This window comes from Arcobacter sp. CECT 8989 (assembly GCF_004116715.1).
In the GTDB taxonomy this organism is placed as follows: Bacteria; Campylobacterota; Campylobacteria; order Campylobacterales; family Arcobacteraceae; genus Halarcobacter.
Genome location: NZ_PDKE01000007.1, coordinates 57672 through 160036, shown reverse-complemented (window position 1 = coordinate 160036; position 102365 = coordinate 57672). Strand labels below are relative to the sequence as shown.

Here is a 102365-nt window from a genome sequence, read left to right as displayed (position 1 = left end):
ATTAGCTTCGGCTGCATTATCTGCATACTTATCTTTCTTTGACTCTGCAAGAGTTTATGTAGGTTAATGAAAAAGTTTAACTTTATTAAAGTAGCAGTACTCTCACTGCTACTTTTCTTATCTTCAATTAAAAAATAGCCGAAAAAGACTTTTTATATATTTGATAATGTATTTGTATTTATTTAATGAATATATAAGAAGTCTCTAACGAAAAATAGTAGGAGTAACAAAATATATGATTTTTAATAAATCTATATTTTTTGTACTCAAGAAGTATATAAATAAATAGTGTTTCTTTAGTGGTATATTTATTAAATATACTAAAATCTATCTATTTATCCTAATTATAAAACTAGCACTTTCTTTCCTCTTTGTTGATATTACTTTATATTTTTTTGTAAAATAATCTTCTTTTAACTAAAATTTGAAAGTTACAATTTATTTATAGAAAGGTTATTATGACAACTAGAAGTAGTATGATAATTGGTTTAGGTTTTGTTGTTGGTTTGACAATCATGGCTTTGATTTTGAGTAAAGGATTTATTTCTTATAAAGAGTTAGATAGAACAGTAGTTGTAAAAGGACTAGCACAGAAAGAAGTAAAGGCTGATTTGGTTATTTGGCCAATAAAATTTATTAAAGCTTCAAACAATAATAGTGAACTTTATGAAGAGTTAGAAAATGATACAAAGAAGATTTTAGATTTTTTAGAAAAAATAGGTTTTAAAAAAGAAGAACTTACTATTTTAGCTCCTTCAGTTAATGATAAGTTTGCTCAAAGTTATGGAAATAGTGATAGAGTAAAGTTCAGATATAGTGGCTCAAATAAAGTAGTTGTTTATTCCAACAATATTGAATTGGCTCAAAAAGCTATGAAAGAATTAAGTACACTTGGAAAAGAGGGTATTACTTTTATGCAAAATGATTATGATACAAGAATTGAATATCTGTTTACAAAACTTAATGAAGTAAAACCAAAGATGGTTGAAGAAGCTACACAAAGTGCAAGAGATACTGCATTAAAATTTGCACAAGACTCTAAGAGTAATTTAGGAAAAATCAAAAAAGCATCACAGGGCCAGTTCTCTATTAGAGCAAGAGACAAAAACACTGAGCATATCAAAAAAATAAGAGTAGTATCTACAGTTGAGTATTATTTAGTTGATTAAATCTATTTAAAGTTTAATATTATACCATGCTATTACTTTTTTAGAATGGAGAAATATTGAAGAAATTACTTTTAATAGATAACTCAACGGTTATTTTAAATGTGCTAAAAGATTTATTTGCAAAAAAAAATTATTATGAAGTTTATATTGCAAAGAGCTTAAAGGAAGCAAAAGACTTAATTGATAATCATAAGTTTTTTGTTTCTATTTCTAACTTAGTTTTACCAGATGCTTTAAATGGCGAATTATTAAGCTTACTAAAATTTAATCAAACTCCTACAATAGTTTTAACTTCAAAAATTGATGCTGAAACGATTTTAAAAATTAAAAAAATGGGTGTGATTGATTATATTTCAAAAGAGTCAATCCATGAATTAAGAAAAGCTTACAGATTAGCAAATTTATTATTATACGTTAGAAATATGGAGGTTTTAATTGTTGATGATTCTGCAACTGTAGTCTCACAATTAAAAAATAGTCTTGAAGGTCTTTTATTAAATGTAAGTGTTGCAAACAGTGGAAAATCCGCATTAAAACAGCTGGAACAAAACCCTAATATCTCTTTAATTATTACAGATTATTATATGGATGAAATGAATGGTTTAGAGTTTATTAAAAAAGTTAGAAAAGGTAATATTAACAATGCTGTTCCTATTTTAGTTATGACTTCAGATAATAACAATGCCTTAAAAGTGAATTTATACAAAAATGGAGCAACTGATTTTTTAGTAAAACCTTTATTAGAAGAAGAGTTAAAGGCAAAGTTATTTAACACTTTTTCTAATATGAAACAAATAAGTGATATTAGAAACTATACTGAAGTAATTGATAATAATATAATAACTTCTTATACTGATGAAAATGGAACTATCTTAAATGTATCACAAGCTTTTTGTGAGATTTCAGGATATACAAAAGAAGAACTAATTGGAAATAACCATAAAATTGTAAGACATCCAGAAATGCCAAAATCTCTATATGAAGAACTTTGGAGTACAATAAAAGCAGGGAAAGTTTGGAAAGGTGAAATAAAAAACCTTAAAAAAGATGGTAGTTTTTATTGGGTAAAAGTAGTAATAGAACCAAACTTTGATAGAGAAGGAAATATCACAAACTTTACTTCTGTAAGACAAGATATAACAGATAAAAAAAGAATTTATGAGCTTTCTATTACTGATGGTTTAACTGGACTTTATAATAGAAGATATTTTAACGAAATTTCAAAAGATTATATAAATCAATGTTCAAGAGATAATAAGTATTTTGCTTTTTTAATTTTAGATATAGATAATTTTAAAAAATATAATGATACTTATGGACACCAAAAAGGTGATGATGTTTTAATAAAAGTTTCTAAAAGCTTAGAAAAAAGTTTTAAAAGACAAAGTGACAAAATCTTTAGACTTGGTGGAGAAGAGTTTGGAGTTTTAATTAGTGCAAAAGAGCAAAGTGATATTGAAAAGTTAGCAGAGCAAGGAAGAAAAGATATTGAAAATCTTAGGATTACTCATGAAAAAAATCCACCTTTAAATGTTGTTACTGCATCATTTGGATTGACTATTTTAAAAGATGAATCAAAACATATAGATGAAGTATATAAAAATAGTGATGAGTTGCTTTATAAAGCAAAAGAGAGTGGACGGAATACTGTTATTATAAGTGCTCCATAAACTCTACACAAAACTATGTTAAAATAATCAAAATTATAAAATCGGAGTCTTTTTAATGCAAAATAAAAAAGTAGTTTTAGTATCAATAGTTGCTTTATTAGCACTATTTTTTGTTGCTGGTTATGTTTATAAAAACAAGCAATCTGAACAGTATGAAAATATTTCAAAAAGTGAAGCTTTAGTTTTCCAAAGACCATATTCTATTGTTGTTGGAAATAAAGATGCAAAAGTTCAATTAGTTGAGTTCTTTGACCCTGCTTGTGGTACTTGTGCACAGTTCCATCCTTATGTAAAAGAGATAATGAAAGAGAATGAAGAAAAAATTAAATTAGTTCTTAGATACGCACCATTTCATCAAAATTCAAATTATGCAGTAAAAATGCTTGAAGGTGCAAGAGAGCAAGGTTTATTTATGGATACTTTAGAGTTCATGTTTGCAACACAATCTTATTGGATAAAACATCATGTAGTTCAACCTAAGCAATTATGGGCTTTATTAGCAAATGTAAAAGGTTTAGACATGGAAAAAATGGCTGAATTTATGAACAATAATAAAACAGCAGATGAAAGAATTGCACAAGATTTAAAAGATGCAGAAACTTTAAAAGCTGATAAAACTCCATCTTACTTTGTAAATGGAAAAGCTCTTCAAGAGTTTGGCTTAGAAAACCTAAAAAAACTTATAAACTCTGAACTATAAAACTTTACAATAAATACTTTATGATTTTTAATCATAAAGTATTTAGAAAACTCTTATAACTTCGCCTTTTAACCCATTTTCAATAAATTTTAGATAATATATTTAAAAAACTATAAACTATGGATTTTTAATGATTGTAAATATTTCTCTACCAGATAATACTAAATATGATATCATAATTGATACACTAGAAAAACAATATTTTGACAGGAAGGTTGTAATAGTTACAAACCCAACTGTTAGTGGCTTACATTTAGAGTATTTAAAAGAAAAAATTTCAGCAAAAGAGTTGTCTGTTGTAACAATACCAGATGGTGAACAGTATAAACATATGAAAACTATTGAAGATATTTTAGAATACTGTTTTGAACAAAAGCTAAATAGAAACTCTTTACTTATTGCTTTTGGTGGTGGTGTTATTGGAGATATGACTGGTTTTGCTGCTTCAATTTATCAAAGAGGAATTGACTTTGTTCAAGTTCCTACAACACTTCTTTCTCAAGTTGATGCAAGTGTTGGTGGTAAAACGGGTGTAAATAATAAATTTGGTAAAAACTTAATTGGTGCTTTCCATCAACCAATAGCAGTAAATATTGACCCTCACTTTTTAACAACATTACCAAAAAGAGAGTTTGGAGCAGGGATTGCTGAGATTGTTAAGATGGCAGTAACATTCAATAAAGATTTCTTTTCTTGGCTTGAAGAAAATGATTTAAACGATAAAGAAAATATTAAAACAGCTATTGCAAAATCAGTAGAAACTAAAGCATGGGTTGTTTGTCAAGATGAAAAAGAGAAAGGTTTAAGAGCTGCTCTTAACTATGGCCATACTTTTGGTCACGTAATCGAGAATGAAACAAACTATAATACATACTTACATGGTGAAGCTGTTGGAATTGGTATGGTTATGGCAAATGAACTTGCTTGTAAAATTGGATACATGAGTGAAGAAGAAGCAGTAAGAGTAAAAAAACTATTAGAAAAATATGATATTCCAACTGATTATAAGATAGAAGATGTAGAAGATTTTTATGAGCATTTCTTTTTAGATAAAAAATCATTAGACAACAAAATTAAATTTATAGTTCCTAAAGGTATTGGAGATTGTGAAATCACAGATGAGATTTCAAAAGATGATGTAATCGAAGTATTAAAAGGGTTTTCAAATTGAAAAATATTTTCAAACTACTATTAGTAGCTTTTTTTGTAACTTCTTCATTCGCACAAAAAGATTTATCAGAAACTGTAGTAAATAAACTTTCTGATATTGAAGCAATTGAAGAAAAAAGATTAAAAGAGATTGAAGAAGAAAAACTAAAACAAAAAGAAGCTGAAGAGAAAAGAGCAAAAATCACAGAGATAAAAAATAGAATTGATGCTATTGACTCTGAACTTAAAAATAATATTTTACTAAAAAGATATAGTAACTATGATGCTTATAGAAGAATCTCTTCTGAATTAGATGATTTAAAAGATACAGTTGAAAAAGTAAATCCAAAAAATGAAGATAAAATTTTTCAACTTAATAATAAAATTAGAATTAAGGAAAATGAGTTAGAATTAATCGCTGAATACAAAGGTTCTCCTATTGGTTCTTTAATCAATCCACCAGAGATAGAAAGTTATGAATCTATTACAAACCCTTTTGGAATAATTAATGCACTTTCATATATCAAAAAGTTAGAAAACAACAAAAAGCAATTCTCTTCAATAGAAGAAAGAATTTCAGAGATTACAAACTTACTTGATGAGAAACTATATGCTTATGTTGACCTCTATAATACTGACCCAAAACCAGAGTATAAAGAAGAGATAAATTTTTTAGATAAAGAGAAAAAAGATTTCCATATGGTTCTTGAAATTGTATCTACTACTGAAGAGGTTTATACAAGAAAAATAGAACAAGTAATCTTAGAAACAAAATCACAGATTTCAAATCAAGTTGAGAAGATATTTAATATTGCTATGATTATTGTTTCTTTATTTATAATTACATTCTTAATCAAACTTGCACTTAAAAAGTATTTTTCTCAAAATGAAAACTACTATATGACAAACAAAGTAATCAACTTCTTTGTGGTTTTCTTTATTGTGATTATCATCTTATTTTCATATATTGATAACGTATCTTATGTGGTTACAATCCTAGGTTTCGCATCTGCGGGTATTGCTATTGCCCTTAAAGATTGGTTTATGTCTATTTTTGGATGGATGGTTATTGTTACATCAGGTTCTATTCATGTAGGTGATAGAATCAAAGTTACTAGAAATGGACTTGAAGTAGTTGGAGATGTACTTGATATTTCACTGTTTAAAATAACAGTTAGAGAAGATATTACATTAACTTCATATACAGTAAATAGAAGAACAGGAAGAATTTTCTTTATTCCAAACAACTACATTTTCTCTGAGATGATTGCTAACTATACTCACTCAGGGCTTAGAACGGTTTGGGATGGTATTGATATTACAATTACTTTTGATTCAAACCATAAAAAAGCACAACATATTGCAAAAGAGATTTTAAAACACTACTCAAAGGGATATACTGATATTACAAGAAAGCAATTATCTAAAATGAGAAGTAAATATCAATTAAGAGCAACAGGTGTAGAACCAAGAGTTTATACTTTTGTTGAGTCTTATGGTATTGTAATTTCTTCTTGGTATTTAACAAACTCTTATGCAGCACTAGTACTTAGAAGTACAATGTCTCCTGAGATATTAGAAGCATTTATGAAAGAGGATGATATTCATATCGCATATCCTACTCAAACTGTTAATTCTAATACAGGAACAAGAACACCACCAATTGATTTACCGGACGTATAATAATGCAATTTAGTACAAATAAACAAAAAGTATATTTCAAAACTTTTGGATGTAGAACAAATGTTTTTGATACTCAAGTTATGATGAGTAATCTAAAAGATTTTGAAGTTACACAAGATGAAAAACAAGCAGACATTGTAGTTATAAACTCATGTACTGTAACAAATAGTGCAGATAGTACTGCGCGTGGATATATAAACTCACTACAGAAGTTTGCAAAACCACCAAGAGTTATCTTCACAGGTTGTGGAGTTTGGACAAAGGGTGAAAATCTTTTTAAAGACAATAAAATTGATGCACTTTTTGGACATAGTGAAAAAGAGAATATCAATGAACTTCTAAAAAAAGAAGAGAGATTTTTTGATGCTGGTGATTTAGAGCATATTGATGATACTATTGTTGAAGAGTTTATTGGTAAAAGTAGGGCATTTATTAAGATACAAGAAGGTTGTGACTTTAGATGTTCTTACTGTATTATTCCTTATGTAAGAGGTGATGCACGGTCTTACAAAGAAGATAAAATCTTAGAACAAGTTACTACTTTAGCAGCAAATGGTTTTGGAGAGTTTATTTTAACTGGAACAAATGTTGGTTCTTATGGAAAAAAACAGCATACTTCTTTAGCCAAACTATTAAAGAAAATGTCTTTAATAAAAGGTGTTAGAAGAATTAGAATGGGAAGTATTGAACCTATTCAAATTGATGATGAGTTTAAAGAGATTATCAATGAACCTTTTATGGCAAAACATTTACATATTGCACTTCAACATACTTCTAAAACTATGTTAAAAATTATGAATAGAAGAAACAAAGTATTATCTGATTTAGAACTTTTTGAGTTCTTAAAAGATAATGGCTATGCCTTAGGTACTGATTTTATTGTAGGGCATCCTGGTGAAACAGATGAGTTATGGAAAGAAGCAGTTGAAAACTTACATAGATTTCCTTTAACTCATGTTCATGCCTTTACTTATTCAAAAAGAGATGGAACTCCTAGTGCAACAATGAAGGATGAAGTTCGAGGTGATATCGCAAAATTAAGATATAACGAATTAACTTCAATAATTAAACAAAAGAATTTAGAGTTTAGACAAAACAATACAAATCCTTTAGATGTGTTAATCGAATCATATAAAGATGGTAAATATCAAGGACTTGATCAACACTTCAATCAAATAGAAGTTGAAAGTAGTGCTGATTTAGTTGGTGATTGGATAACAATTGAAAACTATGAAGCAAAAGAAGAAAAAAATGTGGCAAAATTCTAATAATAAAAAACAGAACAATCTACTAGACAAAAATATTAAGTTGATGGCAGTTTCTGCTGTTGTATTAATAGTACTATTTTTATATACACTATTTAAAAGTAGTGCTCATATAGAGTCTGGTTCATATTATTTTGGAATTATCTTTTTACTATTTCTATTAGCTTTTGCAGTTTTTGCAAGAATTAAGCAAGACAAGATTCAAAAGTTTTTAAATAAAAATAGAAAAGAGAATGAAAACAGTTTTTCAAGTGAATTAAAAGAAGCAAAACAAACATCTGTTGTAAAAGAGACACAAGAAGAAAACTCTTCAATAAAAGCTGTTAGTTCTGATGTTAGCTTTAATGATGTTGCTGGTATTTCTGAAGTAAAAGCAGAACTTGAAGAGATAGTTGACTTTTTAAACAAACCAAGCAAATATTTAAAACATGGAGTTAAACTTCCAAAGGGTGTTTTACTTGTAGGACCTCCAGGTGTTGGTAAAACACTTATTGCAAGAGCTGTTGCAGGTGAAGCAGATGTACCATTTTTCTACCAAAGTGGTGCAAGTTTTGTTCAGATTTATGTTGGAATGGGAGCAAAGAAGGTTAGAGAACTTTTTATGCAAGCAAAATTAAATGCCCCTTCTATTGTATTTATTGATGAAATTGATGCAATTGGTAAACAAAGAGATGGAAAAGCAAATGATGAAAGAGAATCAACATTAAATGAACTTCTAACACAAATGGATGGTTTTGAAGGTGATTCAGGAGTAATTGTAATTGCAGCTACAAATAAGATTGAAGTTTTAGATGATGCACTTTTAAGAGCTGGAAGATTTGATAGAAGAGTTTTTGTAAACTTACCAAATATAGAAGATAGAAAAAAGATTTTAGAACTATATTTAGATAAAAAACATTATGAGTTTGATATTGATAGATTAGCCCATGAAACTTCAGGTTTCTCTTCTGCTGCACTTTCTACACTTGTAAATGAAGCTTTATTAAATATGATAAAAAGAGAATCAAAAGTTGTAGAGCAAGTAGATATTGATATTGCAAAAACTAAAATAGAGTTTGGTAAAAAACAAACACTTCTTTTAGATGATAAACAAAAAGAGATTTTAGCAATCTATCAAGCAAGTAAGGCTTATATTACTAAATCAAAAGTTTCACTTTTTGATGAAAAAGTTTCTGTATTAGACTCTATTTACCCTTCATATAATGAATTACTAGAAAATATTAAAAGATATCTTTGTGGTTCAATTGCAGTAGAAGTTATAAAAAATGAGAAATATGCAATAAATAAAGATGATATTAAAAAAGCATATGAGTTAGCTGATGATATGAAAGAAGAGTATAAAATGGTAAAAAGCTCTCAAAATATTATAGATGAAGTTTCAAACTCTTTACGGTCAGCTATTTCTCAAAATGTAAATGAAATAAATAGATTAAAAACACTTATTTTAGAAAATGAGGTAATTTTAGAAAATGACATTTAAATATTTTTCTGGCTTCTCTTTAGAGAATGAAAAAGAGCTTTTTGAGGATTACTTAGTTGAAAATGACTTAACTGTTTCTGGATTTTCTTATGGGGCTATAAAAGCATTTGAATATGCTTTAACTACAAAAAGAAGAGTTGATTTATTGCAACTTTTTTCACCTGCTTTTTTTGAAACTAAAGATGAAAAGTTCAAAAGAATGCAATTAATGTATTATAAAAAAGATGAACAAGCTTACTGTAATACTTTTTTACAAAATGTTTCTTTCCCTTCTAAAGTTAATATGAAAGATTATTATAAAGAAGCTACAGCACAAGAGCTTGAAGAACTACTTTATTATAAATGGGATGAAAAAGATTTAGAAGAACTTTTAAACAAGGGAACTAAAATCGAAGTTTACTTAGGTCAAAAAGATAAAATTATTGATACGACAAGTGCAAAAGAGTTTTTTGAAAAGTTTGCAACAGTTTATTATATAAAAGAGAAAGGACATATTTTAAAATGAGTAAAGAAATAGCAAAAATAGGAATTATTACAACTTCAGATAGAGCAAGTAAAGGTATTTATGAAGATATCTCTGGAAAAGCTATTGAAGAGACTATGAATGATTATTTAACTTCACCATGGGAACCAGTTTATAGATGTATTGAAGATGACCAAACAACTATTGAAAATACATTAAAAGAGCTTGTTGATGATGAAAATTGTTGTTTAGTAGTAACAACAGGTGGAACAGGACCAGCTAAAAGAGATGTAACACCAGAAGCTACAGAAGCTGTGTGTGATAGAATGATGCCAGGCTTTGGAGAACTTATGAGAGCTGAGTCTTTAAAGTTTGTACCAACTGCAATTCTTTCAAGACAAACAGCAGGTCTTAGAGGAAGTTCACTTATTATCAATCTTCCAGGAAAACCAAAATCAATTAGAGAGTGTTTAGATGCAGTTTTCCCTGCAGTTCCATATTGTATTGATTTAATGGAAGGACCATTCTTAGAGTGTAATGAAGAGATTATGAAACCTTTTAGACCAAAGAAAAAATAGTTATATTTTCAATAGACACATTTATAAATGTGTCTTTGAAACTTTTAATGCTTACCTATAAATTCAGCTTTATTTATATGCTCCACATTTTCATTTGCAATATCTTTGATTTCTGAAGATGTTTCTCTTACATTTTGAGCTACATCAGCATTTTGTTGTGTTAGAGTATCAATTTCAGCAACAGAATCATTTATAAGAGTAATACTCTTCTCTTGTTCATGCGATGCTTCAACAACTTCTTCTATTAGTCTTGTTGTTTTTGATATATTTTCATCTAATTCTTGATAACCTAAAATCATTTTATCAGCAATTGTTTTTCCTTCATTTGCTTTACTTGTCGCTGATTCAACTAGATTTTTAATCTCTTTTGCAGCATCTGCTGATCTACTTGCTAGATTTCTAACTTCTCCTGCAACTACAGAAAAACCTTTTCCTGCTTCACCAGCAGTAGCTGCTTCAACTGCTGCATTAAGTGAAAGAATATTTGTTTGAAATGCAATTTGGTCTATTAAATTAATTGCTTCATGAACAGCATTTGTTGAGTCATTTATATCATTCATGGCATTTACTGTTTCAGTTGCAAGCTTTAGACCATGGGTTATTGATGTTTTTACATTCTCACCTTGTGTTGACATTGTCTTTGCAGTTTGAGTATTGCCTCTTGTTGTAGCTGTAATCTCTTCAATTGCAGCAGAAGTCTCTTCTATCGCTGAAACTTGTGAGTTTGTAGCATCTGAAAGAGCCATTGCATTATCAAGTAAATCTAATGATTTATCTTTTAATGAAATACTTGTTTCATATTTAAGACGTAAACTATTTGTTATCTCTCCTTTTAAATAGTTTATTCCCTTTGCCAACTCTTGTAGTTTACCACCTTTAAAAAGAGTTTCATCTATATCTTTGATGTATTTTTGCTCTCCATACTCTTTTAGAGTATTAGCTATCTCACTTAGACTCTGGTCAAGCTTTTCAGTCATGACATTTATTGATTTTGCAATATAGTTTAACTTTTCATTAGATGTTTTTATTGTAATTCTATCTGTAGTATAGCCATCTGAAAGTTTTTCAGTAGAGAGCATTATCTCTCCAAATAAAGTTAAATCTTCTGTTTGCTTTGATTCAATCAAATGGGATAAATCTAAAATAGTCTCTATAACTTCTCTTGTTTCTCCTGTACAGTTATGATCAATCTTCTCTATTGAGTTTATTTCACTTTGGATATATTGATCGATAGTTTTTAATGCATCAATTATTTCATTTTTTTTATTTTTTTTGAGGAAACTAAACATCTTCATTCCTTTTATTTCATCGTTTTATAAAGCTCTTCAGCCTTTTCAATTTCTTTTTTTGTTGGCTTAATTCTTACAGAGATATATCTTTTTTTACCATTTGAGGAAGTGGAGGGGTAAGCAGTTGCATTTACCCAATAATAGTTTCCATCTTTTGTTTTATTTTTTACAATACCTTTCCAGATTTTTCCTTCTTGGATTGTTGTCCAAAGATCTTTAAATGCTGCTTTTGGCATATCAGGATGTCTTACAATATTATGTGGTTGGCCTATTAATTCCTCCTTAGTGTAACCAGCAATTGTACAAAAATCATCATTTGCATAAATGATAATACCTTTTTCATCTGTTTCTGAAACAATCATTGTTTTTTTATCTAGTTCAACTTCACGCATAGCATATCCTTTTGAGGTTGATAGTAATTTAATTGTATATTTATTACTTTTAAATGAACTTTATATAAAAAAATTAATTCTGTTATTAATTAGTAATCGTTTTATTTATAAAAAATTATTTTAAGAGCATTTCTGTATAATTGATAATTATATAGGAGTATTAAAAATGAATAAGATATTATTTTCAGTTTTTTTGGCGATAATTGGCTTTGCATTAGCATCAATAACTTTTAGTGTTCAACATGCTACTTTGGTTGGAATACTTGTTTTACTTGTTTCTTTATGGACAAATGAAGGCTTACCTTTAGGAGTTGTTTCATTATTACCGATAGTATTATTTCCTTCTTTTGATATTTTAAGTACAACAGAAACATCATCTAATTATTCAAAGTCAATAATATTTCTGTTTTTAGGTGGTTTTATGATTGCAATTGCAACTCAAAAAACTGAATTACATAAGTACATTGCAAATAAACTTTTAAGTATTTTCCCAAGTACAACAAGGGGTATTATTTTTTCTTTAGCAGTAACTTCTGCTTTTTTAAGTTCACTAATTTCAAATACTACAACAGCTCTTTTACTTATTCCTATTGCGATGTTTTTAACAAATGAAACTTCATTGAAATTAAGATTTGTTCTTGCAATTGCATATGGTGCAAGTGTTGGAGGTATTGTAACTCCAATTGGAACACCACCTAACTTGATTCTTCTTGGATTCTTAGAGCAAAAAGGTATTGAAACAATCTCTTTTGTAAATTGGATTTTCCTAACAGCTCCACTAGCTGTAGTAATGCTTATTATAATACCTTTTATTTTATCTTTAGGAGCAAAGGCTATTGAGTTAGATAAGGATATTGGAAAGGCAGTTTCTTTAACAAGTGAACAAAAAAGATTAGGAATGATTTTACTTACTCTTATTGTTTTACTTTTTGTAAACTCTAAAATTGAACCTTTTTATTCTGGTCTTGGAATCAATGAAAAAGGAATACTTTTAGGATATGGACTTTTAATGTTTGTTCCTAAATTAGGTTTTTTAGAGTGGGAAGATGCGAGGAAAATTCCATATGAAATCATTTTCTTATTTGGTGCAGGTTTTTCTATTGCAATGGCTTTTTCTTCAACAGGATTAGCTGAACAAATTGCAAGTTACTTATTAGCCTTGACTTCTTTACCTGTAATGTTACTTATTCTTTTAGTTGCTGCTCTTGTGACTTTTACTACAGAAGTTACTTCAAATACAGCTCTTATCTCTATTGCTTTACCAATAATCTATTCTTTAGGAGAAGCAGCTCAGATTGATATTCAACTAATTTTATTTGTAGCTACTATTTGTGCTTCTTATGCCTTTATGCTTCCTATTGCAACTCCTCCAAATGCAATTGCTATGAGTAGTGGAGCTGTAAAAGTAAAAGATATGGCAAAATATGGATTTGTATTTAATCTATTAGGAATTTTATCAATAACAATTATTGCTTTAGTATATTGGCAGTTTATAATTTAAAAGAAGACTCTATAAGAGTCTTTCTTTTAAAATGTTTCCCACTCATCATTTGAACTAGTGTCTTTAAATGCTTGGTTTTTCTCTATTTTTTTAGCAGGTTCTTTGTGTACTACTTTATTAGTTTGTACCGGAGTTGAATGTGTAGCTTGATTACTTTTAGTTTTTATATCTCTTGATATATCAATATTGTTTTTTCCTTCAAACTCTTTTTTATCCACTTCTGAAACAATCTCTTTTGCTAAAGATGCTGTATTTGTAGCAATCTCTTGCGTCTCTGTTGCTACAGCTGCATTTTTCTGAGTTTGTTGGTCAAGAGAGTTAATTGCATCATTTATTTGAACAATACCAGTCTCTTGCTCTTTAGAAGCATTTGAAACATCTGAAATAAGCTCAATAGTTTTATCAATATTTGTATTTAAGCTAGTATAACCTTCAATCATATTTCCAGCAATATTTTTACCTTCATTTGCTTTGATATTTGCATTTTCAACTAAATCTTTAATCTCTTTTGCTGCTTCAGCAGATCTAGATGCTAAGTTTCTAACTTCTTGTGCAACAACTGCGAAACCTTTACCAGCTTCACCAGCAGTAGCTGCTTCAACTGCTGCATTTAAAGATAGAATATTTGTTTGGAAAGCAATTTGATCAATAACAGTAATAGCTTCATTGATAGCTGTTACTTGCTCATTAATATCATCCATTGCTGAAGTTGTTTTTGTTGCTAATTCTTGACCTTCACTTGCAGAGTTTGTTACTTGTGTTGCAAACTCTGCCATTTCACTAACTTTTAAACTAGTTGACTTAACGTTTCCTGTAATCTCTTCTAATGCAGCAGCTGTTTCTTCTAAGCTTGCAGCAGCTTCATTTGATGCTTGATTTAAGGTATCAACATTTCTTAGAAGAATATTTGAAGATTCATCTACAATAAGACCATTTCTTTTATTTTCAACTAACATTTGAGTAATTGAATCACCTAAAGAGTTAACGCCAATTCCAAGTTTTTCTAAGTGCTCTTTAATGCCACTTGTATTTACTCTATCTTTATAGTTATAGTTAGAAAACTCTCCTAATACTTTTAAGATATTATCAATGTTATTTTCTAAGTTGTCTGCCATTTTATTTAAAACATCTCTTAGTTCATTTAAGGCAGGATTATTAACCTGAGTTGTGATTCTTTGATTTAAATCACCTTGCTCAAATTCACCTAAAACCTTTATTGTTTCATCAATAATAGCTCTATCTTCTTCTATCCCTTTTTGTGCTTTTATGATATTTTCATTAACTACTTTAGACATAAGACCTATTTCATCAAAGCTATCACTTTCTAATTCTTTTACATTATTGGCTTCTCTATTTATATAGTTAAAGAATCCTAATAATCCCTCTTGAAATGATTTTAATCTTTTAACTATTACATTATTAATAACTAGAATAGTTCCAACAATTACAAATCCTAATACACCCAATGATATAGCAATAATTAAATTCCTTATTGCATTTGGAGTTATTAAAACTTCTGCTTCATCAATCTCTGAAAGAATAGCCCAATTAAAGTCTTCACCAATTTTAACTTGTGAATAAGCAGATAAAACAGGATTGTTATTATAATCCATAATGATCTCTGTATTCTCTTTTCCTTCAAGTGCATTTTTTGCTGCAACTGTGTCAACCTTTGCTTTATTTGCAAACGATGCAACAAGTGAGTACGCTTTTGGGTTTAAGTAACTATCACTTCTCATAAGTAAATCTTCACCTACAAGATAATCCTCTTGTGATTTACCATATCCTTCTCTAAACTGCATAATACTATTTATAGCTCTATCACTAATTTGGAAAACTAAAATTGCAATTACTTTCCCTTCATCAATAATTGGATTACCTAAGAACATTGCAGGGGCATTATTACTTGGAGCATATGGTTCCATATCAATAAAAGTAGGTCTTTTATTTGTCATTGTTTGATGATAAACTTTTCCAAGTCCACTATTTTTTAGGTTTCCATATTTTAAGTTTGCACCATAGTCAGACTCTTTTGCTGCTGTATAAATTACATGAGATGTATCTGCATCTATTAGAAAGATGTCATAATATCCATACTCTTTTAAATAGTATTGTAAGAAAGCTTCATGTCTTTGTGTTGAATCTTTTACTACTACTGAATCAACAGGGAATGTACCTTTTTCTTCGATATCAAGCATATCGTATGTATTTCTTAAATCATAGATTAGTTCAACTACATTGTAACTTTTTGCAAGAACATTAATATCTCCAATTCTCTCTTTAAAAAAGTTTGAGATTTGGTTTGATTTTGAATCTCTTGCTGCAGTTAACATTGCATAATTTTGATTTAAAAGACTATCTTTTGCTTCCTTTACTGAGAAAGAAGTAAGAACTATTGTTAGAATACTTAGTGAAAACACCACTAAAACAATAATTTTTGTTTTGATTGTAAATTTTTTTAACATCTTAATCTCCTGATTTTATAATTATAAGATAGCTTGGTTACATTTTAGTTTAAATGTAAAAAAAAATGATATTTTCAAAGAAGAAATTAAGAGATAAATACTCTTTTATTCTCTTCTTTTTTGATTTCTGAGAAATTATCTAAGTAATCTAGGTAGCTAATTAGGTATTTTCTACTAAGTGGAAATTTTTCTTTAAAGTTTGAAATATCGATAAAACCTTCATTTCTAATGATGTTTTTCATTTCAAGTATAATTTTACTTAAGCTTTCTGAGTGGATGAAAATATTATGTTGTAATCTTATTACACTTTTTTTAGCACAAAGTGATTTTAGAATATTATCACCCATTTTTCTATCAATATCTAAATCATCATAGATATTATATGGAGCTGTTGGAGCAACATCTTCTTGTTCTAGTCTTTTTAAAATGATATTTTCTAGACTTTTTTTGAAATCTTCTTTAATATTTGAGCTTTTATATAGTTTTCCATCTTGCACTAAGAATTTTTCATTTACTAATTCTGTCATAACTATTTGAATGAAATTTTCACTTGCCCACTTAAGTCTTAATGCAATTGAAGAAACAGAAAGTAGGGCATATTGATTCTTTTTATAAATTGATACAATTATATCTTTGATTACTTGTTTTGTTTCTATTGGATATAAGATTAATGACTCTTCATCAATAAATACATTCTCTAAACTTTTAGCAAACTCTAATGCTTTTTCATGGCTTAGTGCAAATCTTTGTGCCGAAGACACTAATCCTAGACCTTTTTTGTGAGCTTCAAGTAGAATCTTATATGCATTTTCTATATCTTCTTTTTCTAAAGCTTCTAGTAAATTTAATTTTTGACTTTTTTTCATAGGGTCAATAATTGGGTTTAATACAGTTGCCCCTGCAATAGTATCATTTGATTGCCTGATGATGATTTTCTCTTTATAAATAGAGAAAATAGGTTCATTAAGTGATAGTTGTGCAAAACCTTGTGATACTTCAAAGCCTTCTGTAGAATTAAATAGTAAAACTCTAGCTTCAACTCTTTTAGTTCCAATAAAAATAGAGTATTTTTGATTATGTTTTATAGTTTTATTTTTTAGACATTTAAAAGAGATATCTATTTTATCAAAGCCTCTTAAAAAACCTTTCTTAGAGATTAAGAAACCTTTTTTTATATCTTTAGTATTTAGATTACTTAGATTAATTGCAGTTCTATTTGATATGTTCGAAATCTCACTATTTTCTCCATGAACTTGAAGATTTTTTACTTTTGCTTCTTTTTTAATATCACAAATAAAAACTTTTTCATCTTTTTTAAGTGGCTTACCTAAAACTGTTCCTGTTACAATAGTACCACTTCCTGAAGAAGAGAAAACTCTATCCACATAGTATCTAAAGAAGTTTTCTTCTATTTTTGTACTTGCATCAAGTGTAAACAGTTTTTCTTTTAGTTCATTGATTGACTCTTCATCGTAAATAGAAACTGCTTTTAAAAAAAGAATATTAAAATCATACTCATCTTTTATGAAGTGTTCAATCTCTTCTTTGTTTTTCTTTAGTGTTTCTTCATCTACTAAATCTTTTTTAGTGATAGTTAAAATTGCGTTTTTAACTCCAAGAAGATTTAAAATCTCAAGATGCTCAATTGTTTGAGGCATAATTTTTTCAACAGCACTTACAACAATCATCACACAATCAAAAGAAAAGGCTCCTGCAATCATATTTTTAATCAGTTTTTCATGTCCAGGAACATCAATAAAAGCAACATTTTTATCATCTTGGCTTAAATTTGAAAAACTTAAATCAATAGTTATTCCTCTTTGTTGTTCTTCTTTAGTTGAATCACCTTCATAACCATTTAATGCACGGATTAATGCAGTTTTTCCATGGTCAATATGTCCACACGTTCCAATAATGTAGTTACTCATTTATAATCTGTCCTATCTTTTCAATTAAAATTTCTAAATCATCTTCTAAAATTGTTCTAAAGTCTAATAAGAATTTTTCATTTTCAATTCTTCCAATGATATTATTTTTTCTAAATAGTTTTTCTATTTTATTAGGTTTATAGTTTTTAAACTCAATACTTAAAGCTATTGTTGGTATTTTTTTATTTGGTGTTGTTCCTCCACCAATTACAGTTTTAGTTTCAATAATCTCACAAGTACAAAAAGATGAGATTTCTTCTTTAACTCTTTTTGCATTTGTTTCTAACTCTTCAAGTGTTTTAAAAAGCATTTTAAGAGTTGGAATTGAATCAAAATCTTTTAAAAGGATTGACTTTACATTCTCTTCTAAAATAGCAAGGGTTAACTTATCAACTCTTAGCATTCTTAAAAGCTGGTTTTTCTTTAATTGTTCAATATATTTTTTCTTTCCAACTATGATTCCAGCTTGTACTGAACCTAATAGCTTATCCCCTGAAAAGCTAAGCAGACTTGGATTATGTTTCATATAATCTAATACTGAAGGTTCAGACTCTTTTAGCCCATAAGGTAAATCAATCAAGTGACCACTTCCCATATCATAGTAATCTATCACATCATTTTTTTGTGCTACATCAATAACTTCTTTAAAAGAAACCTCTTGTGAAAAACCTTCAATAGAGTAGTTTGATTTATGTACTTTCATAAGCATTGAAGTGTTTTCATTGATTGCATTTTCATAATCTCTTAGGTGAGTTTTATTTGTAGTTCCAATCTCTTTTAAGATAGCTCCACTGTTGCTCATAACATCTGGAACTCTAAAACTTCCGCCAATCTCTACAAGCTCACCTCTACTTACTGCAACTTCTTTTCCTTTTGCAAAGGTGTTAAGGATTAAGAAAACTGCACTTGCATTGTTATTTACAATTAAAACATCTTCACATCCAAGAAGTTCGCAAAAAACTTTAGAGATATGAGAATATCTTTCTCCTCTTTTTCCCATCTTTAAATCATATTCTAAATTGTTGTATGAAGTTGCTATATCTCTTGCTTTTTCAAAAACATCTTTATTTATTAAACTTCTTCCTAAGTTTGTATGAACAATTACTCCAGTTGCATTTATAACTTTTTGAAGTGAGGGTTTTATAATAGTTTCATACTCTTTTAAAATATTTGATACTAATTGTTTTTCATCTATTGAATCAATTTTCTTAGCTAAAATATTTTGTCTTAATTCTTCAATTTCTTTTTTTATAATTGAAGTAATTAAAGTGTTTGATAAATTTTTAAAAGCTTCATTAGATGCTAATTTATCAACCTTAGGAATAGATTTTAGTAAAGTCATTTTTACCCTTTTAGAATTTTTTAATCTTTTTATTGTAGAATTTCAGTCTTATTTACGTTTGGGGGGTATGTGACCCTGGTGGGCACCGCAGGCTTCAACCCTGATCGGCGGTTTTTGTGTAAACGCCGCGGTAGGTTCGATTCCTACACCTTCTCGCCAAACAATAATCATCTTTTCTATAAAAATAAAACCCTATACTTTAGAAAAAGTATAAAGTTTTTTATTTACAAATTAGTAAATAATAATTGGTGTTGCACCTCTTGGAATAACTTCACCCATAATAGTTGCATATCCGTAAGTTAAGTCTTCTACTCTTTTTACGTACTCTTTTGCATCTTCAGGATCCATTGCAATTAGTAGCCCACCAGAAGTTTGTGCATCACAATACATTTGATAACACTTATCCGTTGGACACATAATAGTTGTTTTATCTTCAAGGTACTTCATATTTCTTTTTGTACCGCCTGGAACTACCCCTTGGTCACCAAGTTCCTGAGCTTCTGGTGCTACAGGTACAACTCCACAATGTATTGCAAATGAGTTAAAAGGACCAGTTGCTTCTAATGCGTGACCTAATAATCCAAACCCTGTAATATCAGTACAAGCACTAACATCATAATCTTTTAAAAGTTTAGCTGGTAGATAGTTTAATGTTTCCATAACTTTAATAGCCTCTTTTTTTGCACTTTCGCTTATTACATCTCTTTTAATAGCTGTTGTTAAAATACCCATACCTAGTGGTTTTGTAAGAACTAATACATGTCCTATTTTTGCAGTATTATTTCTTAGTATTTTATCTGGATGTACTAATCCTGAAACTGATAATCCATAATACATCTCAGGTGATTCAATTGTGTGTCCACCCATAAGCAGTCCACCACACTCTTGAATTTTTTCGTTTCCACCTCTAAGCATCTCTCTTAGTACTTCTGTACCATGATTTTTTCTATCAAAACCTACAATATTTAAAGCAGTTTTAACATCTGCTCCCATTGCAAAAGCATCTGATAAAGAGTTAGCAGCGGCAATTTTCCCATAAACATACGGGTCATCTACAACTGGTGTAATAAAGTCTAATGTTTGAACTAGACCTTCTTCATCATTTAATTTATATACAGATGCATCATCATTATTTTCAAATCCTACAAGCACTTTGTCATCACATGGAACTAAACTACAAATTGTTTGTTTAAGGTCACCCGGACCCATTTTTGCAGCTCAACCAGCAGCTTGAACGAATTTGGTTAATTTATATTCGTCATTCATAAAATATTCCTGTATTTTTATATGGAGAAAGTATAGATAAATTGAAGTTAAAAGTAAGTATAAAACATTTATGTATACCTAATCCATAGGTTTATATTGTTTAGATTTTACTTATTAATTATTTAAAGCTAGTTTAAGTAAGGTAAAATTTTTTTTACTATTTAAGTGGAAATTTATTTACAGTTTACTATAGTTACGACATTAAAAAGCATAACCTAAGGCTTAGGTTGGACATAAAAATTAACTATGCATGCAAATTAATTTATGACTACATATGCTTCAAAACAATTAAATTTTGGAGTACAAATGAAAAAACTACTGTTTATTGCACTTTTATGTGTAAGTTCACTTTTTGCAAAAGATTTTGCATTTACGGCGATTCCTGACCAGGATGAAACTAAATTAAAAGAGAGATTCTCTTTACTAGCTGATTATTTATCAAAAGAATTAGGTGTTAACGCGAAATTTATTCCTGTTAAATCATACTCTGCGTCAATTGCAGCATTTAGAAATAACCAAGTGCAATTAGCATGGTTTGGTGGATTATCTGGTGTTAGAGCAAGACTTATTGTTCCAAATGCAGTTGCAATAGCACAAGGTGTTGAAGACCCTAACTTCCACTCATTCTTAATTGCAAATACATCAACTGGTTTAGAAAAATCACGAGAAATTCCAGCAGGTGTAGAAGGTAAAACATTTACTTTTGGTTCAAAAGGTTCTACTTCTGGTAGATTAATGCCAGAATATTTCATTAGACAAGCATTTAACAAAGCTCCTAATGAGATTTTTGAAAAAGTTGGATTCTCTGGAAATCACTCAAAAACTATCGCATTAGTGCAAAGTGGTGCTTATGAAGTTGGTGCAGTTAACTATAAAGTATGGAAAAAAGAGTTAGCAGCTGGTAAAATTGATACTTCTAAAGTAAAAATTATTTATCAAACACCAGGTTACCCTGATTATAACTTCACTGCAAGAGGTGATTTAGATGCAACTTATGGTGAAGGATTTACTAAAAAATTACAAGCTGCATTAATTGCTATTAAAGATGAAAAAATCTTAAATTCTTTCCCTAGAAGTGGATTTATCAAAGCTTCAAATAAAGATTTTGATCCAGTATTAGAAACTGGTAGAAAAATAGGGATTATTGACTAATATGGCATTTAATCTTGTTAATGAATCAATATTCTATGATGATTTCAAAGCAATTGACTCTTTAACACTAAATATCCAAAAGGGCGAAAAAGTAGCTCTTTTGGGTAAAAGTGGAAGTGGAAAGTCGACATTATTAAAAAGAATGTTTGAATTACAAAAAGAGTTTTCTTCTTATATCCCTCAAGAGTTAGGTTTAGTAAATAACCTATCAGTTTTTCATAATGTATATATTTCAAAACTTGATACTAACTCTTTATTTTATAATATTAGAAATTTTATTATTCCATGTAAAAAACAAGTAAGTGGAATTTCTAATATTCTAAAAGATTTATTACTTGATGATAAACTATTTACAAAGTCTTTAAACCTTTCTGGTGGTCAGCGACAAAGAGTGGCAATTGCAAGAGCAATGTATGGACAAAGTGAAATCTTACTTGCAGATGAACCTGTTTCAGCTTTAGATGAGTTTTTATCAAAAAAAGTTATTGAAAAACTTAACTCTTCTTTTGAAACAGTAGTTTGCACAATGCACAATGTTGATTTAGCAATAGAAAACTTTGATAGAGTAATAGGTTTAAAAGATGGGGAAGTATTAGTAGACAAACACTCTTCAGAACTTACACAAGAAGATAGAAACAGACTTTACCATGCTACAAAGTAAGAGTTTAAATGTATCAGTTATATTTTTAGCTGTTGCAGTTGTATCATTTATATTTGCTGACTTTTCAATCTCAACTTTAGAACCTTTTTTAGAGTTAAAAAGATTTTCACTTGCACTATTTGAGATAAATATTCTAGAAGTTCCAAAACTAATTCCAGCTCTTTTTACTACGATTTCTATTGCGGTTGTTGCAATGCTTGTATCTTCAATCATTGGATTTTTTTTAGCCCTTATTTTCGAAAACTTTTTTGTAAGAATTACATTAGCATTTACCAGAGCTATTCATGAACTTTTTTGGGCTTTGATTTTTTTACAAATCTTTGGTTTAAATACTTTAACTGCACTTTTAGCAATTATCTTGCCTTATAGTGCAATTTTGGCAAAAGTATATGCTGAGATTTTACAAGAGCATGATACTTTTCCAAATGAATTAAAAGGGAAATCAAAAGTATCTTATTATCTTTATACAAAAATACCTGATGCTTTTCCTCACCTTGTAGCATATACTTATTATAGATTTGAGTGTGCTCTAAGATCAACTGCCATTTTAGGTTTTGTTGGAATCACAACTTTAGGTTATTATCTATCTTCTTCTTTTATGCAAGGTTATTATAATGAAGTATGGTTACTTTTAATCATGTTTTATATAATCATTGCAACTATTAGATGGTGGGTAAATAAATATACTGTTATTCCTGTAGTTGTAGCATCTTTATTTTATTTAGATGATTTTGGAACAGTTAGCTTTGATAACTTTATTAGGTTTATTACAAGTGATATAGTTCCTCATCCTATAAGAACAGATAAACCTTTTTCAGAAGTGATTGCTTGGTTTGAATCTATTTTTAAAGAGGAGATTTTAATTGGAGTTTTTAATACAATTTTATTAACTCAGATTTCTTTGGTCTTAACAGCTTTTTTAGCTCTTGCAACTTTTCCTTTAGTTTCAAAGAAGTTTACAAACAAATTTGTACGAACTCTTTCTCATATTTTTTTAGTAGTTTTAAGGTCAACTCCTGAGTATATTTTAGCATATCTATTTTTACAGATTTTTGGACCATCTATGCTTCCTGCTGCACTTGCACTTATGCTTCATAATGGAGCAATAATAGGTTTTCTTATGGGACAACAAACAGATGAAATAAATTTTAGACTTGATGTAACAAAAAAGAAAAATGAACTTTATTTATATGAAGTATTACCAAGAATCTATTCTCAATTTTTAGCTTTCCTTTTCTACAGATGGGAAATAATTATGAGAGAATCAGCTATCTTAGGGATATTAGGAGTTGCTACTTTAGGTTTCTTTATTGACTCTGCTATTGCTGATTTTAGACTTGATAAGATGATGTTATTATTAATAGTAACAACTATTTTAAATATCTGTATTGATTTGATTTCTAAAAAGAGTAGGGACTATTTAAAAGTAGAAAAGAGTATTACCTCTTGTGGATGTGATTTAAAATAAAAGAAGAGTTATCTTCTTTTATTTTTTAAATAATAATTTCGTTTAAAGCAGTATCTCTAACTTTTTGAATTTTAAAAGTTGCATTTGCAACTTTTCTTGCAGTATCTTCACCATATTTTTCAATAACAGCTTCAATACTATTTAACTCTTTTCTTGAGAAAAGTGATTTATCAAACTCTTCTTCCATCTTTATAAATTTTAATTCTATAAATTTATCTTTTGTAAGAACTTCAATATCTAAATAGTCAAGTAATTCTTGAATAATATATAATCTCTCATCTTCTTCATCTAAGTCTTCACTATTTGCAATAATCTCAAAAATCTCACCAATAACAACTGGTTCAGGATTTCTTTTATCTTTTATATAGTCTTCATTAAATATTTTTTCACCAGTTTTTTTTTGGTTCTCAAAATCCATTAAAAAAAGTAGAATAGCTACCTTTCTGTCATTTAGATGTTTTACATCTTTTTCAAGCATATATAAAATTGCATTTGCAATCTTTGTAATATCAATTTTCAATTTTTTCCTTTTAGATTATGTCTAATGCTTTTTCATTAAACTTATATGTTTTATGTGCTACTTTTGTAAGAATATCTTTTGCTGCTAAATCTTTAAAAAGTTTTATAAGTGTTGGTTTCGAAATAGAAATTTCATTCATAATATCACTATATGATGAGTGAAGAAGATTCTCTTTATCTAAGTTTCCAACAATATATTTTACTACATCAACTTGCTTACTGTCTGTGATAGCAGAAATTGTTTTAATAATATTTGAGTTCTTTTCTATCTCTTGTGATTGAATGATTGGAAAAAGAACATCATGTAAAGTATTTAATAGCTCTTTGATATTTATAGGTTTTACAATATAGTTTTCTACTTTTAGTTTAATAGCATCTAGTAGGTACTTTGTATCAGTGTGAGCTGTTGTTAAAATAGCTGGAATATTAATATGTTCATTCTCTTTTAGACTTCGTAAGAAATCTATTCCATTTTCATTTTCTAATAAAATATCAGAAATAATAACATCTACTTTTTTTGTATCAAGTATTTGTAAAGCTTCTTTTGATGTATTCACTGCATAAACATTCGCAACAAAATCATCAAGTATATCTTTTGTATGAGTTAATAGGGATTTGTCATCTTCTAAATAAAGAATATTAAACTTATTTAAAATATTTAGGTCTCTTTCTGACATTAGTTTGTTCCTTCTATTTGTTTGTCAATTGGTATATCTATAATAAATAATGCACCATGCTCTAAATTATATCCGTCTATTTTATTAAAAACATTCTTACATTTTATATTACCATTCATATGTCTTTCAATAATTTGCTTTGACATATAAAGTCCAATACCAGTTCCAGCACTTTTATATTTAGTAGTATAGTATGGTTCAAAGATTTGAGGAAGAATATTTTCATCAATTCCTTCACCATTATCATAGATATTTATTCTAGCATGACCTTTGTGCTCTTTGATGATAATTTTAATATATCTATCTTTTTTTAGATTTTTAAGGGCATCTTTTGAATTAGAGATTATATTTAAAAATACATGAGATAACTCATTATAAAAGCCATAAATTTTTAAATCTTTTTCAACTATTAGTCTTAGGTTGATATTATCTCTTTCTAAAATATACTTTGATAGCTCAATTGAGTGTTCAACACACTCTTTTAAGCTAAATGAAGATTTGTCTTTATTGGGGCTAAAGAAGTTTTGAAAATCTTCTAGTGTATTTGACATATTTTCAGCAAGAAGTATTGCATCATTTGTTTTTTGTTCAACAAACTCAAAAGATAGTTTTCCAAGTTCCATCTTTGTTTGAAAGGATTGAATAATCATCATTAAAGAACCTAGAGGTTGTCTCCATTGATGGGCAATATTTCCAAGCATCTCTCCAAGTGAAGCAAGCTTTGATTGCTGGAACATGATTAAATCTTTTTTTCTTGAGTTTGCTACTTCTTTTTGAATTTTGATTTCAAGGTAGTCATTAAGCTCTTGTAACTCTTTTGTTTTTTCATCAACTGCATCTTCAAGTCTAAAGTGAAGTTTTCTAAAGTTGTTGATTAGTAAAATTGATAAAATAATTGAGAATAAGAACACAAATACAATTGAGACATTTAATACAGTTGTTAAAGTACTAAAAGTTTTTAATGTTTCTCTTCTTTCACTAATCGCTAAGTTTAAGTCATAGTTAGAAAGATTTGTAATATAAATATTAATTGAATTAATCTCAAAATAGATTTCATTGATTAGCTCTGAGGTTTCTTGTGATTGACCTTCTTCTAAAAGTTTTACTGCTCTTTGGATTTTTCTATGTAACTCTAAAATCTTATTATTTATATTTGAAATAATACTATCTTGTAAAATTTGACTACTAGAGTGATAAGTTACTCCAAAAAGCTCATTGATTTTTCTAGTAACATAAGACTTTTTAAAGTTCGCATCTTTTGAAGTCTTTAGGTAACTATCCCAGTTTTTATTAATAAGTTGTTGTCCTAAAAGGATTATCTCTTTAGATTGTTTTATAGTGATATTGTTTTTTTGAATATCATATAAAGTGTCATAGATATTTATTTTGTAAGTATCTTTGATTTTTTCTAGTTTGATAATAGGTTTAGTTCTTTTTTCAAAAAGGATATCAAAGTCATTTTTTAAAGTGTAAATTGATATTTGAGAAAGAATAATAATAGAAATCATTCCACCTGTGATAATAAATATTAAAATAGAAGTTTTATAAGAAAAGGGTAAATCGTCGAAATAAGACCAAATTTTTTTAATCATATTTTATCTCTTTGAAGTTATTGTTTTTATATTCATATAAATATACTTTATTTAAAAGCTGATGGTTTTTATATTCAAGTTTTATACCTTCTAATGTATTATCAGGTAGGTTTTTAATTGCTTTTAAAAACTTAGCTTGTGTTATATCTCCATCAATTTGTCTTATTGCTTCAACAGTTGTTTTGGCTGCAAGGAAAGCTTCTAAAGAGATAAAACCTAATGGTTCTTTAGGGAAATACTTTTTCATTATATTTCTATACTCTGCTACTATTCTGATTCTATTATCATAATATGGTGGAACAACTTGTGAAAAAAGAATATTTGATGTTGAATCATTAAGTTCATTTACCATTTCATTTGCATCACCAAATGAGATATTGCAGAAAATTGTATCTTTAAAACTTTTATCTTCTTTTGCTTTTTTTATAAAATGAGCATTTGCTTCATATGCTCCAATCATAATTATTGCTTCAGGATTATGAGATTTGATTTCTAAAAATGCATGTCTTATTGAAAGAGTATTTCTTTTATACATTCCTTCACCTTCAATATTTAACCTTTTATTACTAAGAGACTTAATTAATGAAACATAACCTTCTTCTCCAAAGGTATCATTTTGATAGAAAACTGCAAATCTTTTTATACCTTTTTTATCATGCAAGTATGTGACAATTTGATCTATCTCTTCTTGATAAGAGCTTCTAAAGTTTATAAAACTTGAAAGTTGTTCATTTCTTAAAAATGATGCACCTGTAAATGGAGCAATAAATGGAATCTCTAACTTTGTTAGTTCAGGTAAGATGTTTTTTACTGTAGGAGTTCCCACTAAACCAAAAAGTGCAAAAAGCCTATTGCTATCAATTAGTTTACTTAAGTTCTCTTTTGTAAGTTCAGGTTCATATTTATCATCATACCAAAGAAGCTTGATTTTTTTGTTATCAGTAAGAAGTCCAATTTCATTTGCGTAGTTAAAGTATGCATTGGCACCAACATAAACATTGTGTCCCATGGCTTTCATAATACCAGTTTTAGGAAGTGAGGTTCCTAAATATAAAGTATCTTCATTAAACTCATTTCTATTTAGTTTTATATAACTTAAAACAAATATTAAAGTAAATATAAAAATATATTTTATCAAATAAAATCCTATGTTTTTTTAAGATTATAGCATAACAGTCAAACTTTTTTTACCAAAAAGTAACAGTTTCCTAACAAATGGTAAACTATATTTAACTATTTAAGTTTCATATAAGTTTTAAGTTAATAGAATAAAGTAAAATATTTTTTACCAAAAGGCATAGGTTATGCAGGAATTTATATATTATAACAAAGATGGAATAGATTTTCCATTACCTGAAACTATTTTAGTAACTCAAAGTTTAACAGATATCCCTCAAAATGAATATATTGTTTCTAATACAAAAGGTACACAAGCTGAACTTGTTGCCGATGAAATAGACTTTTATATCAAAAACTCACAAGACTCTTTAGCAAGTAAAATTAAAAATGTAGAAAAGCTTTATGAAATAAATGCTACTAAATTTGATTTTGCAAGAGATATGCTTTTCAAAGAAGAAGTTAATAATACTGTTTTACTTATTTGCGATAATGAACAAAAAAGTGAAGTTTTAAGATCAATGGTTCCTGATGAATTTGATCTTTTTCATGTAACTGAAGATATTGTTAAAGATTTAGACGGACAAATTGGAAACTTTACTGCAACTGTAGCAGATGGTGAAAAAGATGTTGATTTAAATATTAGTCAAGTTATTTGGTACAACCAAAAAGATATTGCCTGTAAATATTCAGGAATCTTTGACCCTGTAGAAGAGGGATTAGATGACGTATTAGCTCAGGTTAGAACAAACATCTCTAACTTTGAATATAGAAAAGTAATAGCTTATGATTCTTCAATTTGTCAATACCATGAAAGAAGAGAAGAAGTTTGTGGAAGATGTGAAGGTGTTTGTCCAACAAATGCTATTACAAAAATTGATGAAGTAAAACATTTAGAGTTTTCTCATGTAGATTGTACTAATTGTGGAGAGTGTTTTTCTGTTTGTCCATCAGGTTCATTAGAGTACACACCTCAAGGAAAAGAATCTATTTATAATGTAAGTACTTTCTATAAAGATACTCATCCTTTAGTTGTACCGTCAAAAATGAACCTAAAAAGTTTAGAAATAGAAGTAAAAGAGAATGTACTTCCTTTTGTTTTAGATACAGCACTATTTTTAGATGAAAGTTCTTTATTAACTATTACTCAAATGTCTGGTTCTCAAGTAGTAATTTATAATGATTACTTCTCAGACTCTATTAAAAACTCTATTCAAATTATAAATGATATTTATCAAGCAAAATATAAAAAAGATGCAATTTTAACAGCTACTACAGAAGATGAATTAAAAGAAAAACTAGAAGAAGTTTCTTTTATTGAGAACTCATACGTAAACTATAATCAACAAGGGCAAAGAAAAAGAGAAGTATTTGCAAGTAGATTAGAAAAGCTTGTTGGTGACCAAGACTATGGAACAGTAAAAACTGGTGAAGTTGTTCATTATGGAAAAGTAAAAATCAACGAAGCTAACTGTACTTTATGTTTATCATGTGTTGGAGCATGTAATGTTGATGCTTTAGTAGCAAATGCTGAAGATAATACATTAAGATTAAATGCATCAATTTGTACAGCATGTGGATATTGTGAGTCTTCATGTCCAGAAGCTGATTGTTTAACAATTGAAAGAGATGTAATTGAATTAAAACCAACATGGTTTAAAGAAGAAGTATTAGCACAAGATACACTTTTTGCATGTGTTGAGTGTGGTAAAGAGTTTGCAACAACTAAAGCAGTTGAAAAGATTGCAAATATGATGGGACCAATTTTTGCTTCAAACCCTGTAAAACAAAGAACACTTTATTGTTGTGAAGATTGTAAAGCAAAACTAATGATTAAACAAGGATTATTAAATGCATAGTAAAGAAATAGATAAAGCAAGACAGTTTATTTATAACGTTTTAGCAATGATTTTTTTAGAAGACCAAGTAAAAGATAATCAAGCACAAATACTTGAAAGTCTAAAGCTTTTATCTGAAAATCCATTTGATACTGATTTTGCAGAGTCTGTAAATAGTATTATCAAAGAGTTAGAATCATATGAAAAAGATGAGTTTTATGTTCAATATCAACAACTATTTTTAGTTCCATTTGGAAACTCAGTTTCATTAAGTGCTTCTTGGCACTATGATGAAAGAGAAGCTGGTTTAATGCTTTTAAAAGTTAGAGATATTTTAGGGAAAACTAAAATTAGAAAAGATGAAAAAGCCTTTACAGCACCAGAAGATAACTTTGGATTTATCTTTACACTTTGTGCTTATTTAATTGAGCAACAAGTAGAAGGTGAGATTAAAGAAAATTTACAAAAAGAGTTATTTAAAGAAGTAATTAATCCATTTGTTGAGAAGTTCTCATTCCAACTTGTATCAAGTGGTTCGGATGTTTATTCTCATGTAGGTTCTTTACTAAATATTTTCTTCAATTTTGAAAGATCATATTTAGAAGTTGAAAAAGTAGCTTAGGCTAAGGGAGTGAAACTCCCTCTAAGAACTTAAAGAGTTTTTAGAGGGTTTTTCACCCACTAATAAAATAAGGAGTTTAATATGGCTGATGAGTTAACTCAAAGAAGAGGCTTTATTAAAAGAGCAGGAATTGCAGCTACTGTTTTAGCTGGTTCTGTTGTAGCAACTGCTGCGACTTCTGAAAATAAAGACAGAGGAGAAGGAAGCAACGTTGGTAATGGTGTTGTAACTGGAACTTCTAACAAGAAAGAGATTCTGTATAAAAAGACTGCGGCTTGGAGCGAATTTTATAACGCTGCAAAATAATTAGATAGGAGAAGAAGATGAATATGCTTAAAAGCTTTGGAAGAAGAAGCTTCTTAAAGATGGCTTCACTTGCAACTGCTGTTACAGCAACTTCTGCCTTTGCTAGTACTAAGACAGTACTAAGAGATGCGACTGAGGATGAGATTAAAAATCCATTCCCAGGTTCAAAACTTGTAAAAACAGTTTGTACGCATTGCTCGGTAGGATGTGGTGTAATTGCTGAAGTTCAAAATGGTGTATGGGTTAGACAAGAAGTAGCTCAAGACCACCCGATTAGTCACGGGGGACATTGTTGTAAAGGTGCTGATATGATTGATAAAATCAGAGCAACTAACAGACTACAATATCCAATTGAAAAAGTAAACGGTGCTTGGAAAAGATTAAAATGGGATGATGCAATGAGCAAAGTCTCTGATAAACTTATGGAGCTTAGAGAGAAATATGGTCCTGATTCAGTTCAATTTTTAGGATCTGCAAAGGTAAGTAATGAGCAAGCTTTCTATATTAGAAAATTTGCTGCTATGTTTGGAACGAATAACATAGATCACCAAGCTAGAATTTGACATAGTCCAACAGTTGCCGGTGTGGCAAATACATGGGGTTATGGTGCTATGACAAATCATATTGGTGATATGCAAAATTCAAAAGCAATCATTATTTTCGGAGCTAATCCAGCTTCTAACCACCCGATTTCTATGCAACATATTTTAAAAGCAAAAGAACAAAACGGGGCAAAAATTATTGTTGTTGATCCAAGATATACTAAAACTGCTGCTAAGTCTGATATCTATTGTAGAATCAGAACTGGTACAGATATCGCATTTATGTATGGTATGATTAGACTAATCAAGAAAAATGGTTGGTTTGACAAGTCATTCATTAACGATAGAGTTTATGGTATGGAAGAAATCTTCGAAGAGTGTGAGAAGTTTACTCCTGAACACGTAGAAGATGTTACTGGATGTCCAAAAGAAGTATTAATTCAAGCTACTACTGCATATGCAGCGGCTGATCCAGGTGCTTTAATTTGGAATCAAGGATGGACACAACATACTATCGGTTCTTCAAACACAAGATTAGGTTCTATTTTACAATTAGTACTTGGTAACATGGGTAAACCAGGTGGTGGATGTAACATTCTTAGAGGTCACGATAACGTACAAGGTTCTACTGACTTAGGTTGTTTATCACACACATTACCAGGATATTATGGTATTAAAGAAGGTTCTTGGAAATACTTCTCTAAACAGTGGAATGTAGATTACGACTGGTTAAGAGGAAGATTCAAATCTAAAGAAATGATGGAAAAACCAGGATACAGTTTATCTTTATGGATTCATGGTGTAAATGAAAAAGAGAACGAAGCTAACAATGGTGGAGCTCCTTTAAAAGCACTAGTTTGTATCGGTAATGGTATTTCTACAATTACTCAAACGCACAAAGTAAAAGAAGCATTAGACAACTTAGACTTAGTTGTATTTATTGATCCTTATGTAAATGATGCAGCAGTTATCACTACAAGAAATGATAATATGTTCTTATTACCAGCAGCTTCACAAGTTGAGACTGAAGGTACAGTTGTAAATACTGCAAGAACTGCACAATGGAGATATAAAGTTGTAGATCCTTTATATGAAGCAAGAACAGACCACGATATCTTATTCGATTTCGCTAAGAGAATGGGATTCTATAAAGAGTTTATTGCTGGTATGGGTAAAGGTGAAAACTTTAAATGGCCAGAAGATGCTACTAATGAGATTGCAAGAAGTTTAAAAACTATTGGTTTCCAAGGTAGAACAGCAGAAAGAATTAAAAAGCATACTGATAATTGGCACTTATTTAACTCTACTTCATTAAAAGGTAAAGGACCAGTTTCTAAAGAATATTATGGTTTACCATGGCCTTGTTGGGATGAAAAACACCCTGGAAGTCCAGTATTATATAACATAAACTTACCAGTATCACAAGGTGGTATGGGATTCAGAGCTAGATTCGGTACTGAAAGAAACGGAAAGAGTTTATTAGCAGCTAATGGTGTTGCTCCAGTTGGTTCTAAAGTTAAAGGTGGTTATGCAGAAATCACTTATAAAAACATTGAAGAATTAGCAGGTGTTAAATTAACTGATGAAGAGAAAAAAGCAGTTGAAGGTACAAACTGGAAAACTGATGATAGTGGTATCCTAGTAAAATATGCACTTCAAGCTGGACTTGCTCCATATGGAAATGCTAGAGCTAGAACTATTGTATGGAACTTTAGAGATAATATTCCTAAGCATAGAGAGCCATTACACTCATTTAGACCTGATTTAGTTAAAAAATATCCAGCAGTTGACGATATTAAGAATCACTATAGAACAAATGTTAGATATAAATCTGAGCAAAATGCACAAGTATGGGTAAATGATTATCCAGTGAATATTGTATCAGGTAGAATTGTTGAGCATATGGGAACTGGTACTGAAACAAGAGCTTCTAAATACTTAGCAGAGCTTGCAGGTGAAATGTACGGTGAAGTACACCCAGAACTAGGTGCAAAACTTGGAATCAAAGATGGTGAAATGATGTGGGTTCATGGAACTGGTGGCGGAAAAATCAAAATTAAATGTGTACACAGTTTAAGAGTAGATGAAAATTCTGTATTCTTACCACAAAACTTCTCTGGTATCTGGAGTGGTGAACACTTAGGTAAGAGATATCCAGCAGCGACTGCACCATATGCATTCGGTGAGAGTTCTAACCAAGTTACAAGTTATGGTTACGATCAACAAACTTCTTGTCCAGAGACTAAATGTTCTCTAGTAAGATTAGAAAGAGCATAGGAGAATAAATATGGGAAAACAACCAGAATTTTCAAGAATGAAATTTTATTGTGATGAAAACCTATGTATTGATTGTAATGGGTGTGTAGTTGCGTGTAAAGAGGCTCATGAAGTTCCTGTTGGTGTAAACAGAAGAAAAGTTGTTACAGTAAATGAAGGTGTAGTAGGGAAAGAGATTTCTGTATCTATGGCTTGTATGCACTGTAGTGATGCTCCTTGTCAACAAGTTTGTCCTACTGATTGTTTCTATATCAGAACAGACGGAATTGTATTACATGATAAAGATGTTTGTATCGGTTGTGGTTATTGTTTATTTGCTTGTCCTTTTGGAGCTCCTCAGTTCCCTAAAGACGGTGCATTTGGAACAAAAGGTAAAATGGATAAATGTACTATGTGTGCAGGTGGTCCAGAAGAAACTAACTCTTCAGAAGAGTTCCATAAATACGGTCAAAATAGAATTTCAGAAGGTAAGGTTCCTATGTGTGCTTCAATGTGTTCTACTAAAGCGCTACTTGTTGGTGATGCTGACGAGGTTGCTTTAATTAAAACATATAGAGCTACGCACAAAGGAAAAGGTATCGCAACAGAATCTTATGGATGGTAATATAAATGGACAATAGCTCGTTTTACGAAAGAAATAAGGCATATATTTTAACATTTCTAGGGCTATCATTAGTGGGATTTGTATTTATTGAGTTCCTGATGGTAATTGACTGGAACTACTTTATTAAGTACAAGTTAGCAATCCTATTTACAGGGAACCTGGATGGAGTTTTAACTCCACCAAGTTCTACTTATGAAGCAATGGTTAATAAAGCCTTTGGACCAGGATATGAAGCTTTTGCTCCTGAGATAATCAGAGCAAGTAATGAAAGACAGCTTTTTATTTGGTGGGTATTTGTTGCTGAAATTGCAATTTTTTGTTTTATGTATGTTAAGTACGGTAGAAAAGAAGCTGTTATTACTAAACCAGATGACGAAGTTCAAGTATTCTCACTATTTCAAAGATTTGTGATGATTGCAAATATTTTAATCGTAATTACTCTTATAATTACTGGTTTTAATATTACTTGGGGACTAAGATCTGGCGGTGGTGATATCGCATTTTTCTTAAGAGGATTACATGAAGTTACTGGAATTGCATGGTTTCCAATTTGGCTATTAATGAGTATTATTGCATTTAAAGATGCTAAACTTTTATTCAGAAATAGTTTAACAAACAAGATTATCCTTCCTGGTAAGTATAAGCCTATGAAAAGAATTATTTATTTCTTCTTTGTAATGATGGGTGGAGGTTTACTAGTTAGTGGTTTCTTAATTTGGTTCTTACATCCGGATGCATTCACTCATGGTGAATTTATTCAGTTTAAGAGGTTACTTTTATATATTCACTTTGGTTCATCTGTTATGATTATGTTCTTCATGATGGACTTTGTTTATTCTGTAGGAGTAGCAATAAAAGGAAACTTAAAAGGTATTATTACTGGAAAATATCCAAGAGAACATTTAGAGCAATTAGCACCAGATGTTTTAGCAGATATTGAAGGAAAAGGGAAATAGTATGACTAAGCCATACAGAAGTGAAAACTTCTGCCCTTTTCATACAAACTCTTCACAATACTGTAAAGAAGTGATTATTGATAGAGTCTATGAAGATGGGTCAGAGATTTTAGAAGATTATGTTATTAGAGAAGAAAAAGTAGAGTTTTTTTTAAATGGTGAAAAGTTTTTATCAGTAATGACAATTGCCAAAAACCAAGATGCTCATATTGTTGGATTTTTATTAAGTGAAGCTGTTATAAATAGTGTAGATGATATTCAAACAATCAATGTAAGTGAAGATGGTTTAAAAGTAGAAGTTATTGCAAATGTAAGTGAAGAAGGTTTCCAAAACCTATTTAAAGAGAAAACTTTAACTTCAGGTTGTTGTGTTGGTGTAACAGGAAATGCAGAGAAAACTTTTGATTGTGCCTTTGTAAGTACTGACTATACTGTAAAAGCAAAAGATATTTTAGCTCATATGAAAGAGTTTAATACACCAAGTGAATTATTTGATAATACTGGATGTGTTCATAAAGCAGAATTAGTGCTTGAAGATGGTACAGTATATATTTCAGAAGATATTGGAAGACATAACGCTATTGATAAAGTTATTGGACAAGCTAGTTTAGAAAGAAAAGATGTTAAAAGAGCTGTTCTTTATGCTAGTGGAAGATTATCAATGGAAATGGTTGTAAAATGTGTTATGCATAAAATACCAATTGTTGTATCTAAAGCAGCAGTAACATTCCAAGGTATTAAAAGTGCTAACGAACATGGTATCACTTTAATTGGTTTTGCAAGAAACAAAAAAATGAACCTTTATACTCATACAGGAAGAGTAGATGTCTAGTATAGATGACAATATAAATATACAACTTGATAATACACAAAAAGAGTTACTTCTTACAAACTTAGATGCAGATGGAAGACTATCATGTCTTAAAGCTTTTAAAGTAGCAAGATTAATTGGTAAAAAGCCAAGAGAAATGTCTGCTGTTACAAAGAGTTTAGGAATAAGAATTACTAATTGTGAATTAGGAGTTTTTGGAAAGTTAAAGTTCTTTGATCCAAATATTGAAGTATATAAAAACTTAAAAGAAAGCTACAGTGGAACTAAGCAATTAGCGTGTAAAGTTCTTTTTGAAGAAGCAAGAAATAGTAGTTTAAGAACTGTTGGTTCTACAGTTAAAAATTCTGACATTGAAGTTACAAATTGTCAGTTAGGTTGTTTTAGAGAAAGAAAGGGTAAGAAAGTTGCTAAAACTAAATAGTCTTCAATATCATAAATTAGAAGATAGTTGTTTAGATATTTTATCTTTAGATGCACTTACTCCAAATGAGTTTTTTGATGATTTATCAAAAGAGTATAAAGATAACTTTGGCTTTAAAAAGTTTAAAACTTTTTCTTTTTCAAAAGAGGGCTTTTTAGGTCTTTTTTTAGAACTTAATTCAAATATTGCTGTAAGTTTAGGTGAAAGTAAAGCATTAATTGATGGTGCAAAACTATATGAGAAGCTTGGATTTAATGTTCATTGGCTTTCTTTAAATAAAGATGGAAAAGTAAATTTATATGATTTAGAAAATAAAGATATAGATTTTCTTTTTTTATCTTCTTACGTAATGGATACTTTTGTTAAAACTTCACTAGAAGAGGTTAAAACTAAAACAAAAGCAAAAATTATCTCAAATGCAACTGCTCATAAAGATACTCTTAGTGATGTGATATATTTTGATTCTTATAAACTTTTTGGGGTTTGTTCAGCTTCTGTTTTACTTTTCAATGAAGAAGAGTTTGAACAGCTTTCTATAGGTCAAATTGATACCTTTGCTGTAAAATATACTTTAGATGGAATAAAAAATCAAAACTTTAATCATGACTTGAAGCAAGAGTTTTTAGATGAATTAATTGTATTATTCAAAGATGATATCTATTTTTTTGTAGAACCAAGTGAAACACTAGAGTACTCTTTACACTTTGGATTAAAAGGAATAAAAGCAAGGGAATTAATACGAACACTTGCTTTAAATAAGATTTTTATTTCAAATGGAGAAGGGTGTTCTTTAGGACTTTCTAAACCCTCTCAAATAATTCAACAGATGGGTTATGATGAGCTTACTAGTAGAAACTCTATTAGTTTGTCATTTTATAAAACTAATGAAGAAATAGATGTTAAAAAAATAGTAAAAACTATCTATTTAAAATATAGACAAATTAAGGCTTTAAATGAAGAATAAAATATTTATTAGCTTAGAAGAAGCAATCAAAAAAAGTTTAGAGTTAGCAGATACTTCAACTTTAATTGAATCAATTCCTTTAGAAAAAGCATTAGGAAGAGTTTTATCTAAAGATATTATTTGTATTAAAAACTTACCTGCTTTTAACAACTCTGCAATGGATGGCTTTGCTGTAAAAGCTAGTGATGCAGGAAAAACTTTAACAATAAAAAGTAAAATCTTTGCAGGAGATAAAGGAAGTTCTGCTTCTTTAGCTGAAAATGAATGCTACAAAATAATGACTGGTGCAAAAGTTCCAGACGATGTAGATACTATTATTCCAATAGAGCTTTGTAGTGATGTTAGCGAAACTAAAGTAACAATTCCAAGTGAAATCAAAAAAGGAAATCACCTAAGACTAAAAGGTGAAGAACAAAAAGAAGGAAATAGTTTAATTACAAAGGGTGAAACTATAAATTTCTCTCATATAACTCTTTTAGCTTCACAAGGAATCACAATGGTAGAAGTTGTAAAGAAAATCTCTATTGCCGTAATCTCAACTGGAAATGAATTAAAAGAGCCTTGGGAAACATCTGATGATGAAGAGATTTATAACTGTAACTCATATGGAATAATCTCTTTATTAAATCAAAAAGGTTTTGAAGCTTCTTATTGTGGAGTTATCCCTGATAATTTAGAAGAGTCTTCAAATTGTATTTCAAATCTTAAAAAATATGACGTAGTTATTTCAACTGGTGGTATCTCTATGGGAGATGCTGATTTTATTTCACAAGCTTTCAAAGAAAATGGTTTAAAAGTTGCCTTTCATGGAGTAAATATTAAACCTGGAAAACCAATTATGATGGGTAAAATGGATAATACTGTAGTTATCTCTTTACCTGGAAATCCTCTTCCTGCTTTAATAAATACATATCTTTTCATTTTGCCAGTACTTAGTAAAAAACAAGGAAGTAAAGCCTTTTATCATGATACAACTTTTGCTATGAATACTCAAAGATTTACTGTAAAACAAGGAAAAGTAAATATAGTCCTTGGAAAAGTAGAGAGTGGAAACTTTAAAGTTACAAGGGAAAATAAATACGGTGCTGCTATGATTACAGCACTTTATGAGAGTAATGCTCTACTTGTAACAAATGAAGAAAGAGCTTCTTTTGAAGTAGGAGAAGAAGCACATCTTATAACGTTTGATAGCAATTTAGTAGAAAAAGAGTCATATATTTTTAACTAATTGACTCAAACCATATCTTAGAAAAAGCAGTTACTGCTTTTTCTATTTCTTCTTCTTTAAATCCACCAAATCCCATCATCAAAGCTTGCCAGACATTATTTGTTCACTCTTTTTTATAATGAATTTTACTAACAGTTAAAAAATAGAAAAACACTATAAAATGATACTTTTGTAATATCTTATTGATGTAAAATAAATTTATGAAAGAAGATTTATTTGTACTTGGGTCATGCTTAGTTATGTACCCTTGTTTATATTACGTATTTTATCTTGGAATTGTTAGTTAAAAAAGAGTTTGAAGCATAAAAAAAGGCTAGTAGTTTTACTAGCCTTTTAAAGAGTTAAATGTGATTCTTCGTTTATGAAATCTTAACTGTATTCTTCAGTTAATTTGTCATAAAATTTAACGTATTCAGTATCACCTTTATCTCTAGCTTTCATAGCTGGTCTTGGGTGTTCATTTAAGTGACCTGTAATGATGTACGGTACGCTTGGACCCCAGTCTAACTCCTTTTCTAAAGCAACCATATGCTCTTCAATGAATTTTAATACAGGAGCTAATTTGTATTTTGGATTTTTTAAGAACCCAAGTAATAATTCCATAGCACAGTTTCCTGCACCTCTACCTAATCCACTAACTGTTACATCAAGGTAACTAGTTCCATAAATCATAGCTTCTAAAGTATTTGCATATGCAAGTGTCAGGTTATTGTGCGCATGGATACCAACTTTTTTACCAGCTGGTTTTGCAAATGATAAATATTTGTCTGTTAGTTTATTGATTTGTTCTGGATAAAAAGAACCAAAGCTATCTGCAATATAGATTACATCTACATTTGTTTCAGCTAATTGTGTTAAAACTTCTGTTAACTCATCATCAAATGATTTTGAAATAGCCATGATATTACATGTAGTTTCATAACCTTTTGCATGGAAATCTTCAATTAACTCAATAGCTTCTGGAAGCTGGTGAATATATGTAGCAATTCTAATCATATCAACTACTGATTCAGATTTTGGTGGAATCTCTTCTTTAATAGTTCTTCCAACATCTGCCATAGTAGCAATTTTCATATTAGTATTGTTTTCACCTACAATTCTTCTAATATCCTCTTCTTTACAGAAGTTCCATGGTCCATACTCATCTTCACTCATAACAGTTGGTGATACATTTTTACCGATTTCCATATAGTCAATTCCAGCCGCAACACACATTTCGTAGTGAGCTTTTACAAAATCATCAGTAAAGTGGTAATTATTAACTAGTCCACCATCTCTTATAGTACAGTCAAAAACTTTTACGTCTTTTCTAACCGAAAGTATAGAACCTTTTCTTTCTAACATAATATATCCCTATTTTTAGTAATTAAATGTGACAAGAATGATACCTTAAAGTTATAAAAAAAATTATTAAGCACCATTAAAATTGACGTCTTTCTTGGCCTTGGTAACTTTTTGGTGACACAGAGTCTCTAATCTTTAGCGTATCTTTTCCTTCAAACTGCATATGACTTGTGCTCTCTACATTTTTATCGGCAATTTTGCTTAAACTATGTGAAATATGTTTTACATTTTCAGCAATATCTGCATTTCTTTGAGTTAAAACATCAATATTTGAAACTGTTGAGTTAATTTGAGATATTCCTCTTTCTTGCTCTATAGAAGCTTCAACTACATCTTGAATAAGTTTTGTAGTTTCATTGATATTTTCATTTAGTATTCCATAGCCTTCAATCATCTTATCGGCAATTGTTTTACCTTCATTTGCTTTACTTGTGGCATTTTCTACTAAACTTTTTATCTGTTTTGCAGCTTCAGCAGATCTAGCTGCTAGGTTTCTAACTTCACCAGCAACAACTGCAAAACCTTTTCCTGCTTCACCAGCAGTTGCAGCTTCAACAGCAGCATTTAGTGAAAGAATATTTGTTTGAAATGCAATTTGGTCAATCATCTCAACAGCCTCATGTACAGCATTTGTTGAGTTATTTATCTCATCCATTGCTTGAACTGTTTGTGAAGATAAGTTCATACCTTCTTTGATTTCATCTTTTACATTTTTACCATAAATTGACATCTCTTTTGCTGTTTGTGAAGTAGATACAATTCTATTTGTAATCTCTTCAATTGCAGCAGAAGTTTCTTCTAAAGATGCAGCTTGTGAAGATGTGGCTTCAGAAAGGTTAGTACTATTTTCAAGTAAAACCTTTGATTCTTTTTGCATAACAAGACTTGTTCTATACGTTGACATAAGATTTTTAGTAATCTCATCTTTTAAGTAGTTTACTCCAATTGATAAGTTTTTTAACTCTCCGCCACGGAATAAATCTTCATTTATACTTGTTAAAAAGTTTTGTTTAGAGTATTCATCTAATACTTTATCAATCTCTATTAAAGACTCTTCAAGCTTATTTGACATCTTATTAAAAGTCTTAGCAATATAGTTTAGCTTTGCATTTGATGTAGTTTTTGTAATTCTATCATCAATAAAACCATCAGACAGTTTCTCTGCACAAATCATGATTTCACCATAAATAGTTACATCTTCTTCCTGTTTGTGCGCTATTAAGTTTGCAAGAGAGTGAATCTTTTTTAAAATTTTATCATCTTTTTTTAATTCATCAAGTTCAATAGAATTTGTATTCCCTTTTACAAACTCTTCTATTTGATCTAGTGCATTAATTATATTTTCTGTATTGTTTGATTTAAAAAACATCAACTCCCTTTATCTTAAGCTTTTATATAGGGCTTCTGCCTTTTCTATCTCATTAGGAGTTGGTTTAACTCTTACAGACACATATCTTTTTTTCCCATTTGCAGTTCTTGAAGGAAAAGCTGTAGCATTTACCCAATAAAATCCACCATCTTTAGTCTTGTTTTTTACAATACCTTTCCATATTTTTCCATTTTGGATTGTTTTCCACATATCTTCAAAAGCAGCTTTAGGCATATCATTATGTCTAACATAGTTATGTGGTTGACCAATCAACTCCTCTTTTGTATATCCAGCGATTTTACAGAAGTCTTCGTTGGCATAAATCATTATGCCTTTTTCATCAGTTTCGGACACAATCATTGTATCCTTGTCTAAAGTTATTTCTCGTCCCATTTATTATTCCCTACCAGTAATTAAACGCGCGATTGTATAATAACAATTCTGTGAATTTTATTATGTAGAGTTATTAATTTTTCTAATTATAAATAATTACAACAAAATATTATTTATAAAATAATCAATGCTTTTAAGATATAATGCGCCTATGAATGAAATATTAAAAAAATTAGATTTAGTAGAGTATATAGACTCTTTTTCAAAACTTTTTGCAAGGCAAAAGCCTGTAGTGCTAGAGGGTGATATCAATCTTCATTTTAGATTGATAAATGAACTTTCAAATTATGAAATAAAACAACCACAAAATGTAGAAAACTTAGATACACAAATAATTCATATTCAAAAACAAGGTATTTTAAAATCTTATGAAATATACGAATTTATAAAAATTATTAATTACTTTTTATATCTAAAAAAGTTCTCCTTTGAAGGTAAGTTAGAAGAGTGGGTAGAAAAAATTATTATTCCTTCTGAGCTTATAAAAGTTTGTGATTATTTTGATGAAAAAGCAAAGTTAAAACATGGAATAGATGAAGACTATGATAGAGTTGTTGAAGCAATAAAACAAAATAAGCAAGAGATAAAACAAAACCTTTATAAAACAATAAATTCAAGTAAGATTAGATCTTATATGGTTGATTCTCAAGTTCATTATATAAATGGTGAAGAGTGTTTACTTGTAAGAGGAGGGTTTAATCATGTTTTAAAAGCACAGGTTTTAGACCGTTCAAACTCTGGATTCTTTTATGTATTACCTCATAGTGTAAGTAGTTTAAAACAAAAACAAAATGATTTACAGAATAAACAAGAAGAGATTTTATTAAAACTTTGTAAACAAATCACTTCAACTTTTGAAAAGCATTTATTGTTTTTAAAGTTTATTAACAAAGAGTTTGATAGGTTTGACCACTATCAAGCAAGACTGCACTTCGCAAAAATAGGCGATAAAAACTTTATCTTACCAAATAAAAAAGGTAAAAATAGACTTGTAGAGTTTAAGCATCCTGCACTTCATGAACCAAAACCTATTTCTATTGATTTTAGTAAATCAGTTGTTATGATTACAGGTGTAAATGCCGGTGGTAAAACTATGATGTTAAAATCCATTTTAAGTGCAGTATTTTTATCTAAATATTTACTTCCTTATAATGCTCACCATGAGACAGAAATTGGAAACTTCAAGTCAATTCAAGCAGTTTTAGATGACCCTCAAAGTGTAAAAAATGATATCTCAACTTTTGCAGGAAGAATGGTAGAGTTTTCTAAACTATTTTCTAGCAAAGGTGCAATTGTTGGAGTTGATGAAATCGAGCTTGGAACAGACTCAGATGAAGCAGCAAGTCTGTTTAAAGTGATAATTGAAGATTTAATTCAAAAAGATATGAAGATTATTATTACAACTCACCATAAAAGACTTGCAGCTCTTATGGCTTCAAATGAAAATGTTGAGTTAATAGCCGCACTTTATGATGAAGAAAACCAAAAACCAACTTATGAGTTCTTACAAGGAACTATTGGAAAATCATATGCCTTTGAAACAGCAAGTAGATATGGTATTCCTCATAATGTAATCAAAAGAGCTAAGCAAGTTTATGGGGAAGATAAAGATAGATTAAATGAGCTTATTGAAAGAAGTTCAGCCCTAGAAATTGAGTTTAAACAAAAGATTGCGAAACTAGATGAAGAGATAAAAGAGCATGAAAGATTAAATAGAAATCTAAAAGATACAAAAGAGAGTTTAGATAATCATATCTTCATGGAAAAATCAAAACTTCACAAAGAGTATAGAGATGCAAGGGATGAAGCTAAAAAAGCAATCAAAGCAAAAATCTCTAAAGAGGGACATAGACACTTAAATACAGCCCATGAAAAAGCTTCACAAATCAAAACTGAAAAAGTAAAAGACGTTGAGGAGAATTTAAAAGAAGGTGATAGAGTTAAATATAGAAACTCAAAAGGTGTTATTATTTCAATTAAAGGTAAAAGAGCCTTTATTGAAAATGAGATGGGAATGAGACTTCAAGTTCCATTAGTTGACCTTTCAAGAAGTGGAAATCCTCCTAAAATAAAACAAAAACCAAAAGCAACAGTTACAGTTCAAAAACCAGATTCTGGTCATGTAAAACTAGATTTACATGGACAAAGAGTAGAAGAAGCTTTAGAAAACTTAGATAAGTTTATTTCTGATTCTTTAATTGCTGGTTTTGATGAAGTTTTAGTTTACCATGGTATTGGTACTGGAAAATTAGCAGCTGCTACTAAAAAATATCTTGACAAACATCCAAAAGTAAAAGCATATGAAGATGCACACCCAAGTAGCGGTGGTTTTGGTGCAAAAGTTATAAAACTATAAGGGAAAAGTATGGAACAAATGGAACAAGAAATCCAATCAATACAAAAGGTATATAATCTTTTAATCGAGTTTTTTATGAATTATAGTTTCCAAATTCTTGGTGCTATAATCATCTTAATACTCGGGTTTTACATAGGTAAAAAAGTATCAGAAGCTGTACAAAGACTTTGTGATAAAAATAATTTAGATGTAACTCTTACAAAGTTTATTGTAAATGCTGTTAGATTTGCAATTATAATTGGTGCAGTGATAATTGCAGTTGGAAAGCTAGGTATTACTTTAACTCCATTTATTGCTGGTATCGGTGCTGCTTCACTTGGTGCAGGACTTGCTTTACAAGGAACACTATCAAACTATGGAGCAGGGCTTTCTATTATTATCACTAGACCTTTTATTGTAGGAAATACGATTACAGTACAAGATGTATTTGGAGTTGTAGAAGAGATAAAACTAGGTTATACAGTACTTTTAACAGAAGATGGTGAACAAATAACAGTTCCAAACAAATATATTATTGGAGAGGTTATTGTTAACTCTTTTGATTATAGAATTGTAGAAGCAACAATTGGTGTTGCCTATGATAGTGATATGGATAAAACTATCTCTTTGATTTTAAATGAGTTAAATAAGTTTGATGAGTTTATCTCTAAAGAAGCTAAACCTCAAGTTGGTATAAAAGAGTTTGGTGACTCTTCTGTAAATGTTGAGTATAGATATTGGGCAAAAACAAACAACTATTTTGAGACACAATACAAAGTAAACTTTGCTATTTTTGAGACTCTAAAGAAAAACTCTATTGAGATTCCTTTCCCTATAAGAGATGTATATTTACATCAAAAATAAAATATTACTTTTCTGATACTTTATCTGACTATAATTCCTAATATATACTATTAGGAGTCAGATATGTTTGTTGAATTTTTATTTACAATTTTATTTATAACAGGTATTGTTTCAGTTCTTCCACATAGTTTCTGGATGATTTTTCATGAAGGTCCACCTAATAATGATTCAAAGAAATGAATGATTTAAATACACATTCTATTCTTTGTTTTATGTCATTTCCATCTTCTTTCATATAATCAGTCTGAATCTTATATACTTGCTTTTCATCAACTTTAAACTCAAATACTAAGTAACCAGCATATAACTTAGCTTTTTTATTCTTTTTGCCTTTGTCTTCTTTGTCATTTTCATATATATAATAATCTATTTCAAGTTTCTTTTTTGAATCTTTATTTGAAGTGAAATATGAGCTAAGAACTTCATCTACATCTGTTTGTAGATTCTTTTTTGTGTAATGATTTATTAAAACTGATTTCATAATTGTAGAGTACTCAATATCCGAAGTCATTTTTATATTTTGAGTTTTTAATAAGTTTATTGCTTCTTTGATTTTGTCTTTATTTGATATTTTTTCAAAGGTAGTTGTTTGCTCTTGGCAAGCTACTCTTTTTGATTTGATAGTTTTTTTATTAACTTGTTCATATATTCCATAAGCAAAGAATAGAGCAATAGCAAGGATTAAAAGTAGTGTTTTTTTCATAGTAATATTCCTTTTTGTTTATATTTAAAAGAATATTACTATTATAATAATTATAAGTAAATAAAATAGTTAATATATAAGTTAAACTAATTTTACTTTTTTACTGATACACTTAGGTTAAATGTTGACCATTTATCTTTTTCATCGATTTGCACATTGATTTTTTCATCAATTACAATTGCATTTTTTTCTACTTTTTTCTCTTTGATTAGATAGTCTAAAATATTTTGACTTCTTGTTTTAGCTAATGTTTCAAGCTCATTTGTAGAAACTTTTTGTAGACTAGCTAGAGTTTTTCTTAGATACTCAACATAAGCTTTGTTATCAAAGTATTTTTTACCTTTTTTATCAGTTTTTTCAAACATCTCTTCTATGTCATCTAAATCTTTATCTTTAAATGTTTCTTCAAAAAGGTCTTCAAGTGCTTCTTTGTATTCATCACCTTTTACTATTTTTTTCATTCTTTTTTCTAAGAACTTATCAAACTTTTTATCTTGTATTGCAAGGGTGTCATATATCTGATGATATGATGGAGATACATTTATAGCAAGTCTTTTCTTCTTTGCAAGAATTTTTGCAATATTATCTAAGGCTTCTTTTTCTGAGGCTATAATTGTAGTATTTCCATACTCAAAATCAATACTTTTAATCTCATCTGCTTCTATTCCAAGAACTGATGCTAATAGTGTAAATGGTGAAGATATAGCTTTAACTATTAAGTTTGTAAATACTTTCCATACAATTGGAGCAATAGCAAATCGTGGGTCATCTACATTTCCCGTAATAGGAAGTTCTAAATCAATAACACCATCGCTATTTTCTAAAAGAGCAATTGCTAAATCAAGTGGTAAGTTTGCTGCATCTTCACTTTGTACTTGTTTTCCAAGTTTTATATCACTGATTATAATAGAGTTCTTTGCATCAAGGTTTGATTTTCTAATATTGTATTTTAAATCAAGGTTTAATTTACCACTATCTATCTCTCTTCCCACAAACTTTCCAGAGTATGGAGTGAAGTTTTTAATAGCAATATTTTTAAATAAAATAGTTGTATCAGTTAAAAATTTTATATCATTTATATCTACTGTTCCTGTAATTTTTGTATAACCATATTTATCAACTTTTCCTTCTAGCTGAAGTTTTGTTGGTTTTGAAGAACTAGAGTGAAGTCTTGAAAAGTCTCCATGTAGTTTTGATATATTTGTTTTAAATGGTATTGGTAGGTTTTTATCTTGGAATACCATTTGAGCATTTTTGATTTTAACTGGACCAATATCAAATGAGAAATTGCTTTTCTCTTTTTTAGCAACTGTTTTTTTAGCAACTTTCTTTTTCTCTTCTTCTTTTTTCTTAGCTTGTTTTCCTAGTGTAACTGCTATAAAAGGTTTGTTTATAGAAGATGAGACAATTTTTAATTCGTTGTTATTATGAGTTATTTTATTTACTAATAGATTGATATCTTTTGCTTGAATGTCAGTTTTTGCTTTGTTGTCTTTAAAGCTAAAGCTTGGTTCATTTACTTTTATATTGTCAACTGTAACTTTAGTACCTGCTTTTTTGATTTTATTTACATCAATAAGAAGTTTGTTTATTGAAATCTTTTTATCTGTTTTTTTATCATCAATTAAAATAGTTGGTCTATTTAAACTTACTTTTGATATCTCTATATTTTGGTTTTTGTTTTTCACTTCATTGATATTTATATCAAAGTTTTTTGTAGTGATATAAGTTTTTGATTTTTTGTCAGATACTTTTATCTCTTGTGATTTTAAATCAAGATAGCCTATTTGATTGTTTATTGTATCTGTAGAGATGTTTCTTACTGAGAAGCTATTGTTTAGAGTGCTTACTTCAAGTTTGTTTTTTGTATCTTTAAAATCTAAACTATTTTTTAAAGAGAGTTCTTCTAGTGTAATATCTTTGTTGTTAATTTTTAAACTTTTCCCTTGAAGGTTTATATCTTTTATCATAGTTGAAAGTAAAGCTTTTTGGTCATCAAATAATACTTTTGTATTGTTTATATTTATGTTAGCTAAGTTTACTTTCCATGGCTTAGAAGTTTCAGTTTGTGCATTTGTTTCTTCTTCTTTTTTTGAAGTTTTCTCTTCTTCGATATTTACAAGCTTTGTAAGATTTATAACTTCTTTTTTATCTTTGATAATCTTTGTGTTTAATTGCTCTAAAGTAAAAGCTTGAATATCTAAACTATTTTCTGGGTAGTTAAGATTTAAGTCCTGTATTTTAAGGGCTTTTAAATATACCGTTGAGTGTTTGTTTTGCATGATATTTAGGTTTGTAAGTGCAAAGTCTAAGTTATTGATTTTTATATCTAACTCTTTTTTTGTATCTACGTTATACCCAAAAGCTAAATCAATATTTGTCTCATCTGTTAGTTTGAAGTTAAATAACTCTTCTTTATATGGTAAAAACTCACTTGGTCTAAGACTTGAAAGTTTTACATTTCCATACATATGGAAAGGATGAACTCTAAGTCCACCATTTATATCTAGTCTTGTGTGTTTGTTTATCAAAATATCTAAACTATGTGAAGCTAAGATATTTCTAAAAGTCCCCATATCATAGAATGTATAGTTAAACTCTTTGATATTTACTACAAAAGGTTTTTTATCTTTTTGTAGTTTTGTGAACTTGATTTTAGCTTTTTGAATAGCTGTTTTGTAAATCTGAAACTTGATTGGTTCTGTTGCTTCGCTTGATTGAGTCTCTTCTTTTGAAGTAGTTTCTTCGCTTGGTTTAACTAGTTTTTCTAGGTTGAAACTCTTATCTTCATTTTCAATAACATGAATATAAGGATTAACTAACTGTAAATCTTGGAAAGCTAGGTGTCTTTCACTAATAGTTCTAAAAAGATTGAAATCAATAGTTAATGAATCAATAGAAAATGTCGTTTCTTTCTTATCTTGGATTTTTAGGTTTTCCAGTGATACTGTAAGTAAAAACGGATTGAAAGATACTTTTTCTAAGCTTGCTTTTTGTGTAATATTTGCATTTATATTATCTATAATAATAGGTTTAACTATTTTTGGAACAGCAACAAAACCTAAGATTGAGTAGATGATTAATATAGATGATAGTATTAAAGCTAATTTATTTTTTTTCATGGCATAGCCTTTTTATGTATTCAATATTATTATAACTAAATATTAAATAATACCAACTTTAGGCAATTCTTGACTCATTGTGACAATTTTTAACACTAAAAACATCAAAATCTGAATCAAAATTATCTAAATCAGAATTAATAAATTTGTTATAATGCAATATTAACATTCTTAAATTAGAATGACCTAACCAATAAGCAATTTTATTCATATCTACAATATTACTCATAATCATATTAGTAGCAAAAGTGTGCCTAGTGTTATAAATAGGTCGTTGTGGAAGATTTAACCTTTTTAATAAAGGATTCCAATGATAACGAGCTATTCCACTACTTGTTAAACAGTTTCCTTTACTATTTAAAAAAACATATGTATTCATACCTGTAATTAATCTTTGAGATTTAATATATGAAACCAAATTATCAAAAATAGGAACATATCTAGACTTTCCAGTTTTAGTAGTTCCCTCTTTATAATTACCTCTTGAAGCATTTATATAAATACGTTTCTTTTTTAAATCTATATTTTGCCATTTTAAAGCAAATAGTTCACCAACACGACAACCAGTATAAAATGCTATTGCTAAATAGTTTTTAAACCAACCTGATGACTCATTTATTAATAAATTAACTTCATCAACTGAAAAAGGTTCTATTTCTTTAGGCTTATTTTTAGGTGGTTTAATTAATTTACAAATATTAATATTAATTTCACCATCTAACAAAGCTTTTTCAAATATACCCTTAAAAACAGTAAGATAATTTCTAAAAACTAGTGGCTGAATATCTAAAGAAAATAGATAGTTTTCAATGTCACTAGCCTTTAAATTTATTATTAAATCATCACCAAACTTTTTATTAAATCTTTTTATATTACTCTCTAAAATTGAAAGAGTTCCAATCTTTAAAAACTTTTTTGAGTTTAAATATATAGAGCTATAATAGTAAAAAGATTTTTTATTTGAAGTTTCCTCTTTATTATCAAGAGTAATTTCACCTTTAAAAAGTTTAGCTTTAAGAAGTGGAAGTTCTACAGTCTCAACATGTTCAATCTTATCATGTTCAAAATAGGTATTAATTAAATACCTTTTTTTGTTGATGGAAATGTTGATATACAGATACGGGCTTCCTTTCTTCTTGAACACACTTCCTTTCGATATTTTCATTTTTTCCCTTTATTCTATTAAGAAAAAAATCAATAGCTTTATCACTAAATAATATTTTACCATGTGGAACTTGAAAATAGTGTTCACCTAAAACCATTAATTTTTTAAATCTATAAATTGAGTGAGTTGAATATTTAACTATATTAGATAGTTCTTTTATTGTATATAGGTTCATTTTTAGCCTTATAAAAAAAGGCTAGATAAATTAATATCTAACCTTTAGTAGTTTCGTTTTTTGTTTCAATTATAATTAATCTCTTTTCTAAAGAAAAAGCCCATTTAAGAACTGGAATAAATATAAGAGTTGTAATCATTTGAAAAACTGCAATAAGTAAAGTTAAAAATTCTATATTCATTCTAAAGCCCTTAACTGTATTCTTAAATTTTCTGCTTCATGTTCATATTGATTTATTAAATCTTGATTGTTTTCTCTAAGAGCTCTAATTGATTTTTTATCAATTTCTTCTAATTCCAGTTTAATTTTATTAACTTCAATAGAATTAACTTTTAATGCTTTCATGCGAGAAACTTCTTGATTTAACTCTGATAAACTAGGTAAATCGTTTGAATCTGTAACGATAGAATTATAATCATCTCCAATGATAGTAAATTTAATATTTGGACATAAATTAAGTAATGCTTGTGCTAACATCTAATCTCCTTTATAATAATTTCTGATACACTAGTTTCAAATACAATATCGTTAACATTATAACCAAGTGTTCTATTCACTGATAAAATACCAACAAGAGAAGATGAAGCAATAAACTTATACTCAATAGGAACATTAGCAACTATATTTACATCATCGATAGTATCAATTAAAATAATTTCAGGAGTAGAGTCATTATTATTATGATAAGTTAAAAGAGGCATTGACAAACAAAAAGAATCTAAATTATCTTTATTGTGAAGTATAGAACCATTCTTTAAAATATTAATTCTTGTATTATGTGGGTTACTAGTTTCACAAAAAGCCTTTAAAAAAATTTGAATTTTGGAATTATCATACTTAGGTGTAAATTCTAACTCAAAATCTCCATTTGAACCAATAATATTAACTGAGTTATCAACAGTTTGTGATGTTTTAGTATGTATCAACTTATGAAATAATTGAACTATGCCCTTATCAAAAGATTCTAATTGTTCAGGCGTGAAATCATCATAAGTAAAAGAATCACCTTTATCACCCTTAATTTTTAAAGCTTCAAGTTGTTCAGGCGTAAAATCATCATAAGTAAAAGAATCACCTTTATCACCCTTAATTGATAATAATTGTTCAGGAGTAAAATCATCAAAAGTAAATGAATCACCTTTAACTTTTAAAGCTTCAAGTTGTTCAGAAGTGAAATCATCATAAATAAAAGAATCACCTTTATCACCTTTAACTTTTAAAGCTTCAAGTTGTTCAGGAGTGAAATCATCATAAGTAAAAGAATCTCCTTTATTACCTTTAACTTTTAACGATTCAATTTGTTCAGGAGTGAAGTCATCAAAAGTAAAAGAATCACCTTTATCACCCTTGTCTCCTTTAACTTTTAACGATTCAATTTGTTCAGGAGTAAAATCATCATAAGTAAAAGAATCACCTTTATCACCCTTATCACCTTTAACTTTTAACGATTCAATTTGTTCAGGAGTGAAATCATCAAAAGTAAATGAATCACCTTTATCTCCTTTAAAAGATTGAAGTTGTTCAGGAGTAAAATCATCAAAAGTAAATGAATCACCTTTATCACCCTTATCACCTTTAATTTTTAAAGCTTCAATTTGTTCAGAAGTGAAATCATCAAAAGTAAATGAATCACCTTTATCTCCTTTAAAAGATTGAAGTTGTTCAGCAGTGAAATCATTAAAAGTAAAAGAATCACCTTTATCACCCTTAAAATAACCATTATCAATTTTTGATTTAAAATCGATAATTTCATCATTTAATTGTTTGATTAAAGCTTGTGCTTCTACATCAATTAAAACATTTCTAATATCGTTAAGTTCTTTAAATCTATTAAGTAAATCACCTAATTCTTTATCAATTTCTTTAATATCTTTTAATTCAGTATCTGTATTAGAAGAATCAACTAAGTAACGTTTTGAAAGTTCTTCAAGAGTCTTTTCAATATTATTTAAAATATTTAAGTTCATATTTTTCCTTTATTATAGAAATAAAAAAAGGCTAGTCTAATAAAAGACTAACCTTAATTATTTTGTGTGTAAACCATAAGATTATGGTGTTACAGAACCACCTGCAAAAGTTTCACTTCTTTTAACAGTAACTCTAATTGGCTTCTCTGTTGGTAAAAGTGGGAATGGATTTGTTGCTTTTAAGTTGTTAGCAATATCATCAACAGAAACAGTATTTTTAAAATGAATAACACCAGAATAAGGTCTAATCATTGAATACTGATTTTGTGGACCACTTAAAGTGATTTGTGTAACTGGGTTTGAAGTTGCAACATTAGTATCAGCAGCAGTCATATCTGAAAGTGCATCAACAACTTCTTTTACTTCATAACCACCCTCTAATTGAGAACAAAAAGCAGTTAACTCATCTTGCTCACCATAAAACTCAAAAGTAGTTGACTTTTTTTCACCATTAAGAGTTACTACTTGTCTTACTTGATATTTTTTTGCCATAATATTTCCTTTTATTTATAAAATGTAATCAAATTATTCTAAAAAAAAATAAGTGCGTCAATATGTGAAATAAAGGATAAAAAATGATGATTTAAAGGCATTTATAAATGATTTATTTCACCTATATAAAAAATCAATAATTAGAAAAATTAAAATTTTGTGGTAACAGATAAAGAATTAACCTTTTGAGAACCAATATAAAAAGTATTTAATACTAATTTATCAAATTCAATATCATTGATTGACTTTTTAACTTTTGGAACTTTTATAGTACCTATTTCACTTTGTTTATTCTTTATGAAACATGATTTATATTTAATATAATCACCATCATCTATTTTAGTTCTAGTATCTTTATGTTGATGATGTCTAACTTCTTCTAAATCTCTTTGAAGTACATTTGTAAAGAAATCAATTACTGTTTGTGAGTCATTAGCTTCAAGCTCAATATGATGTGTTTTAGAGTTTATCTTATACAACAATTGATAAGAATTATTAGAGTCACGGGCTACGCCCTCAATATCATCAAAAAAGACAACATTAAAAACATCAATAATTTCTTCATCTACAATTAAAAGTTTTTTAAAGTTAGATACTAAAACTTCTTTTGTAACAGATATTGGAACATGATAAAGAGTAAAGATTTTTGCATATGATTTAGACCTACAAAAAACTTCAACTCTATTATATGCCTTTTCCTTTGATGGTTCTATTGATTTAGTAAAATTGATTTTTTTAGTTTTTGAATAAACAACTTGTTTAACACTAGAAACTACAGCAGTAGAAACATTATTAAAAAAGTTTAATATACTAGATTTTGAATCAGCTTGACACTCAATAGAATCACTTCTTCCTTGTGTTAAAGTTACATGATAATGTTTCATAATACTACCTAACTAACTTAGCACCAGTTGCATTAAGTAAATCAACAGTTGCTTTTGCTTGTGAAAATATTACACCCTCACTACTTACTGCGAACTCTTTATAACTATTTAATCTTTCAACAAAATCAACATTCCAACTTAAACCATTCTCACCAAACTTTTGACCTGTACAATCTTCATATAATTTTTTATGATAAGGAATTTTTCTCCATGAACCAGTTTTAAAATTTTGAATATATAAGTCCATATTTTTAGAACGAGATTGACCTCTAATACTAATAGCTTGGTCTACTGTTTTATCTCTCTTTCTATATTTTTGAGATTTAATATAAGCTTGTGTTTGTCTTTCTTGTGCAATAGTACTTGAGATATTATTAGAGTTATCCATAGCCATTTTTGCAATAAGCTCTCTATCTTTAGAGATAAAAGAACCCGTGCTCTCTACAACCTTACCTAATCCACGACCAACAAAAGGAACAGAGCCTAAAGCACCTGATACAATCCCTCTAACTTTTTTAGCAACATTTGTTGATTTAAGAAATACTAATACTGCACCACCTACAAGAGTTGTTTTTGTGATTGCATATTCAGTTACACTAATAATAACAAGATTCATAATACCAAATTGTAAAGTTGATACTGCACCACCTAAAGCTTGGTCTATTAAAGAATCAGATTCATTTAAATCTTTTACAATAGGTGAGAATACTTGATTAGCATAATTATAAGTTAAAGAAGTTGATAGCTCATCAACAAAATCTTCACCACTATTTGAAACTATTCCAGTTACTTTACCCACTTAAAACTCCTTATCATTTTTGATAATATTGTCTAAATCATCATATGAGACATTAGTGTAAAAATCTTGAACCTCTTTAAATAAATTAGGAATTTTATCAATTAAAGAATCAGACTCAGAACCTAAACTATTTAATAAATCACCATGACTAAAATTATTCATTCTTGACTCTTCAATTCCAAGTTCTGCGTCTTTTATAGCTTTTGCTTTTCTTGGTACAATATCATTACCTAATGAATCTTTTGTTCCATCACCTTTTTTATTAAATTCAATTTCTTCTAATCTTTCGTCATGGTATTGAATTTGTTTTTTACCAACTTCTTTATTTGTATTTAAAATAGATTCTAAAATAGAATTAGTTCCAGATTGCTTATCAGCTTGAGATTTTATTGCATTTGATAAACTAATACCACTAGTAGAAATTGAAGTATTAATTTTACCAATAGCAGTATCAAAAGTTTTTTCATATGAAAGCATTTTATTTATATGCTCTTGTGTATTTTTTACTAATTCTTGCTTGACACTATCAAAACCATTTTTAACAATATCACCATTATCTTTTAAAATGCTTTGAAGCATAGTTCCATCTCCTATATCAATATTTGGTGATTTCTTTGTATTCTCAATAACAGTTGTTCCTGATTGATTATAATCACTATAAACAAAAACATCACCCGTAGGTACTCCACTATCTTGTGGAATATCATATTTACCTTTTACAATGTCAATAACTGCATCAACATGACCAACACCTGGATATTCCATATAAACTCCCTTATTTAAGTATTACTTCATTCAAAGCATTAGTTACTGCTTCAATATTTGAAATCTGTTGAAGAATTTCAGAAGGTAAAGAACCATTAGACATAGAAAGAGATTTAATTGAATCATTATTTGCCTTAACAATTGTTCCAATAGTTTTAATCCCATTAGATAAATTTACTAAGTTTTCAGCAGAATGTATTTGGTTATCACCAACTTTTGATAAAAGATTTCCTAATGTAGATTGATTATCAGATAAGGCAGTAAAATTTTGATTTAAATAATTACTTAAAGAAGTTTCAAAATCATTAAAAGCAGTCATAAATTGTGTAAGATTTGAATCAATAGAATTAATTTTATCTACAACTTCTTGACCTAACTTTATATTTTCTAGTCTTGAATCAATAGCATCTAGTTTAGCTAATATATCAACACATGTACTCATTTTAATCCTTTATAAAAAATCATATGTAAGGGATAAATTCCCCCATTGAACTGTATTTTTAAATCTTGAAAAATAATCTTGAAAAGATTCACCTTGTTTTCTAAACTTATCAGGGTGCATTTCTACATCAATACAACAAATACTTTCTTCAGTTTTTGAATGATACATTCTTCCAAGCTCTATACCTTTTTCTTCTCTACATGCACTAAGAAAAATTTCATCATCTAATCCAACAATTTGATAATTTTCTTTTATTTCACTTAAAATAGTTGTACATGGTACACCAGCTTTTAATGCACTTCTTGCATGACTTAAAATCATTTCTTGAATATTTTCTTTTATTTCATTTCTCCACTCATCAATAGAACTATAAGCAAGATTTTTATGAGTCTCTCTAAAATCTTTATCACCATATTTAGCTTTATAATATTCTAAATCATAAGCTCCTCTATTAGCATAATAAGAAACTGATTGTATAAAACTTTTTGAAGCTTGTGTCAATTGTGGATTTTGTTTATAAAAAGGCATATTTTCATCTAAATCAGTATATTTATCAATTTTATATTCAAGACCTTTAAACCCTTGAAGGAGATACACATAATGATTATAAAAATTAGGTTTAGACCAATACCAATAATTATTGTCACCGTCATATCCTTCCCATTTTAAATAGGTATTTTTATATTTAAATTTAATAGGTTTATGCTTTACATTGCTATTTATCTTTTTTAAGTAAGATAATCCATCAAGTGCAGTAAATTTTTCGTAAATTGAATTAGACCTAACACCCGAACCACCTTGTCCAATATCAGGAGAACCAATTACAATTGGACTATCTGCTGATACTGAAATATGATAAGTTTCTTCTGGAAGTCCACCTATACCAGACATTTTATTACTTTGGTTTTTGAGTGAATACCATTTCTTTTTTATCAAGTTCTTTTGATAAATCTAAAGTAATAGTATTGTTACCCTTATTAGCTAAATATTTAGCACCACTTTGTACTACTTCAAGTACTTTATCATCTTTTTTTGATTCAGTTGAATCTATATATTTTTTAACAGTATCTACTGCTAAAGGTAATACAAAATTAGTTAAAATTGAAGCCCACATTTTAAAAACCCTCTCTCATAAGTTTTGATAGTGTATTAGCTCTTTTTGGTGTTTGCTTAGCCCATTTAGAGTTAAGCATTTCCTTTGAAGCACCTATATAGTTTCCTTCCTCAATTAATTGTAAAGTCTTTTTAAATTTCATTAAACCATTTACCCCTAATTGAAAACCCATTTCTAAAAGTACATTTTGAACATGTGATGGATATTCATCATAATTTATTTTTTTTCTTAGAGCGTTTTGAACTCTTTGTAAATCTCTAACTAATAAAAAGTTAGCTTCTTCCTCTGTTATTCCCGTATCTTCTAAGTTTCTACCATAACCAATAGTCAATTTACCTACAGGACACCTATAAGGTTTAAGTCTTAAACCCTCATGTTTTTTAACTGATTCAATTAATAATTCGTATTTCATATTTTAAGCTCCTTTAGTTTTAATATGTTTACTTTTATTGTTTGTTTATCAAATGGAAGTATTTTTGCTATTTGATAAGGATTAATACTTTTTTGATTAGTTGGTGTTCTTATGTTTTCTTCTACCAAATCAGCTATAACTGGAAGTAAAGCTAATTGAACAGAATTTAAATTAACTTTTTTAGTTCTTAATCTCATAATTAGTCCTTAAAGTTTTGATAGTCTTTTTTGAAATTCTTGAAAAGTATAAAAGTTTGATGGTTCATTTTGTACAAGTGCGAAAGTGTCATGTAGATTGTTAACAAAGTCTTTTTTATATTTATGGAAACCATATTGTATAAGTCCGTTTTCTTCATAAAATACATTTGCATTAACAATGTAATCTAAAGCATTTATACGAGCTTTATCAATCATAGAAACACCGTGTTTTTCTTTACACTCATTATCTGCATCAATAAATATTTGTGTTAAATCTTGTGAATCAAAATGACCTTTATTTAATTTTATAAATGTTGATATAACAGATTTAATACTGTTCTTAACATATTCAGATTCAGGCTTTTTAATATCTTTTATTCTTTGTAATGTTGGAGCTTGTTTATCTTCAAAGGTTCTTATTGACTCCCATACAATATGTAAATTTGCTCTTTGAAATCTTTTTCTTAATGTCTCAGGATTAAGAATCTCAATTGATGAATCTTTGTTATATCTATAACCCGTTACTTGTTCATGTACTTGGTCGTTACTTAGATGTTTAAAAACAAATCTTTCAAGGCAATAAGTCCAAAGGTTAGAAATTGAATTAATTACATTATCTAAGGAGTCTAGAAGTCCATCTTTACCTAAAAGCTCTTTTAGTCTTTCTCTTCTTAGTTGGAACTCTAATCTCCATACATTTTGAGTGTTATCAAAATCAGGATTATAATTCCACGATAAAACTTGAATAAATGATTTTTCTTTCTTTTGAGATATCTCTAAAGTTTTGTTATAGACTCTTAACATTTCTGCTCCACGACCAATAGAAAAACCACTAAATTTATTACCGAAATAAAATTCTGAATTTATATCATTATGGAATACTGTTTTGTGTTTAGATAGAGTTTTAAATCTATGGATATCAAAAGGGTTAAACTCATAACCTTGTATATCTTTTGCAAGGTGTATTTCTGATACTTTAATAAAATAGTTTTCAAAAAGATTATTGATAATATTTTTAACATACTGAATAGCATTTTTATAACCACTTCTTAATAAAAACTCAGCTCTAAACTCTACTTTTATTAATGGATTACTATGTCTATTTGAATATTTTAAAAGTGAAATTGATATATCACCATTTTGTAAAACTACATTAAAAGAAGATTGACTCACAGCCATAACTCTAAACTTATGATTTGCAAAAGTAGTATTAACAAATCTTTTTTGATTATCTTGATTTTTAATTTGCATAGCTTCTTTTTTAAGCTCTACAAAGTCTGTTATATTTTGGTTTAAAATTTCTATTTCTTCTAATGTAATATTAGTGTTTGGATAGAAATGTAGTTTTAAAGTATCTACTATATCGTTTAATGATTTTATTTTAATGAAATGTCCCACTTAGGCCCCCTTGTTAATCCAGCAAGGGGACGAACCCCTAAACTGTTAAATTTTGTTAGATTAATGTAAATTTTTTGAAAACTGGTTCGATATAATCACTACCAAACTTTTTAACTAATGCAATTCTTCCCTCACAAAGATATGTTCTATTTTCCTCTAAAGATTCAAAAATAGATTGTTGTACCTCTGTTTCAAGTTCTAATCCCATTGCTTGAAGTCTTACATAGTATTTATCTGGATAACATTGTGGAATACCATTAACTTCTTTTTGTTGTTGTGTTTGTTTATCAATAATAGGTGAACCCTCTTGTACTCTAAGCTCTTGTACAAAAGCACCCATTTGAACTAGATTAGTTTCTCTTTGTCTTTGTTTTAACTCTAATTCACTGTTTTGTTTTGCAACTGCTTGTGCAACCATTAAATCAACTTGTTCTTGTTGTTCCTTAGTTAATTTTGTACTCATTTATTTTCCTTTTGTTGTTTAATTTATAGGTTTTAAAACCTTGTTAAAAACCTTGAATATTTACAAGGGTTTTAATAAAGTTTTACAATAGGAAAGTATGGAGTTTAAAAGTCCATACTTAATTGAGAAGTTTTAATTGGTTCAGTAGGTAGCTTAGTTCTATTATCTGTATAATAAAAAGTTTGCATAATCTGATTTGGAAATATATTTCTTACTAAGATTTTATTTATAGAGTCTTGAAAATCTTTATCTGTAATATTTCTTTTATGAACAATTTTTTCAATCTTAATTTGTTTTAGTGCTTGATTAATATCAATATCTTTTTTTACTAGTAAATCAGGTTTTTCTAATCTAAAAAGCTTAGATTCTGTTAATCTTTTAGTATGATAATCTTGATAGTAATACTTCACAAAAACATTTTTAGACTCTTTGAAGAAACCTAAAGCTTGAAACTCTGATATATTTTTATAACCGAAAATTTGAGACATGATAAAACCTTATTTTTGAGTAGGGTTCTTAGATAAACCTTGATGAATAGATTGAACTTGTTTGAGTATTTCATCACTTGAAAGACCATTAACAGAATATTGAAAAAACATTCTTATAATGTCATTTCTCAAAGAGTTATTTAACTCCTCTTTTGATTGAGATTTTGAAATAGTTTCATTGTTAGACATAGAACTCCTTTTAAAATTGGGGATAAACTATAGTTACGGGCTACGCCCTCACTATTTGGCATTAGGGACTAAAGTCCCTTTATCGGTATAGGGGCAAGGTAATCTTTACCGAAGATAAAAGAATTTAAAGATTGCAAAAGCTAAATGCAATAAATAAACTTCACATACGTGAAAACTCAAAAAGCTATTTGTATAAATGCTTAATTGTCTGACCGTTGTATATTCTTTTAAAAAAAGAATCAAAACTATAATCAAGACTTTTTTCGTGGTAAATAAATATTATTTCCTATGCGAGTTAATCTACTTCTAAACTCTCTTTTTGACTCTAAAGTCATATTGTTATTATTAGAAAAGTTTTCTATTTGAGAAAGCCAAGAATTAATATTTTTACAAGTCGTAGAACAATATTCCTTTGTTCTTCCAGTCTTAGAATTAAAATAAGTATTACCACAAATAGGGCATTTTAATTCGCTATCGGAATACTTTAAATCACACATAGTAATACCTTTAGATGAATTGGAGTAAAAACTCTTAATGAAGCCCAATATTTACCAACACGAGACAAAATGAAAAGAAAAAGTAAATTGGAATATTGGACTTTATTAAAAGTTTTGTTTTGGATTTGTTTACGGCTTTCCCAACCTAAATACACCTTTAAGGGGTGATAGATACCAAAGTGAATTGGCTTTTACTTTTCCATCAAAAGCAAATCAAAGATGTTTTTATAGTGATTCTACACTCAACAATAAGTTTTAAATGAACTAATTTGTATTAGCTCAATTAAAATTTATCTATTAACACGTGATTCAAAAACTCTTAAAAGACTTCTTAACTTGTAAGCTATTTCTTTTAATTGTTTAATTTCATTATCATCAATATTGTTATCTTCTATAGCATTTAAAAATTGTTTTGAAAGTTCCCCATCTGTTGCAGTAATTGAAAGTAATATATGTTCTAAGGATTGATTGTTATCATCTAATGAATCATTAAAAATAAATGTTGCTTCATATCTTTGAGCTAAATAATCTAATATAAGTTTTTGATGTGGTTTATCAAGGTTATCAAGGATGTGAATTAAATCATGTGATTTTAAATTTTTTGTATCGTCATTGTGATTTATATATTTTGGAAATTGTGACTCAGAGTAAGGCAAAAATTGAGAAAAAAAGTTTTTATTAAAACCAATAGAGTTACAAAACTTTTCTACTGCAAAATCTATAATTTTATTAAATGAATTTGCATTTTGAGAATTATTTTTATAAAATAATTGGTTACTCAGGGTTTTATTTTCCATTTTTAAACCTTGTATTTGTTGTTTTGTTGTGGAATTATACAACAAAAATTTGTTATTTGTCAAGAGGTTTACAAAATTATGTTGTTATTTGAAGATGTTATAAAAAGACTTAAAGAATCGTTGCAGTTAAAAACTGATAAAGAAATGTACGAATTTATGGGGACTAATCAAGGTAAATTCAGCATGTGGAAATCAAGAAATAAAATACCATATGAAGAAATTACAAATATTTGTTGTAATAAAAATTTAGATTTAAACTATATTTTAAATGGTAAAAAACAACAAAATTTTGTTGATTATAAAAAAGAAAACAAAAAAATGTTGGAAAAATTAACAGATTTAGAACATGAAAATCTATACCATTTATTAAAATCAAATATAATTTAAAATAGTTAAATAAATAATAATTAATATAACTATATAATATTTTATGGAATCAATAAAAACTTTAATACTTATTATATTTGCTTTTACAACTTCAATAACTCTAACAGTATCTGGAGTTTATTTTTTAAATGAAAATCTTAAATCAAATGTAGAAAACAATATAACATCTAGTAAAAACAATCAATCAAAAAATGAATCAAAAAATCAAATAAAAAAAATAGAAAAAATACAAAATAAAAAAAATGAAAATGTAACTAAAAAAGAAACTGAAATCAAAAATTTAAAAACAAATAATGAATCTAAAGAAAAAGAAGAAGAGTTTAAAAGAATTAAAAAACAAATAGATGAAAAAATGAATTATATATTTAGTAATTATAATGCATTTGGAAATGGAAATTTAACAATAACTATTGATTCTAATGATAAAGTAAAAGTTGAAAGTAGTAACTTAACAAATGATAGAAAATTAAAACAAAATGTATATTTGTCTTCTAAGGAACTTGAAGACAGCATTGAAAATATTTTATCATTTAGAAAATACAAAGAATCATTTATTCTTGACTATGATTTAAGTATAAAAAATATAGGTTCTATAGAAAGAACAGATTACTTCAGTTATTAAATTTTGTTACAAAAATTGTGACAAAAATTGTAGCAAAAGTACAAAACAAAACAAAAACTTACTAAGAATAGCGATAAAAACTATTGATTCTTTCGTATTGTTTAATCAAAAACAAATTATAACTAAATATTAGCTACAATCCGTTTACAATAAAGGAACAAAATGACAGTTATAGAATTATTTCAAAAATTATTAAGGTTTAAATCTGTTACTCCTGATGATGATGGAGCATTTGATTTTATAGAAGAGTATTTAGGTGAGGAATGGACTTGCATAAATATCGATAGAGAAGATACAAAAAATAGATTTTATTATAAAAAGTTTAATGACAATCCACAGCACTTATGTTTTGCAGGACATATTGATGTAGTACCTCCAGGTGAGGGTTGGGATGTTGACCCATTTGCAGCTGATATCATAGATGGTGTGATAACAGCAAGGGGAACACAAGATATGAAAAGTGGAGATGCTGCTTTTTTATATGCCTGTAAACATGCACAAAACTTTGATGGAACACTTAGTATTCTTATGACAAGCGATGAAGAGGGTGAAGGAACATATGGAACTATCAAAGCCTTAGAACACTTAAAAGAGATTGATTTTATACCTCAATATGCAGTTGTAGCAGAGCCAACTTGTGAAGATGTATTTGGAGATGCAATCAAAGTAGGAAGAAGAGGAAGTATCAATGGATATATCACTATCAAAGGAAAGCAAGGTCATGCTGCATATCCTGAAAAGTGTATAAACCCAGTACATAACTTTGCCCATGTACTTCCTAAAATAGCTGGTCATAATCTTGATGATGGAGATGAGTATTTTGCTCCTTCTAAAATGGTAATCACTGATATAAGAGGTGGTATGCAAGTTACAAACGTAACTCCAAATGAGTTAAAACTTATGTTCAATGTAAGAAACTCAACAAATACTACAAGAGAATCAGTTGAAGAGTTTATCCATAAAAACCTTGAAGATTTAGAGTATGACTTTAGAACTACACAAGGCTCTTTTCCTTTTGTTACAAACAAAGAATCAAAAGTAGTAAAAGCTATGGAAACTTCAATCCAAAAGGTACTTGGAGTAACTACAAAACACTCAACTGCTGGTGGAACTTCTGATGCTAGATATTTTGGAGCATTTGGAATAGAGGCTATCGAGTTTGGTGTTATCAATGATACTATCCACTCTGTAGGTGAGAGAACAACAGTTAAAGAAGTAGAAGGTTTAACTGATGTTTATGTGGATTTGATTAAAAACTTTTAAACTTAGTATTTTTACTTTAAAGCCTTGATTTTTCAAGGCTTTCTTTCTTTTTTCTTATTATTTACACTTTTTAATTTTTCGATATAATATATAAAAAAATTATAGGTTATCTTATGCCAAATCAACATATAACAGAATTTTTAAACTACTATATAAAACTTCCAAATCCTCAATATGCAGTATTATTGAAAGGTAAATGGGGAAGTGGAAAAACATATTTTATTAATCAGTATAAAAAGCAACTAAAAAAGAAATATATTTATGTTAGTTTATATGGAGTTTCTTCATATGAAGAGATTGAAACCAAGTTTCTTGAATCTTCAAATCCTGAATTATTCAATAAAAAAACGATTTATGCAAGTGTTTTAGCAAAAGCTTTTATTAGTGATAAGATACAAGGTTCTCTAAAAGAAATTAAAAAATCATTATCATCCTTAAATGCAAAAGAAAAAATTTTAATATTTGACGACATAGAACGATGTAGTTTAAAAATAGTTGACTTATTAGGTTATATAAACAATTTTGTTGAGCATCAAGCTTTCAAAGTAATATTAATTGCAAATGAAGAAGAACTTGATAAAACAGACAAATATAAAAATATAAAAGAAAAACTTATTGGAAAAACTTTTGAATTTAAAACAAATCCAAGTGATGCGTATGATAGTTTTTTAAGTGAATTAAAAAATGATAAAAGTATAAAAGAAAATATATTAGAAAAAGAAAAATCAAATATATTAGAATTTTTTGAAAAATCTGAATCGAATAATTTAAGAGCATTAAGACAAAGTTTACTTGACTATGAGAGGTTTTATGATGAAGTTTTAATAAAGCATTTTGAAAAAAAAGAGATGATTAAAGATATTTTATATTGTTTTTTTATTTTTTCTTTTGAGATTAGACAAGGAAATGAAGAAGTTTTAGCTTTACTTAATGATAAACAAAACTCTAATTTTTTATCGTTATCTTCTTTATCTAAATATAAACTCTATGGTGATTTTAATGCAATTATTCCTATTGTTCAATGGAAAGAAATATTACTTAACTCAAATATTCAAAAAGAAAGTATAACTGAAGCTTTAAAAAATAGTAAATATTACATTGATGAGAATACACCTTCTTGGAGAAAATTAAGCTACTTTCATAATTTAGCAGATGATGAGTTCAAAGTCTTATTAGAAGATGTTTTCCAAAAATTTAAGCTTAATGAATATAAGGATTATAAACATTTTAAATTTGTAGCTTCAATGTTATTATATTTTCAAGAAAAAGAGTTATTTAGTATTGAATTTGAAAAACTTTTCGATTTAATAAAGATAAATTTTGAAGCATTATTTGATGAAAATAATTTTAATATAGAAGATATATACTTTATAATTAAGGATATAAGAATAAGTGATTCAAGTTATGAAAATATTGCGTACTTTGAGAGTAAAAATTTTGAAAGACTAGAAAGTTATATAAATAAAGTTTTGGAAGAAAGAAAGATTTTAAAGCAGAAAAAAGATTTAGAAAAAATTATCTTAGCAATAAAAGAAAAAGATACACAAATACTTCTTGATTTATTAGAAGGTAAAAATGACAGAAGAATACTTGATTATAAAGATAAACCAATAATGAATTATATAAATATTGATAAGTTATTTAAGACTCTTATAAAAACAGATGGTTTAACAATGAGTTATTTTGGAGAAAGTATAAAAGACCGATACTATAAAGAAAAAGAAATGTTATTTGAAGAGGATATATTTTTAAAAATGTTATTAAAGAAATGTGAAGATTATATCAAAGAAAATAAAGGAAAACTAAGTACTCATAATTTAAATGAACGAATAGTTAAAAATCTAAAAATTGCATTGAGTCAAATAGAAAAAATGAAAAATGAAATAATAAGTTATAACAAAAACTATTCAAAACAAATACCAGAACTATTTACAAATATTATTCATAATACTTGTAATAAAGACTATACAAAAGAGCAATTAAATGCTTGGGCAAATCCAAATATTGATTATGAGGTCTGGGAAAAAAGATTAAATAAAACAAAACCATATTTAGCAATACTTGATGAAAAGTTAGTTGGCTTTACTGAGTTTTATGAGGACTATATTGATTGTTTTTATGTTCATCATAAATATCAAGGTCAAGGAGTTGGTAACGCTTTATTATCACATCTTCTAAATCAAGCAAAACAAAATAAAATTAAAACATTAAGAGTTGATGCAAGTATTACTGCAAAACCTTTTTTTGAGAAACATGGTTTTAAAGAAGTAAAGAAAAACTATGTTAAAAGAGATAATCAAGACTTAATCAACTATAGTATGACCTTAAATATATAGTCTTATTCAAAAGGATAAATATGAATAAACTTATGTCAGAAAACTTTTCTTTTTTTACTTATATACAAAAAGAGCCACAACACAAAAATGAAATTATCCTTTCTTCAAATAGTTTGATTTTAGTAACTAAAGGTACTAAGATATTACATTTAGAAAATGAAAATATCAATGTGGATGAAAATCATTTTTTATTTTTAAAAAGTGGTTCATATCTTATGAGCGAAGTTTTAGATGAGTATTATGAAGCGATGATTTTCAATTATGATGATTCTGTATTGTTAGAGTTTATCTCTAAATATAATATCACTTTTTCAAAAGAACTTATAGAAGAAGTAGATATTTTAAAGTTAAAGAAAACAGCAGAGTTAAAAATACTTATTGATTCAACTTGTGACTATATGAGAAATACAGCAATACAAAATGACCAACTAATAAAACTAAAACTAGAAGAGGCTTTTTTAAATATTTTGAATAGTTCCCTTGCAAAAGAGTTTAAAGGTTTTTTATACTCTATTTATAAAAACGACTCTTTTAAAATTTTTCTTGAAAAACACTTCTCTTATGAGGATAATATCTTAGATTTAGCAGATGAGTTAAAAATGACTCCATTAGCTTTTAGGCAGAAGTTTAAAGAGGTTTATAATACAACTCCTAAAAAATGGCAAGTTCTAAAGAGACTAGAAAAAGCAAAAGTACTTTTAGAAAATACACCTAAAAATGTAAGTGAAGTTTGTATTGAGTGTGGCTTTGATAACTTATCATGGTTTATACAAGCTTTCAAAAAACAATATAACCTAACTCCAAAACAAATAAAAAACAACAAAAATTAGAGTTTTTCTAATATTTTAAATTTTTATTTTCTTTTATAATCTCTTATCTTTAAAATATAAAAGGAAATATATGAGAAAAATATTGTTTGCTATAACTTTTATAGCTCTTAGCCTATTTGCAGAAAACTTCACTTTAAAAAGTAGTTCTTTAAAAGGACAACTAACAAAAGCCCAAGAGTTTAACGGTTTTGGTTGTAGTGGTGAAAATATTTCACCTGATTTGTCTTGGGAAAATGCTCCAAAAGAAACAAAATCTTTTGCTGTTACAGTTTATGACCCAGATGCTCCTACTGGTTCTGGTTGGTGGCATTGGGTAGTATTTGATATTCCAAAAGATAAACTTAGTTTAGAAAAAGGTTTTGGTTTTAAAGAAGATAAAGAGATAATTCAAAGTGTTACAAACTATGGTAAAACTGGTTTTGGTGGAGCTTGTCCTCCCAAAGGTGATAAAGCACATAGATATATTTTTACAGTATATGCTTTAGATACTGATAAACTAGGTTTAGACAAAAATACAAACCCTGCAATTGTAGGTTACTATTTAAATACTCATGCTCTAGCAAAAGCCTCTTTAATCTCTTACTATAAAAAATAATACATTGCCTTTTGGCAATGTATTTTATCTTTTCCTTACCTTATCAAATTGCTTTTATTTTCTTTTGATAATATAATAAATATAAATAAAAATGAAAGAGACAAATGAAAGTAAAATATTTAGAAAAATTTTATGTAGCAGGTATTACAACAAGAACAAACAATGAAACAGAACTAAATGAAGAAACTGCACAGATTCCAGCCTTATGGGATAAATATGCAGAAGAAAACATAGAAGGTAAAACTTTCAATAAAGCAAAGTCTATGGCTATGTATGGAGTTTATAACAAATATGAAAATGACGTAAACTCTGATTATGATTATACTATTGCTGTAGAAGTTACAAAACCTAAAAATGCTATCACTATAGAAAAAGATAAATATTTAGTATTTACAAAAAATGGAGAGTTTCCAGAAGTAGTAATTGAAGCTTGGAAAGATGTTTGGGATTACTTTGCATCAGAAGCTTGCGAGTATGAAAGAGCATACAATTATGATTTTGAAAAGTATGCAAAAGAAGATGAGATAGAGATTTATATCTCTATAAAATAAGGAACTAGATGAAAACTATAGGACTACTTGGTGGAATGAGTTGGGAAAGTACAGCTTTATACTACAAACAAATCAACGAAGAAGTTAAAAAACAACTTGGTGGATTACATAGTGCTAAAGTAGTCATCTATAGTGTAGATTTTGATGAGATAGAAAAACTTCAACATGAAGGAAAGTGGGATGAAACTGCAAAGATATTAAGCGAAGCTGCTAGAAATATTCAAAATGCAAGTGCCGACTTTCTAGTTATATGTACAAACACTATGCATAAAGTAGCTCCTACTATACAAGAGAATATTGATATTCCTATTTTACATATTGCAAATGCTACTGGAAAAAAACTTCAAGAAGAAGGTATTAAAAAAGTAGGACTTTTAGGTACTGCTTTTACTATGCAACAAGATTTCTATAAAAATAGTATTAGAGATAACTTTGACATTGAAGTAATTGTTCCAGATGACGATGATATAAAAATAGTTCACGAAATCATTTATGAAGAGTTATGTAAAGGTGAGATAAAAGAATCATCAAAAAAAGAGTACTTACGAATAATAGACTCACTTGAAAACAAAGGTGCACAAGGTGTTATTTTAGGTTGTACAGAAATAGGAATGTTAGTATCTCAAAAAGATACTCAAACAAAACTATTTGATACAACATATATACATGCAATTGAGGCTGTAAATAAAGCCCTTAACTAAAAGGATTGATTATGCCAAATATGATTTATGGAACAGCATGGAAAAAAGAGAATACTGCTTCTTTAGTAGAAGAAGCACTTTTGTGTGGTTTCAAAGCTATTGATACTGCTTGTCAACCAAAACACTACAGAGAAGACTTAGTTGGAAAAGGGCTTGAAAATGCTATTAAAAATGGTATAAAAAGAGAAGATATTTTTATCCAAACAAAGTTCACTCCAATATCAGGGCAAGATAGAACAAATATGCCATATGAAGCTAGTGATGATATTTTGACTCAACTTGAAAAATCATTTTACAAATCAAAACAAAATCTAAAAGTAGATTTTATAGACTCTTATCTTATTCATTCACCCTTTGCTCCATTAGAAGATTTAATAAAAGTATATAAGACTATGGAAGAGTTTGTTATCTCTGGTGAAGTAGGGCAAATAGGTATTTCAAATTGTTATGACATAAATTTACTTGCCTATCTTTATGATATTGCAAAGGTAAAACCAAAGGTGATACAAAACAGGTTTTATGCTGAAACTTCTTATGATAAAGAAATACGAGAGTTTGCAAGACAAAAAGGTATTATGTACCAAAGTTTTTGGTCTTTAACGGCAAATCCACAGTTACTAAAGCTTGATGAGATACAAACCTTAGCAAAGAACTACAAAAGAACAGTTCCTCAAATATTTTATAAGTTTTTAAATCATCTTGGAATAACTCCACTTAATGGAACTACTTCTAAAACTCATATGCAACAAGACTTAGATATAAAAAGCTTTTCTTTAGAAGAGGATGAGGTAAACTCAATACTTCGATATATATAATTAACCCATATGTAACCAAACTTATGATAACATGCGCTTATAATTATATTAAGTCAAAGGAAAGAAATGGAGCAATTACCAAATTGTCCTAAGTGTAATAGTGAATATACTTATGAAGATGGAAGTTTACTAATCTGTCCAGAGTGTGCGCACGAATGGTCAAAAGATGCAGTAGAAACTGAAGATGAAGATACACTAGTAGTAAAAGATGCAAATGGTACGATTTTACAAGATGGAGATGATGTAACAGTTATCAAAGATCTTAAAGTAAAAGGAAGCTCTTCTGGTATTAAAGTTGGTACAAAAGTAAAAGGTATCAGACTTGTAGAAGGAAATGACGGTCACAATATCGACTGTAAGATTTCTGGAGTTGGAGCAATCAAACTAAAACAAGAGTTTGTTAAAAAATCTAACTAATAAAATGAGAGTTTAATTACTCTCATTTATATACTACTTATAGCTTTTTGATTTCCAAAAAGAATAATACAAATCCCCGCAAACACGACTAAAGAACCTATAATATCCCATTTATTAAAAGCTTGTTTTTCTACTAAAAATAGCCAAGCCAAAGAAGAGATAATATAAATACCTCCATATATAGCATAAGCTCGTCCCGCAAACTCTAAATTTACTTTTGTAAGTAAATAGGCAAAAAAAACTAAAGAGACAACACCTGTAAAAAGCCAAAAAGAAGATTTTTGAAGTTTAAAAACCATCCAAAAACTATAACATCCTAATATTTCAAAAAATGCTGCTAAAAAATATATTGCAAACTCTAAACCCAAAGTAACTCCAAAAAATTTTATTATTAGTATTGAATATCATTACTAAATTGAACTTTAGTTAAAAACCTTTTAAAAGCTACTAAAACAGTTAAGCTATAAATTTCATCCAATAAAACTCTAAAGGATATAAAAACACAATAGAGATAACAGCTAACACAAGTACTACTTTTAACATATGCTTTTGTTTCATTCCAGATAAAGCAAGTCCCACTGCTAAAGGTGGAGCTTGAAATGGAAAATAAACATTAGAAAAAGCAGCAACTTGCATCATAAAGATTTCATTTAATGAAAAACTACTTATACTACTTAGGTGTTCTGCCATTGGAGTAAAGATAGCTGGAATAGTTGGTTGCGTGATAATAACTCCACTTAAAGACATCAAGGTAGTGATTTTTATATAGTCAAACAACTCATGTTCTGATGGTGTGTATAGGTTTATGATACTAAGTAAACTCTCTTTTATAAACTCATTATTTGCAACAATACTTCCAAGACTAATAATAGCAGCTACAAAAATCAATGAAGAGAAGTTGATACTATTTATATCTTTGCTTTTTATGATATTTATACTTGGATATGCTAAAAATAAAACTCCAATCATAGCTATCACACTAGGTGAGATTTTATGAATAAAGTCAGTTAACCAAAATAGAAGCATGATAGAAAGAGTTATCATAACTATTTTTTCATTTTTACTAAAAGAGCTATTCTCTTTTTCTAGTTTGTTATGTTTTATCTCATCTTTGAAAAATAGGTATATTAAAGCAACGATTATAATGTTTTTTAAAAAACCTAAAACAAAGAAGTTTGATAGTAAATAGTGAGAAAATAAAAGCTCAAAATCATAAATCTCTTTTGTAAGTCCACCTAATATCATATTTGGAACATTTGCAGGTAAAACAGTAAAAGCTGGAATAGAAGTACAAAGTATAAAAGTAAGCAGTATTCCAATATAACCTTTGTCATTTTCTTCAAAGCCTAAAGCTTTTGCAATAGTTATAGCTAAAGGCACTAATAAAACAACTCTAACTACACTAGAAGGCATCAAAAAGCTAAATGCCACACTGAATATAGAAATATATATAAGAAGCTTTAGATAGCTAATATCTTTGATTATAGAAAAGAAGTTAGAGAATCTATTGTTTAGGTTTACATTTTTTATAGCTGTTGCAATTAACATACCTGAAAAAACTAACCAAAAAGCAGAAGAGGAGAAACCAGAGAAGACTATCTCTTTAGGACTTAGTGCAAATACCAAACAAGTAAATAAAAATATAAGTGATGAAAAATACAAAGGTATTATGTTTGTTGCCCAATAAGCAATAGTAGAAAGAATCAAAGTAATTAGTATTAAGTCTTTTGTTTCACCAATAAAATTATTTAAAATAAAATATAAAAATAAGGGAATACAAATAAAAGCAATATTTTTTATCATAAGAGTTTATCCTTTTGTTTTATAGGATTTTATCAAGTATGGAAATTTTTGTATTGTAATATTTTGAACAATTAAGAAATATTTTTAAAATTTGTTGGTGTGATTCCATGATATTTTTTAAACTCTTTTGTAAAGTGTGCTTGGTCATAAAACCCACACTCCTGTGCAATAGAAGCTAAAGACTCATGCTCTTTTAAAAGTTTGGTTGCCTTTGAAACTCTTAAAAAGTTTATAAAACTTTGTGGTGTAAGACCAATTGTTTTAGAAAAGGTTCTATGAAAATAGTAAGGGTTCATTTCCATGACCTCAGCCATTTTATAAAAGTTTAACTCTTTTAGGTCATAACTCTCTTCTTTTAGATATTTAAATAGTAGTTCAAACTTTTCATTTTCTATTGTTTTGATTTTTTCTTTATACGTCATATACTTTTCACAAAGTAATGATATAAAGTTTATTATCTCTTCTGAAACTAATTTCTCAGAGTGCAAAGTTGTTTTTATAAGCTCTTCTAAATACTCAAATAACATCTCATCTTTTATGAAATACTCTTTAAAAGTATAGTTACTTTTAGAGCAAATACTACTAGCAATACTTTCAAAAAACTCCTTTGGAATGAAACAAGTTAAAAAGCTCCATTTTCCATCAACATTATAAGAGTTACAAGCATGAACAGTATTAGGTGGTACAATAAAAAGCATTTTCTCTTTTACTTCGTTTTCTTTGTTGTCCATTGAAAACACTCCTTTACCTTCTATACAAAGTCCAAGCATATAGTTATCTTCATGTATATGTTTAGCAAAGGAGTGTTTTTTATTTATGTGTTTAAAGATAAGTTTGTGTTCATTGAAAGCTATCTCTTTCATAATAGAGTGTTTTGTCATTTTTTACTCTTTAGTGATTTTCTTATTCTACTAAGATGAGTAGGAGAGATACCTAAGTATGAAGCAATATGGTGTTGAGATAGTCTTGATAAGATATGCTCAAACTCTTTTAAAAATCTTTCATATCTAACTTGGGCATCTTCTAAAACTAGTGCATAAGTATTATGGTCTTTTTGTAGTATCCAATGTTTTTCTAAATATAAAATATGATACATCTTCAAGTCTTCATACTTTGCTAAAAGCTCTCTATATTTTGTATGGTTTATATCTACAACAATAGAGTCTTCAATAGCTTGAACTGATGAGTTATTTTGAGTATTTGAAAGTAGTGCAACCATAGGACCATAAAATCTAGTCTCCCAAAAGAAGTTTTTTGTGTATTCTTCTCCATGTTCATTTGTAGAGAAGGTTCTAAATAATCCTTTATAAACAAAAGAGATAGCATCAACTTTATCATATAGTTCAAAGGCATAATCATTTTTCTTAATCTCTTTTATAGTGCATATATTTTTAAAGTCATTCCATGTGGCTTCAGAAATCTTAGTATAAGAGTCCATAGTATTTTTCAATGAAGCAAAAATTTCATTTTTATCTATATTCATAATATCTCATATATTTTTTGCAAAGAATAGTATATATTTATTAAAAAATCAACATATGTAAATGACAAAAAGAAATTATTTTAATAATCTTCTATAAAAAAAGGAAGAATATGTCAAAAGAGTTAAACTCTCATCTTATTATTTTATTTGCTACATTTTTAGTAGCTGGTTCATTTATTGTTTCTCAAAAGTTATCTGGAATAATTGACCCTATCTCAATTACACTTCTTAGGTTTGTGATTGCATCTGTTATTTTAGCTCCAATTGTTTTATTAAATAAAGAGTTTAGAAGACTAATAACTTTTACTTTTAAAAGAGCTATGATTATTAGCTTTTTTTACTCTTTATACTTTATTGGACTATTTAAATCTTTAGAGTATACAACAGCACTTAATACTGGAACACTATTTACACTTGTACCTTTACTTACAGCTATAGTCTCTATTTTTGTATTTAAACAAAAAATTCCCTCAAAGCAGTACTTAGTTTACTTTTTAGGGATACTTGGAACTTGTATTGTAGTATTCAAAGGTAGTTTACAAATATTTTTATCTTTAGCTTTAAATCAAGGGGATATTTTATTTATTGCTTCTATTGTGTGTATGGCTTTATACTCAGTATGTGCAAAGTATTTTCATAAAGAAGATGATAAGTTAGTGGTATTAGTATTTCTAACTCTTGTGGGTGGAAGTATTTGGATGAGTATTGCTTTAATAGCTTTTGATATTCCTTTAGAATGGAATAAGATAAATAGTTCACAGTTTTTATCAATGGCTTATTTAAGTATAGCTGCTACTTTAGTAACTTCATATCTTTATCAAAAAGGAACTATTCATTTAGGTCCTAAGAAAGTAATGTCTTATGTGTATTTAAACCCAGCAGCTATTGCAATACTTTTATTGGTATTTGAGTTTAGATTTATAAATATTTGGATGATACTTGGAATTATGATTTCATCTTTTGCTACTTTTGTTTTATTAAGAAGTAGAAGCTAAAAGTATAGAGGAGATTATAAAATCTCTTCTATAAAGTATCTACTATTTTTTTCATTAACATGAATTTCTGTATCAAAGATAGAAGATAAGTTCTTACTTGTAAGTAACTCTTCTTTTTTGCCTTGTTTGTATATTGTATTATTATGAATTAGTGCAATATTATCTATCTCTTCAAAAATCTCTTCTAAATGGTGAGTTACTAAGATAATACTTGCTTCTTGTGAAAGTTTTTTAAGCATTTTTATAAAGTTTATTTGTGCTTTTATATCTAAGCCAACTGTTGGTTCATCAAGAATAAATGCTTTTGGACTATGAATTAAGGCTCGTGCTACAATACACTTTCTAAGTTCTCCTGTTGACATCTCATTTACTTTTTTATCTTTTAAATGTTCTATCTCAAGAAAGTCCATAACTTCTTTTGCTTTATTTAATTGTTCTTGCGAAAAGTCTTGGAAAGTATAAACTCCTATAGAACTATAATGACCACTTAGTACAACTTTATATCCTGTAAGAAAACTTCCTTCTCTTGCAAAGTAGTTATGTAAATCATTTGTGATAATACCTAGACTTTTTCTTAATTCAAAAACAGAATAAGTAGACTTCCCTAAAATCTCTTTTTTAAACTTTGAAGTTCTTCTTGGATGAATTTCAGATTGTATAAGTTTCATAAGAGTAGATTTACCTGAACCATTTGCACCTAAAATAGCCCAGTGCTCTTTCTCTTTTATTTTTAAAGTGATATCTTTTAGTACAATCTTCTCATCATAACCTACATTAATATTTTCAAAATCTATAATATTCATGAAAAGATCCTTTTAGTTAGTTTTTTTTATAGCTTTAAACCATTGTTTTGCAAATGATTCTACAGCAATTGAAATCTCATCTTCTTTAAAGCAACCAAACCCTAGGTATAAAGTATTGTCATTTAGGTTTGTATCACAAGTAGTTGAATATATTTTAATAGAGTTTTCTTCTAAAAATATATCTAACTTCTCCCAATCAATCTCTACTTTTGCTTTTATTAAGATAGCTAAACCACTTCCTTCTCTTATAATCTCAACACTATTTTTTAAATACTCTTTTATAGCCTTTTTCATAAGGTCATGTTTTTTCTTATTTAGAGTTCTCATTTTTCTTATATGCTTATCCCAGAAACCTTCTTTTATAAATAGTTCTAAACTCTTTTGCATATCTAAAGGAACACCAGAAAAAGAGAAATGAAAAATGTCTTTATAAATAGCTACTAGCTTTTTAGGTAAAACTATATAACTTACTCTAATAGCAGGGGATAAAGCTTTAGAAAATGTTCCAGAGTAAATAACTCTTTGGTTGTCATTTATTCCTTGTAAAGAGGGGATTGGTCTATTGTTATAACTTAACTCACTATCATAGTCATCTTCTATAATATAACTATCGTTTTCACAAGCCCAATTAATAAGCTCAATTCTATTTGAAATAGGAATAGTTTTACCTGTAGGGTATTGATGAGAAGGAGTTACATAAAGAAGTTTATCTTTACTTTTTTTAAGTGTCTCTATATCTATACCATTTTTTAAAATAGGAATATTTTTAATCTCATAGTTTTGTAAAGAGAAAACTTCTTGAACAACCTTATACCCTGGATACTCAATAGCAATAGAAGAAGTGAACTTTTTAAGTATATTGGAAATAATAAACATAGAGTCAGAAAAACCACTACAAATAACAATTTGCTCTTCATCACATATTACGGCTCTTGATTTTGCAAGATAAGAAGTAAGTTCTTTTCTAAGACCTAAGTCTCCTTGCTTATTTGGGTAAGAACCAAAGTTTATAGAAGACAAAGCCTTATTATATATTTTTGACCAGAGCTTTTTAGGAAAGATATCTTCACTATGTCTTGCTTGATAAAAGTTATATTTGTATTGCTTCTCTTTTTCTTTAGTACCTTTTGTCTTTGTAGTACTAGTAAAGTTTTGAACTATATCTTTACTAACAAAATAACCACTTTGAGGATGACTTTCTATATAACCTTCTGCATACAACTGACTATAAGCAGACTCAACTGTTGTTTTACTGATTTTATAATCACTTGACATCTTTCGTATAGAAGGAAGTTTAGTATTGGCTTTCAGTGTGTTATTTACAATATCTTCTTTTATTTGTGTATATAGTTGTATATATAAAGGCAAAGCTGACTTTTCTAGTTTATACATAACTGACCTTGTCAAAAAATATAATTTTGTATCTTTTAAAAAGTACAATTTGTTGATATTATACTTTTGAAAAACTTATTAAAGGATTATTAGATGCAAAATAGTGCAGAAGTACTTTTTGTAAAAGTAGGTAAGGTAACTACATCAAAACTAGAAAACCAAAAAAGAAAAGAATTAGTATCAGCAATTAAAAAGTATCCAGTAGAAAAAGCGTATCTAACAAAAACAGGTTTCTTAGAAGATGAACAAGCAGACTTAAAACATCATGGTGGAGAGAATAAAGCTCTGTTTTTATTTGCAAGTTCTACTTATGAAAAGATAAATAAACAGTGTAATACAAACTATAAGATAGATGAGGTATCTCATTTTGGTGAAAATATAGTTTTATCAAATGTAAGTGAAGAAGAGATTTGCATAGGTGATGTTTATAAAATAGGTGAGAGTATTATACAAATAACACAACCTAGACAACCTTGTTGGAAACTAAGTGCAAACACAAATAAAAAAGAGATGACAAAATTCATTTTCAATAGTGGTTTAACAGGATGGTATGCAAAGGTTATAAAAGAGGGTGTAATAACTAAGCATGATAAGTTTGAGTTTAAACAAAGAGTAGAAGAGAGCTTAACTATTAGTGTGCTAAATAAACTTATTGTAAATCCAAGTATAGGTATAGATTTAGCAAAGAAAGCAGTTGAGTCTAAATATCTAGGAAAAGCTTTTCAAAACTCATTAAATAAAAGACTTCAAGCAAAAGAAAAAGATAAGCAGTTTGAAGTTTATCATAGCTAAGGTTTAAAGATGAATAAATATTTATTCCCTGTATATAAGCAAATAGATATAGAGTTTGAAAAAGGAAAAGGTGCTAAGTTATATGATAAGTATAATAATGAGTATATAGATTTCACTTCTGGTATTGGTGTAAATAGTTTAGGTCATGGAAATAAGAATTTGATAAAAGCAATAAACAAACAATCAAAAGAGCTAATACACTTATCAAACATATATCCAATAAAAGCTCAAGAAGAGTGTGCAAAAAAAGTAGTAAAGTTAAGTACTTATATAAACATGAAATGTTTCTTTTGTAATAGTGGTGCAGAAGCAAATGAAGCAGCTATAAAGTTTGTAAGAAAGTATGCTTATTTAAAGAAGATTAAAAACCATAAAATCATAACTATAAATAACTCCTTTCATGGAAGAACATTAACTACCTTAAAAGCAACAGCACAAGAAGATAAGCAAAAAGGCTTTGGTCCTTTTTCTGATGAGTTTATTTATGCAAAAGATATTGAAGATATAAAAAATAAAATAGATAAAAATACAGTTGCAGTTATGCTTGAACTTATTCAAGGTGAGGGTGGTATTAATGCCTTTGATAAAAAACAGATACAAAAACTAGCAAAAGAGTTGAAAGAAAAAAAGATACTGCTAGTAATTGATGAGGTTCAAAGTGGTGTATATAGGACTGGAAAATTCTTAGCTTCAAACTATTATGAAATAAAACCTGATGTAATAACTTTAGCAAAAGGTTTAGCAGGTGGTTTGCCAATTGGTCTTATGATGAGTTGGATAGAAGATGTTTTTACTTTAGGAGACCATGGTTCAACCTTTGGTGGAAATCCTTTATCTACAAGTGTTGCTTTAAAAGTATTAAATGTATTAGAAGAGGAAGAAAAAACTAAAAAACTAGAAAAAAGAGTTTACTATTTTCAAAAGTATTTAGATAAGTGTTTTGATAAAAACAAAGAGTTATTTGTGTCTAAAAGTGGCTTAGGTTTAATGTTAGGATTAAAACTAAAAGATGAAAAAAATTTAGCAGTTTTAATTGAAAAATGTTTAGATGAAAAGCTTTTAGTTTTAAAGTCAGGAAAAGATATTGTTCGTTTTTTACCTTCATTAAATATCTCAAAAAAGGAGATAAAAGAAGGTTTTAAAAAGTTTGATAAAGCCATAAAAGGAATAAATAATGCAATATAAAAACTATTTAGAAGAGAGTGAGATAATAGATTTTTCAAATAAAAGAATCAAGGCTTTAGCTAAAGAGTTATCGTTTAATACTTCTTCAAAAGAAGAGATAGTAAAAAACTGTTTTGAGTATGTAAGAGATGAGATTAAGCATAGTGGTGATTATAAAATTGATAAGGTAACTTGTAAAGCTAGTGAAGTTTTAGAATCAAAAACTGGTTGGTGTTTTGCAAAGGCTCACTTACTTGCTGCACTATTAAGAGCAAATAGTATTCCTACGGCTTTTTGTTATCAAAGACTTTCATGTGAAGAGTATAAAGAAAATCTATTCTCTTTACATGGATTAAATGCTGTTTATTTAGAAAAGTTTGGTTGGTTAAAAATAGATGCAAGGGGAAATAAAAAAGAAGTTGATGCACAGTTTATTCCTCCAAAAGAGAAATTGGCCTTTGAATTAAATGAAAATGAGTTTGATTTAGGAGTTTATTATTCAAACCCTTTGGATATAGTTATTAAAGCATTGAAAGCAAACAGTAATTATAAGCAGATGATTAACAATATGCCTGACTTTAAAAGTACCATTTAGTTTAAAATGGTACTTTAATATGGATTATCTTTTGTCTACGCTGATTTTCCCAGCACCTAAGAACATTAAAGCAACAGCTCCTAACATAAATAAAAGTGGAGTTTCAATTAAAAGAGCACCTGTTTTTGCACTTGTTCCTAAAATATATGAAGCATGAGCTAAATAGATAGCAAATGCCATTGTTGTTGCATATATAAAACTACTAATTCTTGTATAAAGTCCAATGATTAATAAAATTGGAACTACTAATTCTCCAAGGTAAACACCATAAGCTAAAAATTCAGGTAAACCATTTTTTGTAACTAAAAACTTAATACCATCAATTCCTTTTTCAAGTTTGCTTATTCCATGGAAAAGCATTAAAATACCTAGAGTTAATCTTAGTACTAGTTTCCCCATATCATCACTTAAAACTCTAGCTAAAAAGTTTTCTAACGTCCTCATACTATTTTCTCCTAGAAAATCAAATATTTTATAAATTATTTGATAGAATTTATAATGTCGCAATTGTATCAAAAGCTTTAGTAATCAAAGTTTATGTAAATAAAAATATTATGGAAAATATATGAATATAGAAAAATTAAAAGATTTAGAAGCAGAGTTTTTTGAAGAGTATCCAAAGGCTTTTGAGGATGAAAGACTTTTAAAACTTATGAAAAAATTTAATCCTTCAAAACTAGAAGAGCTTTCAAAACAGTATTTTCATAAAGACAACTTCTCTCAACCAGAAATAGTCTGTGAAAATTTTATTAAAATAGTCTCAAAATCTGTAGTTGTCTCTTTTTATGACAAGATGAAATTAAAAGATGCAATAAAAGATATGGGAATGTACCAAAAAGATATGTTTAGTATTGCTTTATATGATTTATTGCATGGTAATAAAAAAGATGGCTATGACTCTTTTGTAGAAATACTTAGTGAATATAGTCTTGCAAAATGGACTTTAGTGTCATTAGTGCCATATTATATGAATAGAAAAAAAGAGTATTTTATAAAACCTACAACGGCAAAAAATATAATAAACTATTTAGAACTAAAAGATTTAAAATACAAGCCAAAACCTAGTTTTGAGTTTTATAAAGGTTTTAAAAAAGCCTTGGATGAGATTAAAAAAAATGTACCTAAAAATCTATCAGAAGAGAATATTTGTTTAACTGCTTTTTTACGACTTGCAATTGATATTTGTGAAGTTGAATAAAAGCAATTTCTGGATTGTGCTAATTTACTTTTTTAGTTAAACTAATCTCAAATCCAAAAAGGAGAAGATAATATGTTATTAAAAGTTGCAGAACTAAGTGATATAGATGATGTTTTAGAATTACATTATAAATATCAAGTTGACTCTATTAAAGAAGAAGACAAAAAAGATGGTTTTGTTACAACACCATTTACAAAAGAACAACTTACAAGTTTGATTGAAAAAGAACAAGGTTTATTTATCGCAAAGCTTGATGATAAAGTTGTAGCCTATGTGATGTGTGCTTCTTGGCAGTTTTGGTCTTCTTGGCCTATGTTTAAATTTATGATTGAAGAGCTACCAAAACTAAACTATTTAGGTCAAACATTAAGTGTAGAAAACTCATATCAATATGGACCTGTATGTATAGATAAAACTGTAAGAGGAAAACAAGTACTAGAAAGAATTTTTGAGTATGCCAGAGTCCATATGGCAAAAAGATTTCCTATTTTAGTAACGTTTATAAATAAAATAAATCCAAGGTCTTATGAAGCTCATACTAGAAAGTTAGGTTTAGAAGTAATTCAAGAGTTTGAGTTTAATAATAATCAATACTATGAGTTAGTATATGATACTTCAAAGGAAGTAAAGCTATAGAAGAAAACTCTTCTATAGTTCAAATTAAAACACCTTTTCCCCCCCCATTAATATACCAAATCCTATTACATAACCATTGTAATTTGCTCCAAGTTTAAAGCTTAAATAAAACACTTATAAGAAAATAATTTATGCAACTAAGTTGCACTTAAAAAATATCAGATAAAATCCAAAATTGCAACTAAGTTGCAAAAAAAGATTTATGATTAGGCAATTAAATTTGCTTATGTGGAATAAGTAAAAATAAGGGAATAAGTGAAAAATATAGAAGTAGAATTAGAAAGTATAATATTTAATGTGATGCTACCAGAATCAAAAGCTTTTTTAGATGAATTAAATGAAGAAATACAAAATGGAAATGATAAAGAAGAGATTGTGGAAGCAAAAAAAGATGTTGAGTATTTTATTGAAGAATTAAATCAAGTTTTAAAACTGATTGAAGAGAAAAAACTATCAAATAAAGATGCAAAAGATATGTATAAAAAGATTAGAAATATGATTGATGAACATGAAGATGAACATCAATAAATACTAAAGGGAAATTGACGATGACTAAAAAAAATTGCAATATAGCTAGTGAATGGGCTCAAGCAGAAAAAATATCTCAACATATGGTCCATGGTAAACAGCCAACAGTTTTGAGTGATATCTATCAAGAAAAGATAAATATAGCCATTTGGCAGCGTGAAAGACCAAATAGTTTGAAATCTTCGGTAAAAGAGTTTTTAGAGTTGAATCCTACATTTCAAAAGGAAATGACTTTAACGCCACAAGATGCACTTTCCCGTGTTAATGAATTTTTTGATAACAAAATGACTGAAGTTAGTGAAGATATTGCTGCGCTTGTGGATATGTTCTGCTATTTGTTTGAACTTAAAGAAGCAGGCGTGCGTTTGAAAGTTTTAGATAAAGCTATGTGTCCTAAATTTCATGTGGACAAAGTACCTTGCCGTCTTGTGACGACCTATCAAGGTACAGCTACAGAATGGTTGCCACATGAGGTTGTTGATCAAACAAAACTAGGGTGGGGTTGTAATGGCTTGCCTGACAGTGAATCTGGCCTTTATCAAAGTGAAAGTAATATTCAACAACTAGCCTGTGGTGATGTTGCATTGATTAAAGGTACACTTTGGGATGGTAATGAAAATGTAGGTTTAGTCCATCGTTCGCCAGAATTGATAAGCAATGAAAAGCGTTTGATATTAACTTTAGATTTTTAGATGAGATTTAAGGTTTGCTTGTAATACAGCTTTAGTAAATTGTTTGATAAGGGGAGCTAAAACTCCATCCTTATCATTTGTTCAATTCTTTACTTTACAGTAACTCCATAATCTTGTAGCATTTGTGCCCAGATTATTCTATTTCCATCTTTATCAAATAAAGAAGGTGTTCCAGTTATTCCAAGCTCTTTTGCAATATTCATTTGCTCATCTAAAGATTTCTCTAATTTTGCAAGTTTAGTAGAGTCGATTTTTCTATTTTTGAACTCTTCAGTATCTTTTGTTGTGTTAATCATTGCATTTGCTTTTGCTTTATAAGAGTCTTGACTCATAATATAAAGTGAGATATCTCTTGCATTTTCATGGAAAGATAATGGGAAGAAGAATACTCTAATTTTAACCTTGTCTTCTATTTGAGAGAAGTATGATTCAAACTTCTTACAATATGGACACTCTGGGTCTGTAAAAAGTATATACTCATCACTTCCAGTTCCATAAGTAAATGCTTCTTTTCCAATAGTTGATGAAATATCTACTGGTAATTGTAGTTGTTGTCCATTTTGAGTACTAATAGCATCACCTGGAAGTAAGTATTTTTTATCTTTTGTTAAAAAGATTGTGTCCATTCTTCCTTTTACTTTTACACTTAGTCCATATAAGCTTCCAAAGTCAGTTCCACCTTTAACTTCAACTTGTGCCATATTTATTAATGGTAAAGCTTGAATCTCTTTTAAATCTTTTTGCGATAGTTTATCTGCTGCACTTAATCCTGTAGTTAATGAAAGTGCTAATAAAATATTTCTAGCTGTTTTTATCATTTAATTTCCTATATAAAAAATTTTAATGATAATACAATATTAATGTTTAGTTTATATGTAGTTTTTTGTTTTTTTAATAATTTTTACTTATAGTTACAAAATAATCAAAGATAAAATATAAGTTGTTATAAATGAGAAAATAATTCCATATCCAACAATTGCAGTACTAAGTCTTGGTGCAAGGTTTGCCATAGAAGCAACTGCTCCTGCTGTAATCATTGGAGCCATACCAGCTTCAAAGATAGAAGTTTTACCTGCAAGATTATACCAATCAAAAGCAATACATATTCCAAAAGCAATAAGTGGAGCTAGAATTAGTTTTATTAAAAGACCTATACTAAGAGGAAGTAAATCATCTTTTGGCAGTTTAAATTGTAGTTGTAAACCAACTGCAACAAGTGCAACAGGAACTAAAGTATTTGCAAACTTTGTTAAAACATCAGTAATTATTGGTGGAAAAGTTTGACCTAAAAGAAGTAGGGCTATAACTAAAGCTATAAAAGAGGGGAACGTTAGTATTTTTTGAATGATAACTCTAGGTTTGATATTTCCACTTGTACTGTAATATGCTGTAATAAAAGTACCATAAGCAGCAAGGGCTAAAAAAGTACCAAGTTGGTCATAGATTAAAACATAAGGTAATGCCTCTTCTCCTAAATATAACTCAATAATAGGAATACCCATAATAGAACTATTTGTAAGGATTGATACAAGAAGTAAACTTCCAGTTATCTCTTTTGACCAAGAGAATATTTTAGAAAAAATTAAAACGATAACAGCAGAAATTGCCATTACAAGCCAAGCAATAATTGTTGGAATAAGAACATCAAATGAGAATGTTAGCTTTGGAACTTGTAATAAAATAATAGCAGGTAATGAAATATAGATTATATATTTATTTAAAATTATTGAAGTCTCTTCAGGGAAGATTTTAAACTTTTGAAGAGCATAACCTACTATAATTGCGATTGCAATTAATGCAAAGTTTTCCATCTATTTTTTTCTATTTAACTCTGTATGACACATGTTTTCTTCAGTGATTTTTCCGTATTCATTTACGTATTCTACACCCCAATCAAACATTTCATGTAATACGGGTTTTAATCTTTTACCTGCATCAGTTAAAGAGTAAACAACCTTTGGAGGAACTTCTGGGAAAACCTCTCTATTTATAATATTTTTTTCTTCTAACTCTTTTAATTTTACTGTTAAAGTTTTTTGAGTTATCTCTGAAATCTCTTCATGTAAGTCTTTAAATCTTTTGTCACTTTCTAGTAAATGCCAAATAATTGATAGTTTCCATCTATCATTAAAAATATCAAGAGTTACGTTGATAGAGCATTTAAACTCTTTATCATTAATATAATACATTCAAATCCTTTCAATATTACGACTATTATAACATAAGCATTATTAAATTCCATTACTTACCTAAAGTAAAGTAAGGTAAGATTAAGTTTATAAGGTATATAATTTTCAAAATTAAACAAGGATTTTCAATGAAAAATGTTTTGATTATAAATGGACACCAACATTATGATGTAGTTGCAAAAGGGGAGCTTACTGCTACTTATATCAATACAGCTACAAAACTTTTAGAAGAAAAAGGTTTTACTGTAAAGACTACTCATATTGAAAAGGGTTATGATATCAAAGAAGAGGCAGAAAAGTTAGTTTGGGCAGATTATGTGATTTTCCAATATCCAGTATATTGGATGAGTATGCCTTGGATTGCAAAAAAATATTTTGATGAAGTTTTAACTCAAGGAGTTCATTACTCAAGTGATGGAAGAAGTAGAGAAGATGCTTCAAAAACTTATGGAAGTGGTGGATTATTAAATGGTAAGTATATGTTATCTTTAACTTATAACTGTCCAGTTTCAGAATTTGATAATGAAAAAGGTTTCTTTGATGGATTATCTTTAGATGAAGCTCATATTGCAGTTCATAAAATCTTCCAATTTTGTGGAATGACTCCACTTGAAAGTTATGCAGTGCATGATATTTTCAAGGGTGATTTAGATTTAGATGCAGAGTTATCTAAGTTTACAAATATTTTAGAGAATAACTTTAAGGCTTAATATTATGAGTCAAGTTGTAATAGTTGCTAAGTTAAAAGTAAAAGAAGAGTTTTTAGATGAAGTTTATCAAGAGTTGGTTAAACTTCATTCAAATACACACAAGTTTGATGATGGTTGTATTCAATATGATTTACACCAAGATACAGAAGATAAGTACTCATTTACTTTTGTTGAAACATGGGCGAATCAAGAGGCTTTATCAAATCATGAGAAAAAAGAACATTTTATCTCATTTGTAAATGCTTTAGAAGATAAACTTGAAAGTTTAAATATAGACAAATTAAAAAAACTAGATATATAAGGATTTAAAGATGGAAAAAACTTTTATGGAAGCTATGGATTTTAGACATGCTTGTAAGATTTTTGATGAAACAAAAAAGATTACTGATGAGGATTTAACATATATTTTAGAAGCGGGTAGAAAATCTTGTTCTTCTTTTGGTATGGAGCCTTGGAAATTTTTAGTTATTACAAATGATGACTTAAGAGAAAAGTTAAAAGAAGTATGTTGGAATCAGCCACAAGTAACAACTTGTTCTCATCTTGTAATTGTTCTTGCAGCTATTGAAAATGTAAAACCAGAGTCTGGTATTCCAAGAAGAAAATTTGGAAGAAGAGAGATGCCTCAAGAAAAATTAGATTTTTATTTAAATCTTTATGCAGATCATTTAAAAGAAACTCTTTCAACTGATGAAAATATCTATGCTTGGACTTCAAAACAAACATATATCGCAGCTTCAAATATGATGACAGCAGCAGCAGTAAGAGGAATTGATTCTTGTCCTATTGAAGGATTTGAAAAAGAGAATGTTGAAAAGATTTTAGAATTAGATACAACAAAATATCAATTATCATTAGTTTTACCATTTGGATATAGAATTAATGAACAATCAACTCAACAAAGAGAAAAGTTAGAAGATATTGTAGAGTATATCAAGTAGTCATCAAAAGGAACAATTATGAGTTTACTTTTAAGTCCTAGTAGTATTGGAAACTGTCAACTAAAAAATAAAGTTGTAATGCCTCCAATGTGTATGTATAAAAGCGATAATAGTGCAAAAGTTACAGCTTTTCACTCTTTTCATTATACTTCACGGGCAATTGGAAATGTTGGTTTGATTATTGTTGAAGCAACAGCAGTTGAACCACGAGGAAGAATTTCTAATAATGACTTAGGACTTTGGGAAGACTCTCAAATTGCTGGACATAAACTACTTGTAGACCAAGCCCACGAGTTTGGTTCAAAAATAGCTATTCAACTTGCCCATGCAGGAAGAAAAAGTTTAGTTAAAGAGACAACTCCTATTGCTCCCTCTTCAATAGCTTTTGATACAAGTGGTGGTTTTAAAACTCCCCAGTCTTTAGATTTAGAACAAATAGCTTTAGTGAAACAGTTATTTTTAGATTCTGCAAAAAGAGCAAAAGAGGCTGGTTATGATATTTTAGAACTTCATGCAGCCCATGGATATTTACTTTGTGAATTTTTGTCCCCTTTAACAAATAAAAGAGAAGATATCTATGGTGGAAGTTTAGAAAATAGATGTAGATTAACTTTAGAAATTGCAAAGCTTTTAAAAGAACAAATAGATTTACCTCTAATAGTTAGAATTTCAGCAAGTGAATGGAAAACAAATGGTTGGGATATAGAAGATTCTATTTATCTATCAAAAGAGTTAGAAAAACTTGGAGTAGATTCTATCCATGTTTCAGCAGGTGGAAATCAAAAAGAACCTGACTTAATGCCTGAACTTTCTCCTTTATATCAATGTGATTATGCGAAAAAAATAAAAGAAAGTGTGTCTATTCCTGTGATTGCAGTTGGATTAATAACAACTGCAAAACAAGGAGAAACTCTTTTAGAAGATAAAGTTTGTGACTTTGTAGCTTATGGAAGAGAACTTTTAAGAGATGCAAATTTAGTGTTTAAATTAGCAAAAGAGTTTAATCAAAAAGAGTTAATTGATAGCTCTTATCTTCGAGCATATTTATAAAAAGTTAGCAATTATGCTAGCTTTTTATATAAACTTCCAATTAAAACAATTACAAATAAAAAAACTCCAACAGCTAAAAAGAAATCATGAATTCCTAGACTTTTTACTACGGGATAAAATAGTATAGGTGAAGCAAATTGCCCTAGGAAAACTGAACTTGTCAGATAACCAGAAGCTTTAACTCTTTTCTCAAAAGTAGTTTTACTTAGCATCCAAGCAGAGATATTAGTCATCATAACTCCTCCACCAAATCCAAGTAAGATACCTGTTAAAAAGAAGAAATAAACATTATATACAAATGAAATAGCAGTTAATCCTACGGCACATATTGTTAAAGCTATTAAATAAATAGTAGAAAAGCTATATTTCTTTTTAAACTTTGAAAAGTACATAGCTCCAACTCCATTTGCTAAAAAAGCAACACCAATTATAGAACCAGTTAGTTTTCCACTTGCATGAAATTCATTTATCATCAAAAATGGAAGTTGAGTAGGCAAAATAAAGAAAATTGTCATATAAAAAAAGCCTAAGAAATAAACTCCTATAAGATTTGTAGGTACAACAGTTACATCATCTTGTTTCAATTCCTCTTGTTGTTTTTCAACTAAAAAATATATAACCATAGGAAGAAGTAAAAATCCAATTAAATATATTCCAAAAGGAAGTCTCCAATCTACATCAGATAAAAAACCTCCACCTACAACAAATACAACTCCACCTATAGACATAAATGCACTTTGATAACCCATAAACTTATGTCTAGCTTCTCCTTGGAAATAGTCACCAACTAAGGATGTGGATACAATCATAAGTGTTGCAATTGCTATTCCAAATAGGGCTCTTGAAAGTAAAAACATATCAACTGTTTCTAGATATAGACCAGCACTTCCCGTTAGTGCAAAAATAGTTAAAGCTGTAATTGCTGATTTCTTTTTTCCAAATTTAAAAATAAGATGCCCTAAAAATGGTGAGAATAGAGCAATTATAACAGATGGTAAAGTAAGCATTAGTCTTGAATAAAACTCAATATTTTGTATTTCACTAAAATAGTCTTGGAATCTAGGTAGTGTAGTTACAATAGCAACATTTGACATCATAGTTGTCATTGATAAAAATAGTAATGTAATAATAGCTGTCTTTTTAATAGCAATAACCTTTTTGTAGATTTTAAGAGAGAATGTAATTTTAGCACAATTAATTTGATAATAAGTAAAAACATATCTATGTAAATAGAAAGAAAATATTAAGCATCTAAAAAACATAAAAAGTGAAATAAACATATCATTAATTAGGCTTATATTGAAAGTGGATATATATTAAATTGAACAATTAATAAGCAAATTAATTCTGTAACATAAGTAAAATTTTGTCATACTTGTTGTGTAATTTTAACATATAAGGGGATAAAATGAAATTAACAAAATTCAAAGGATTGGTTTTAGCGGGTATGCTTGCAGCTACAAGTATGAGTGCAGCCACTTGGAAATATGCTTTTGGAGAAGGTGTAAGTGATCCACAAGGAATCTATGCAACAGCATTTAAAGATTTTGTAGAGGAAAACTCAAGACACAAGATTGAGCTTTATAAGGTTGGTTCTTTAGGTGAAGAAGCAGATATGATGGAGCAAGCAAAAGCTGGATTATTACACTTTATTGGTCAATCAACTGGATATATGGGTGGAACAATTCCTCAAATGGATGTTTTCACAGTACCGTATGTTCTTCCAACAGACACAAAACAACTTGATTACTTCTTTAAAAACTCTAAAGTTGTAAATGAAATGCTTCCAAAAATCTTTAATAAGCATGGATTAGAACTTTTAGCTATTTTCCCAGAAGGTGAAATGGCAGTTACAACTATGGAAGAGTTTAGAAGCCCTGCTGATTTAAAGGGTAAAAAAATGAGAGTAATGCCAGGTTCTCCTATTTTGGTAGAAACTTATGAAGCATTTGGAGCTTCTCCACAACCAATGACTTGGGGTGACTTAGTTGGTGCTCTTAAAACTGGAATGGTAGATGGACAAGAAAACCCAACAGTATGGATTGAAGCATATGGATTAGATGAGTTAACTAAAGTACTTACTTATACTGGACATGGACACTTTAATGCATCAGTAAGTGCAAATAAAAACTTTTTTGACGGATTAGGAAAAAGAGATAAAAGATTAGTTCAAGAAGCAGCTAAACATGCTCAAAAAATTATTCTTGAAGAGGCTCAAAAACTTGATGCAATTGGTATTGGAAGAATTGTAAAGACAAACCCTAATTACAAAATCAATATGTTAACAGAAAAAGAGAGAGCTGTATTTAAAAAAGCAGCACAAAAAGTTCAAGACTCTTTTGCTTCAAAAAGTGCATCTAACAAAAAGATTATGGATCAAATCAAAAGAGATTTAGCTCAAGCTGAAAAAAATACAAAGTAATATGAAAACATCTAGCTTTTGCTAGGTGTTAATAAAGGGGAAGAGATGAATGATGAGAAAAGTGAGGATTTGCCTGAAAACTCAAATAACAAAAATCCATTTCTAAAAGGAATTGATTTTTTAGATTTAATGCTTAGCCGTTTTGAAGAGTTTATGTTAGCTATAGGTGTTGTTTCTATGGCAGTTGTAACAATTACTTCTGTTGTTACAAGATTTATTTTCAATGATGCTTTAACTGTTACTGATGAATTAAATATGATATTTATCATTATGGTTACTTTTGCAGGACTTAGTTATGCAGCAAGAAATGCAAGACATATTAGAATGTCTGCTATTTATGATGCTCTATCTAAACCCATGAGAAAACTACTAATAATATTTATTTCCTCAGTTACAGCTTTTTTTATGTTTGTACTAACATACTATTCTTATAGCTATATTGTTGAAGTTTACGAGAGTGGAAGGATACTTCCTGCTTTAGGAATACCAGTGTTTTATATATATCTATGGGTTCCTATTGGTTTTGCTGTTACAGGTTTACAATATAGTTTTACAGTTATTAAAAACCTTAGAGAAAAAGATGTATTTCTTTCAACAAAGGTTCAAGATGGCTATAAAGAAACAAATATTGAAGTATAAGGTTGTATCATGAAAATAAATATATTAAAAAAATTATTGCTTTTAGTTTTTATTTTATTTAGTTTTATTTCAAATAGTTTTGCACAAGATACTGTAACTATGGCAATAGAAGAGATTCAAACTTTAAAGAAAGAAGATAAGTTTTTCACTACTGTATATGGATATTCAGAAGCAGAAGATTTTGATAGTCATAAATGGAGAGTTGTAGAAGTAGTTTTTAGAGATGAAGACTCAGAGAGTTTATTGATAGAGGCTGAAACTGATAAAAGAGGTATGTGGGAAATTATAGATGCAGATATCTCTTCTTTTGCTGATGGTAAAATCTCTATTGAAGCAACAATGGTTGATGACTATGGAGACATTTTAAGCACAGTTACTTCAAGTGAAATTAAAGACACTAGTTTTAGTTTATATGAGTTTTTAAAAAGCAATATTGCAACTTCTATTTTTATATTGATGGTTGTATTACTTCTTTTAGGTTTCCCTATGAAGATTCCATTAATTGCTGGGACAACTTTTGGAATATTTTTGCTTTTTGATTCTGATTTTTCAAAAATGCAATTTATGGTACAACAGATGATGGCAGGTATTAGACCAGCTGCTTTAATTGCAGTACCAATGTTTATACTTTCTGCTGATATTATGACAAGAGGACACTCTGCTGAAAAGCTAATCGACCTTGTTATGGCATTTGTAAGACATATAAAAGGTGGACTTGCAATAAGTACAGCAGGAGCATGTACTATGTTTGGTGCAGTTTCAGGTTCAACTCAAGCAACAGTTGTAGCAGTTGGTTCTCCACTTAGACCAAGGCTAAAAAAAAGTGGTTATAAAGACTCATTTATTTTAGCTTTAATTGTAAATTCAAGTGATATCGCATTTTTAATACCTCCAAGTATTGGGATGATTATTTATGGAATTGTTGCAAAGACTTCTATCCCTGAGCTATTTATAGCAGGTATTGGTCCTGGACTTTTAATTTTAGCACTATTTTCAATTTATAGTATTATTTATGCATATAGACATAATATTCCTACCGAACCAAAGGCTTCGTGGAAAGAGCGATTTACAGCTTTATACAAAGCACTTTGGCCTTTAGGTTTCCCTGCTATTATTGTAGGTGGTATTTTTGGTGGAATTTTTAGTCCAACAGAAGCTGCTGCTGTTAGTGTTGCTTACGCAATCTTCTTAGAAGGAATAGTTTTTAGAACAATGAAACTAAAAGATTTCTACTCAACAGCTAAATCAACAGGTTTAGTAACAGCAGTTGTATTTATTTTAGTAGGAGCTGGTGCTGGATTTGCTTGGATTTTATCTTATGCACAAGTGCCACAAGAGATATTAAGTTCAATTGGAATTAGTGAGATGGGGCCATATGGAGTTTTAACTGTTATTTCAATAGCTTTCTTTGTAGGTTGTATGTTTGTTGACCCGATTGTTGTTATTTTAGTTTTAGTACCAATTTTTGCACCAGTTGTAAATGCAGTTGGACTTGACCCCGTATTAGTTGGAACTATTATTACATTACAAGTTGCAATTGGTTCTGCAACCCCACCATTTGGGTGTGATATTTTTACAGCAATTGCAGTATTTAAAAGACCATATCTTGAAGTTATTAAAGGAACACCACCTTTTATTTTTATTCTTTTAAGTGTATCTGTGGCATTGATTTTCTTCCCACAAATTGCATTGTTCTTAAGAGATATAGCTTTTAGATAATAAAAAGTAAGGAATAGAAAATGTTTACAAAAATACTAGTTCCATTAGATGGTTCTGATAAGTCTTTAGAGGCTTTAGATTTCGCAAGTAATATTGCAAAAACATATGATGCTGAAATCTTCTTACTATCTGTTTTTAAAAAGTATAGTTTTCTAGAAGGTTCTTTTGCTTCACTAAATAGTAGTATTGATAAAGGCAATTTAGAAGATGTGTTAAGGGAGTCTTCTAAAGAGATAGTATCACAGGGAAAAGAGATATTAAAAGAAAAAGGAATAACAAAGGTTAGAGCCTTTGTTAAAATGGGTTCAGCAGCAAAAGAGATTTTAAAATTTAGAAAAGAGAATGATATTGATTTAATCATAATTGGTTCAAAAGGACAAGGGGAATTATCAGGATATTTACTAGGTGGTGTTTCCCATAAGGTTACAGGATTAGCCAAATGTCCAGTGATGGTTGTATAATTTAGAAATATCAATATTTTATGGTATAATCGCGACTTTATAAAATAATAAGGTATTTAAATAATGAGCGAATCAAAAGCAAAGACGCAAAAGTTTATTGTTAAGTTCTTTCCAGAAGTTATGGTAAAAGGTACTAAAGCTAAAAGGCAAATGATTGACCAGCTTTACAACAACATACGAACAATACTAGGGCGAATTAGCAATGATATAGAGTATAAAAAGTTTTTTGACAAAATAGAGATTGTATGTCCTATTGAAGTAGTTGTAGAAGTTAGACAAAACTTACTAAATACTTCAGGAATCGAGCTTGTATTAGAGGCTTTACAATTTGATAACATCACAACAATTGATGAAATGAAAGAGATTGTAAATAAATATACAGCTAAAGAAGTACAAGGAAAAACTTTTGTAGTAAGAGCAAAAAGAACAGGTGAACATGATTTTAAATCAACTGATATTGAAAGAAATATTGGTGGATATATGCTTGCAAAAAATCCTGATTCAAAAGGTGTTGATTTAAGAGATGCCGAAGTTACTATAAATATTGAACTTATTAACAAGCAATTAAATATTATTACACAAAAGTATCAAGGTCTATCAGGTTTCCCTATTGGGACACAAGGTGATATTTTATCACTTATGTCTGGTGGCTTTGACTCTACTATTGCTTCATACTTAACTATGAAAAGAGGAATTAAAACACACTTTGTTTTCTTTAATCTTGGTGGAATAGCTCATGAAATTGGAGTTAAGCAAGTTGCATATTACCTTTGGAATAAATATGGAAGTTCTCATAGAATAACTTTTACATCTGTTCCTTTTGAGGATGTTGTAACAGAAATCTTTAACTCAACTAGTCAATCATATATGGGTGTTACACTAAAAAGACTTATGCTTATGGCATCAGAAAAAATTGCAGATAAGATGGGAATTGAAGCACTTCTTACAGGAGAAAGTGTTGCTCAGGTTTCAAGTCAGACTCTAAGAAATCTTGCATTAATTGATCAAGTTACAAATAAACTTGTTTTAAGACCATTATCAACTATGAATAAACCTGAGATTATGGAAATAGCAAATCAAATAGGGACTAGAAGATTTGCAGAATCTATGCCAGAATATTGTGGTGTTATTTCTAAAAATCCTATTGTTCATGGTTCTTTCTCTAGAATGGAAAAAGAAGCAAAAAAATTCAATTATGAGATTTTAGATAAAGCTGTTGAAGATGCAATTACAATAAATGTAAATGAAATTGATGAAGATGTTAATGAAATAGGTAAAGTTGATGTTGTAAGTGATATTTCAAGTGGAGATTATACAATTATTGATATTAGACAAAGTGATGATTGTATTGAAACTTCTTGTGAAACTATAAAGATACCATTTTTCAAACTAAAAGCTCAGTTTGGAAAACTTCCTCAAGATAAACAGTATCTTTTCTATTGTGATAAAGGTATTTTAAGTCAATTACATGCTCAGTATTTAATTGATTCAAAAGGTTATAACAATATTAAAGTGTATAGACCCCAGTAGGTCTATACAACTTTTTTAGTCTTGTACTGTCCAAATAAGTTTAGATAAATCATAATCCAAAGACTCTAATCTTTTTAAAATCTTCTCTTTTATTTTTTCATCTAACTTTTTTTCTCTTGATAAAATCCAAAGATATTTTTTACTTGGTTCACTAATTACTGCATAAGAGTAGTTTTTATCAAGCATTATAATCCAGTAGTCTCCATAAAAAGGCCAAAAGAAAGATACTTTTAATTTAGCGTTTGTATTATCAACAGCATAGGCTTCTCCCGTAGCTTCTGTCTTTTCACCTGTAGTCATTTTAGTACATCTGTTGATTACTTCTATTTTGTCATTTTCTTTAATACTATAAGTTGCAGTTACATTTTTACAATCTTTTTCAAACTTGTGTTCATATCTTGCTATTTCGTACCAAGAACCAATATATCTATTTAAATCAACGGTTTGTACACTTTTTATGTTTGGGTCTTTATATGAACAAGCTGTAAATAAAAATAAGACTAGCGTAACAAGAAAAATATTTTTCATTTTAGTTTCCCTTTTTATTTTAGTATATAAAAAAATATTGTTTTTTAGTAGGCATTTTATAGAAGTTTATAAAAACTCTGTCATGTATGTTCTATATAATAAAGGGACAAAATTTTGTTGACACTTTTTATTTTCTCTTGTTTGTATTGCTACTGCTTCAAAAAAAGTAGTCCAAAGTTTTTTAAACTTTTGTTCATCTTGTGATAGTTTTGGTTCTTCAAATGATGCAACATTTTGAACTCCTAAAAAGTCACTATTTTTTATAAATGCAAGTTTTCTATTAATATCATGGATAATATAGTTTTGATTATTTAATCTTTTAAAAAAGTGTTTTCCTAAGAAGTGGACTATATTGAATTTTGTTTCAATTTTTGCATATAAAGTTCCATCTTCAAGCTCTTCAAATCTAGCAAATCCTGTCATTTTATGAACATGTCTAAATAGCTCTTTTTCTAGGTTTTGTAAAAAGAAAACTTCCTTTTGGTTTATATTAAAAAGCTCATTACTATCTTTAAACCCTAAAATGATGTATCTTAAAAGATTAAGTTCAAACTCTTTTGTATCACACATAAAAATATTAAGTATTAGTTCAAAACATTTTTTAGGAAACTTTTTCTTCATAGCTTCTAAAACTTTTAGGCTTTTTTCTTCATCTGTTTTTATTTCTAATATATCTTCTAAAAGTAGGGTGTTTGGATATTTAGTTACAATTTTTTTTGGCTGTAGTTTTTCATAGTACACATCATAAACTAAAGTTAAAAAACCTTCAAATGTTTTATCATAAACTAAAATCATAATTCACCTGTTATATGACTATAGTTTATATCAAATAGTGAAGGTTGTATTATTTTCTTTTTAGGTGGTGCAATTATTGCTTGTTTTATATCTTCTTTATAAAAAGGAGTTTTACTATGATACTTTCCCTTACAAGTTATAAAATATTTTGCTCTTTTAAGAGATATTTTTAGCTTTTTTAAATCATCAAAATCTAAAGATTTAAAACGTCTAGCTTTAAGTATTTTAAATACACCTCTTACTCCAATTCCTGGGATTCTAAGAAGTTCATCTTTATTTGCTTTGTTTATTTCCATTGGAAAATATTGTAAGTTTAAAAGAGCCCAAGAGGTTTTTGGGTCTACTTCTTCATCAAGGTTTGGAAACTCATCACTTACTATTTCATCATAAGAAAAGTCATAAAATCTCAAAAGCCAATCTGCTTGATAAAGTCTATGTTCTCTTAAAAGTGGAGGTTTATTTATAATTGCAGGAAGGTTTTTATCATCATTTACTGGAATATATGCACTATAATATACCCTTTTTAGCAAGGCTTTATCATATAAAATAGAGCTAAGTTTTAAGATATCTTTGTCACTTTCAGGTGTTGCTCCCACTATTAGTTGAGTACTCATTCCTATTGGTTTTGTATCTTTTTCTAGACTTTTTTCCCTTGCATGTTTTAGAGGCTGTAAAACTTTTTGTTTGGTTTTATTTGGTGCTAGAAGTTTTAGGGAGTTATCACTTGGAAGTTCAATGTTTGAACTAACTCTATTTGCTAAAGCCACTACTTGCTCAATAAGTCTTTCATCAGAGCCTGGAATTAGTTTTACATGGATATAGCCATTAAATCTATATTCATGTCTTAGTATTTTAAGAGTTCTCAATATCATATTCATAGTATTATCTTCACTTTGAATAATTCCAGAGCTTAAAAATAGACCTTCTATATAGTTTCTTTTATAAAAATTGATTGTAATATCAGCTAACTCTCTTGGTGAAAAAGCAGCTCTTTTTATGTCATTGCTTTTTTTGTTTATACAGTAAGCACAATCATAAATACAAAAGTTTGTAAGTAGAACTTTAAGTAAAGATACACACCGTCCATCAGCTGTAAATGTATGACAAATTCCGCTATTGTGTGTTGCTCCTAATTCTCCTGTTTTGTGATTATTATCACTTCCACTAGAACTACAGCTTACATCATATTTTGCACTATCTGCAAGTATTTGCATCTTTTCATAAATATCTTTTCTCATAAAGATATTTTAACTCAAAATATTTCTTCTTTATTGTTTTATTGCATTTTGTAATGTTTTGTTTGGGGGTTTTAATGTGAGGGGTGTAAAACTACCATAGTCTTTGGTAGTTTTACTTATTAGGAATTATACTGTCTTAGAAGCTTGCACTAATAAAACCGATAGCTGTGAAAGATACGGCTATTAAAACAATTAGGTTTCTTAGAAAACTCATACTATCTCCTTCTTTAAAACTAATTATATTTTATAGAATAAGTGTCAATATAGGAATGTGTTATTACTTGACAAAATCTTGACAAAGTTTAGTTTTTAAAAGTAATTGAAAAGATGTTATATGGATTTTTATAAGTATACTCAAGTTTAAAATCGTGTATTTGAATTATCTTATTTACAATATTTAGTCCTAAACCATGACCTAATTGTTGGTTTGGTTCTCTTGTAAAAGGTTGCGTGTAGTAAATAAGGTCACTTGAAAGTTTTTTTGCAATGTTTTTAACTTCTATTTTGTTTTCACTAGCTTCAATTACAATAGGGGATTCATCTGCGTATTTCATTGCATTGTCAATTAAATTTTTAAGTGCAATTGTTAAGTAGTATTTATCTGCATGTATATTGAAGTCATCTTTTATATCAACTTCTACTTTTGACTCATCATCAATAGAGAGTTTAGATAATGATTCAAGAATTAAACTACTAGTTTTAAACTTCGAAGAGTTTACTTTTGCAAAGTTTAATTTTTCCCTTTGTAAAAGTTTACTTGTTAGCTCTTCTATATCTACAAAAACACTATTTAGGCTATCAATTTGTTTATTGTCTTTGTTGTGTCTTAGGTTTTCAAGTAAGAACTTTGCTTTTGAAATAGGGGTTTTTAGTTCATGACTTATATTTCTTAACAGCTCTTCTCTTGAGTGGATAATATCACTTTGTTTTTCAAGGTATGAGTTTAGGTTATGTGTTATTTCACTTAACTCATTGTTTTTTCCAATATCTATTTTGATGGTAGTTTCATCATCTTTGAAAAGTTGTAAAACACCTTTGTTTAGTTTATCAAGCTTATCTTTTATCTGTTTTGTTATACGTGAAGAGATGATAGAAGATAAAAGGAAAGCGATTATAAAAAGAAACACAAGTTCTACTTTAATCGTATCAATAAATTGATTTCTATCTTTTTCTGTTTTATCTAGTCTTGTTTGTAGGTATTCTATCTCTTCTTTTAAAAGCTTATCAATCTTAAAGCTTAGCTTTTCAAAGTTTTTATTAAAAGGTGTAAAGTTCTTTTCATCTTTACTGATTAAAACAAGCTCATAAAGTTCATACTTAATAAGTTTTTCAATCTCTTCAAAATATTGAAAGATTTGTTGTAGATTTTGTTTTTCAATTATTGATTCAGAGTTTTCTATTGTTTCTCTTTTTTTTATAATCAAAGTTTTAAAAAGTTTATCAGATTTTTCAAGACGTTTTTTTACTACATCCATTTTTTCATAGTCAGTTACAATATCTAGCACAATCCATGAAAAAGAGTTATTGTATTCTTTTAGTTTTTCTACTCTTCTTATTTGATCATATCTATGGATTTGACTTTTATGTATTTCACTTAGATTGAAGATTGTATAAAAAAATACTCCTATTATAGATAATATAATAAGTAGTATTAGTGAAAATGAGATAAAAAGTCTTTGCCTAATTGTTATCACAAAATTTATACCCTATACCCCAAATTGATTTAATATATTTTGACTCTTTAGAATCATCATTTATCTTAAATCTAATATTACTAACATGCATATCGATAGTTCTATTTTTTGTATCTTCTTTTAATGAGGTTTGATTTATGATATCTTCTCTTGATACAACTTTATTCATATTTTCTATAAACATAAAGAAAATCTCTGATTCTATTTTAGTAAATTCAATTTGTTGATTTTCTAAAAAGACTCTTTTTTTATTTAAGTCAATTCTTAAATCATTTATTTGAATCTCTTCACTATCATTGTATCTTTTAAGTGTTGCATCAATTCTAAGAACTAACTCTCTTGGTTCATAGGGTTTTGATAAGTAGTCGTCAGCTCCTAGTTCAAAGCCGTAGATTTTGTTTCCTATATCATCCCTTGCTGTTGAGATGATAATAGGAATATTTTTTATTTTTTTTATTTTTTTAAAAAGGTCAAAGCCATCCATTCTAGGAAGAGATAAGTCTAAAATAACTATAGAGTACTTAAAGTGATTGTCCTCAAACTCTTTTAATGCTTCAAAAGGCTCTGAATATACAACGCAAGTATAGTTATAGTCTTTTAGAAATGTGCTTATAAGTTCTTGTAGTTCAATATTGTCTTCAATCAATAGCACACTTTTACTTTTCACTTTTTACCTTTTTATTTTGTTATATCATTTTGTTCTTTGTTTTTTGATGATACTGATTTTAACCAAAAATATCCAAATAAACCTGAAAATAAAGAAGCACTTAGGATTCCTATTTTAGCTTGGAAAATAAGTTCAGGGTTTCCAACAAAGGCTAAGTCTGCAACAAATATTGACATAGTAAATCCTATACCACCTAGAAATGCTACTCCAAATACTTGACTCATATTACTTCCTTTTGGAAGCTCTGCAATTTTTAGTTTTACTGCTAACCATGAAACACCAAAGATACCAATAACTTTTCCTAAAATAAGTCCTGAAATAATACCTAAAGAAACAGGCTCTAAGATTGTTGTACCAATTGAACTAAAGTCAATTTTAACACCTGCATTTGCTAAAGCAAAAATAGGAATAATCAATAGGGCAACTGGTAAATGAAGGTTATGCTCTAACCTTGCAGCAGGTGTTCCTACTTGGTCAATCTTATCTTTTATATTTGTAAGAATCTTTTTTTGCTTTTCGTGCATCATATGGTTTTCTTGAACTGGGTATTTGTCATATTCATCTAATAAATGTTTTGTATCTTGAGTAAATGTTTCTGGAGCTCTTTTTGGAGTTGAAGGTATTGCTAATGCAGCTAAAACACCTGCAATTGTAGCATGAACACCAGATTCTAACATGAAGAACCACATTATTAAACCTACCACAAAGTAAGGTAATATCATATGAATACCAAATCTATTAAAGGCAATCATTAAAGCAAACATAAGACCTGCTAAACTTAGTGCAACCATATTGATAGTTTCAGTATAGAAAATTGCGATAACTAAAACAGCTCCTAAGTCATCAACTATAGCAAGTGCTACTAAGAATGTTACAAGTGTAGTAGGAACTCTTTTACCTAATAAAACTAAAGCACTTATAGCAAAAGCGATATCTGTTGCCATTGGGATTCCCCAACCTGCTGCACCAGCTGTTCCGTAGTTTAAACTTGTATAAATAAGTGCAGGGAAAACCATACCACCAATTGCTGCTAAAATAGGTAACATTGCTACTTTTATATTTGATAGTTCACCAGCTGTAATCTCTCTTTTTATTTCAAGACCAATTAAAAAGAAGAAAATTGCCATAAGTCCATCATTAATCCAATGGTGAAGTGAATGTGAAAGTTCCCATGAACCTACGTTTAAATCAATATATGTATGAAAAAAGTGTGCATATACATCATATAAAGGGCTATTTGCTAATACTAATGCTAATATCGTTGTTATTATTAAAATCAAGCCTGTTGTAGTTTGGGCATGCAGAAATTCTTCAAAGGGTGTGGACACTTTTTTAAAAGCTTTTTCCCAAGGTGCGTATAGTTTCATTCAAACTCCTAGTAATTTTTAACTATTTTTATTTGTAAAGTGTCAAATTATACAAATTAAATGTCAAGAAATTTATACATTTTTTCTTGACATTTTCTTGGTAATAATTTTCTTAGCTACTATTTGAGTTTTACTATTAATATTTTATAACTTATAAATAACGTAGAATTGTAAAGATTGAGAAATTTGATAATTAAAAATTTTATTACTTTATATCATCTCTTAGTCTTTGTATTGCAAGCTCTTTTTTCTTTGCTTCAACCATGATATCTATATTTTTAGTATCATTTTGAAACATCTTTTCAAGCTCAAAGAAGTCCTTTGCTTCAATATAGTCAGCATGATTTCCAAACTTTCCATCTCCTTTAGAAGAAAGATGAACTTTAGGTCTTCTGTTTTCCCATGTTTTTAGTATATCTTGTGGGTTAAATTCACTTAAATTTAGACTGTGATGATATATATCAAAAACCATTGGTATTTCTGTTGCTTGACATACTCCAAGTATTTCCTCAGCTGTATAAACTCTCTCATCATTTTCTAAAGCAAGTCTTTGTTTTAACCAACTCTCTTTTTTTATAGTTTCAATAAGTCTTTCTAATGCAGTTTCTTTATCTCCATAGGCTCCCCCACCATGAATTAATACTGTTCCATTTTCATCTATTCCTAATCTATCAAAGAGCCAAAAGAACATCTCTAACTCCCTTAATGAGTTTTCTATAACATTCTCTTTTGGAGAGTTTAAAACTGTGTATTGTCCAGGGTGTATTGTAACTCTTATATCAAAATCTTTTAATCTCTCTTTTGTCTCATCAAAAATAGCTGCTAGTTTATCAAGCCAAGCCATATCAAAAAGCTTATGAGAGATAAAAGGAACAAAAGAGTTTCCCAGTCTAAAAATAGGGTAGTTTTCAGATTTAGAGTACTCTAATAAATCAATTAGCTCTTTTGCATTTTGTTTTACTTTTTTTTCAACATTTTCATAGTTTAGGTTGTTTAAATTCATAGTTCTATTTGTTGATAAGCTATTATCACTTTTTGAACAAAAAAATCCAAATCTATACATTACCATGGTCCTTTAAATCTAATTGGTTTAAAATCAACTTTTTTTTCGTGTTTTGTTACTCTTCCTTGAACTCTTTTTCTCCATCTTTTATATGCTTGAGGTGAAATAAGTTCACGCATGAGATTTTTTACTTGATTCTCTGTAAGATTAAACTCTTTTCTTATTCCATCAAAAGTAGTTCTATCTTGCCAAGCCATTTGTATTAAACGGTTTTTATCTTCAATATTTAACTCAATATTTTTCATTTGTATAAAATCCTTATAAATCCAAATGCAAAAAGAGCTAGTGAAACTTCTTTTGGCTCAAAACCATAAAGTAAATAAAAGATTGCAGCAAAAAAGAAAGCAAAAGAGATACCATAAGCTTTGATTTGCTTTTTACTTGATTCTTGAAGATATTCAAGTTGATTTCTTGAAAGTTCTACTTCAAGATTCCCTTCACTCGCTCTTTTTATCATTGTCTTAAAATCTTTTACAATAAAAGGTAAATCTTTTACTTCTTCAATAATAGTTTCACTAATAGACTCTTTTGCACCAAGAGCTTTTGGAAGATTTTTCTGTAAAATTGGTAAGATATCTTTTACACCATTGAAGTTTTCAATATATGTTGTTCCAAGACCTTCTACAATAGCACTAACTCTAAGAATATAAATAGCATCACTAGGAAGTTTAAATGGTAAATCTCTAGTACTTTCTAATACTTCAAAAGCTAGTTTTTGCATTGACTCACTATCAAGATTATCATTTGAGAAAATATCAAACATCTTTGAAGTAAACTCAGTTAATTCACCCATTGGTGCTTCATAAGCTATTGTTCCAAGTCTTTTACTTGCATTTATATATGTTTCATAATCTTGTTCATTTGCAGCTTTTATAAGCTCAATTATTGCAACTCTTTTATCATTTGGAACTGTTTTTACCATACCAAAATCAAGTAAAATAAGCTCACCTTTTTTATTTACAAGCAGGTTTCCTGGATGTGGATCTGCATGGAAATATCCATTTATAAGCATTTGAGTTGTGTAAAAGTCTACTAGATTTGAGATGATTTTTTTAAAATCAATTTTATGTTTAAAGATATTCTCTTTATCATCAAATCTAAAACCTTCTTCAAAACTCATAACTAAAGCATCATCACAAGAGTACTTTTTATATGCTTTTGGAAATTTCACTTTTTGTTTTTTATATACTTTTTTGAAGTTTTTTAGGTTTTGTAGTTCTTGATTTAAACTAACTTCTTCAACAATCATTTTTGAAAACTCTGAGATTACTGCTTCTATAGAGTTTTTTGTATAACTTGAAAATAGAGGTTTAAACAATGAATTAAAAATGTTTATGATTTTTATATCAGCTAAGACTTGCTGTTTTATTCCCTTACGTCTTAGTTTTACTGCTACTTTCTTATGGTTTTTTAGGATTGCTTTATGAACTTGACCAATAGAAGCAGAAGCAATTGGTTCTTTATCAAACTCTTTAAATATTTGCTTTTCTTTAAATGCAATATTATAAATCTCTTCAAAATCTTTTTCCTTCATAGGAGGAATTTGGTCATGAAGATTTTTTAGTTCATTTAAATACTCTTCATTAAAAAAATCAGACCTAGTAGCAAGAACTTGTGCTAGTTTTATAAATGAAGCTCCTAGTTTAACAATTGTATGTTTTAACTTTTTAGGTTTAAGTGGTTTAATAAATAAAAAGCTATCTTTTCTTTTTATAACTAAATAAACTGTTAATAAAAATATAAAAACCCTATAAACTCTAAGTGGTGAATAAAATTTAATAATAAATCCTTTTAACGATATATCATTCTAATAGGTTCTGGCATTGGTTTATTAAAATAGTATCCTTGCATATAATCAACGCCAATCTCTTTTATTGTATTTAACTCATAAGGTGTTTCAATTCCTTCAGCTAATATCTCAATACCATTTTCTCTAGCAAGATTAAACAAAGCTTTATAAACTGAACGCTTTAGTTCATCATTATTGATATTTGAAATGATATTTCTATCTACTTTTATAATATCAGGCTTTAACTCTATAATCATATTTAAACTAGAGTATCCTTCTCCCACATCATCAAGGGCTATTTTAAAGCCTTGTTCTCTATAAAATTCAAGTATCTTTTTTAAGTGTTTTTGATCTTTGATACTTTCAGTTTCAACTACTTCAAAAACAATATTTGAAGTATCAAACTCTAGTTGTTTTGCCCATTTAACTGTTGAGTTTAAACAAAACTCTGGGTCATAAATAGATGTAGGAAGAAA

General features: G+C 28.5%; 105 protein-coding genes, 1 tRNA gene and 1 pseudogene (1 of these 107 only partly in view). 53 read left to right on the top strand and 54 right to left on the bottom strand.

Annotated features, from left to right (window positions below; translation table 11 throughout):
* Positions 1-458 precede the first annotated feature (458 nt).
* The 9 genes from CRV02_RS08570 to mog all read left to right on the top strand — a co-directional run bounded on the left by CRV02_RS08570 (position 459) and on the right by mog (position 10157).
* Complete coding sequence (locus CRV02_RS08570) at positions 459-1169, top strand: SIMPL domain-containing protein (RefSeq protein ID WP_129089981.1); 711 nt, start codon at positions 459-461, stop codon at positions 1167-1169.
* A 56-nt stretch (positions 1170-1225) separates the two neighbouring features.
* Positions 1226-2839, top strand: coding sequence for a diguanylate cyclase (locus CRV02_RS08565; protein WP_129089980.1), 1614 nt, complete (start codon positions 1226-1228; stop codon positions 2837-2839).
* A gap of 55 nt (positions 2840-2894) precedes the next feature.
* Complete coding sequence (locus CRV02_RS08560) at positions 2895-3539, top strand: thioredoxin domain-containing protein (RefSeq protein ID WP_129089979.1); 645 nt, start codon at positions 2895-2897, stop codon at positions 3537-3539.
* A 130-nt stretch (positions 3540-3669) separates the two neighbouring features.
* Positions 3670-4710 (top strand): 3-dehydroquinate synthase, encoded by a 1041-nt coding sequence (aroB, locus tag CRV02_RS08555; RefSeq protein ID WP_129089978.1) that lies wholly within the window; start codon positions 3670-3672, stop codon positions 4708-4710.
* Positions 4707-6371, top strand: a complete 1665-nt coding sequence (locus CRV02_RS08550) for a mechanosensitive ion channel domain-containing protein (protein ID WP_258239267.1) — start codon at positions 4707-4709, stop codon at positions 6369-6371. The genes aroB and CRV02_RS08550 overlap by 4 nt, the downstream gene beginning before the upstream one ends.
* A gap of 2 nt (positions 6372-6373) precedes the next feature.
* On the top strand, positions 6374-7639 hold the full coding sequence (mtaB, locus tag CRV02_RS08545; protein WP_129085224.1) for a tRNA (N(6)-L-threonylcarbamoyladenosine(37)-C(2))-methylthiotransferase MtaB: 1266 nt from the start codon (positions 6374-6376) through the stop codon (positions 7637-7639).
* The gene (locus CRV02_RS08540) at positions 7602-9116 is read left to right on the top strand and encodes an AAA family ATPase (protein ID WP_258239270.1); all 1515 of its coding nucleotides are present in this window, start codon (positions 7602-7604) and stop codon (positions 9114-9116) included. Before mtaB ends, CRV02_RS08540 begins: the two co-directional genes overlap by 38 nt.
* Complete coding sequence (bioV, locus tag CRV02_RS08535) at positions 9106-9621, top strand: pimelyl-ACP methyl ester esterase BioV (protein WP_129089976.1); 516 nt, start codon at positions 9106-9108, stop codon at positions 9619-9621. The genes CRV02_RS08540 and bioV overlap by 11 nt, the downstream gene beginning before the upstream one ends.
* Positions 9618-10157, top strand: a complete 540-nt coding sequence (mog, locus tag CRV02_RS08530) for a molybdopterin adenylyltransferase (protein ID WP_129089975.1) — start codon at positions 9618-9620, stop codon at positions 10155-10157. The genes bioV and mog overlap by 4 nt, the downstream gene beginning before the upstream one ends.
* A gap of 44 nt (positions 10158-10201) precedes the next feature.
* On the opposite strand, the gene CRV02_RS15115 is transcribed toward mog, so the two are convergent.
* Both CRV02_RS15115 and CRV02_RS08520 read right to left on the bottom strand, forming a co-directional pair.
* Positions 10202-11446: a methyl-accepting chemotaxis protein gene (locus CRV02_RS15115; RefSeq protein ID WP_309109252.1), complete on the bottom strand. Its 1245-nt coding sequence runs from the start codon at positions 11444-11446 to the stop codon at positions 10202-10204.
* A gap of 11 nt (positions 11447-11457) precedes the next feature.
* Entirely contained in the window at positions 11458-11838 is a 381-nt protein-coding gene (locus tag CRV02_RS08520) for a PAS domain-containing protein (protein WP_129089973.1), read from the bottom strand.
* A gap of 166 nt (positions 11839-12004) precedes the next feature.
* Here CRV02_RS08520 and CRV02_RS08515 point away from each other — a divergent pair, with 166 nt between their 5' ends.
* A complete protein-coding gene (locus CRV02_RS08515) occupies positions 12005-13339 on the top strand; it encodes a DASS family sodium-coupled anion symporter (RefSeq protein WP_129089972.1) in 1335 nt (444 codons plus the stop codon).
* A gap of 26 nt (positions 13340-13365) precedes the next feature.
* Here CRV02_RS08515 and CRV02_RS08510 read toward each other — a convergent pair whose 3' ends face one another.
* The 3 genes from CRV02_RS08510 to selA all read right to left on the bottom strand — a co-directional run bounded on the left by CRV02_RS08510 (position 13366) and on the right by selA (position 19074).
* On the bottom strand, positions 13366-15804 hold the full coding sequence (locus tag CRV02_RS08510) for a methyl-accepting chemotaxis protein (RefSeq protein ID WP_258239266.1): 2439 nt from the start codon (positions 15802-15804) through the stop codon (positions 13366-13368).
* A gap of 86 nt (positions 15805-15890) precedes the next feature.
* Entirely contained in the window at positions 15891-17732 is a 1842-nt protein-coding gene (selB, locus tag CRV02_RS08505; RefSeq protein WP_129089971.1) for a selenocysteine-specific translation elongation factor, read from the bottom strand.
* Positions 17725-19074 carry an L-seryl-tRNA(Sec) selenium transferase gene (gene selA, locus CRV02_RS08500; RefSeq protein WP_129089970.1) on the bottom strand — a complete coding sequence of 450 codons (1350 nt, stop codon included), beginning with the start codon at positions 19072-19074 and terminating at the stop codon, positions 17725-17727. The genes selB and selA overlap by 8 nt, the downstream gene beginning before the upstream one ends.
* A 60-nt stretch (positions 19075-19134) precedes the next feature.
* On the opposite strand from selA, the gene CRV02_RS14825 reads away from it, so the two are divergent.
* Positions 19135-19233 (top strand) — tRNA-Sec (locus CRV02_RS14825).
* 72 nt (positions 19234-19305) lie between these two features.
* Here the strand turns inward: CRV02_RS14825 and selD are convergent.
* Entirely contained in the window at positions 19306-20340 is a 1035-nt protein-coding gene (selD, locus tag CRV02_RS08495) for a selenide, water dikinase SelD (protein WP_258239265.1), read from the bottom strand.
* Between the two features lie 306 nt (positions 20341-20646).
* Here selD and CRV02_RS08490 point away from each other — a divergent pair, with 306 nt between their 5' ends.
* The 3 genes from CRV02_RS08490 to CRV02_RS08480 are packed head-to-tail and all read left to right on the top strand — an operon-like array spanning position 20647 to position 23621.
* Complete coding sequence (locus tag CRV02_RS08490) at positions 20647-21492, top strand: putative selenate ABC transporter substrate-binding protein (RefSeq protein ID WP_129089968.1); 846 nt, start codon at positions 20647-20649, stop codon at positions 21490-21492.
* Between the two features lies 1 nt (position 21493).
* Positions 21494-22153: an ATP-binding cassette domain-containing protein gene (locus tag CRV02_RS08485; protein WP_129089967.1), complete on the top strand. Its 660-nt coding sequence runs from the start codon at positions 21494-21496 to the stop codon at positions 22151-22153.
* Entirely contained in the window at positions 22140-23621 is a 1482-nt protein-coding gene (locus CRV02_RS08480; protein WP_129089966.1) for an ABC transporter permease, read from the top strand. The genes CRV02_RS08485 and CRV02_RS08480 overlap by 14 nt, the downstream gene beginning before the upstream one ends.
* 25 nt (positions 23622-23646) lie before the next feature.
* Here the strand turns inward: CRV02_RS08480 and CRV02_RS08475 are convergent, their stop codons facing one another.
* The 4 genes from CRV02_RS08475 to CRV02_RS08460 are packed head-to-tail and all read right to left on the bottom strand — an operon-like array spanning position 23647 to position 27547.
* Complete coding sequence (locus tag CRV02_RS08475; RefSeq protein ID WP_129085213.1) at positions 23647-24141, bottom strand: type II toxin-antitoxin system antitoxin SocA domain-containing protein; 495 nt, start codon at positions 24139-24141, stop codon at positions 23647-23649.
* A gap of 10 nt (positions 24142-24151) precedes the next feature.
* On the bottom strand, positions 24152-24817 hold the full coding sequence (locus tag CRV02_RS08470; RefSeq protein WP_129085212.1) for a response regulator: 666 nt from the start codon (positions 24815-24817) through the stop codon (positions 24152-24154).
* Complete coding sequence (locus CRV02_RS08465; RefSeq protein ID WP_258239264.1) at positions 24817-26409, bottom strand: sensor histidine kinase; 1593 nt, start codon at positions 26407-26409, stop codon at positions 24817-24819. The genes CRV02_RS08470 and CRV02_RS08465 overlap by 1 nt, the downstream gene beginning before the upstream one ends.
* Positions 26402-27547, bottom strand: a complete 1146-nt coding sequence (locus CRV02_RS08460) for an ABC transporter substrate-binding protein (RefSeq protein ID WP_129089965.1) — start codon at positions 27545-27547, stop codon at positions 26402-26404. The genes CRV02_RS08465 and CRV02_RS08460 overlap by 8 nt, the downstream gene beginning before the upstream one ends.
* 166 nt (positions 27548-27713) lie before the next feature.
* On the opposite strand from CRV02_RS08460, the gene CRV02_RS08455 reads away from it, so the two are divergent.
* The 10 genes from CRV02_RS08455 to CRV02_RS08410 all read left to right on the top strand — a co-directional run bounded on the left by CRV02_RS08455 (position 27714) and on the right by CRV02_RS08410 (position 38115).
* Positions 27714-29384 (top strand): 4Fe-4S dicluster domain-containing protein, encoded by a 1671-nt coding sequence (locus CRV02_RS08455; RefSeq protein WP_129089964.1) that lies wholly within the window; start codon positions 27714-27716, stop codon positions 29382-29384.
* Complete coding sequence (locus CRV02_RS08450) at positions 29377-29985, top strand: molecular chaperone (RefSeq protein ID WP_129089963.1); 609 nt, start codon at positions 29377-29379, stop codon at positions 29983-29985. The genes CRV02_RS08455 and CRV02_RS08450 overlap by 8 nt, the downstream gene beginning before the upstream one ends.
* Positions 29986-30066: 81 nt before the next feature.
* Positions 30067-30291 (top strand): formate dehydrogenase, encoded by a 225-nt coding sequence (locus CRV02_RS08445; RefSeq protein WP_129085208.1) that lies wholly within the window; start codon positions 30067-30069, stop codon positions 30289-30291.
* 17 nt (positions 30292-30308) lie between these two features.
* Positions 30309-33110 (top strand): molybdopterin-dependent oxidoreductase, encoded by a 2802-nt coding sequence (locus CRV02_RS08440; protein WP_129089962.1) that lies wholly within the window; start codon positions 30309-30311, stop codon positions 33108-33110.
* 10 nt (positions 33111-33120) lie between these two features.
* The gene (fdh3B, locus tag CRV02_RS08435; protein ID WP_129089961.1) at positions 33121-33714 is read left to right on the top strand and encodes a formate dehydrogenase FDH3 subunit beta; all 594 of its coding nucleotides are present in this window, start codon (positions 33121-33123) and stop codon (positions 33712-33714) included.
* 5 nt (positions 33715-33719) lie between these two features.
* Positions 33720-34670 carry a cytochrome b/b6 domain-containing protein gene (locus CRV02_RS08430; protein ID WP_129085205.1) on the top strand — a complete coding sequence of 317 codons (951 nt, stop codon included), beginning with the start codon at positions 33720-33722 and terminating at the stop codon, positions 34668-34670.
* Position 34671: 1 nt separating this feature from the next.
* On the top strand, positions 34672-35502 hold the full coding sequence (gene fdhD, locus CRV02_RS08425) for a formate dehydrogenase accessory sulfurtransferase FdhD (protein ID WP_129085204.1): 831 nt from the start codon (positions 34672-34674) through the stop codon (positions 35500-35502).
* Positions 35495-35923: a ModE family transcriptional regulator gene (locus CRV02_RS08420; RefSeq protein ID WP_129089960.1), complete on the top strand. Its 429-nt coding sequence runs from the start codon at positions 35495-35497 to the stop codon at positions 35921-35923. Before fdhD ends, CRV02_RS08420 begins: the two co-directional genes overlap by 8 nt.
* Entirely contained in the window at positions 35907-36887 is a 981-nt protein-coding gene (locus CRV02_RS08415) for a cysteine desulfurase (protein ID WP_129089959.1), read from the top strand. Before CRV02_RS08420 ends, CRV02_RS08415 begins: the two co-directional genes overlap by 17 nt.
* Complete coding sequence (locus CRV02_RS08410) at positions 36877-38115, top strand: molybdopterin molybdotransferase MoeA (RefSeq protein ID WP_129089958.1); 1239 nt, start codon at positions 36877-36879, stop codon at positions 38113-38115. The genes CRV02_RS08415 and CRV02_RS08410 overlap by 11 nt, the downstream gene beginning before the upstream one ends.
* Before the next feature lie 369 nt (positions 38116-38484).
* Here CRV02_RS08410 and CRV02_RS08405 read toward each other — a convergent pair whose 3' ends face one another.
* The 3 genes and pseudogenes from CRV02_RS08405 to CRV02_RS08395 form a co-directional block, all read right to left on the bottom strand.
* Positions 38485-39459 (bottom strand): aldolase catalytic domain-containing protein, encoded by a 975-nt coding sequence (locus CRV02_RS08405; RefSeq protein WP_129089957.1) that lies wholly within the window; start codon positions 39457-39459, stop codon positions 38485-38487.
* 76 nt (positions 39460-39535) lie between these two features.
* A pseudogene (locus tag CRV02_RS15135) lies at positions 39536-40108 on the bottom strand (methyl-accepting chemotaxis protein); the annotation flags it as partial.
* A gap of 729 nt (positions 40109-40837) precedes the next feature.
* On the bottom strand, positions 40838-41221 hold the full coding sequence (locus tag CRV02_RS08395) for a PAS domain-containing protein (RefSeq protein WP_129089955.1): 384 nt from the start codon (positions 41219-41221) through the stop codon (positions 40838-40840).
* Positions 41222-41372: 151 nt separating this feature from the next.
* On the opposite strand from CRV02_RS08395, the gene CRV02_RS08390 reads away from it, so the two are divergent.
* Together CRV02_RS08390 and CRV02_RS08385 are read left to right on the top strand one after the other, a co-directional pair.
* Entirely contained in the window at positions 41373-43577 is a 2205-nt protein-coding gene (locus tag CRV02_RS08390; protein WP_129089954.1) for an endonuclease MutS2, read from the top strand.
* A gap of 9 nt (positions 43578-43586) precedes the next feature.
* Positions 43587-44420 (top strand): mechanosensitive ion channel family protein, encoded by an 834-nt coding sequence (locus CRV02_RS08385; RefSeq protein ID WP_258239071.1) that lies wholly within the window; start codon positions 43587-43589, stop codon positions 44418-44420.
* Positions 44421-44577: 157 nt separating this feature from the next.
* Here CRV02_RS08385 and CRV02_RS08380 read toward each other — a convergent pair whose 3' ends face one another.
* The 20 genes from CRV02_RS08380 to CRV02_RS08290 all read right to left on the bottom strand — a co-directional run bounded on the left by CRV02_RS08380 (position 44578) and on the right by CRV02_RS08290 (position 60489).
* On the bottom strand, positions 44578-45123 hold the full coding sequence (locus CRV02_RS08380; RefSeq protein WP_129089953.1) for a hypothetical protein: 546 nt from the start codon (positions 45121-45123) through the stop codon (positions 44578-44580).
* 92 nt (positions 45124-45215) lie between these two features.
* On the bottom strand, positions 45216-48245 hold the full coding sequence (locus CRV02_RS08375) for a DUF748 domain-containing protein (RefSeq protein ID WP_129089952.1): 3030 nt from the start codon (positions 48243-48245) through the stop codon (positions 45216-45218).
* A 58-nt stretch (positions 48246-48303) separates the two neighbouring features.
* Positions 48304-49410 carry a site-specific integrase gene (locus tag CRV02_RS08370; RefSeq protein WP_129089951.1) on the bottom strand — a complete coding sequence of 369 codons (1107 nt, stop codon included), beginning with the start codon at positions 49408-49410 and terminating at the stop codon, positions 48304-48306.
* A 212-nt stretch (positions 49411-49622) separates the two neighbouring features.
* On the bottom strand, positions 49623-49766 hold the full coding sequence (locus CRV02_RS14820) for a hypothetical protein (RefSeq protein ID WP_164968982.1): 144 nt from the start codon (positions 49764-49766) through the stop codon (positions 49623-49625).
* Positions 49763-50062: a hypothetical protein gene (locus CRV02_RS08365; protein ID WP_129089950.1), complete on the bottom strand. Its 300-nt coding sequence runs from the start codon at positions 50060-50062 to the stop codon at positions 49763-49765. Before CRV02_RS08365 ends, CRV02_RS14820 begins: the two co-directional genes overlap by 4 nt.
* Positions 50056-51552 (bottom strand): hypothetical protein, encoded by a 1497-nt coding sequence (locus tag CRV02_RS08360; RefSeq protein WP_129089949.1) that lies wholly within the window; start codon positions 51550-51552, stop codon positions 50056-50058. Before CRV02_RS08360 ends, CRV02_RS08365 begins: the two co-directional genes overlap by 7 nt.
* Before the next feature lie 81 nt (positions 51553-51633).
* On the bottom strand, positions 51634-52044 hold the full coding sequence (locus tag CRV02_RS08355; protein ID WP_129089948.1) for a hypothetical protein: 411 nt from the start codon (positions 52042-52044) through the stop codon (positions 51634-51636).
* A 149-nt stretch (positions 52045-52193) separates the two neighbouring features.
* Positions 52194-52928: a hypothetical protein gene (locus tag CRV02_RS08350; protein WP_129089947.1), complete on the bottom strand. Its 735-nt coding sequence runs from the start codon at positions 52926-52928 to the stop codon at positions 52194-52196.
* 4 nt (positions 52929-52932) lie between these two features.
* Positions 52933-53727, bottom strand: coding sequence for a hypothetical protein (locus tag CRV02_RS08345; RefSeq protein ID WP_129089946.1), 795 nt, complete (start codon positions 53725-53727; stop codon positions 52933-52935).
* A complete protein-coding gene (locus CRV02_RS08340; RefSeq protein WP_129089945.1) occupies positions 53728-54492 on the bottom strand; it encodes a hypothetical protein in 765 nt (254 codons plus the stop codon).
* Between the two features lie 10 nt (positions 54493-54502).
* Positions 54503-54934 carry a hypothetical protein gene (locus CRV02_RS08335; RefSeq protein WP_129089944.1) on the bottom strand — a complete coding sequence of 144 codons (432 nt, stop codon included), beginning with the start codon at positions 54932-54934 and terminating at the stop codon, positions 54503-54505.
* Between the two features lie 9 nt (positions 54935-54943).
* Complete coding sequence (locus CRV02_RS08330) at positions 54944-55825, bottom strand: hypothetical protein (protein ID WP_129089943.1); 882 nt, start codon at positions 55823-55825, stop codon at positions 54944-54946.
* 4 nt (positions 55826-55829) lie between these two features.
* Positions 55830-56048 (bottom strand): hypothetical protein, encoded by a 219-nt coding sequence (locus tag CRV02_RS08325; protein ID WP_129089942.1) that lies wholly within the window; start codon positions 56046-56048, stop codon positions 55830-55832.
* Position 56049: 1 nt separating this feature from the next.
* Positions 56050-56460, bottom strand: a complete 411-nt coding sequence (locus tag CRV02_RS08320) for a glycoside hydrolase family protein (RefSeq protein WP_129089941.1) — start codon at positions 56458-56460, stop codon at positions 56050-56052.
* On the bottom strand, positions 56457-56657 hold the full coding sequence (locus CRV02_RS08315) for a hypothetical protein (RefSeq protein WP_129089940.1): 201 nt from the start codon (positions 56655-56657) through the stop codon (positions 56457-56459). The genes CRV02_RS08320 and CRV02_RS08315 overlap by 4 nt, the downstream gene beginning before the upstream one ends.
* A 9-nt stretch (positions 56658-56666) precedes the next feature.
* On the bottom strand, positions 56667-58055 hold the full coding sequence (locus CRV02_RS08310; protein WP_129089939.1) for a hypothetical protein: 1389 nt from the start codon (positions 58053-58055) through the stop codon (positions 56667-56669).
* 55 nt (positions 58056-58110) lie between these two features.
* Entirely contained in the window at positions 58111-58518 is a 408-nt protein-coding gene (locus CRV02_RS08305) for a hypothetical protein (RefSeq protein ID WP_129089938.1), read from the bottom strand.
* Between the two features lie 104 nt (positions 58519-58622).
* Positions 58623-59006 (bottom strand): hypothetical protein, encoded by a 384-nt coding sequence (locus CRV02_RS08300; protein WP_129089937.1) that lies wholly within the window; start codon positions 59004-59006, stop codon positions 58623-58625.
* 9 nt (positions 59007-59015) lie between these two features.
* A complete protein-coding gene (locus CRV02_RS08295; RefSeq protein ID WP_129089936.1) occupies positions 59016-59195 on the bottom strand; it encodes a hypothetical protein in 180 nt (59 codons plus the stop codon).
* A 787-nt stretch (positions 59196-59982) separates the two neighbouring features.
* A complete protein-coding gene (locus tag CRV02_RS08290) occupies positions 59983-60489 on the bottom strand; it encodes a hypothetical protein (protein WP_129089935.1) in 507 nt (168 codons plus the stop codon).
* Between the two features lie 78 nt (positions 60490-60567).
* Here CRV02_RS08290 and CRV02_RS08285 point away from each other — a divergent pair, with 78 nt between their 5' ends.
* The 10 genes from CRV02_RS08285 to CRV02_RS08245 all read left to right on the top strand — a co-directional run bounded on the left by CRV02_RS08285 (position 60568) and on the right by CRV02_RS08245 (position 69006).
* The gene (locus CRV02_RS08285) at positions 60568-60876 is read left to right on the top strand and encodes a helix-turn-helix domain-containing protein (RefSeq protein WP_129089934.1); all 309 of its coding nucleotides are present in this window, start codon (positions 60568-60570) and stop codon (positions 60874-60876) included.
* 43 nt (positions 60877-60919) lie between these two features.
* Entirely contained in the window at positions 60920-61498 is a 579-nt protein-coding gene (locus CRV02_RS14815; protein ID WP_164968981.1) for a cell wall metabolism sensor histidine kinase WalK, read from the top strand.
* A gap of 162 nt (positions 61499-61660) precedes the next feature.
* Positions 61661-62761: a succinyl-diaminopimelate desuccinylase gene (gene dapE / locus CRV02_RS08280; RefSeq protein ID WP_129089933.1), complete on the top strand. Its 1101-nt coding sequence runs from the start codon at positions 61661-61663 to the stop codon at positions 62759-62761.
* A gap of 113 nt (positions 62762-62874) precedes the next feature.
* The gene (locus CRV02_RS08275; protein WP_129089932.1) at positions 62875-65097 is read left to right on the top strand and encodes a GNAT family N-acetyltransferase; all 2223 of its coding nucleotides are present in this window, start codon (positions 62875-62877) and stop codon (positions 65095-65097) included.
* A 20-nt stretch (positions 65098-65117) separates the two neighbouring features.
* The gene (locus CRV02_RS08270; RefSeq protein WP_258239263.1) at positions 65118-65927 is read left to right on the top strand and encodes a helix-turn-helix transcriptional regulator; all 810 of its coding nucleotides are present in this window, start codon (positions 65118-65120) and stop codon (positions 65925-65927) included.
* Positions 65928-65997: 70 nt separating this feature from the next.
* Positions 65998-66522, top strand: coding sequence for a YbhB/YbcL family Raf kinase inhibitor-like protein (locus CRV02_RS08265; protein ID WP_129089931.1), 525 nt, complete (start codon positions 65998-66000; stop codon positions 66520-66522).
* A 104-nt stretch (positions 66523-66626) separates the two neighbouring features.
* Positions 66627-67073: a GyrI-like domain-containing protein gene (locus CRV02_RS08260; RefSeq protein ID WP_129089930.1), complete on the top strand. Its 447-nt coding sequence runs from the start codon at positions 66627-66629 to the stop codon at positions 67071-67073.
* A gap of 8 nt (positions 67074-67081) precedes the next feature.
* On the top strand, positions 67082-67774 hold the full coding sequence (locus CRV02_RS08255; protein WP_129089929.1) for an aspartate/glutamate racemase family protein: 693 nt from the start codon (positions 67082-67084) through the stop codon (positions 67772-67774).
* 11 nt (positions 67775-67785) lie between these two features.
* Positions 67786-68589: an aldo/keto reductase gene (locus CRV02_RS08250; protein WP_258239262.1), complete on the top strand. Its 804-nt coding sequence runs from the start codon at positions 67786-67788 to the stop codon at positions 68587-68589.
* Between the two features lie 66 nt (positions 68590-68655).
* Complete coding sequence (locus tag CRV02_RS08245) at positions 68656-69006, top strand: zinc ribbon domain-containing protein YjdM (protein WP_129085187.1); 351 nt, start codon at positions 68656-68658, stop codon at positions 69004-69006.
* Between the two features lie 26 nt (positions 69007-69032).
* On the opposite strand, the gene CRV02_RS08240 is transcribed toward CRV02_RS08245, so the two are convergent.
* The 4 genes from CRV02_RS08240 to CRV02_RS08225 all read right to left on the bottom strand — a co-directional run bounded on the left by CRV02_RS08240 (position 69033) and on the right by CRV02_RS08225 (position 72292).
* Positions 69033-69374 carry a YnfA family protein gene (locus CRV02_RS08240; RefSeq protein ID WP_129089927.1) on the bottom strand — a complete coding sequence of 114 codons (342 nt, stop codon included), beginning with the start codon at positions 69372-69374 and terminating at the stop codon, positions 69033-69035.
* A gap of 88 nt (positions 69375-69462) precedes the next feature.
* Positions 69463-70809 (bottom strand): SLC13 family permease, encoded by a 1347-nt coding sequence (locus CRV02_RS08235; RefSeq protein WP_129089926.1) that lies wholly within the window; start codon positions 70807-70809, stop codon positions 69463-69465.
* 71 nt (positions 70810-70880) lie between these two features.
* Positions 70881-71690 carry an AraC family transcriptional regulator gene (locus tag CRV02_RS08230; protein WP_129089925.1) on the bottom strand — a complete coding sequence of 270 codons (810 nt, stop codon included), beginning with the start codon at positions 71688-71690 and terminating at the stop codon, positions 70881-70883.
* Positions 71687-72292 (bottom strand): Crp/Fnr family transcriptional regulator, encoded by a 606-nt coding sequence (locus CRV02_RS08225; RefSeq protein WP_129089924.1) that lies wholly within the window; start codon positions 72290-72292, stop codon positions 71687-71689. The genes CRV02_RS08230 and CRV02_RS08225 overlap by 4 nt, the downstream gene beginning before the upstream one ends.
* A gap of 110 nt (positions 72293-72402) precedes the next feature.
* Here CRV02_RS08225 and CRV02_RS08220 point away from each other — a divergent pair, with 110 nt between their 5' ends.
* Positions 72403-73287, top strand: a complete 885-nt coding sequence (locus CRV02_RS08220; RefSeq protein ID WP_129089923.1) for a DMT family transporter — start codon at positions 72403-72405, stop codon at positions 73285-73287.
* A gap of 14 nt (positions 73288-73301) precedes the next feature.
* Here CRV02_RS08220 and CRV02_RS08215 read toward each other — a convergent pair whose 3' ends face one another.
* Together CRV02_RS08215 and CRV02_RS08210 are read right to left on the bottom strand one after the other, a co-directional pair.
* On the bottom strand, positions 73302-74090 hold the full coding sequence (locus CRV02_RS08215) for an ABC transporter ATP-binding protein (protein ID WP_129089922.1): 789 nt from the start codon (positions 74088-74090) through the stop codon (positions 73302-73304).
* Positions 74091-74102: 12 nt separating this feature from the next.
* Positions 74103-75482: a PLP-dependent aminotransferase family protein gene (locus CRV02_RS08210; protein ID WP_129089921.1), complete on the bottom strand. Its 1380-nt coding sequence runs from the start codon at positions 75480-75482 to the stop codon at positions 74103-74105.
* A 93-nt stretch (positions 75483-75575) separates the two neighbouring features.
* Between CRV02_RS08210 and CRV02_RS08205 the strand changes: the two genes are divergently transcribed.
* From CRV02_RS08205 to CRV02_RS08195, 3 genes are read left to right on the top strand one after another with little or no spacing between them, the layout of a single operon-like run.
* Positions 75576-76274, top strand: a complete 699-nt coding sequence (locus CRV02_RS08205) for an MOSC domain-containing protein (RefSeq protein ID WP_129089920.1) — start codon at positions 75576-75578, stop codon at positions 76272-76274.
* 9 nt (positions 76275-76283) lie between these two features.
* Positions 76284-77459: an acetylornithine transaminase gene (locus CRV02_RS08200; RefSeq protein WP_129089919.1), complete on the top strand. Its 1176-nt coding sequence runs from the start codon at positions 76284-76286 to the stop codon at positions 77457-77459.
* Positions 77449-78033, top strand: coding sequence for a transglutaminase family protein (locus CRV02_RS08195; protein ID WP_129089918.1), 585 nt, complete (start codon positions 77449-77451; stop codon positions 78031-78033). Before CRV02_RS08200 ends, CRV02_RS08195 begins: the two co-directional genes overlap by 11 nt.
* A 24-nt stretch (positions 78034-78057) precedes the next feature.
* Here CRV02_RS08195 and CRV02_RS08190 read toward each other — a convergent pair whose 3' ends face one another.
* The gene (locus tag CRV02_RS08190) at positions 78058-78477 is read right to left on the bottom strand and encodes a DoxX family protein (RefSeq protein ID WP_129089917.1); all 420 of its coding nucleotides are present in this window, start codon (positions 78475-78477) and stop codon (positions 78058-78060) included.
* A 121-nt stretch (positions 78478-78598) separates the two neighbouring features.
* On the opposite strand from CRV02_RS08190, the gene CRV02_RS08185 reads away from it, so the two are divergent.
* The 4 genes from CRV02_RS08185 to CRV02_RS08170 all read left to right on the top strand — a co-directional run bounded on the left by CRV02_RS08185 (position 78599) and on the right by CRV02_RS08170 (position 81087).
* Positions 78599-79231, top strand: coding sequence for a hypothetical protein (locus CRV02_RS08185; RefSeq protein ID WP_129089916.1), 633 nt, complete (start codon positions 78599-78601; stop codon positions 79229-79231).
* Between the two features lie 72 nt (positions 79232-79303).
* Positions 79304-79867, top strand: coding sequence for a GNAT family acetyltransferase (locus CRV02_RS08180; protein ID WP_129089915.1), 564 nt, complete (start codon positions 79304-79306; stop codon positions 79865-79867).
* Between the two features lie 255 nt (positions 79868-80122).
* A complete protein-coding gene (locus CRV02_RS08175; protein ID WP_129089914.1) occupies positions 80123-80395 on the top strand; it encodes a DNA repair protein Rad50 in 273 nt (90 codons plus the stop codon).
* A 20-nt stretch (positions 80396-80415) separates the two neighbouring features.
* Positions 80416-81087: a DUF1826 domain-containing protein gene (locus CRV02_RS08170; protein ID WP_129089913.1), complete on the top strand. Its 672-nt coding sequence runs from the start codon at positions 80416-80418 to the stop codon at positions 81085-81087.
* Positions 81088-81176: 89 nt separating this feature from the next.
* On the opposite strand, the gene CRV02_RS08165 is transcribed toward CRV02_RS08170, so the two are convergent.
* The 3 genes from CRV02_RS08165 to CRV02_RS08155 form a co-directional block, all read right to left on the bottom strand.
* A complete protein-coding gene (locus CRV02_RS08165) occupies positions 81177-81905 on the bottom strand; it encodes a DsbC family protein (protein ID WP_129085170.1) in 729 nt (242 codons plus the stop codon).
* 93 nt (positions 81906-81998) lie between these two features.
* Positions 81999-82898: an AEC family transporter gene (locus tag CRV02_RS08160; RefSeq protein ID WP_129089912.1), complete on the bottom strand. Its 900-nt coding sequence runs from the start codon at positions 82896-82898 to the stop codon at positions 81999-82001.
* The gene (locus CRV02_RS08155) at positions 82899-83276 is read right to left on the bottom strand and encodes a helix-turn-helix domain-containing protein (RefSeq protein WP_129089911.1); all 378 of its coding nucleotides are present in this window, start codon (positions 83274-83276) and stop codon (positions 82899-82901) included.
* Positions 83277-83404: 128 nt separating this feature from the next.
* Between CRV02_RS08155 and CRV02_RS08150 the strand changes: the two genes are divergently transcribed.
* Genes CRV02_RS08150 through CRV02_RS08135 form a run of 4 tightly spaced genes read left to right on the top strand, consistent with a single transcriptional unit; the run spans position 83405 to position 85977 of the window.
* Complete coding sequence (locus tag CRV02_RS08150) at positions 83405-83986, top strand: NAD(P)H-dependent oxidoreductase (protein WP_129089910.1); 582 nt, start codon at positions 83405-83407, stop codon at positions 83984-83986.
* A gap of 4 nt (positions 83987-83990) precedes the next feature.
* Complete coding sequence (locus CRV02_RS08145) at positions 83991-84287, top strand: putative quinol monooxygenase (RefSeq protein WP_129089909.1); 297 nt, start codon at positions 83991-83993, stop codon at positions 84285-84287.
* 10 nt (positions 84288-84297) lie between these two features.
* Positions 84298-84927, top strand: a complete 630-nt coding sequence (locus CRV02_RS08140; RefSeq protein ID WP_129089908.1) for an NAD(P)H-dependent oxidoreductase — start codon at positions 84298-84300, stop codon at positions 84925-84927.
* Between the two features lie 18 nt (positions 84928-84945).
* Positions 84946-85977, top strand: a complete 1032-nt coding sequence (locus tag CRV02_RS08135) for an NADH:flavin oxidoreductase/NADH oxidase (protein ID WP_129089907.1) — start codon at positions 84946-84948, stop codon at positions 85975-85977.
* A gap of 11 nt (positions 85978-85988) precedes the next feature.
* Here CRV02_RS08135 and CRV02_RS08130 read toward each other — a convergent pair whose 3' ends face one another.
* A complete protein-coding gene (locus tag CRV02_RS08130; protein ID WP_129089906.1) occupies positions 85989-87257 on the bottom strand; it encodes an MFS transporter in 1269 nt (422 codons plus the stop codon).
* 128 nt (positions 87258-87385) lie between these two features.
* On the opposite strand from CRV02_RS08130, the gene dctP reads away from it, so the two are divergent.
* From dctP to thiI, 5 genes are all read left to right on the top strand, one after another.
* Positions 87386-88399, top strand: a complete 1014-nt coding sequence (gene dctP, locus CRV02_RS08125; protein ID WP_129089905.1) for a TRAP transporter substrate-binding protein DctP — start codon at positions 87386-87388, stop codon at positions 88397-88399.
* 45 nt (positions 88400-88444) lie between these two features.
* A complete protein-coding gene (locus CRV02_RS08120) occupies positions 88445-89038 on the top strand; it encodes a TRAP transporter small permease (RefSeq protein ID WP_129089904.1) in 594 nt (197 codons plus the stop codon).
* Positions 89039-89047: 9 nt separating this feature from the next.
* Positions 89048-90757, top strand: a complete 1710-nt coding sequence (locus CRV02_RS08115; protein WP_258239261.1) for a TRAP transporter large permease — start codon at positions 89048-89050, stop codon at positions 90755-90757.
* A 20-nt stretch (positions 90758-90777) separates the two neighbouring features.
* On the top strand, positions 90778-91218 hold the full coding sequence (locus CRV02_RS08110) for a universal stress protein (protein WP_129085161.1): 441 nt from the start codon (positions 90778-90780) through the stop codon (positions 91216-91218).
* Positions 91219-91281: 63 nt separating this feature from the next.
* Complete coding sequence (thiI, locus tag CRV02_RS08105) at positions 91282-92748, top strand: tRNA uracil 4-sulfurtransferase ThiI (protein ID WP_129089903.1); 1467 nt, start codon at positions 91282-91284, stop codon at positions 92746-92748.
* 15 nt (positions 92749-92763) lie between these two features.
* Here thiI and CRV02_RS08100 read toward each other — a convergent pair whose 3' ends face one another.
* The 10 genes from CRV02_RS08100 to CRV02_RS08055 all read right to left on the bottom strand — a co-directional run.
* On the bottom strand, positions 92764-93276 hold the full coding sequence (locus CRV02_RS08100; protein WP_129089902.1) for a lipocalin family protein: 513 nt from the start codon (positions 93274-93276) through the stop codon (positions 92764-92766).
* A gap of 66 nt (positions 93277-93342) precedes the next feature.
* The gene (locus tag CRV02_RS08095; protein WP_129089901.1) at positions 93343-94071 is read right to left on the bottom strand and encodes a TIGR03915 family putative DNA repair protein; all 729 of its coding nucleotides are present in this window, start codon (positions 94069-94071) and stop codon (positions 93343-93345) included.
* Positions 94068-95309, bottom strand: a complete 1242-nt coding sequence (locus tag CRV02_RS08090; RefSeq protein WP_129089900.1) for a putative DNA modification/repair radical SAM protein — start codon at positions 95307-95309, stop codon at positions 94068-94070. The genes CRV02_RS08095 and CRV02_RS08090 overlap by 4 nt, the downstream gene beginning before the upstream one ends.
* Before the next feature lie 302 nt (positions 95310-95611).
* Positions 95612-97003: an ATP-binding protein gene (locus tag CRV02_RS08085; protein WP_129089899.1), complete on the bottom strand. Its 1392-nt coding sequence runs from the start codon at positions 97001-97003 to the stop codon at positions 95612-95614.
* Complete coding sequence (locus CRV02_RS08080; protein WP_129089898.1) at positions 96990-97670, bottom strand: response regulator transcription factor; 681 nt, start codon at positions 97668-97670, stop codon at positions 96990-96992. The genes CRV02_RS08085 and CRV02_RS08080 overlap by 14 nt, the downstream gene beginning before the upstream one ends.
* An 11-nt stretch (positions 97671-97681) precedes the next feature.
* Complete coding sequence (gene nhaA, locus CRV02_RS08075) at positions 97682-99037, bottom strand: Na+/H+ antiporter NhaA (RefSeq protein WP_129089897.1); 1356 nt, start codon at positions 99035-99037, stop codon at positions 97682-97684.
* 205 nt (positions 99038-99242) lie between these two features.
* Positions 99243-100100, bottom strand: a complete 858-nt coding sequence (uvsE, locus tag CRV02_RS08070) for a UV DNA damage repair endonuclease UvsE (protein WP_164968980.1) — start codon at positions 100098-100100, stop codon at positions 99243-99245.
* Complete coding sequence (locus CRV02_RS08065) at positions 100100-100345, bottom strand: TIGR03643 family protein (RefSeq protein WP_129085152.1); 246 nt, start codon at positions 100343-100345, stop codon at positions 100100-100102. Before CRV02_RS08065 ends, uvsE begins: the two co-directional genes overlap by 1 nt.
* The gene (locus tag CRV02_RS08060) at positions 100342-101880 is read right to left on the bottom strand and encodes an AarF/ABC1/UbiB kinase family protein (RefSeq protein ID WP_129089895.1); all 1539 of its coding nucleotides are present in this window, start codon (positions 101878-101880) and stop codon (positions 100342-100344) included. The genes CRV02_RS08065 and CRV02_RS08060 overlap by 4 nt, the downstream gene beginning before the upstream one ends.
* A gap of 11 nt (positions 101881-101891) precedes the next feature.
* On the bottom strand, positions 101892-102365 hold the 3' end of the coding sequence (locus CRV02_RS08055; RefSeq protein WP_129089894.1) for an EAL domain-containing protein. The gene runs 591 nt beyond the window's last position; 474 of the gene's 1065 nt are visible here — the last part of the coding sequence; the start codon falls outside the window, past its right edge; the stop codon is at positions 101892-101894.

Coding starts and splice junctions, on each gene's coding strand:
- CRV02_RS08155 (WP_129089911.1), bottom strand. CDS start 83,276: ATGTATTATATTAATGATAAAGAGTTTAAATGCTCTATCAACGTAACT.
- CRV02_RS08120 (WP_129089904.1), top strand. CDS start 88,445: ATGAATGATGAGAAAAGTGAGGATTTGCCTGAAAACTCAAATAACAAA.
- CRV02_RS08350 (WP_129089947.1), bottom strand. CDS start 52,928: ATGAAACATTATCATGTAACTTTAACACAAGGAAGAAGTGATTCTATT.
- CRV02_RS08405 (WP_129089957.1), bottom strand. CDS start 39,459: ATGTTAGAAAGAAAAGGTTCTATACTTTCGGTTAGAAAAGACGTAAAA.
- CRV02_RS08130 (WP_129089906.1), bottom strand. CDS start 87,257: ATGTTTATTTCACTTTTTATGTTTTTTAGATGCTTAATATTTTCTTTC.
- CRV02_RS08110 (WP_129085161.1), top strand. CDS start 90,778: ATGTTTACAAAAATACTAGTTCCATTAGATGGTTCTGATAAGTCTTTA.
- CRV02_RS08450 (WP_129089963.1), top strand. CDS start 29,377: ATGCATAGTAAAGAAATAGATAAAGCAAGACAGTTTATTTATAACGTT.
- CRV02_RS14815 (WP_164968981.1), top strand. CDS start 60,920: ATGGAATCAATAAAAACTTTAATACTTATTATATTTGCTTTTACAACT.
- CRV02_RS08195 (WP_129089918.1), top strand. CDS start 77,449: ATGCAATATAAAAACTATTTAGAAGAGAGTGAGATAATAGATTTTTCA.
- CRV02_RS08365 (WP_129089950.1), bottom strand. CDS start 50,062: ATGTTAGCACAAGCATTACTTAATTTATGTCCAAATATTAAATTTACT.
- mog (WP_129089975.1), top strand. CDS start 9,618: ATGAGTAAAGAAATAGCAAAAATAGGAATTATTACAACTTCAGATAGA.
- CRV02_RS08355 (WP_129089948.1), bottom strand. CDS start 52,044: ATGGCAAAAAAATATCAAGTAAGACAAGTAGTAACTCTTAATGGTGAA.
- CRV02_RS08185 (WP_129089916.1), top strand. CDS start 78,599: ATGAATATAGAAAAATTAAAAGATTTAGAAGCAGAGTTTTTTGAAGAG.
- bioV (WP_129089976.1), top strand. CDS start 9,106: ATGACATTTAAATATTTTTCTGGCTTCTCTTTAGAGAATGAAAAAGAG.
- selA (WP_129089970.1), bottom strand. CDS start 19,074: ATGACTTTACTAAAATCTATTCCTAAGGTTGATAAATTAGCATCTAAT.
- CRV02_RS08170 (WP_129089913.1), top strand. CDS start 80,416: ATGACTAAAAAAAATTGCAATATAGCTAGTGAATGGGCTCAAGCAGAA.
- CRV02_RS08245 (WP_129085187.1), top strand. CDS start 68,656: ATGGAGCAATTACCAAATTGTCCTAAGTGTAATAGTGAATATACTTAT.
- CRV02_RS08420 (WP_129089960.1), top strand. CDS start 35,495: ATGTCTAGTATAGATGACAATATAAATATACAACTTGATAATACACAA.
- CRV02_RS08320 (WP_129089941.1), bottom strand. CDS start 56,460: ATGAAATACGAATTATTAATTGAATCAGTTAAAAAACATGAGGGTTTA.
- CRV02_RS08090 (WP_129089900.1), bottom strand. CDS start 95,309: ATGAGAAAAGATATTTATGAAAAGATGCAAATACTTGCAGATAGTGCA.
- CRV02_RS08220 (WP_129089923.1), top strand. CDS start 72,403: ATGTCAAAAGAGTTAAACTCTCATCTTATTATTTTATTTGCTACATTT.
- CRV02_RS08385 (WP_258239071.1), top strand. CDS start 43,587: ATGGAACAAATGGAACAAGAAATCCAATCAATACAAAAGGTATATAAT.
- CRV02_RS08205 (WP_129089920.1), top strand. CDS start 75,576: ATGCAAAATAGTGCAGAAGTACTTTTTGTAAAAGTAGGTAAGGTAACT.
- CRV02_RS08115 (WP_258239261.1), top strand. CDS start 89,048: ATGAAAATAAATATATTAAAAAAATTATTGCTTTTAGTTTTTATTTTA.
- uvsE (WP_164968980.1), bottom strand. CDS start 100,100: ATGTATAGATTTGGATTTTTTTGTTCAAAAAGTGATAATAGCTTATCA.
- CRV02_RS08370 (WP_129089951.1), bottom strand. CDS start 49,410: ATGAAAATATCGAAAGGAAGTGTGTTCAAGAAGAAAGGAAGCCCGTAT.
- CRV02_RS08430 (WP_129085205.1), top strand. CDS start 33,720: ATGGACAATAGCTCGTTTTACGAAAGAAATAAGGCATATATTTTAACA.
- CRV02_RS08395 (WP_129089955.1), bottom strand. CDS start 41,221: ATGGGACGAGAAATAACTTTAGACAAGGATACAATGATTGTGTCCGAA.
- aroB (WP_129089978.1), top strand. CDS start 3,670: ATGATTGTAAATATTTCTCTACCAGATAATACTAAATATGATATCATA.
- CRV02_RS08560 (WP_129089979.1), top strand. CDS start 2,895: ATGCAAAATAAAAAAGTAGTTTTAGTATCAATAGTTGCTTTATTAGCA.
- CRV02_RS08180 (WP_129089915.1), top strand. CDS start 79,304: ATGTTATTAAAAGTTGCAGAACTAAGTGATATAGATGATGTTTTAGAA.
- mtaB (WP_129085224.1), top strand. CDS start 6,374: ATGCAATTTAGTACAAATAAACAAAAAGTATATTTCAAAACTTTTGGA.
- CRV02_RS15115 (WP_309109252.1), bottom strand. CDS start 11,446: ATGTTTAGTTTCCTCAAAAAAAATAAAAAAAATGAAATAATTGATGCA.
- CRV02_RS08570 (WP_129089981.1), top strand. CDS start 459: ATGACAACTAGAAGTAGTATGATAATTGGTTTAGGTTTTGTTGTTGGT.
- CRV02_RS08295 (WP_129089936.1), bottom strand. CDS start 59,195: ATGTCTAACAATGAAACTATTTCAAAATCTCAATCAAAAGAGGAGTTA.
- CRV02_RS08235 (WP_129089926.1), bottom strand. CDS start 70,809: ATGATAAAAAATATTGCTTTTATTTGTATTCCCTTATTTTTATATTTT.
- CRV02_RS08510 (WP_258239266.1), bottom strand. CDS start 15,804: ATGTTAAAAAAATTTACAATCAAAACAAAAATTATTGTTTTAGTGGTG.
- CRV02_RS08285 (WP_129089934.1), top strand. CDS start 60,568: ATGTTGTTATTTGAAGATGTTATAAAAAGACTTAAAGAATCGTTGCAG.
- CRV02_RS08335 (WP_129089944.1), bottom strand. CDS start 54,934: ATGAGTACATGTGTTGATATATTAGCTAAACTAGATGCTATTGATTCA.
- CRV02_RS08375 (WP_129089952.1), bottom strand. CDS start 48,245: ATGAAAAAAAATAAATTAGCTTTAATACTATCATCTATATTAATCATC.
- CRV02_RS08485 (WP_129089967.1), top strand. CDS start 21,494: ATGGCATTTAATCTTGTTAATGAATCAATATTCTATGATGATTTCAAA.
- CRV02_RS08210 (WP_129089921.1), bottom strand. CDS start 75,482: ATGTATAAACTAGAAAAGTCAGCTTTGCCTTTATATATACAACTATAT.
- CRV02_RS08490 (WP_129089968.1), top strand. CDS start 20,647: ATGAAAAAACTACTGTTTATTGCACTTTTATGTGTAAGTTCACTTTTT.
- CRV02_RS08260 (WP_129089930.1), top strand. CDS start 66,627: ATGAAAGTAAAATATTTAGAAAAATTTTATGTAGCAGGTATTACAACA.
- CRV02_RS08265 (WP_129089931.1), top strand. CDS start 65,998: ATGAGAAAAATATTGTTTGCTATAACTTTTATAGCTCTTAGCCTATTT.
- CRV02_RS08325 (WP_129089942.1), bottom strand. CDS start 56,048: ATGTGGGCTTCAATTTTAACTAATTTTGTATTACCTTTAGCAGTAGAT.
- CRV02_RS08445 (WP_129085208.1), top strand. CDS start 30,067: ATGGCTGATGAGTTAACTCAAAGAAGAGGCTTTATTAAAAGAGCAGGA.
- dapE (WP_129089933.1), top strand. CDS start 61,661: ATGACAGTTATAGAATTATTTCAAAAATTATTAAGGTTTAAATCTGTT.
- CRV02_RS08065 (WP_129085152.1), bottom strand. CDS start 100,345: ATGAAAAATATTGAGTTAAATATTGAAGATAAAAACCGTTTAATACAA.
- CRV02_RS08470 (WP_129085212.1), bottom strand. CDS start 24,817: ATGTCAGAAAGAGACCTAAATATTTTAAATAAGTTTAATATTCTTTAT.
- selB (WP_129089971.1), bottom strand. CDS start 17,732: ATGAGTAACTACATTATTGGAACGTGTGGACATATTGACCATGGAAAA.
- CRV02_RS08515 (WP_129089972.1), top strand. CDS start 12,005: ATGAATAAGATATTATTTTCAGTTTTTTTGGCGATAATTGGCTTTGCA.
- fdh3B (WP_129089961.1), top strand. CDS start 33,121: ATGGGAAAACAACCAGAATTTTCAAGAATGAAATTTTATTGTGATGAA.
- dctP (WP_129089905.1), top strand. CDS start 87,386: ATGAAATTAACAAAATTCAAAGGATTGGTTTTAGCGGGTATGCTTGCA.
- CRV02_RS08140 (WP_129089908.1), top strand. CDS start 84,298: ATGGAAAAAACTTTTATGGAAGCTATGGATTTTAGACATGCTTGTAAG.
- CRV02_RS08540 (WP_258239270.1), top strand. CDS start 7,602: ATGAAGCAAAAGAAGAAAAAAATGTGGCAAAATTCTAATAATAAAAAA.
- CRV02_RS08300 (WP_129089937.1), bottom strand. CDS start 59,006: ATGTCTCAAATTTTCGGTTATAAAAATATATCAGAGTTTCAAGCTTTA.
- CRV02_RS08465 (WP_258239264.1), bottom strand. CDS start 26,409: ATGATTAAAAAAATTTGGTCTTATTTCGACGATTTACCCTTTTCTTAT.
- CRV02_RS08380 (WP_129089953.1), bottom strand. CDS start 45,123: ATGAAAAAAACACTACTTTTAATCCTTGCTATTGCTCTATTCTTTGCT.
- CRV02_RS08095 (WP_129089901.1), bottom strand. CDS start 94,071: ATGATTTTAGTTTATGATAAAACATTTGAAGGTTTTTTAACTTTAGTT.
- thiI (WP_129089903.1), top strand. CDS start 91,282: ATGAGCGAATCAAAAGCAAAGACGCAAAAGTTTATTGTTAAGTTCTTT.
- CRV02_RS08215 (WP_129089922.1), bottom strand. CDS start 74,090: ATGAATATTATAGATTTTGAAAATATTAATGTAGGTTATGATGAGAAG.
- CRV02_RS08255 (WP_129089929.1), top strand. CDS start 67,082: ATGAAAACTATAGGACTACTTGGTGGAATGAGTTGGGAAAGTACAGCT.
- CRV02_RS08410 (WP_129089958.1), top strand. CDS start 36,877: ATGAAGAATAAAATATTTATTAGCTTAGAAGAAGCAATCAAAAAAAGT.
- CRV02_RS08270 (WP_258239263.1), top strand. CDS start 65,118: ATGAATAAACTTATGTCAGAAAACTTTTCTTTTTTTACTTATATACAA.
- CRV02_RS08230 (WP_129089925.1), bottom strand. CDS start 71,690: ATGACAAAACACTCTATTATGAAAGAGATAGCTTTCAATGAACACAAA.
- CRV02_RS08150 (WP_129089910.1), top strand. CDS start 83,405: ATGAAAAATGTTTTGATTATAAATGGACACCAACATTATGATGTAGTT.
- fdhD (WP_129085204.1), top strand. CDS start 34,672: ATGACTAAGCCATACAGAAGTGAAAACTTCTGCCCTTTTCATACAAAC.
- CRV02_RS08135 (WP_129089907.1), top strand. CDS start 84,946: ATGAGTTTACTTTTAAGTCCTAGTAGTATTGGAAACTGTCAACTAAAA.
- CRV02_RS08290 (WP_129089935.1), bottom strand. CDS start 60,489: ATGGAAAATAAAACCCTGAGTAACCAATTATTTTATAAAAATAATTCT.
- CRV02_RS08520 (WP_129089973.1), bottom strand. CDS start 11,838: ATGCGTGAAGTTGAACTAGATAAAAAAACAATGATTGTTTCAGAAACA.
- CRV02_RS08160 (WP_129089912.1), bottom strand. CDS start 82,898: ATGGAAAACTTTGCATTAATTGCAATCGCAATTATAGTAGGTTATGCT.
- CRV02_RS08330 (WP_129089943.1), bottom strand. CDS start 55,825: ATGTCTGGTATAGGTGGACTTCCAGAAGAAACTTATCATATTTCAGTA.
- CRV02_RS08200 (WP_129089919.1), top strand. CDS start 76,284: ATGAATAAATATTTATTCCCTGTATATAAGCAAATAGATATAGAGTTT.
- CRV02_RS08340 (WP_129089945.1), bottom strand. CDS start 54,492: ATGGAATATCCAGGTGTTGGTCATGTTGATGCAGTTATTGACATTGTA.
- CRV02_RS08190 (WP_129089917.1), bottom strand. CDS start 78,477: ATGAGGACGTTAGAAAACTTTTTAGCTAGAGTTTTAAGTGATGATATG.
- CRV02_RS08455 (WP_129089964.1), top strand. CDS start 27,714: ATGCAGGAATTTATATATTATAACAAAGATGGAATAGATTTTCCATTA.
- CRV02_RS08145 (WP_129089909.1), top strand. CDS start 83,991: ATGAGTCAAGTTGTAATAGTTGCTAAGTTAAAAGTAAAAGAAGAGTTT.
- CRV02_RS08250 (WP_258239262.1), top strand. CDS start 67,786: ATGCCAAATATGATTTATGGAACAGCATGGAAAAAAGAGAATACTGCT.
- nhaA (WP_129089897.1), bottom strand. CDS start 99,037: ATGAAACTATACGCACCTTGGGAAAAAGCTTTTAAAAAAGTGTCCACA.
- CRV02_RS08275 (WP_129089932.1), top strand. CDS start 62,875: ATGCCAAATCAACATATAACAGAATTTTTAAACTACTATATAAAACTT.
- CRV02_RS08100 (WP_129089902.1), bottom strand. CDS start 93,276: ATGAAAAATATTTTTCTTGTTACGCTAGTCTTATTTTTATTTACAGCT.
- CRV02_RS08390 (WP_129089954.1), top strand. CDS start 41,373: ATGAATGAAATATTAAAAAAATTAGATTTAGTAGAGTATATAGACTCT.
- CRV02_RS08305 (WP_129089938.1), bottom strand. CDS start 58,518: ATGAGTACAAAATTAACTAAGGAACAACAAGAACAAGTTGATTTAATG.
- CRV02_RS08480 (WP_129089966.1), top strand. CDS start 22,140: ATGCTACAAAGTAAGAGTTTAAATGTATCAGTTATATTTTTAGCTGTT.
- CRV02_RS14820 (WP_164968982.1), bottom strand. CDS start 49,766: ATGAATATAGAATTTTTAACTTTACTTATTGCAGTTTTTCAAATGATT.
- CRV02_RS08360 (WP_129089949.1), bottom strand. CDS start 51,552: ATGAACTTAAATATTTTAAATAATATTGAAAAGACTCTTGAAGAACTT.
- CRV02_RS08315 (WP_129089940.1), bottom strand. CDS start 56,657: ATGAGATTAAGAACTAAAAAAGTTAATTTAAATTCTGTTCAATTAGCT.
- CRV02_RS08165 (WP_129085170.1), bottom strand. CDS start 81,905: ATGATAAAAACAGCTAGAAATATTTTATTAGCACTTTCATTAACTACA.
- CRV02_RS08225 (WP_129089924.1), bottom strand. CDS start 72,292: ATGAATATAGATAAAAATGAAATTTTTGCTTCATTGAAAAATACTATG.